Here is an 86,883-nt window from a genome sequence, read left to right as displayed (position 1 = left end):
TCTGCACCCTGAACGAAGCGGCTCATACCCACCTCCTGAAGACCTCAGCAGGCTAACCTAATTCGCTCGAACGGAAGCTGTTTTCACACAGCCTCAGTCATTAGCGGTAGCCACCAGTGTCTACTTTTGAGCGACAAAAGTCCCCAATCTATATGCGATACGGACCATTTTCTTGAAATCCTAGGCTCAGTTGCGGATGCAGCTCCATTCAGTGGCGGAACTTGTACACGAATGTAAACATTATATCCCAATGACTTGTAACGTGGATATATTTGATAATCTCGCCACGGACCCGTTGTGGACTTTAAAATTTGGGGCCTCGCCCCTCATAGGGACGGCTATCCATCACGGCCATGCAATCAGCCCCCTTCTTGAAAAACAGATGGCTCTCAATGCGGCAGATCGATTACGTGAGGAGGATCCCTTCACCGCACATTTCATTGCGGGCATGCCGACCCAGATTGTGGTTCACCGCTCACGCTTCGAGATCGATCTTAATCGTTCGCCAGAAAGTGCGGTCTATTTAAATCCAGAACAGGCTTGGGGTCTGGAAGTTTGGCATGAGAAGCCAGATCGGAATGCAATAGCAGACCTGCTGCGCCAGCATGCCAGCTACTACGGTTTGCTACACCACGTTCTCACCCAAACTGAGATACAGTTCGGCAAATTTATCGTTCTGGACATCCATAGCTACAACCATCGCCGCGATGGCGCAGACTCACCGCCCACAGATCAGAGCGGCGCTCCCGATATCAATATCGGTACGTTCTCAATGGACAGGGAACGCTGGGCCCACGTCATTGAGCCCTTCATGGCAAGTTTACGAGCCTCGCGCGTCAAGGGTTGTTATATTGATGTTCGTGAGAATATCGCCTTTCAGGGGAAAGGCGAACAGACCCGGTTCATCCACGAACACTTCCCCTACTCCGGCTGCGCCATAGCCGTTGAGATGAAGAAGATTTTTATGGACGAGTGGACCGGTAAACCTGACCACGCGGCCATTAAAGAATTGCGCGATGCCATAACGGCAAGTCTTCCGGTGCTTAAGACCGCACTCGAGGGCACGGCATGACCTCACGAAGTTCGGATATCGATGCGGCTGCGGTAAAAGCCTGCCTAGACAAAGACGGTCCAATCCGGCTCGACCTTAATGGTAGAGGTCGGTTGTTTATGGATCGGCCCATGCCCTTCATTGCAGTGCATGTAGGCCACCGTTCTGCGGTGGCACGCGACGTAGTGATGGCAAATGCATCCTATCTTCTAGTCCCCAATCTGTCAGACGCCGTGAATGTTATCCGCCTTGTCGGAGCTGCAATGGCCGAGCGTTTCGGAGCCTTTTTGGTCATCGATATCGGAGAATTGGCTAAGGACGGTCTTGCTAAAGATGCCCCCTACCTTGCCCCCTTTACGGTCACAGCATCTGCGCCTGCGGACAAAGCTACACAGGAGGCCCTTTCTGCTCTCATAAGCGGAATTCAGACGGCCGATGCACGTTATCGCACGCCCCTCATTGATCGCTTGAAATTAGCAGATGACACCCAAGCCAGCCTTGCCCGCAAGCTGCCGGCGTTTCCCGTCGTCACCCTTCGTTTCGCGCCGATTCATAAGGTCCCTCAATCCAATGAGGTCTATCCGGAGCTACGTGATAGGCTCGTGGCGAATGTTTTCGATGCTGTTCTCCAGTCCGTTGCTGACTTCACGCGCAAAGAAACGTGTTTGGAGCCTGCCAGTCACAGAGCTCTGGGGCGCCGTGTCTTCGTGGATGCCGTCCAGCGTGCCGACCGGGCTATTGACGATATTGCCGGACGCTTTGATTTCTTACTGTCCGTTACGCCTATCAACTCAGAAGACGCTTGGGCCGAGTTCAAGTCTCTGAACTTCGAGCGGGTTCCGCATTTCCTCTATCGTCCCCTCGCCTTCAATATCGGGGAAAGCAAAAAAGCTCTGTTCTCGATCAATCTGGAAAGGTTCGAGGATCCCGTTCTCACGACGCTCTACCGCGAGAAACAAACCGAGCTCGACCTACAGCTTTCCATGCTCGCGGCGCGTGGTGCACGCCAGTTTGTTGATCTGGGCCGCGCATTATATCGCCCGATTGAGCCTCGCCTTAGCCAGGCAGCGCAAGACATATTACAAGCCACCGCCGGTCTTCCATTGGACGGCGATGCCGACACTGTCGATTACCGGTTTCTTGAACGGCGCGCCCAAACCATGATCGATCGCTATTCAGCGCAGTCGAAAGGCTTCGCAGCGTCGGTTGCCGTACGGGACGACCTGCCTGCCGGCATGATGGTGAGTAATGGCAAACTGCTCATTTCACGTCACACATCGATGTCCAAGGCACGGGTAGAAGCCTTGCTCAGCCACGAGGTCGGCGTCCATTTGCTGACCTTCTTCAATGGCTCGGAGCACGGACTAAAAATATTCCGCAGCGGCTTGGCGGGCTATGAAGGTGCGCAAGAGGGGTTGGCCGTTCTGGCCGAATACCTGTCGGGCGGAATGACTGTATCACGCCTTCGTCTTCTGGCGGCCCGCGTCTGCGCTGTCGCCGGAATGCTTGACGGCGCAAGCTTCGTAGATACCTTTTCAATGCTTCATAGAGAGCAAGGCTTCTCGGACAGAAATGCTTTCAACACTGCCCTTCGTGTCCATCGAGGCGGTGGACTTGCCAAGGATGCCATCTATCTGCGCGGACTGCTGGAACTTCTGGATCACCTTTCGAGGGGTGGTGCGCTCGATGCATTCTGGATGGGCAAGATCGCGTCTTCGCATCTATCTGTAATGCAGGAATTGAGCTTACGAGGCCTTCTCAAACCTCCGAAAATCATGCCGCAGTTTCTAAATCTGCCTGGAGCCGATCAAAGACTGGCCCGTCTGAAGACCGGGCTTTCACCTCTAGACCTTATTACTGCGTAGGAGGCCTCATGCGCATCGCATTCTTCGTCAACTCTATCGAGGGCGAAACGCCCCGTTACACGACCACTATTCTGGCGTTGGCGGCAATGAACCGAGGGCATGAGATTTGCTATGTGACACCCTCGGATTTCGTCCTTTCCCCCGATGACAATCTTTCGCTTAGCGGTCTGGAGTTACCATCCGGCAACTATAAGAAACCCGAAACTTTTCATCGGGCGCTCCAAAGCAGTGAAGCCACCAAGCGCCTGTTTGATATGAGTGAAATCGACGTTCTGTTCTTGCGTAACGATCCCTCCCTCGATGCGATTGATCGGCCTTGGGCTGCAAATGTTGGGATTATCTTCGGACGAATGGCGGCCCAGCGCGGTGTCCTTGTCGTCAACGATCCTGACGGGCTCGCCCAAGCGCAGAACAAACTCTATTTTCAGGATTTCCCGTCTTCGGTCCGGCCCCTAACGCTGATTTCCAAAAACATCGATGAAATCCGAAGCTTCATTCAAGGCCAGAAAAAGGGCGTCATCATCAAACCGCTACAGGGATCTGGTGGCAAGAACGTCTTCAAGATCTCATCGCCTAAAGACCATAACCTGAACCAGATTTTCGAGGCCGTGAGCGAGGAAGGCTACTTGATTGCTCAGGCCTTCATCCCTGAAGCCGGCGAAGGCGATGTAAGATTCTTTTTGATGAATGGACGCCCGCTCGTCCGCGACGGCAAATACGCAGCGTTCCGTCGCGTACCCGCCAAGGGGGAGATTCGATCCAACATTCATGTTGGCGGCGGCCCCGCACCTGTAGAGGTCAGCGCGACAATGCTGGAGATTGCCGAAACGGTCCGGCCCAAGCTCATTCAGGATGGCATGTTCCTCGTCGGGCTCGACATTGTCGGAGACAAGTTGCTCGAGATCAATGTCTTCACGCCCGGCGGCATTAACAACTTGTCCCTGCTTTACGACACGCACTTTGCGGACAGCATCATTGAGGCCTTGGAAAAGAAGAAGACAATCAGCACCTCCTATGGCCATCAAATTAGTAATCGAGAGCTAGCTACGCTTTAAATTTCACTGAGATTGTCACGTTGGTACTTCAGTCACCATTGCGTTCTTCAGAAACCAACCTGAGGAACCCTCCCTTCCTCCGTCTGCATCAGAATCTCAGACGGAACCAATGTCTGACCAAGCTCCCGAGCGTACCTTAACGGTGCAACACTGTCACAAAGTCAACGCCCGGTGCCTCGGATAAAAAGGCGCAAAAGACCCAAGCCGAGTCCCGCAAACGTGCCGGACCGGATGGTCCCGATGCGAAGGTAGTGGGCGACATATTTAAACGTCAGCCATAGCCCTACTGACGCCTCTAAGGGTCAATCCAACTTTCAACGGTGATCTGAACCACCCCTTCAGCGGGGACGTGCATAACAGCCCGCCGGTTTCCGCGCGCGGGGACATAGTCGATAACGGCTTGAACGATTTCTCCTGAGGTTTCAGTCGTAACGGTGACATCGGACGCGGTTCGTTCGCCTTTGTTGTCGACTTGCACGATAAGCTGACGACCTCCCTCAATGGGGGCCGTGTCGAGCACTCGCGCCGATAGCCTCGCCTCATCTCCGCCTCTCAGGCTTTCGAGCACAAGAATGGTCACGCAAGCCATGACGATAACCATTCCCAGAAGTGCAATCACACCCTGCACACGTGCTTTTCGACGCCTTGGTCGACGTTTAAAATTCAGCCTCATACCAAAAGCCTCGCTGCGGCAGCGCCCAACGACGCCGGAAATGCCAGCACAACCGTATTGGCCATGATTGCCCCCGTGCCATGCGCATCATTCATGCCGAGTAGTGCCAGAATGCCCATGCTGGCCAATAGACAAATAGCATAACCGGGCACGGTAAAATGCAGCAAGGCCTCCAGAGGCGTCTCCTGTTCCTCCTGACCGGCAAAGCCAACCTCGAACACGAATATGTGGAGCAGCAACATCGACAACCCCATCAGCGCCAGTGTCGCCTCGGGTCCGATCCGGTAAGCGACAAGCTGGATTTCCTCGGTCGGCGCTAGATTCAGCGCCAGAAAAAGCGCACCGGACATCATCAGGAATAACTCGCCAAAATAATCGCCTTTGCGCACGCCATCCTGCCGGTCATCCGCCGCTAACTGCTTACGCGCTAGCAGGGCACCGATCGCTGCGGGCACCAACTGCATAGTCAATTGGCCCGTCGCGACGCGAAGATTTCCCAGTTCCCAGGCACCCGTTAGCGTCAACAAAGCCGCGCCTGTCACAGCCGCAACGAACAGTGCAACGGCCACTTCGAGCAGATTATCCCAACCTCCCCGACTGGACGTGAAACCAGCATAATGGGCAAGACCGTAAAGCACGGGCAAACTGGCCAGCAGAAACATTAGCTGACGCCAAGGCTCCAACGTCATTCCCAGTTGCCACATCTCCATCGTCAACAACAATGGCAGGGAAAACAACAGCGCGCCGCCGAAGGCTCGCCCCAGATCGCGCAAATAGGTCGCCTGCATCTTATGATTGGCTTTAAAGCGCCCCATGGCTTTAACGCGACCTAGCCAATGCCCGCTCCACCGGTCACGCCCCACACTTCGCCCGTGACAAAACTGGCTTCCCGTGACGCCAAAAGGACATAGACGGGCGCGATTTCGACAGGCTGCCCGGGCCTGCCAAAGGCGCTATGCGCGCCGAAGTTCCTGACCTTTTCATCGGGTTGACCGCCGCTGGGCTGAAGCACAGTCCAGAACGGACCGGGGGCGACTGCGTTGACGCGAATGCCTCGCTCAATAGCCTGTTTTGCCAGCGCCTTCGTATAGGTGACGATGCCGCCCTTTGTAGTCGCATAATCTAACAGGATGTCACTGGGCTCATAGGCCTGAATAGACGCCGTAGTGATGATGGCGGCACCGGCGGGCATGACCGGCATCGCCGCCTGACATAGCCAGTGCAAGGCATACAGGTTGGTCTTCATCGTCGCGTCAAAATCGCTGGTAGAAAACTCCGACAGATTATCGCGATATTGCTGGCGCCCCGCATTGACCACGAGGATGTCCAGCCCCCCGAACGCTTCAACGGTCCGTGCGACCATGGTCTCATTCCATGCTTCGTCGCGAACATCACCGGCCAGCGCCAGCGACTTTACACCTTCCGCTTCGATCAGCTTGATGACCTCAGCCGCATCCGATTCCTCGGAAGGCAGATAGGCTATCGCGACATCGGCACCTTCTCTCGCAAAGCTGATAGCGACAGCGCGCCCGATGCCGGAATCGCCGCCAGTGATCAGTGCACGACGACCTGCCAGCCGCCCATAGCCACGATAACTGTTTTCGCCATGATCGGGCGCTGGTGTCATGCGCTTTACTAGACCTGGCGCGGCTTGTTCCTGATCCGGAAACGGCGGCCGAGGATATTGATTGCGCGGATCCTGCATCGATGACCGGTTCTCCATGGTGCGTATCTCCTTGGGTGATCGGTTCTGCTGAACCTATAAAAACAATCCTTTAGCCACTCCCATGTTCCCGACCGTCTCAGTTCAATTGCTGGCAGCTAAGGCCTTGGCTAACGCGCGTTCGAACGACTTGGCCGAGGTGCGCGGCAGTGCATCGGCGATTGCACCACGCTCGAACAAGTCGACAACGCGCGGGTGCACATAGGCACTGCGACAAACTGCGAGCGTATTGCCTAACAAAGATGCCGCCTCGCGAATGCAGATATTGGCCTTGCGCTTCGCATCCGAAGGCGAAGTAGGCGGCTCAGTGTCACAAAGGGCGCGAGCCACGCACACAGTCGCAGCCCATGTGCGAAAATCCTTGGCCGAGAAGTCCTCGCCCATATTCTTACGGATAAAGGCATTGATATCATCGGATGTGACAGCGCGGAGTTGTCCCTCGTTATCGACATACTGAAACAGGGTGTGGCCGGGCAATTCGCTCAGCCGCCTAACACCGGTGGCCAGTCTGCGGTCTTGCACATTCATGTCATGAACAATCCCGCTTTTGCCGCGAAACCGTAACCGCAATTCAGTGCCACTGACCTCGATATGGCGTTTGCGTAGAGTCGTCAGACCAAAGCTGCGGTTCTCGCGCGAGTAACGGGAATTGCCTACGCGGATTAAACTTAGCTCCATCAGGCGCATCGCCGTTGCCACAACCTTTTCCTGATCGAATTTGCGCCGCGCGAGGCCTTTTTCAATGGCCATTTCCAGCTTTGGCAGAGCCGCAGCAAAAGCCGGCATTCTCGCGAACTTGTTCTCGGACTGGGCCTTCGTCCAACCCGGGTGATAGCGGTATTGTTTTCGCCCGCGCGCATCACGGCCTGTCGCCTGAATGTGGCCATTGCGGTGCGGACATATCCAAACCTGTGTCCAAGCCGGTGGAATGGCCAGGGAAAGTATTCTCCCCAGCACCTTTTCATCCGTTACACGCGAGCCATCCCGCCCCAGATAAAAGAAACCCCGCCCTGCGCGTTTGCGGCGGATGCCTTCTGTTTCATCCGAACACCAGCGTAGTCCGGCGGGTATTTCCTCTTTATCGACGCCATTGCGACCCAAGGCAGATCACCCTGCTTTTCGTGCGCGCGGTTTGCTGGTCTTTGCCGCTGATTTGGATGGCGATTTTGATGTGGGCTTGCTCGCCGAGAGTCCGGCCTTGGCGTCCAGGCTGGCGCGCAGCGCTGCCATAAGGTCGACCACATTGTCATCCTTGGGGGCAGAGACTTTTGCGGGCTTTTTGCCCTTCTGCTTGTCGGCAATCAGCGCCTTTAACGCATCTTCATACCGGTCATTGAACTTGTCGGGATCAAAGGGCCCAGCCTTCTGCTCTATGATCTGTTCGGCAATCTTGATCATGTCCGCATCCGGCTTGGCGGTTGATATGCCTTCAAACACCTCTTCGGGTTGGCGCACCTCGTCATCGGTTCGCAGCGTGTAAGCTAAAATGCCCTTGCCGCGCGGCTCCAGCGCCAGAAGTCGCTCCCGTGTGGACATCACAACCCGCGCCAGTGCGATCTTCCCCGATTTCTCCATGGCTGTACGAATGACGTTGAAGGCGTCCTGACCGATCTTTCCCTCGGGCGCGAGGAAATAGGGATTGTCCCAATAGATACGGTCGATGTCTTTGGCTGGTACGAAGCTTTCAATGTCGATGGTTTTGGTGCTCTCCAGCTTTACCGACTTAATCTCCTCGTCGGTCAGCAGGATATATACGCCCTTCGAAACCTCATAGCCCTTCACTAAATCCGAACGCGCAACCGGTCCCGTATCCGGATCGGTCGTGACCATCTTGATCCGGTTATTGGTCTTTGGATTGATCAGGTTGAAGTGAACGTCACCACCCGTCGAGGTTGCCGTATAAAGCGCCACAGGACAGGTCACGAGCGACAGCTTTAGATGACCTTGCCAACTGGGTCTGGGAGCCATGGACGCACCTCGTTTTTGAACAGCCTTGTCAAAGGGACTTTTTACAAACGAGTGTTACGGCAAACAGTTCGATTAAGAGCAGGCTTTCAGATCACCGCTATCCGTATCCAGCAGAAAACAATGTTGGTTTCCGTCTTCGATATCGGTCACCCAGAGCTTGAGTTCCGGCACCGGCGGCGATGTAACAAAATCCTCAATATAGCTGACCGCTGCGGCTTCTAAGGTCGGTTCCACGACAATGCGCGTCGGGTGTCCGGTCGCCATGACGCGATAACGGTTCAACTGTTCAGATGCGATTTCGGCCATAGCTATTCTCCGTTCCAGATTCAACGCACGGGACACCGGATGGATTTCCTGAAAGATCTGAAATCTGTGGACGGTGGAGCGCAACGCCAGAACGATCGTTAGTATGGCGGAGGTCTGTATGCCCAATCCCCGCTTGGATACCTATCGCCAGATGCGCGACTTTACACGAACGGAGGAGCCGTTCGGTATTGGTGCTGAGATCGCCGCATCAGACCACCTGCGCTTCGTCATCCACAAACATGATGCCAGCCGCCTGCACTTTGACCTGCGGCTGGAGTGGAACGGCACATTCCTGTCATGGGCCGTGCCTAAGGGCCCTTCGCTGGACCCCGCCGACAAACGGCTAGCCATGGCTGTTGAAGACCACCCCCTCGACTATGGCGACTTTGAAGGCCCCATCCCAAAGGATCTGTATGGCGGCGGCACAGTGATGATTTGGGACCGCGGGCTATGGATACCCGAACATGGCTTCGAGGACGTCGACAAGAATCTGCAAAAAGGCGAACTGAAATTCGTCATGGAGGGCCACAGGATGCACGGCTCATGGGTGCTGGTCCGGCTCAAACCCAAGGCCGGAGAAAAGGGCAAACCATGGATGCTGATCAAGCATAAAGACAGTGCGGCGAAGACGGGCAACAAGGGCGGCCCTAGCGATCGTGACAAATCGATTGCCTCGATCCGCACCATGAAGCAGATCGCCGCAAACGCTTCGGGCGAGATTGCGCCCTACATGACCCTGCCGCGCAGGAGCGCAAAGCTAGAGAAGTCAGTGCCTACTCTCCCTCGCCCCAACGCAAAGAACTCCCAACCGCCTGACATTCCCGACTTTATCGAACCGCAACTGGCCGCCAATATTTCCACCCCACCAGCAGGCAATATGTGGGCGCACGAAATCAAATTCGACGGCTATAGGCTTCAACTAAGGATTGACGGCGAGCAGAAGACCCTACGCACCCGCAAAGGATTGGACTGGACCAAGCGCTTCCCGTCCATCGTCGCCGATGCGAAGGGTCTTCAAGACGGCCTCTATGATGGCGAGGCTGTGGCATTGGACGACGAAGGAAAGCCCAGTTTTGCTCTGCTCCAAGCCGTCATGGGTGGTGAGAGCGATGCCCCGCTTATCTATTACGCCTTTGACCTGCTGCATGATGGCCAACAGGACATTCGCAGCCTGCCTCTCGCAGATCGCAAGGCAAAACTGGAAAAGCGTTTAGCTAAAGCCAAGGGCGCTATTCGGTATGTCGAACATTTCCAGACGACAGGGAACGCGCTCTTGCAATCAGCCTGTCGGCTCGACCTCGAGGGGATTATCTCTAAGCACTTGAATTCACCTTATCGCTCTGGTCGCAGTGACGATTGGGTTAAGTCGAAATGCCGACAAGGGCAGGAAGTTGTGATCGCTGGATGGGCGACGACGGGCAAAAACTTCCGGTCGCTGATCGCGGGGGTATATCGTGAAGGTAGGCTGGAGCATGTGGGCCGGATCGGCACCGGCTTCAGCCGTAAGACCGTCGAGCAGCTCATGCCCGAACTAAAGGCCATCGAGACGGCCAAGAGCCCCTTCCCTGATAGCCCCAAATCCATTGCAGGGGTCCACTGGGTCAAGCCCGTTCTGGTCGCCGAAATCGCCTTTGAAGGCTTTACCGGATCTGGTTCGATCCGACAGGCCTCGTTTAAAGCACTGCGTGAGGACAAGGCCCCCAAAGAAGTCGCGCTTGATAATCCTCAGGACACCTCAAAGCCTTCGATAGGTGCCGAAGCCCCACTACGCGGTGTTCGCCTATCCAGTCCGGACAAGGTCTTGTGGCCCGCGACCAAAGATAGGCTCGCCATCACCAAACGCGATCTGGCTGAATATTACGAGCGCGTCGGCGAGAAGATGCTGGAACACATCCGGGGTCGACCTTGCTCCATCATCCGTATGCCCGATGGGATCGAGGGCAAGAGCTTCTTTCAAAGACATCCCGTTAAGGGCCAATCACCGCTGATCGAAGCCGTCGAGATCAAGGGCGATCCCAAGCCCTATATCCGCATAGATACCGTGGAGGGTTTGATTGCGGCAGCGCAGTTTGCGGCCGTCGAAATTCACCCCTGGAACTGTGTGCCCTATCAGCACGACAAGGCAGAACGTCTGATCTTTGACCTCGACCCTGCACCGGACGTTGGTTTCGAAGAGGTCATCTTAGCGGCCAAAGAAGTCCGCGCCCGGTTGAAAGAATTGGGCCTCGAAAGTCACTGCAAGACGACAGGAGGCAAAGGACTGCACGTCACCACCTATGTCGAGCACCTTGATATGGACTGGACAGAAGCCAAGGGCTTCGCCCGCGAGTTCGCCCGCGTGATGGCAGTAAACGCACCCGACCGCTATCTGATAAGCATGTCAAAAGAGGCACGCAAAGGACGCATCTTCATCGACTACCTGCGCAACGATCGTAAAGCGACCGCTGTTGCACCCTACTCCCCTCGCGGACGACCGGGCGCTCCTGTCTCGATGCCATTGAGTTGGAGCCAGGTCCGCAACGGCCTTGATCCATGCCGCTATCGCATTGAGCCTATAAGGTAAATTGGCTGATTGGGTGCAGCGCCGTAAGGCGTCAGACCGTTCGTGTGTAATACTTTCAGGCTCAAGCGGCTGGTTCCGATAAAGGCATTTAAGCAACTTCACAGCAGCCCTGTATCTCGTCGTCGCTGGACCACAAAATCTAAACCTCGTCTTCATTATGACCGCACGTCTTTCTCCATCAGAGGTGCGAGGGAACGTAGTCGGTGCCCATTGGGTTTAGTTCAGTGGAATGGTGAAGGCTTCAGGCGCTCGCTTTAAGGTCCCACCGATCCAGTTAACACCTGAACCCTACGTGTGGAGATCAATATGCCAAAGCATGCTCACCTCCAGCAGCCGACCAAGACATCACAGCAGGCCAAGGCGGACGCAATCGCCAAGGCTCAGGACATGGCTCCTGATCTATCTATTCATATCGGCTCGACCCCGGAGACACCATTCCGCGGTGATCCCGATATATTCGGCCGACTGGTCGAGGATCATGATCGACACCGCGCCCTGCTGGCAATGATCCAGCAAACACATGGCAAGTCAGAAGACAGGCAGTTGCTGTTCAAAGAGCTGGTGAAGGAACTGAAATCACACGCCGCTGCCGAAGAGCAAGCCTTGTGGTCGACAGTCCTACGAGAGCCCACCACAACTGAAGATGCCCGTCACGCAGTCGCGGAACACAAGGAACTGGACGACATGCTGGCGGATCTTGCCGCTCGCGATATGGCGTCTTCCGGCTGGTTACGACGCTTTGCAGCGCTCAAGGAAGAGTACCTTCACCACATCGGTGAGGAAGAGCAGGAGCAGTTTGTGGCCGCTGAAAAAATCCTGACCGATGCAGATCGCAAATACATGCGTAAAGTCTTTGAGCGTCGGAAAAACGAAGAGAAAGCGGCTGTAAAAATCGAAAAGAAAATCAAACTGAAAGCGTGAGGATCGGTGTGTCCATGCCCTCGGCTACGAAAGAGCGCGATCTACGAACCGGTCACTCGCTATGGGCAGATTCACCAGCGTTAGGTGTAGAGGCCAAACCTCTGAACTCGAGCGTTTCAGTCGATATCGCAGTGATTGGCGCAGGCATCACCGGAGCCTTTATGGCCCATGCCTTGTCATCCGCAGCCACTGTCCTGAAAGAGAAATTCGGCCGCCATCCTAGCATCCTTGTCCTAGATCGGCGCGCCCCCCTTCAAGGATCGACCCTGGCTTCCACTGCCATGCTGCAATGGGAAATCGATCTCCCGCTCATTGAACTGACCAAGAAAATTGGACCCGAGAAAGCTTCAAGGGCTTACAAACGGTGCTTTCGCGCTCTGTGCGACCTGACAGATCTGATTGAGTCGGAACGCATCCGCTGCGCTTTCGAAGATCGCAGCACCTTGTATCTGGCGGGCGATCTCTACGGTTCGCGGGCACTGGCTACCGAAACCGAAGCCAGACGCGAACTTGGCCTACCCAGCCAATATCTATCTGCGGCAGACCTGCGTGACCGTTATGGTATTGATCGTACAGGTGCCATTCTCAGCATTGGGTCAGCTTCTGCAAATCCGGGTCAACTCGCCGCCGCCTTACTACGACGTGCCACCGCCAATGGCGCAACAATCCACACGCCGGCCGAGGTTCTGGATGTTCTAACTGATCCAGACGGGGTGAGCCTGAGACTCGACAATGATGTGATCGTGCGTGCCAAAAAGGTGGTGTTCTGTACCGGCTATGAACTGCCTAAAATGGTCAGCATACCCAAGGCGGATATCCTTTCGACATGGGCGATCGCTTCAGACACAACGGCTACTATCCCAGACTGGCTTAAGACCACGATGGTGTGGGAAGAATCGGATCCATACCTCTATTTTCGTTCAACACCCGACGGGCGGATCATCCTCGGCGGTGAAGATGAAGAGAGCGAGGCACGGCATTCGATCAAACGGCTGCTCGATACCAAGGCGAAAACCCTCAAAAACAAACTGTATCAGCTCGTTCCTGACATACGCTTGGAACCCGAATACAAATGGGCCGGAGCCTTCGGAAACAGCACGACAGGCCTACCGTTTATCGCGCCGGCCGAAGACATGGATAATGTCTGGGTGGTGGCGGGCTTGGGCGGCAATGGCATCACCTACTCGATAATCGCCAGCCAGATCATCACCTTGGCGTTTGCAGGCACACGCGATCCCGATGGAAACCTGTATTGGTGATGCCCTGCCCCTCGACCGTATTCATAAAAAAGCCCGCTCGGGAGAGCGGGCCTCTTTTTATGGTCATGCTTGGTTTTGATACCACTCGTCAACCTGACGCTTCGCCGTTTCGCGATCCGTGCCGTACAGTTCCTGAATACGGCCCTCCAGCTGCTGGCGATTACCGTTGATCTGGGTCAGATCGTCGTCAGTGAGTTTACCCCACTGCTCCTTCACCTTGCCAGAAAATTGGTTCCAGTTGCCTTCGACGCGGTTTGTCCAGTCGGCCATTTCATGACTCCCTATTACCCGCCCAGCTCAAATGTAAACGGCTAGTAACGGGGCTTGTTCCCCATTTGGGGGATCACAAACATCTCGGCAGCGTGATGGGCCGATCTTTATGGGCGGAAAGTTACCCGCCCTGGTGCTGCAGCAGCGATACTACGCATGTCTGCAGTGGGCCGTGTCATCATGCCTTCGAGCGTCAGGCTCGCACCATGGAAAAGCGAACGCGCAATCGCAACCAGATCCTCCGTAGGTCGGACGTCCGCATGAATAACCAGTGACCCACCGGCTTCAGCGATCTCGCATAGCTCTTCGGTTGTGCGTGTGAACATCAACTTCCCCTCAACTTTTCTACCTTCAAGATGAGAGAATGCTTCGCCAAAGCGAGTTGTTCCGCTTTTACCGGAACAATGTTCACTTAAGGGTGTTTCTATATTTGTTGGACGCAGTGCGGCTTCTGCGCTCCGCATTTGCTCTGATAAAGATACCCTCTCGCACTTGGGCGAGGGGGTATTTTCATTACCATGAAGTATGGAACACCCATTGGAGGGGGGGCTGTTAACTAAGCACAGCACGAAGGCCCCTTATCAGCTTAAAAATCGTTCTGAACCGCTAAGACCTTGGTTGCGTTATGAGCCTATGACTCAGGCTTCAACCGGATCAGATTATTCCCGTTTTTCACGGATACTGCGTCCTACCGCAAATGGGCTTTGGTGCCCTCAAGGCGATTTCTATATCGACCCTCCTAGACCTGTAGACAGGGCGATTATTACCCACGGTCACGCCGATCACGCACGTTGGGGCCATGGTCATGTGATGGCCACGCCCGAGACACTGGCAATCATGGCTGTTCGCTATGGTTCGGATTTCGCGCAAACCGCCCAGAGCCTTGAGTACGGCAAGCGTGTGAACGTGAACGGGGTGGAAGTCTCGCTACATCCCGCAGGGCATGTTCTGGGTTCGGCGCAGGTCGCCGCCCGCACAAAAGGCATCACCATTACCGCATCGGGCGATTATAAACGCCGACGCGACCCGACCTGCACAGGCTTTGAGCCTGTGCCCAGCGATGTGTTCATTACCGAGGCGACCTTTGGACTACCTGTATTTCGCCACCCGCCCGATAGCCACGAAATAGGCAAGCTAATCCACTCGCTACAACAGTTTCCCGAGCGGGCGCATCTGGTCGGGGCATATGCGCTGGGTAAGGCGCAGCGGGTGATGATGCTGCTTCGCGAGGCAGGCTATGACGAGACGATCTATGTCCACGGCGCGCTGGAAAAGCTGAACCGGCTTTATGAAAGCTTCGGTGTCGATCTCGGGCCGTGGCAGACGGTATCGGGCGTAAAATCCGACTTTGCGGGCAAGGTGATTATTGCCCCGCCATCGGCCATAGCCGACCGCTGGAGCCGTCGCTTTCCTGATCCTGTAAGTGCCTTTGCATCCGGCTGGATGAGCGTGCGGGCGCGTGTGAGGCAAAGGGGCGTGGAACTGCCGATCATACTATCGGACCACGCAGATTGGGACGAACTGACCGACACTCTGACAGAGTTGAACCCCACCGAAGTCTGGATCACGCACGGGCGCGATGATGCCCTGTCGCGCTGGGCGCAACTCAACGGCATGACGGCGCGGGCGCTGCATCTGGTCGGCTATGATGAAGAGGATGATGAGCCTATTGAAGAGGCCATCGAATGAAGGCCTTTGCCGAACTGCTGGATCGGCTGTCGTTGACGGCGTCGCGCAATGCCAAACTGCGGCTGATCCGTGACCATCTGGCAAGCGTTCCCGATCCTGATCGTGGTTGGGCGCTGGCGGCGCTGACGGGCGGTTTGACGTTTAAAGAAGCCAAGGCCAACATCATCCGCAGGGTGGTGGAGGAGCGGGTCGATGCCGAACTGTTCCGGATGTCCTATGACTATGTCGGCGACCTTGCCGAGACAGTGGCGCTGATCTGGCCTACACTCCACGGGGCCAACCGCGAGCCGGAAGTCTCGGAGGTTATCGAGGCTCTGACCCATGCCAAGCGCGGCGAGGTCTATGGCCTGATCGAAAACTGGCTGGATGCGCTGGATGCCGATGGTCGCTGGGCCTTGTTGAAGCTGGTGACGGGTGCGCTTCGTGTGGGCGTATCGGCACGCTTGGCGTGGCAGGCGGCTGCCGATTACGGCGGTGTCGATGTGGCCGATATTCAGGAGGTCTGGCACGGGCAGGAGCCGCCCTATGTGGACATGCTGGCCTGGCTGGACGGCAAGGGCGAAAGGCCACAGGTCGAAGCGCATGGTCGCTTCCGCCCCGTCATGTTGGCCCATCCTATTGACGAAACGACAGAAATGCCGCGCCTGAACCCCGTCGACTTCGTGGCCGAATGGAAATGGGATGGCATTCGTATTCAGGCCGTCGCCGAGGGTGATATCCGCCGTCTCTATTCGCGCACCGGCGAGGACATCAGCCACGCCTTCCCCGATGTGGTCGAGGCGATGGATTTTCACGGCGTGATCGACGGCGAACTGATTGTGCTACGCGACGGCCAGATGGGCAGCTTCTCTGACCTGCAACAAAGACTGAACCGCAAGACGGTGGATGCAAAGCGCATGGCTGCTTATCCCGCCGGTATCCGCGCCTACGACCTATTGGCCGAGGGGGATGAAGACACCCGCCCCCTGCCCTTTTCCGAGCGACGGGCACGTTTGGAAGCCTTCGTTGCCGCCATACAATCACCGCATCTCGACCTGTCTCCGTTGGTGCAGATCGAGGGCTGGGAGGAACTGGCCGAACTGCGCGCCAATCCGCCCGAAGGTGACGCGCGTCTCGCCGAAGGCTTCATGCTGAAACGCCACGACAGCATCTATGAAGCGGGACGCCCCAAGGGGCCGTGGTTCAAGTGGAAACGCGACCCTATGCTAGTCGATGCCGTGCTGATGTACGCCCAGCGCGGGCACGGCAAACGCTCCAGCTTCTATTCGGACTTCACCTTCGGCGTCTGGACCACCGATGAAGTCGGCCAGCGCGTGCTGACCCCCGTGGGCAAGGCCTATTTCGGCTTTACCGATGAAGAGTTGAAACAGCTCGACAAGTTCGTTCGCAACAACACCACCGACCGCTTCGGCCCCGTCCGCGCCGTCACCGCCACGCCCGAGTTCGGCCTTGTGCTGGAAATCGCCTTCGAGGGCCTCCAACGCTCAACCCGCCACAAGTCCGGCATCGCCATGCGCTTCCCAAGGATCAACCGCATCCGGTGGGACAAGCCTGCGGGCGAAGCGGATGAATTGGGAGTGTTGGAGGGGATACTAATCCCTACGGGCACTTAAATTGCCTCTATGCCCTCAAATAGAGAAGCAAGTTTTTCTCCGTCACCATAAACACCAAACACTCTAGTTTGTTTAAAATCTATCTTTCTTATGATCAAAACGTCGGTCTCAGAATCTAGACCCGCGGTCAATTTTTGAGCAACCGCACTAATTCGATTTTCGGACGTAGCGAACGCTGCGAAGGAGGTCGGCTCTTCCCAAAGATTAGAAGACGCTGGAAGTGTCTCGATTGCATCGTAGATACTGTCTCGGCGCTCTTGATGATTACCGACCTCAGCAACGCGGAACGAAATCCAATATTTAGGCATCCACGCCTCCTTTAAAAATCAATGGTACGGAAAAGCTAGGCTCCCATGGTGGCATTTCAAGGCGCAGCCATAAATTTTTATACGAATGTAAATTGGTGTTCTTGCGGGAGACGATCGTGGATATGCAAAGCGATACATCATCCCCATATTCTAACATGTGACCAATCTCCCCCCTCCCTTCCCACCCCGCTTTGCCGACTGGTTTGCCCGTCGGGGGTGGAGTGTGCGCCCGCATCAGTTGGCGATGGTGGAAAAGGGGCTGGCGGGCGAGGATGCCTTGCTGGTGGCCCCGACGGGCGGGGGCAAGACGCTGGCGGGGTTTTTGCCCAGCCTGATCGAGCTGTCGCAACGGCGCAGAAGCGCGGATGATCTGCCGTCCGTTCACACCCTCTACATCTCGCCGCTGAAGGCGCTAGCGGTGGATGTGGAGCGCAACCTGCTGACGCCGGTTCGCGAGATGGGGCTGAACATCGTCATCGAGAGCCGCACCGGAGACACCGGACAGTCCCGCCGTTCGCGTCAGAGGATCGCCCCACCCGATATCCTTCTGACCACGCCCGAACAGTTGGCTCTGTTCTGTGCATGGGAGGGCGCGCGGGCGTATTTCAAGGACCTGCGCTGTGTGGTGATCGACGAGATACACGCCATCCATGGCTCCAAACGCGGAGATCTGTTGTCGCTGGGGCTAGCGCGACTGCGGGCCTTTTCGCCCAGTATGCGCAGTGTCGGCCTGTCGGCCACGGTGAATGACCCGGCATCCATCCGGGGCTGGCTGTCCGACAAGGGCACCGACATTGTCTTTGGCCAGTCGGGCGCACCGCCTGAACTGGACGTCTTGCTGAGCGAAAATCGCGTGCCTTGGGCAGGTCACACAGCCAAGCACGCGATGCAGGAAGTCTATGATGCGATCAAAACGGCGAACACAGCGCTCGTCTTCGTAAATACGCGCTGGCAGGCCGAGTTTGCATTTCAGGAGCTATGGCGACTGAACGAGGAAAACCTGCCGATTGCCCTACATCACGGCAGCTTGTCTGCAGAACAGCGTCGCAAGGTTGAGGCCATGATGACGCAGGGGCTGCTTAAGGCCGTAGTCTGCACATCTACACTGGACCTCGGGATCGACTGGGGCTCGGTCGATCTGGTTATACAGTTGGCCGCTCCCAAAGGATCGTCCCGTCTTGTTCAACGCATTGGTAGAGCGAACCACCGGCTGGACGAGCCGTCGCGTGCAATCCTGGTACCAGCCAGCCGCTTCGAGATGCTGGAATGTCGCGCGGCCGTAGAGGCCGTAATGGAAGGTGCCCATGATGGCGAGCCCATCCGAAACGGTGCCAAGGATGTGCTGGCACAGCATATTGTCGGCTGTGGCTGTGCAGAGCCTTTTGACTTGCAAGCGATGTATGAAGAAGTCCGTACCGCCGCCCCCTACAAAACACTCTCTTGGGAGGATTGGGAAAAGGTCGTCGATTTCGTTTCTACCGGTGGATACGTTCTAAAGAACTATGAGCGGTATACGCGGCTGATCCGGGGTCTGGATGGTCTGTGGCGTCCGTGGAATCCGGACATAGTTCGCCGTCATAGAATGAATGTTGGTGCCATTGTCTCCGCGCAAACATTGAGCATTCGATTACAAGGCCGGCGCGGACTGGGTCTTGGCCGTAAAATAGGCGAAGCCGAAGAGACCTATTTTGAACAGTTATCTGTCGGAGACAGTTTTCTTTTCGCCGGAGAAGTATGGCGATTTGAAGGGGTGACCGGAACCAATGCGGTCGTTACGCCCAGTCGAGACAAGGAACCAAGGGTTCCAAGCTGGGGTGGCTCAAGAATACCCATCTCCTCGCACCTTGCCTCTCGCGTGCGAGGCCTAATCAGCGATCGAACTTCATGGGCAAGTCTGCCCCTCGATGTTCAGGAATGGCTGGAGGCTCAAGATAATCATTCAACCGTGCCCGGTCCTGAAGATTTGCTGGTTGAAACCTTTCAACGGGGCAAACGCCATTTCATGGTCTGCTACCCCTTTGCTGGCAATCTCGCGCACACTACGCTGGCCATGCTTTTAACGCGTAGACTGGATCGCGAGGGCGTAGGCCCTATCGGATATCTCGCAAACGATTATGCAGTCTGCATATGGGCAATGCGCTCGATGAGCGAACTAGATTTCGCAAAACTGTTTCAAGAGGACATGCTCGGGGACGATCTCGAAAACTGGCTTCAGGAAAGTTATATGATGAAGCGCGCGTTCAAAGAATGCGCGCTGATCGCGGGACTGATTGAAAGACGCATGCCGGGCCACGAGAAAAACACCCGTCAGGTCACGTTCTCATCCGATCTCATCTACGACGTATTGAGACGTCACCAACCTGACCATCTTTTATTAGAATGCGCCCGAGAGGACGCTGCGCGCGGACTCATGGATGTTGGTCGTTTAGGAGAAACGCTAAAACGCGTGTCGGGGCATCTAGTGATATCTAAACTTGCAAAGGTTTCCCCGTTCGCGGCTCCATTGCTCATGGCGATTGGAAAGGAACGTTCACCCGGAACATCAGCAATAGATATGTTGCTCGAAGAAGCCGCACTGATTGATGAAGCCATGACATGAGCATGCTTATCAATGTAGCTGAAGAACCGGTTCACCTCCGCGCTGCCGGTACATTGTGGCTACCCCAGTTTTCGACACTGGTAGTGGCGGACCTGCATCTCGAAAAGGGTTCCGCCTACGCAGTGGGAGGACAGTTGCTACCTCCCTATGACACACGCGAAACATTGGAACGGCTTGCCACCGAGATCCGCGCGTTAAATCCACAAAGGCTTGTTCTTCTAGGCGACAGCCTGCACGACATGGATGCGGTTAGCCGCGTGGCTCGTGATGATGCCGATGCGATCCGACAACTTGCTCAATCCTTAGAGCTTGTATGGATTAGTGGAAATCACGATCCGGATGGTGGAGCCGCCTTTGGCGGTCAAAGCATAGAGACTTTAAATCTGGGGCGCCTCAAACTATGCCACGAACCAAAACCGGTTCAGGTTTTCGGAGAAATTGCAGGCCATCTACACCCCTGCGCTAAGTTACGTGGATCGGGTGTTACTATAAGACGACGCTGTTTTATCACTGATGGTCAACGACTGATCTTGCCGGCCTTCGGATCCTATACGGGAGGCTTAAACGTACGCGATGAGGCATTTTCAGACTTATTCTCGTCTCAGCCTGATGTATTTTTAACTGGACGAAAAATTACGCGTTTGAAGTTCGAACAACTTTCTCCAGATCGTGACCACACGATCAAGCGACATCGTTTGCTCCAGTGAACAAGAGAACTTTTAAGCAGCCGATGGATAAAGTTCATTCGTCCAACGTTAAAACTCCACTGGTCAAATATGGAGTTCGATTATGCTGCCTTGGGACGAGATTACAGCCCCCCTTATAGGGTCATTAATTGCAGGCGGATTGATCGGCTTGGAACGAGAATGGCGCGGTCGTCCTGCCGGATTCAGAACCCATATTCTGGTAAGTTTATCTTCCTGCCTTTTGATGCTCGCCGCTCTTCATCAAACACACTGGGCGTTTGACGACCTTCCACGCAGCAACATCATGACAGACCCTACGCGGATGGCCCATGGCGTTCTTACGGGCATCGGTTTTCTGTGCGCGGGCGTGATCTTCAGGCAGGGCTTTTCGGTTCATGGCTTAACGACCGCAGCATCGCTATGGATGACGGCTGCGATAGGTCTTTTATACGGCGCTGGCTTATTCGGCTTGGCGACAACCGGAACCCTAATCACAGGGGTTATCCTTATCGCCCTGAAACTGATCAGCGACCGCGTTCCGGCTCGGTTAAACGCCGATCTACAGGTGCGCTGGAAGCGCGGAAATGATCATGGCCATACCCGCATCCGCAACATTGTAGCTCACAACAGCTACAGGGTTCAGAGCATAAGATATGCTCTATCGGCAGATGGTACGTCCGAATCCAGAAACTGGCGATTGCAACTGCGAAACCGGTCCCAGCTAGACGCACTTTCAAGCGCCCTGTCTGCCGATGATATGGTGCTTACATACCGGCTTGAAACTCACGACGATTAATGCGGGGTGCTATCAGGTTAGCTGAACGAAGTCGAAAGAACGTACATGACACGCTATCAGACGGTAGCATTCGCAGAAGCAGCCTCCTCATCGCCGCGAAAGTGTCGAAATGCGGGTCTGCTGATAAGATGGCGCTGGATGTTAATGGTATTGTAGATCGCAGCGTGGGTTGTGAGAAATCTCTGAGCTGAGCTTTAGGATTTGAACCGCTACATCTGTCGCTCTCGTCGCGGGATCGGCAGAAACGAGTTCACAACGCGGATATTGCATCGTAGCGACCGGGACGTGAAGATGCCGCAGTTCCAACTGATCAAGCGCCGCACCGTAGGATGCCAGTCAGTTATTTGTTATGGTTTCAGGCTCGACAGGTTGGTTGTGTAAAAGACGTCTGAGCAGGTTGAAAGCCGCCTTTGTATCCCACCGACGCTTGACGATGACGTCTAAGAACTCGCCTTCGTCATCGACCGCGCGCCATATATACATGCGCCGGATCGCCGATCTTGCAAGCCATTTCATCTAGAAGCCGACTACAGGTCAGTGCAGACCTTCTCTTTTTCAGACGGCGAGCGATCAGGGGCCCGAACTTGATCGTCCAGCACCGGATCGTTTCGTAGCTGACGTCTATTCCTCGTTGCACCATCAGCTCTTCGACATCACGGAAACTGAGGCTAAGCCGAAAGTACAGCCTACGGCATGACGGACTCCTCGGCTAGAAAGCGGTGTCGCTTAAACGATAACTGCTTCATAGAACGCCTTCTGTACCAATGACTTACAGCAATTAAAGTGGAGCGCCTTTAGCGTTAGGGACTAGCACCTACCCCTACCCTATGGACTGGCTACGGCTGGCTTAGGGGGTGCACATCCATCACAGACAAGGGCCCTACCTGCAACTGCAACTGGGCCTTAATCATTGAACTTGTGTTATTTTTTTAATAAATGGCCGCACCGAGACCAGCACCGATGACCAAGCCCAACACCATCCAAAATACCATGTCACCAGTTGCTACACCAATCGCGGCACCGATGATGAATCCAATAGAAATACTTAGGACATGGACAAATACTCAAAGGAGACTCTGTTGTTTGAATTAATAATCCATTGCACATAATCGTATGCAATTGGCATCAAATACTTGATATTAAATTTATAAATAAAAAAGCCCTGCTTTTTACAGCAGGGCTTCTAAGTTTGATCATTTTAAGAACACACCGGCACGGAACGTACTTCTATGACCTAACAATCATTCAGTTAGGCTACTTGTAGCTGCCCAGCCGAAGTCTTGCCCGAGCGCTGATCACGCTCAAGTTCATACGACAAAGCTTGACCTTCATCGAGGCTATGCATGCCAGCACGCTCGATAGCCGAGGCGTGGACAAACACATCGCCACCACCCTGATCGGGAGCGATAAAACCAAAACCTTTAGTGGAGTTATACCACTTAACAATACCAGTAGCCATTTCCATGACCTCCGTAAAAAATAAGACCATCCAAAAAATTCAGAGGCCGTCGGGGTCTAGGGAAACGGAAGATCTCAATGCACAGCATAAAAGAAAGAGCGTTGCGCAGAGATGTTCGACAAAACGTTTATACCTCATACAATTCAAAAAAGATATTATTATTTAACTGGATTTTCGAATATTAATTAATATCCATATATTACACAACGATAAAACGAATAATCGTCAATCGTACTTCAACGACAATTACATCAGTAAGTACACACGATCTCCGCCACTCGGCGGCGTCCTTCATGGTCAACAGTGGGGTAGATCTGTTCGCAGTCGACAAGGTGCTGGGCCACTCAAGTGTCCAATCCGCACAACGCTATAGCCACCTTGCCAATGACACCCTCCTGAAGGCGGTCGAGGCGGGCGCTGCGAAGCACAAGGCTTGGTGATCATCCCTGCCCTCTGGGCTAGCTTCGGCTGGCTCAGGGGGCGCATATCCATAACTACTAGGAAGTACAGATGAATACAGATGCACCTAATTGTGACATTCATATTTTTACATAAACATTATTATCCAATTACAATCTGATCTAAATACGAATTTAAATCACTCCGGGTCGCTGTCAGTTTTACCTCCACTTAATTCAGGCTGATAGAGTCCTGTTGTTATTCCTATAATAAACCCTTCTGGGCGTATGCGCGGGCCAAAACGTTTGCAGGGGGCGTTAGAAACATTTTCATGGTCATCACGAACTTCGGAAGAAAAAGCTTCAGCTACCATATCCCCCAAGGGTTCTGCGAGCTGGTGAGCGTCACCGATCCTTGACAGTGAGGGCTTGTCCGTTCCGACCGCCATTGCATCACGACGCCAAACTATCGCCGCTGCCTGTACGCCGTCTGGCATCAACAATTCTGCTTCGGCTCCAAGACCACCGAGACCTATTGGTGCCCTCACTTTAATCGGACCGGGGATAAAGAAATTTGCCGTTGCCGCGACAACAGACCCCGCCTGATCCGTGGACTCCATGCGGGTCACGCCTACCCGAACAAGGGCAGAATGAGCGTCACGCTGCTCAGCAATTTCAAAGCGCTCGCTCAATTCGTAACAGAGCTGACGGTCCACTTCTGTGAGAACCATACGACGCTCTTCTTCTGAGAGCGTACGATCAACTTCACCAAATATCTCTGCGGGAGCCACCCAGACCCGCTCGATAGAAGAAACCAACGCCTCGTCCCGCCGCTGTAGAACAGAGGCTCTCACCACATCGGTGCGTTCTTCCAGTCCCTCATAGCTCGAGAGAAAACCAGAGCCGGGGTAGACTTCTGCAGTCGCGCAAGCTGCCAGCGCAGTCACACACCCCAGCGCCGTTACAAGTTTGATGGCCTTGCAAATCATCCCGTCTCTCCCGCTTTGCATAATTTACGCAGGCAGCGGAAAAGTGGATCATCGTAAGCCTCGAAAGCGCCCGGCTATTCTTCATGAGAAGATCTGCTATCTGGCACTTAATCCGACCTGGATGACGTCTGTTCGGGCGGAACGAAAACCCGCCTCGCAATAGGCGAGATAGAACAACCACAAGCGCCTAAAACGTTGATCGAATTTCGGGTTGCTGGCTTCGATCATGCGCCATGAGCTTTCAAAACGTTTGCTCCACTCTGAAAGCGTGTCGGCATAATCACGTCCAAAACGCAGGACCTCGTCCTGGTGAAACCCTGACTGTTGAATTACGCTAGCCAAGACGTGCTCGGAAGGTAACGTGCCGCCGGGGAAGACATATTTCTGGATAAAATCTGTACGTGCCTGATAGTCTTCGAACAGATCATCTTGAATGGTGATGATCTGCAATCCGGCACGTCCCTCAGGTTTTAGAACCTGATGTATTTTCTGGAAATAGACCGGCCAGTACTCCCGACCGACCGCCTCGAACATCTCGATAGAGGCCACGCGATCAAAGCGCCCATCGACATCGCGATAGTCGATCAACTGAATGTCGGCCCGCTCTGATAATCCGGCTTCAAAAATACGGCGGCGCGCAAAATCATACTGCTCTTGCGAGATGGTGATGCCTGTAACCTTTGCGCCCACTTCGCGTGCAGCATATTCGGCAAAACCTCCCCAACCGCAGCCGATTTCCAGCACTGTCTGACCGGCATTGAGATCCATCACCCGAGCCAGAGAGGCGTATTTTTCTTTCTGTGCGTCCTGAAGCGACAGCCCCTCGCGGCTATAACGAGCCGATGAATAGGTCATCGAACTATCCAGCCAGGCGCTGTAGAATTCATTGCCCAGATCATAATGGGCATGGATGTTGCGACGCGATCCACTGCGGCTATTGCGATTGAAACGGTGGACCAACCAGTTGAAGGCCTGCATCAAGACATTGCCGTCAAAAAGGCGCCGAATGTGGTCATAATTATTGACCAAAGTCTCCAGCAAAACCGGCAGGTTAGGGCTGTCCCACTCCCCTTCTATGTAACCCTCTGCAAAGCCGATATCCCCGCTTTTCAGCACGCGACGGGCAAAACGTGCGTCGCGAATGCGCAGGACAGCCGCATGGCCTTCTACACGACCCTCTAGCTGGTGGACCGTACCATCAGGCAGACAAATGGTGAGGTGGCCCCACGTCCAGTTCGAGGACAACAGGCGCAACAACAGATTGAGAACGGGCGAAGAAGCTACCCGCTTTTGTTCATCGTAATAGGTCGTGGTCATGGCCTCACAATCCCCTCGCGCATAAACACACCATTCTGCTCTCCATCCCTTGAACGCGAAGAGACGACTTTCAGTGCCTCTAATGCTCTTGCGCGTGCTTGGCTGTGATCGACGATCGGTCGCGGGTAAGTATATCCCAGTTTTACGCCGGCCTCTGAAAGAACGGTGCCGGGAGCCGTCCAGGGCGCATGCAGCCAACGATCCGGCAAGGCTCGTAATTCCGGAATCCAGCGACGTACATAATGTCCAGCGGGATCGAATTTTTCTCCCTGTGTGACAGGGTTGAAGATACGGAAATAGGGTGCAGCGTCGGCACCGGACCCTGCGACCCACTGCCAGTTCTGGACATTGCTGGCCAAGTCCGCATCCACCAGCGTGTCCCAGAACCAGGCCTCGCCCTCGCGCCAGTCAATAAACAGATGCTTGACCAGAAAGGAGGCAACCACCATCCGCACACGGTTGTGCATCCAACCGGTTGCCCACAACTCCCGCATCCCCGCATCGACCAGGGGATAGCCGGTCATCCCGCTTTTCCACGCCGTCAGCCCCTCGGGATCACGTCGCCAAGGCATGGCGTCGAACTCGGGCCGGAAGGCCCGCTCGGACATAAAGGGAAACTGGTGAAGCAGGTGAGCCGAGAACTCGCGCCAAACAATCTCGGCAATGAACTTGTCGGCCTGTGCTGGGGCGACATGCCCTTGAGACGCAGAGGCGCGAACGGCCCACACAAGGCTGCGCGGACTGATCTCGCCAAAATGCAGGTGCGGCGACAGGCGCGAAGTGCTGCGACGGCCAGGAATGTCACGCCCAACAGCGTAATCCCCCAGCGCATTTTTTATAAATACGGACAAGACTGCCGTGGCTCCTGCCTCTCCCGGCGTCCAGTCAAAGCCTTGGGACCAATCGGGTGACGAGGGATGCAGCGCCCATGCGTCGATGTCGTCGCTGTCAGGTCCCGCCGGTACGATCACCGTGTCGGGGGCAGGCGTCGCAGGGCGCTCCGGCAAGGTCTGAAGCAGCGCCTTCATGAAAGGGGTGAAAACCCGATACGGCTTTCCTGCGCCGCTTAGAACTGTGCCCGGTTTGGCCAGCAGGCTTGCATTAAACCCATGACATTCGACGCCAACAGCTTTCAAAGTATGGGCAAGGTCTGCGTCGCGGGCGAAGGCTTCCGGTTCGAACCGGCGGTTCATAAAGACATGAGCACTTCGCGTCTGCTCGATTAAGCGCAGAAGTTCAGCCTTACTATTTCCACGTCTCAGTATGAGCCGACCACCGCATTGGCGTAGGTCTGCGTCAAGCGTACGCAAGGACTTGTCCAGCCACCACAGCGAAGCGGCACCATGCGGGTGCCCGTCGCCGTCATCGTCCAAAATATAGACCGGCAACACTGGCCTTCCTGTCGCCACGGCCGCTGTGAGGGCCGGATTTTCTGCAAGTCTGAGATCGCGGCGAAACCAGAAAATAACGGGACGCACGAGATCACCAACCAAGACGGCTCTCCCGTGGTTGGGTTTGAAGGGTGACCTGTTCAGCCGCCGGCAAGGGCTGACGGGTCAGCGGTACCCGCTTGAGCCAAAGCTTCAGAGCCTCCCAATAAATGGCCATGACGACCTTCATCGTCATCAGCGGGAAACCGGCTATTGCACGCAGAAGAGAACTGTCTGTGAGAGGACGTTTATGAGCTGTAATGGCGGCATGGATCAGCTTTCCCTGGACATCATGACCATCGATCATGACGTCGAGAATGTCCGACGGCACATGACCCCGGAATTTGTAGTCCATCTCCATGTCCATGAAAGGTGAGACATAGAGCGCCTTGGCCGCGGACTGAACAAACCGCCCTTGCTCACTGTCTGCTTGGCTCACCGGAATGACGTAACTATGCCGGATCTTGAAGGTGCTGGTGACCTCATAGACCAGCGCCAAAAGTCGTCCATCTGTATGGTGGCAATAATAGATACTGATCGGATTGAAGACATATCCCAATAGACGCGGCATGGTCAGCAACCGAACCGCGCCCTGCCCCAGATCGATGCCTGCACGTTCCATATAGCGCGTGATCTGTTGGCGCAGGGACGTATCCGATCCATCGCCATGATCGCGCGGATGAAACGAGACAAGGTTAAACCTGCCAACCGAGAAAAATCTCAACTGTTTGGCCAGCCGGTCCACCTCTTCCAGATCAAGAAAAAGCCAGAACACCCGATAGGACAGATAATGTGCCTTGGGACGGAAACGCCTGTGTATGACCTTGCCGAAATAGAGTGCCGAAGCGGTGCTCACACTGTCTGCTCCAGGGCTTGATCCTTCGGCGAGGAAACGTGGATACGGCCACTTTCGTTCTCTACAGACCATGGACGGCGCACGCCGCCCAACTGCTCGGCGACCGCCAGACCGGACTGTAGTCCATCCTCGTGAAAGCCTGCACCAAAGTGGGCCCCACAAAACCAAACCCCGCCCTGTCCCTGAAGGCTCCAGAGCTTTTTCTGGGCTGCAATAGCGGCAGCATCAAAGATCGGATGCTCATAGATTTCGCTGTAAAGCAGCGTCCCCGGTCTGGGCGCATGTGCAGGGTTGAGGGTTACAAACACATCCTGACCCTGCAGGCCCTGCAATTTGTTCATCCAGTAGGAGACACACAGCCCGCCTTGGGTGCCAATATAGTTCCAACTGGCCCACGCCTTACGGCGACGCGGCATCAGGTTCGTATCGGTATGAAGAACCGTCAGATTATGGCTGTATTTGAAGGCTCCCAACAGCTGACGCTCGGCCGTAGATGGCGCCTCCAGCATTTGAAGGGCCTGATTGGCATGGGTGCCTATGACCACATGGTCATAGGTTTCGACCCCGCCTTCACTGTCGTGAACCTCCACGCCATTGTCGGTGCGCGTGACACGGCTGACGCCACGGTTGAGCAGAATACGCGATACACTACGCGCAAGTCGTTCCACATAGACGCGGCTGCCCCCCTCAACCGTTCTCCACATAGGCCGGTCAGACAGTTTCAAAAGCCCGTGGTTGATACAGAAACGGATGAAGGCTTCCGCCGGATAATCCATCAGGGTTTCGGTCGGAGACGACCAGATCGCTGCCGCCATGGGCAAAAGATGATCGTCGCGAAAGCTCGCACTATAATCTTCTCTCAGCAGATACTCGCCAAGGGAAATGTCGGTCCCCGCCAAGGCCCCAAGATCGCTCGGGGCCTTGCGATAGAAACGAACAATCTCGAGCAACATCGACCAAAATTTCGGCTGCAAGATATTGCGTTTCTGAGCGAAAAGGCCCGGTGCCGCATATTCGAAACGCCCGCCGTCACGCGACACGGCAAAGGACATATCCGTCTCGCAGCTGGGAACATCCAGATGATCGAACAGGGCGATTAGATTGGGATAGGTCGCATCGTTATAGCAGATAAAGCCGGTATCGACCGCAACCTTGCCCGTCGCCAGTGATGCCGTGATCGTGTTGGAATGTCCGCCCAGTCGATCGGCCTTTTCATAAAGGGTTACCGAATGGCGCTGCGACAACAGCCAGGCCGCCGAAAGGGCTGAAATACCCGAGCCCACAACAGCAATATTCAACATCTTGTCGGATTGACGATTGGACAAAGGCGGCATGACAACTCCAGAACACCGCCGTCATAGGCAGTTCGTTTTTGTCATACGCGTCAGCCATCTTGGTGGATGCGAAGTGATCCAAACATTTTAAGTGTGCGTATCAGGGTCTATGCATACAGATGTCGCGCAAATCCCTGTTTCTGCAAAGGCTACTCGCTGTATGTCAGCAGACGACCCGCTCTGTGACACAACCCGTCACGAACAGCTTATTGTAGCGGTCGCCCTGCACAGGGATCGCGAGGCCTTCGCACGATTGTTTGACCACTTCGCTCCGCGGCTGAAAGCCTGGCTGATGCGATCCGGTGCCAGTGAAATCGATGCCGAAGATTTCGCTCAGGAGACAATGATGACTGTCTGGCGCAAGGCAGACCTGTTTGATCCGCTCAAGGCCAAGGCTGCCACGTGGATTTTCACGATTGCGCGCAACAAGCGACTGGACAAGTTCCGCCGGGACTCTCGCCCCCTCCCCGTTCCGGAAATCACTTTCGATATGGAAGAGGTGCCGCGTCCGGATGATCTGCTGGCCAGTTCACAAGATGCACACAGGGTTCGTATGGCGCTGGCCAAACTGAATCCCCATCAGATCGAACTGTTGCAAATGGCCTTTTTCTTTGGCCGCCCACATTCCGAAATCGCAAGCCAGCTCGACCTGCCCCTCGGAACAGTAAAATCCAGAATACGCAATGCCATGGCCAAACTTCGACAGATGCTTGAACCAGAGAGGGACGTTTTATAATGGCCCCGACCCGTATGATTTCCGAAGAATTACTGGCTTCCTATGCCAACGGTACAATCAGCGCACCGGAAGCCCTTGTTGTCTCTACGCATCTGGCGCTGCGCCCGGCCCATGACATCTGGGTACGCCAATTACAGGCCATCGGCGGCGAACTACTGGACACTGCCGCGCCTGCGGCGATGTCGGATCAGGCTCTGACGCGCACCTTGTCCATGCTGGATGCCTGCGCCAGCGAGGTCGAACAGCAACCACCACTCAACGAGATGAGCGAACTGCCCGAACCTTTGCGCCGTTACGCTCTGGGTCCATGGCGCTGGGTCGGCCCCGGTATCCGCGTGCGTGACGTCCATGCCCCGCGTGATGGCGATACGCGTGTCATTCTTCTCAAAATCAACCCTGGCTGCGAGACGCCCAAACACACTCACGGGGGGGTGGAGCTGACCTGCGTCCTTTCTGGGGCCTATGCGACCGAGACAGAGCGTTTCGATGTCGGCGATCTAGAAGAAGCCGACGGCGACGTCCTGCACCAGCCACGTGTGATCTCCGACGAACCTTGCCTGTGTGTTGTAGCCCTAGACGGTCAGATCAAAATCGACGGCTGGGTCGGGCGGCTGATCCAGCCCTTTGTGCGCCTGTGATAAGCCTTATTGCCATCTGGGGCGGTGCTGTTGTCTTTCTCGCTTTGGTGATGGGCACGGCCTGGATCGTCCAGATGCGCACAGGCCAAGGCGGCTGGGCCGATGTGTTCTGGTCCTATGGACTGGGTGTAGCCGGTGTCGGCATCAGTCTTTTTCCTGTCGGGCCTGACGGCTGGTCTGCACGACAGCTGGTTGTCGCTCTTTTGATCGGCATATGGGGCATCCGTCTGGGCACCCATATCGCCAAACGCGCGGCTGGTGAGCAGGAAGATGCCCGCTATGCCAGATTGCGCGACGAATGGGGAAATACATACCGCGCCAAGATGTTCGGCTTTATGATGCTTCAGGCTGGTGCTGCCAGCATTCTGGCACTCGCGGTCCTGTTGGCAGCCCGCAATCCGTCTTCAGGACTCGGCCTGCTGGACTATCTGGCTATTGCTGCTTTCTTCATCGCTTTTGCGGGGGAGACCATGGCTGACCAGCAACTGAAGGCTTTCAAAGCCGCCACCACAGAGCGTCACCAGATTTGCGATGTTGGTCTATGGGGCTGGTCGCGCCATCCAAACTATTTCTTCGAATGGCTGACCTGGTGCGCTTGGCCACTATTTGCCATTAATCTATCGGGAAACTGGCCGTGGGGATGGCTGGCCTTCATTGCACCACTCTACATGTACTGGATCTTGAACCACGTCTCGGGCGTGCCGCTGGTCGAAACCCACATGCAGCGCACGCGGCCGGAAGCCTTTGCGAACTATGCTCGCCGCACCAGCCGCTTCTTTCTGCGCCCCCCGGCCCGCTGAGTATTACTTCAGAAGTTTCAGCGCCATCAGACAAGCCAGCGACGACGATGCGGCACTGACGACAACGCCCCATGCAATATCGATCACGACCAGCTTGGTGCTCCAGCTTTTCAGCGTCGCCAAATTGGTCAGATCATAGGTTGCATAGGCAAACAATCCGAACAAAGCCCCCCAGGTGAGGGCCTTCTTCCAGTCATCTGCATTCAGACCGGGCATGACAGCAAACACAGTCAACGCGCCTGCATACATGCAGTAGAAAACCATCGCCGGTACCAGACGAAAATTGTCCGCAAGCATCGAGCCGATTAACGGACGATAGATTCGATCAGCCATTGTACCAAGCCACACGGTATCAATGATAGCAAAAATCACTAGCGTGATGGCATAGGTGATGGCGATGTTCATATTGATCTCCAAGCTATCTAGATAATACGCTTGATGCGGCCATACGGATGCTCATAAGGCAGTTTCGGTTTCCACAGCCCATATTAGAACTGGCCTGCTGCCGGTTTGATGGACACCGAGATAAGCTGTTTTGACCTACCGAAGCGCGAGAATGCAGAGAAGGAAGTTCAGATTTATCGTGAAGTACCTTGGTATCTCGTCTGTGGCATGGATATGCGTTGCGCTCGGTGCTTCGCTAAGCGGTTTTCATGCCTGGCTGACACGCGTGCCGTCGCAGCGGTCGCGAAATGATGAAAAGATCGGCACGGTTGCATCACTCGTATTAGGGCAGCCAATATACCAGCGAGCAGTTCTAGCGGCTCATGGCAGATAATGGATCACTTGTTCGATGAGCGGTTTGGAAACTGCTTGGATAATGTCGCCATGGAAAACTTCTTCTCACCCCTTAAGACCGAGCGGATCGGGAAAAAGCCCTACCGATCGATAGCCCAAGCGAAGGCTGATGTGTTCGACTATATCGAGTGCTTTTACAACCCGACTCAGCGTTACTCGGCCCTTGGTTACCTCAGCCACATAGATTTTGAACGGGAAACTGGGTAGCCTGAGTGAGCTTATCTTGGTGTCTACCAAACTGGCAGCCGGACATATCTCCTACTGCGCAAATTCTCATAATTTCGCACAGCGACGAAGAGCGCTTTCGTTGGAAATCTTTTCGAATGAACGCTCTTTACGTCTGTAATAGCGGTTAGTTACCGCGATATGTGCTGTATCCATAGGGGCTCACCACTACAGGCACGTGGTAATGGGTCATGGGATCGGTCACTCGAAATACAACGTCGATTTCGGGAAAGAAGGGTTCATTGCCCCCAGCTGGATACTGCGACATGTCAAAGGTCAGTTTATAAACGGCGGCCTCGGCATGAACATCATCACCGAAAGATCGCACACGCCCATTTTCATCCGTTTTGGCCTGCGCCAGTTGCTTCCACGATCCATCCTCCTGTTTGATCTCTAGGGTAACGGGAACGTCTTTTCCGCCCACGCCGCGCGCCAAATCCAGAACATGTGTCGAGATGCCTTCTGACAAAGCGCTCGTTGCAAACAAAGACAAAGCCGCTGCAATCGCAAAAACGGAAGAAAGGCGCATCTGAATCTCCTTGAGCCACACGACGAAACCAAAGCCAAAATACGGCTTTGTTCTTACGATCCGGCATCAAGAACAGATCATTTAACCGTATAACTCTTTCATAAAATTTCTCATTTTAAAGCCCACAACCGCTTCTTCTATGATCCCGAGCCGAAGACCATAAGCCTGTCCAAACGAGCAAAAAATGTGTAACGACTGCCTGCTCTCTGGGCCAGATGTCGCGTGTTCAGAGAGCATTTTTTTAGTTGCGGCCTATATTCAGAGATGTAAGCGCACAGTTATGTAGGCACCACGTCCTGCTCCAGGCAGTTTTTCGCCGTTACCGCCCCAGTAGGGCGCATTCTGTGGCTCCGAATGCGCCCGCTATCTACATTCTGGGTTCCGCCTTATGGCAGATTGCGAACCTTGGGCTCGCGTTTCCAGTGGCGAATGGGACCAACCTTGACCATGTCCTCCCAAGGAACCACCCCTTCATCCTTTTCGACATTGGCCTTGTCCAAAAGCACCTGCGTTCCCTTACAGTGACCTATCGTTTTGCAATGGGCATAGGCATCGGCAAACCACTGGATCGCGCCCGCATCTTTCAGCAGTTTATCCGCCGCATCGGGCATAATAATCGAAGCGATGGCATCAAACGTCACAGAGGGTGAACCCGCCAGTTGGCCATCGGCAGACAGTTCTCCACCTTTAAGCTTAAGGGTACCGATTTCCGGAGCCACCAGAAACACGGTGCCGCCCGCCTTTTCAATCTCGCCCTTCAGCTTGTCGATACCGGCCTTGTCCGATCCTTCAGCAAACAGAATGCCGACCTTACGACCCTCGAACGTTTTGCGGGCCTGTTTCTGGATCGACAGGGCATCGGAGACTTTCATGTCCACCGGTTCCTTGGCCACCTTGGCCTTGGGCGGTAATTTCATCGCCAGACCATTGGCCACGCGTTCGGCTAGGCTCTCGTCGATATTGCGCAAACGCGACAATAGGCGAATGCGCACATGTTCCAACGTCACCTTGGACAACTCGAAGACAATGGCCGCGCAAATATGCGCCTGCTCGTTTTCGGTCTGAGAACGATAGAACAGGCGCGGCTGGCTATAGTGATCTGCAAAGGCCTCGGCGCGGATCCGCAGCTTTTCTGAACCGTCATTGCGTTCGTCATTGGCTGTAAAAGACGTAAAGCCAGTTTCGGGACAGGCACGCGGACCAGTCGTCTCGCCCGCCTCCCCCAGTGAATTAGGCTCGTAATTGGCGCGGCCAACCGGCACCTGCGTCTGCATCATCCCGTCGCGCTGGAAGTTGTGGAACGGGCATTTCGGGGCATTAATGGGTATCTGATGGAAGTTGGTCGTCCCTAGACGTGACTTTTGCGTATCCAGATACGAGAACAACCGCCCTTGCAGCAGCGGGTCATTGGTAAAATCGATACCCGGAATGATGTTGGACGGAAGGAATGCCGCCTGCTCGGTTTCCGCAAAGAAGTTATCGACATTGCGGTTCAGGGTCATACGGCCAATGATCTCGACAGGAATGTCTTCCTCAGGGATCAGTTTGGTTGCATCGAGAACATCATAGGCCTGCTTGGCTGCCCAAGCCTCGTCGAAAACCTGAATACCAAGGTCCCATTGCGGATAGTCGCCATTCTCGATGGCTTCGAACAGGTCACGACGATGAAAATCGGGATCGGCCCCCGCCAGTTTCACGGCTTCATCCCATGTTGTGCTCTGAATACCCAGCACCGGCTTCCAATGGAATTTAACGAACTTGCCCTCGCCCTTCGCATTCACCATTCGGAAAGTATGGACCCCAAAACCTTCGATCATCCTTAGGGAGCGCGGTATGCCGCGATCCGACATGGCCCACATGACCGTGTGCAAGCTCTCGGGCATCAGGCTGATAAAATCCCAGAATGTATCGTGTGCCGATGCGGCCTGCGGGTAGCCTCGATCCGCCTCCATCTTTACGGAGTGGACGAGGTCGGGGAACTTCATGGCGTCCTGAATGAAGAATACAGGAATGTTGTTACCCACGAGGTCCCAATTGCCCTGCTCGGTATAAAGCTTGACGGCAAACCCTCTCACATCCCTCGGCGTATCGACCGATCCTGCCCCGCCTGCGACTGTAGAAAAGCGAACAAAGACAGGACATTCATTTCCAGCCTGTTGGAACAACGCCGCTTTTGTCAGATGCGGGATGGCCTGCGTCACTTCGAAAATTCCATGTGCACCCGAGCCACGGGCATGCACGATGCGCTCGGGAATGCGTTCGTGATCAAAGTGGAAGATTTTCTCGCGCAGAACAAAATCTTCAAGCAGCGTCGGACCGCGCTCGCCGGCTCTCAAGCTGTTTTGATTGTCTGAAATTCGGTGACCGAAATTATCGGTCAGATGGGTTTGGCCATCCTTATGATCCCCGTTCTTGGAGACGACCTGTTGGGTTTCTCCGGCATTGCCGCTGCCTTCATCAAAAGGCGTATGACCCGACCCTGGCGCAAATGCATTCAGGGCATTGGTGTTACTGGGGGAAGTGTCGCGCTTTGGCATGGCTCATCTCCACATTCAGGATGTGGGTGTTGCTTGAGAGGAACAGTCAAAGCCGATGGCTCACCAGCAACGCCCACACTCCAAACCCGAGCCAAGAGCCTGTGTTCCATAAATAGGTTTTCTAGGATCGCACGCCTATAAGGTCTGCCTTTAAAAATAATCAGAGAATTGTTTCAATATTTGAAATGAAATCGAATGCGTAAAATCAGAAAAATTGAAATTAAGGCTCAGCTTTCTTACGGAACTTCCAACTTTTTCTATCGTTGAATTGACCTTGGGTGGGCTTTTTAACGGAGATCTTTGATGACCGATCCTTTGACCTCTAATGAAGCGCAGGAAGCCTTCTGGAAGGCCTTGAAATCCAGCAATACAGGGATGTTGGGACTTGATCGCCCTGGCTACCATGCTCAACCGATGACCGCATTCCGCGATGAGGAAATCGGCACTATCTGGTTCTTCACGCGTAACGACACTGAGTTGGCAAGAGACGTCGCAATGGGGCAGTCCGCACAGTTCACATACGGCTCAAAAGACCAAAACGTCTGGGCATGTGTCATGGGCCGCTTGTCTGTCGCCCTTCGAAACCAGGCAATTATCGACCAGTATTGGAATCCAGTTTTATCGGCTTGGTATCCAGAGGGAAAAGACGACCCTCGTTTGGCTTTGCTGCGCTTTGACGGTGCCGAGGGACGCATATTTGAAATCGTTAAGGCAAACATCACAGGACATACGCCTGATAGCGGCGGAACAGCAGACGTCCGACTTTAAACAACCACGAGAGAAGCGAGCTCAAGCCGACGTGCTCGCTTCCTTCGCTTCTGGCGTTTATCCACAACCTATCTAGGTCTAGGGTTTTCGTGCCCATCGCGCCCCTGCAGCCGCCCGAGTGCTTTCAGATTTGCAACAGAAACGCTGTCGTAGGGCGCAACAGCCTCACCTCTCAAATTTAATTATTTCTGATTTTAATTCAGATATTTATGGCTGCAACAGTTTCCGAACCTGTGCAGTCTGAGCAATTGATGCAGATGCAGTTTCGACGCGTCATTGCGCCGCATGGCTACCCATTGACCTTCCAACGGTGGAAACCTGTTCCATGCCGGATCGTCGTACAGGTGCTCGACATTCGGGAAATATGATTGATGAAAAGACTCAAAATCACCGCTGTGGCTGGAACCATAGCCCTAATCGGCGGCGCGGCCTTTGCCCTGAATAGCATTCCTTCCTCATCTCAAGCCTCCGAGATGACCGTTTACAAGAGCGAGTCCTGCGGCTGTTGCGGCGGCTGGGTCGATCATATGCGCGAGGCCGGATATGCCATTAAGGTCGTTTCGACAGACGATCTTGCGCCGGTAAAGATCATGCATGACGTACCGGAAGACCTGTGGGGCTGCCACACGGCCATTATCGATGGGCGTGTCATCGAAGGCCATGTGCCAGCGGCCGGTGTCTCGGCCTTCCTGAAGTCATCCACCAAGGCCAAGGGTATTGCCGTGGCTGGAATGCCGCTTGGATCGCCAGGCATGGAGGCCCTTGGTGCTACGCTGCAAGCCTATGACGCTATGGCCTTTGGCGCAGGTCAGCCTACCCGCTTCATGACCTTCCGTGGCTCGACCCCGTTGGGTTCCTGATATCAAAAGGGTCTGATCCGCAGCCAAGCGGACCAGACCCTTTTAGATGCCACCAGCACAGATTAAGCGCTCACATCATCGCCGCTGAAGGTTCCAAGGTTCCCATCAGGGCGACAAGTCCCAGCAGGACGATAGCGAGTAAGGTTTCCAGAGCCAGACTGAGCCGCAGACCTCTGATCGCGCGCGGCAACAGATTATCGTCCTCAAGCGAGCGTTTCAGGCGAGGCGTCAGTATAAAACGATTGGACGCCGCGAGAACCAGCATGCCTGCAAAGATGACGAGTTTGGCGCTTAGAAGAAGACCATAGGGCGTGGTCACGAGACTGCCCAAGCGGTCGATCCCTACAAGGAACCCGCTGTTCACAAGCCCCGTCACAACCAGAAGCCCGACAGCCAGTGTGCCCATACCGGAAAACCCGTCTAGCGCATCATGGGTCAGTCGGTCCCGTTCCGGATTTCCATAGGGCACGGCAAGTAAGGTGCCGAGTGCCGCGAGCGCGCCCAGCCACATAGCGGCTGCAACCGCGTGAATAATGTCCGCGCTTAGGTGAATGAAGCCCAAGGGCCCTTCTGTCGCCGCGCCATGGCCGGTCCATGCGAGACTACTGCAAACCACAAGACCTATGCCGGTTAGCGCAGCCCAACTGCCCCTCCCCGTTCTCAAAGCCAGAAGCAGAATCCCGAACAAGACAGTTGCAGCGGCTCTAACGACAAAGGCACGGCCGATTGAGGTCTCGAACGCCATATAGAACAGTGAGGCTGGCTTCAGCGCCTCGGCTATCGAACCTGCCATGACGGCGGTTTGTAGGAATAGCCCCGCGAGGGAGGCCAGCGCTGTCAGGAAGGCTGCCAGCAGCAGCAGAGTTCGGGGCCATCTTGAAACGGCCAAGTCAGAGCTGGGCATCCTGAAGGCAAAGAACATGGGAACGCCAAGCAAGAGCACGGCACCGAGATACTGTCCCAGCCTGAGCAGGACGACCAAGAAATCCAGCATGCCTTAGCGCACGATGAAGGTTGTAGAGCCCGTCATGCGGTGGCCGTCGGGCGATGCGATGCGCCAGTTCACCGTATAGGATCCGGCAGTGAGGGCTGTGCGCGGCGAACCGCTCAAGGTCTTGCCGTCCTTGGAGACGCGCGCCTGAACCGGAATGACGGTTCCCTGAGCATTGGCCACATCGAAGCTGGAAAAGGCAGGCACCACGCGCTCGCTGAACGTCAGGCTGATGGAGCGCGGTGCTGCAACCGTGGTACCGCTCATTGGCGTAGAGGCGACTAGACGGGCGTGCGCTTGGGCTTGTCCTGCCAGAAACGACAGGGCTGCCACCGCGCCGGCCAGAGTTGCTATTTTGAAACGGTTCACTGGTGTCTCCTTGAGGATGCGTCCCCCTGTATTTTCATACGCAGGCGCAGGAACTTCCCCTCAAGGTCGGGTCGTTCGTAGTGCCTTAAAAAGGTTCCATCTTCAGCTTCATGCCTGCGGCGATCAGATACGTTTCATCACAAACGGCTGCTAGTTGCTGATGCAGTCGTCCGGCTTCGTCGCGGAAACGTCGCCCCAGAGCGTTTTCGGGCACGAGCGACATGCCGACCTCATTGCTGACCAGCCACAGGTGTGCGGCCTGACAGTTTAAAACGGCGTCCACGAGTTCAGACACTGCCACGCCCAGATCATTCTCTGCCAGCATCTGGTTCGTCAGCCATAGCGTCAGGCAATCCACCACCACGATTGCTCCTCGTGGTTGCGCCCGCAAGCTATCAGCCAGTTGCATCGGTGCCTCGATCGCATGCCAACGGCCTCCACGATCATTTTGGTGCCGTTGGATGCGCTCCTGCATCTCGTCATCAAACGCTTGCGCCGTGACGATCATGACAGGCGTTTGGCCATTCGCATTGGCAGCGGTTTCGGCGCAAATCTGGGCATACCGGCTTTTGCCAGAGCGTGCGCCGCCCAGAACCAGAGTTCGGCCCATGATTTGTCTCCGGTTGACCTGAACCACAAGCCGTCCTAGTGGCAATCCTGCGTCAGGTTCCCCTAACGGGGATTGAAAGGGAACGGAGTTAAAAACTCCGGCTGTTCCCGCAACTGTAAGCGGCTAGCCCGCGCGTCATACGCCACTGGACATCGAAAAGGCTACGGCCTCGATGCTGGGAAGGCGACGCGCACCGGCATTGATCCGCAAGCCAGGAGACCTGCCTGACGTCGTCGTTCTCCACGCGGTCGGGATGTGCCGGGTGGTCGAGGAAACTCGCGTGACGACCATGGACTTTAACCCGCTTGCGCGGTCGTTTCTGCATGGCTCATGGTTATGCAGGCGGCGGCGTTTGCATTGCTATGGGATACATAGATGCGTCGTCTTACGACTGTACAGATTGCTGTTGCCGCCCTCCTCGCGGCTTCTCCTGCCTTTGCCTACGAAGCTGATCAACAAGCTTCGCTTCCCGATGTGGCTGGCCGTTCCGGTGCGACTGCGGTGGCAGATGTTGTGGTTACCGCGAACCGTTCGGCCCAACCCGTTGAGCGCGTTGGTGCCTCGGTCACGATCCTGACCCACGCCGCTATCGAGAACGCCCAGACGCCAGTTGTTTCGGAACTGCTCGTGCAGACACCGGGTGTCAGCTACAACCGCAATGGCGGCGTTGGAACCTCTGCGGGTGTCAGCATCCGTGGCGCAGAAAGCCACCACACCGTCGTCATCATCGACGGCGTAAAGCTGAACGACCCCTCCTCCACCCAAGGCGGCTTCAACTTCGGCAACCTGCTGGTTGGTGACACCTCGCGCATCGAAGTTCTGCGCGGTGCCCAATCCACGCTTTGGGGCAGCCAAGCCATTGGCGGAGTGGTCAATATCGTGACCGCAGAGCCGAGTTCGGCATTTGAAGGCAATGCCTCGGCCGAAGCGGGTTCGCATGGCACGACCTATTTCCGCGGCGCCGTTGGCGGTGCCAATGACCGCGTAAGCTGGCGTCTGGCGGCCAACCGTTATGATACGGACGGCTATTCGGCCTATGCACTCGGCTCCGAAGACGACGGCTATACCAATACCAGCTTGTCGGGCCGCTTGAATGTGAAGCTGGCGGATGATGTCTCGCTTGATCTGCGCAGCGTCTGGTCGGATGGCCAGAATGATTTTGACGGCTGGGGCGTAGATAGCCGTGAATATAGCAAGACCCGTGAACTGGTCGCCTATGCCGGCCTGAATTTCGGACTGTTCGAAGGTCGTCTGCAAAACCGTATCGGTTACGCCCAGACCACGACCGACCGCGACAACTATAACCCCGACAACAAGCTTCAGACCCTGACCTTTGATGCCAAGGGCGAAAACCGTCGCTGGGAATATCAAGGCACGTTCGCGTTCTCCGACAATCTGAACACGACGTTCGGTATCGAGAGCGAGCGTTCGGAAATGCGCACCCGTTCGCCATCGGACTGGTCGATTAATCCGGCTTATGTGAAGGGCAATGCCGATCTGGATAGCGCCTATGCGCAAATCCAGTGGACGGCGATTGAGGGTCTGACCCTGACGGGTGGCCTGCGTTATGACGACCATGCCCAATACGGCGACAACCTGCTGGGTCAGGTCGCTGCGGCATGGACCCCGAATGGTGGCGATACCCTGCTGCGCGCCAGCTGGGGTCAGGGCTTCCGCGCTCCGGGTCTGTACGAGCTGTATAGCGAATACGGTAACCTGACCTTGGCCGCCGAAGAGTTTGATGCATGGGAACTCAGCGTTCAGCAAAAGCTGTTTGATCGCGCTAGCGTCACCCTCACCTACTTCAACCGCGAGGCTGACAACGAGATCCGCTATAACGGCTGCTCGACCGGTTCGACCGATCCGCTGTGTAAAGTGAATGGCGTCGATCGCTGGGGCTATTATGCCAATGCCCTTAAAACCGAGGCCAAAGGTGTCGAATTCAGCACCGCGATCCAGTTGACGGATGCCCTGTCGGTCACGGCCAACTACACTTGGACCGACGCCCAGATGGCTTCGGGCGACAACAAAGGCAAGCACCTGTCGCGCCGTCCTGAACACATGGGCAACCTGATGGCCGACTATCGTTGGGCCAACGGCTTCAAGACCGGCCTCGCCGTCCGCTATTCGGGCGAGACGTTCAACAACGACGCCAACACCGTCGTGATGGATGACTACACCCTGGTCGACCTGCGTCTGGCCTATCCGGTCAGCGATCAGGTCGAACTGTATGGTCGCGTCGAAAACCTGTTCGACGAAGAGTACCAAACGGCCAAGGACTATGGCACCGCCGGTCGCGGTGTCTTTGGTGGTGTCCGCGTCAAATTCTGATTTCGGTCAGAATGAAGGACAACGTATTGATGCCTCACAAGGCTTCGATCCGGCATGGTGGCGGCCTGATGGCCGCCGCCAAAGCCTATCCGTATGCGCCACTTCCGTGGCTGGACCTGTCGACAGGGATCAATCCTGTCCCGTGGTGCGGGCTTCGGGCAGATGAAGACCAGTTGAACCGCCTGCCCGACCCTTTGGAGTTGCTGGCACTGGAAGCGGTGGCAGCCAGTGTTTTTGAAACTTCAGAACAACGGGTTTGCGCTGTCTCGGGCGCAGAAACAGCCATACGCCTTTTGCCCCTTATCCTCGGTCCTGTGACCGTCGATATTGTCGAGCCCACCTATGGCGCCCACCGAGAGTCATGGCGGGGCTCGTCCATGGCCCCCAATGCTAATGGGGTCGACCAGATATTTGCCTCGCGCGCCGATGTTCTGGTCATTGTTAACCCGAACAATCCTGATGGTCGCCTGTTCGGCAGGGACGAACTGGAGCAGTTGGCGCGTCAGCGTAGCCGTATGGGCCAATGGCTGATTGTCGATGAATCCTTCATCGAGTGTTCGCCCGAGGCTTCTGTCGCAGGGTTAGACATCGATCACTTGATTGTCCTGCGCTCATTCGGAAAATTCTACGGTCTGGCCGGTCTCAGACTGGGCTTTATGGTGGCCAATCCCGTTTTGAAAGCCCGTCTGCGCGGCCTGACCGGTGACTGGCCTGTCAGTGCCGAGGCGATGATCATGGGACGTGCCGCCTATACAGACGCAGCATGGCGCGAGGCCACAAACCTGCGTCTAAAAACGGATGCCGAAAAGCTGGACAAAGCCTTGCAGAATGCAGGGTTTAAGCCGGTCGGTGGAACAAGTCTTTTTCGACTTGTCCAATCCAATGATGCCCGCGTCTGGTTCTCGCATCTGTGTGAGCAAGGGATACTGACGCGACCGTTTGACTATGCGCCCGATACCTTGCGCTTCGGGGTTCCCACATCGGAAACACTGCCTCGATTGGTACAGGCCCTTGAGGCACGCCAATGAGCTTGTCACGACGCAGCTTGATCGGAGGGCTGGGCTTTCCGGCCCTGTTGCCGCTGGCTGCACAGAGCAGGCCACGGCGCATTGTATCGCTGAACCCCTGCCTCGACGCTATTCTGGTCGAAGTCGCCAACAGGGAACAGATCGCAGCTCTAAGCCACTATTCTCGCATCGCCCGACAGTCAGCCATTTATGATTTGGCGATGCGCTTGCCGCAAACCCACGGCACAGCCGAAGAGATTATTGCCCTCCGACCCGATCTGGTTCTGAGCAGCCGCCACGGAGCCAGAGCCACGCGCACTGCGCTGGAACGGTTGGGCATCCCGATGGCCTTGTTCGATGTTCCCTCAACCGTTGAAGAAAGTATTTCTCAGGTGCGTGAGGTTGCGGCGGCGGCGGGCTTTGTCCATCGCGGCGAGGCGCTGGTTTCACGCATCCAAGAGGCCATAAATACGGCCCGGCCCGACAACCCGCGTCGTCTCAAAGCCCTTGTTTATCAGCCCAATGGATTTGCGGCCGGACACGACACGCTGATGAACGAGATGATGGTACTGGCCGGTTTCGAGAATGTCGCCGGACGGTATGGCATCGGCAAATGGGGCAATGTTTCCGTTGAGCAGATTCTGGCCAATCCGCCAGAAGTTCTGTTGAGCGGAAGCCTTAGCCCAAGCGTGCGGACATGGTCCGAACGCATGATGCGTCATCCCGCCCTTGCCAGTCTGTCGGACCGGATCGTGCAGACGACTTTGGAAGAAAAGCTGCTGTATTGCGGCGGACCTGTCCTGATCCAGACCGCTGCCGCTTTGGCCCGTGCGCATCGCGTCGCCCTAAGACTTTTGCCGTGAAGGAACGGGAATGACAGACGCTAAACGTCCCCTTCTGTATCTATGCCTGGTCAGTCTGGTCGCCGTGCTGGCTGTGGCTAGTATGAGCGCGGGCAAGGTGTGGGTGCCGTGGTCTGCATGGTTGGGAAGCAAGGGCGATCCTGCATGGGCAATCCTGTTTGAACTGCGTCTGCCGCGTACCCTGCTGGCTATGATGATCGGCGCAGCTCTGGGCCTGACGGGCGCAGCACTTCAGGGCTATACGCGAAACCCGCTGGCCGATCCCGGAATGCTCGGAGTCTCCGGCATGGCCGCACTGGGAGCCGTGACAACCTTCTATATGGGCAGTTTCGCCGCCGCTGTGTGGGTGCTGCCATTTTTTGCCATGGTTGGAGCAGCCTTGGGCGTCGTGATGCTGTTGCTGATGGCCGGCGTCACCTCCAGCAGCATCACCTTCATTCTGGCGGGCGTTGTCATCCAGACTGTTGCGGGGGCCGGTGTTGCCCTCGCACTTAATCTCGCTCCCAACCCATGGGCCGTCACCGAAATCGTCAACTGGCTGATGGGAGCCGTCACCGATCGCAGCTTTGACGAGGTGAAAATAGCTGCCCCCGGTATGCTGGCAGGATGCCTGTTCCTGTTGGGTCAGGGGCGCATGCTGGATGCCCTGACGTTGGGCGAAAATGGCGCGCGCACCCTTGGTGTCAGTCTGGTGCGCGGGCGGCTGTTGCTGACCTTCGGCGTGGCGCTTGCGGTTGGCTCAGCCGTCGCCGTCACCGGTGTCATCGGCTTTGTAGGGCTGATTGTGCCTCACCTACTGCGCCCGCTGGTCGGGGCAAAACCCTCGGCATTGCTGTTACCCTCTGCGCTAGGTGGAGCGGCTCTGACACTGGCGGCAGATATTCTGGTTCGACTTCTCCCTGCCGCAACCGAGGTAAAGCTGGGTGTGGCCATGGCCGCCATCGGCGGCCCCTTCTTCCTGATCCTGTTGGTCTCGATGCGAAGGAAGCTCGCATGAGCGATCTGGAAGCGAACGATCTTTGTGTCCGCATTGCCGGACGCACCATCCTGAACAATGTCTCTGCCTGTTTCGCGCGTGGCAAGGTGACGGCCATTGTCGGGCCCAATGGCGCGGGGAAATCGACGCTTCTAGACTGCCTCGTTCACTTACGGACACCACAATCAGGACGGGTTGTGCTTGGCGGTCAGGACATAGGCCGCATCTCCGAGCGTCAACGCGCCAGACAGGTCGCCTATGTTCCGCAGAATGCCGAAGTAGTCTGGGCTATCAATGGCGAAACCTTCGTCGGACTGGGCCGCACGCCCTATGTCGGCGCATGGGGTCTGTCTCGTGATGACCGCGCCTGCGTCAGTGCAGCCTTGTCCATGACCGATACCGAGGAATACCGGCACCGTGTCATCTCTACGCTGTCCGGTGGGGAGCGTGCGCGCATGATGATCGCCCGCGCACTGGCCGGTCAGCCGGAATGGTTGCTGGCCGACGAGCCGCTGGCGGGTCTGGATCCGGGACATGTGCTGGATATGGGCGATCTGTTCCGCAAGCTGGCCCGTGATCGAGGATGCGGGATCATCGTCACCCTGCATGATCTTGGTGCTGCACTGCGCATAGCTGATCGTGTGATCGTACTGGCTCAGGGACAGATCATTGCCGATGCAGCTCCGATTGAGGCCCTGACACCGGACGTCCTGCGCCAAGCCTACGGCATCGTCACCCAGACGCTTGATGGCGCGAATGGTCCCGTGCTCGAGGTTCTGGGCCGTGGGCTTTAATCTATTCTGGGTTGTGGCTGTGGCTTTGGTGCTGGAAGCGATCATACGTTGGCCCAGCCCCCTGCCCCATCCCGTCATGTGGATTGGCCATTTGATCAGCGCACTGGAAAAGCGCTGGAACAGTCCTGCATTCAGTGAGCCCACAAGGAAGCTTCTGGGGGTTCTGACAGTCTTGCTGCTGGTTCCGACCGCTATCGTCGCCGGTCTTGCCATCCATTGGCTTGCAGGCTTCCTGCCACGACCCATCGACATCGCCGTAATCGTTATGGCTTGTGTTTGCGGCTTGGCCTTGGGCAGCTTGTGGCAACACGTCAGAGCGATCCAGATTCCGCTGTCTGATATGCGACTGCCCGACGCCCGAAATGCTGTGAGCATGATCGTCGGTCGTGACACGGCCAGTATGGGCGAAACAGATATCGCCACAGCGGCCATCGAAAGTCTGGCCGAAAGCTTTAATGACGGGGTTGTCGCGCCTGTATTCTGGTTCGTTCTAGCCGGTTTGCCGGGGCTATTCGTCTATAAGGCCATCAACACGGCAGACAGCATGATCGGCCATATAGAGCCGCGCTGGCGAGCCTTTGGCTGGGCCGCGGCCAAGACTGATGACCTGATGAACCTGATCCCCGCGCGTTTGGCGGGGGCATTACTGGCCCTTGCAGGCTCGGTGACAGGATCGGCCACTAAAGGGTGGAGCATCATGTTCCGTGACGCAAGAAAACATGCCTCGCCCAATGCAGGATGGAGCGAAGCGGCGATGGCGGGTGTATTGGGTGTGCGTCTTGGCGGCACAGTCCGTTATGACGGTTTGGAAAATGCCCGCCCCGTACAGGGCGAGGGCCCCGCGCCTGTGGCATCGGACCTGAAACGGGCGATGACCGTCTATCTGTGGGCCTGTCTGGGGCTGTTTGTGCTTGTGCTGGGTGGAGGATTCTTGTGGCCGCAATAATGATTCAGGGCTGCGGGTCCGATGTCGGCAAGTCTGTACTAGTAGCAGGTCTATGTCGGCTGTTTACGCGGCGCGGACTGACAGTTCGTCCGTTCAAGCCCCAAAACATGTCCAATAACGCCGCCGTCACAGCACCTGACAGCGAAGGTCGCATAGGTGAAATCGGACGGGCACAAGCGCTTCAAGCCATGGCCTGTCGAACCCCGCCGACTGTCGACATGAACCCTGTCCTATTGAAACCGCAAAGCGATACAGGTGCGCAGCTTGTCGTGCGCGGTCAGGTACGGGGCAACTGGAAAGCCCGTGGCTATCAGGACCATAAGGCGGCCCTTCTGGATGTCGTGCTGGAGAGCTTTCGCAAGCTTGAGGCCGAGGCTGATCTGGTCATCATTGAAGGGGCTGGAAGTCCTGCGGAGATCAACCTACGCGATGGCGACATCGCCAATATGGGCTTTGCACTGGCCGCAAATGTGCCTGTCATACTGATCGGTGATATTGACCGCGGCCATGTGATCGCGGCGCTGGTTGGCGCGCATAATGTCCTTGAAGACGATGATCGTGATGCCATCAAAGGCTTTATGATCAACAAGTTTCGTGGTGACCCTCAGCTATTTGACGAAGGGCGAAAACAAATTTGCGCCCGCACCGGATGGCCCGATATCGGTATGGTGCCATGGCTTTATGAGAGCGCACTTTTGCCCGCCGAAGATGCCGTCGTGTTGCAAAGCACATTGAGCGCAGCGAGTGACCGCAAGCTGCGCATTTCAGTGCCCATGTTGTCTAGGATCGCCAATTTCGACGATTTCGATCCCTTACGTCACGAGCCGCTTATCGACCTGGACTTCATCCCGCCCGGTCAGGTTATTCCCGTCGATACCGACCTGATTATCATCCCCGGCACCAAGGCCACGCTGGCTGATCTGGCGTTTCTGAAGGCGCAAGGTTGGGACATCGACATTCTGTCCCACGCACGCCGTGGCGGACGGGTCATGGGCATCTGCGGCGGCTATCAGATGCTGGGACGCATGATCCATGATCCTGCGGGAAGCGAAGGAATAGCCGGTTCCGCAAACGGTCTTGGCTTGTTGGATGTCGAGACATGTCTGGAGGGCGACAAGACACTCAAGAGCGTGGCCGGTACACTGGGCCCAAGCGGGCCCGCTTTTACGGGCTATGAAATCCATATTGGCAAGACGACCGGCGCGGATACCCAAAACCCTGCCGCTTTTATCGACGGCCAACCTCAAGGTGCCATCAACCCCGACGGGCGCATTTCGGGTCTCTATGTCCATGGACTGTTCGACAAATCCGAAGCCCGTCAAGCGCTGTTGCCAGAACTGACCGGCCAGACCGTCAGTGTCGACCAGAGCCAGCGAGTCGATGAAGCACTGGACCGTATCGCCGAAGCCCTCGAACGCCATCTGGACATAGCAACCCTCAGCAAGATAGCCGGCCTGTCATGAGTAAACTGGACACCCTTCTCGCCATTCCGTCACTGGACCGCACAAGCCAGCAGCAAATGCAGGCTGCTGTCGATGGCAAGGCCAAGCCACCGCGCGCACTGGGGCGCATCGAGGAACTGGCAGTGCAGTTGGCGCTGATTCAGAACAAGCCCCTCCCCGCCGTACGCCGCCCACAACTTTTGGTCTTTGCTGGCGATCATGGCCTGACCAGTTCGGGCGTTGCCGCTTTTCCTTCTGCCGTCACGGTGTCGATGGTGGATACGTTGCTGGCCGGTCGTGCCAGTGCCAATGCCTTTGCCCGCGTGGTCGGCGCACAGGTGAGCGTGATTGATGCCGGTGTGGCGGCCGATTTGTCGGATCGGCAAGGCCTGATCCATGCCAAGATCGCCATGGGCACACAGGACGCATCCGAACATCCGGCGATGGATATGGATCAGGCGGTATCCGCATTGCTCGTAGGGGCCAGCATCGCCACACAGGCCATAGCCAATGGCGCCGACTTGATTTGTTTGGGGGAAATGGGCATCGGCAACAGCTCTGCGGCGGCGCTTATTATCCATCGCCTTTCCCCTGCACCGCTCCAATCCTGTGTCGGGCCGGGTGCCGGACACTCGCCCGAAGGTCTTGCGCATAAACACAAGGTTTTGGCCAAGGTGGCGGCCCGTACCGAAGCGACCGATCCACTGGACGTTCTCGCCCAGTTCGGTGGCTATGAAATCGCGATGATGGCAGGTGCGCTTCTGGCCTGCGCCAAGGCCCGTGTCGCCGTGGTGATTGACGGCGTCATCTGTTCCGCGGCGGCTCTGGTCGCCTTGCGGTTGGCACCACAGGCCCGTGAATATTGCATCTTTGCCCATGCTTCGGTCGAACCGGGCCACAAGATCATTATGGATGCGCTTCAGGCCAAGCCCTTGCTGGATCTGGATATGCGCGTTGGCGAAGGCACAGGTGCTCTTTTGGCTATCCCGCTTCTTCAAGCCGCCTGTGCCTTGTTGAGCGACGTGGCCGATCTGAAGGATGTGCTTGAGGCTTCGGCATGATCCGCCGAGAGCTGAAACTGATTATTTGCGCGGTACAGTTCCTGACGCGGATACCGACGCCCCAACTAAAACAGTTCGATCCCGCATGGATACAGGCCAGTGCGCGCTATTACCCGCTGGTTGGCTTGCTGGTTGGTACCCTGTCTGCCGCCGTGCTGTGGGGGGCTTCGCAACTGGTTTCGCCCTTGGTCGCGGCCTTGTTGGCTATCGCCGCGAGCATGGCCCTGACAGGGTGTTTCCATGAGGACGGCCTGGCCGATACCGCAGATGGCATAGGTGGCGGATCGACCCGTGAACGCCGTCTGGAGATCATGAAGGACAGCCGACTGGGCACCTATGGCGCATCGGTACTGTTTCTGAACCTGATGATCCGCGCGGGGTGTCTCGCGGCATTGATCGCGGTTTCGCCTGTTCTTGCGGCTATCGCCATGATTTGCGCCCAGAGTTTTGGACGCTCGGCAGCGGTGACTGCCATGGCCATCATGCCCTATGGCGGCAATCCCGGCATGGCCAAGGAAGGCAAGCCCGACCGCACAGGGGCGCACAATGTCATCATTGCCGTACTGATCGGCCTTGCGCCTTTCGCCATGCTTACACCCGTTATGGCGGGTGCCGGACTGGGGTTGGGCTTGCTCGCCGCCGCCATTCCGGCCCTTTTGGCGTGGAAGCATCTGGGCGGACGTACAGGCGACGTGTTGGGGGCCGTAGAGCAGAGCTTCGAGATCGGCTTTCTCTTGGCGCTTGGCGCTATCATCCGCCTATGAGTCGGATCATTGTTTGCCCACTGCATGATGTCAGTGGCTTGGTGCAGATCAACCGGCCCAGCCATGTCGTCAGCCTGATGTCACCAACCGCCGATCTGGATATCGGTTTGGCGGATGGCCAAGGCGAACACCTTGATCTGCGTTTCAACGACATCAATCAACCGCAAGACGGGCTCCTTGCGCCGTCCGAAAATCACATCCGTGCCTATCTGGATTTTCTGGACCGGTGGGATGGGTCTGCGCCGCTGTTGATCCACTGTTGGGCAGGTGTTAGCCGCTCTCCAGCAGCGGCCTATATCGCGGCAGTCGTCCGACACGGGATAGGGAGCGAGCACGACATAGCTCTGACCCTGCGCGCCAAAGCTCCCTACGCCACACCAAACCGCCGCATGATCGAAATCGCCGACAATTTACTTCAAAGACAAAGCGCAATGATTGTCGCAGTCGATGCCATAGGCAGAGGCTCGGACACGGCATGGGGCAGCAGTTTCAGCCTGTCTGGCCGCTGATCCGCAACGTACCGTCCTCATAGGCATCAATGCGCAGGGCCTTGGGCGACAGCTTGGCGCGTTCTAGATAGACCAGAAACGCCCGTCCGCTTTCGGATGGAATACGGTCCAGCTCAAAGCCCAATCCACTGCCCGATGTTGCAATCTGTACCTGAACGCCAGCCTGACGGGCCGCCTGTTCCAGTGTGCTGCGGGCGTTAGTGCCGGTTTGTGCATGGGCACGCGCGTATTCGATCTGACGGGTAACGCGCAGCAGACGCGCTTCCGCGGCCTGCCGTTCAAACGCAGCACTGTCCTGCCAGTATCGGACCGGCTGGATGACGCCATACCAGACCACAACCATCGTGATGAGAAGGCCTAGACCGATCAGCATGATCTGTTCGCGGTGCGTGCGGGATGCCCATAAGGCTTGCAGACGTCTCATCGGGCGGCTCCGATTACAAAAGCACATACAGTCTGGCCGTCCTCGCTGACGGGTTGGCAGTCGCGAAAATCAAGGCCGTAGCGCAACAACCCGTCACGGATTGCGGCGATGTCCTCGTTGCTACGGAGCTGTAATACCCCCCTCACCTCGCCGCCGATACCTGCGACTTCCGCCATGGTAGAGCCGGGTTTGTCCTCGATGACTGTGGTCAGCGCAGCAATGGTCTTGGCATAGCTCCCCAGTGGCGGTTGGACGGCAAGGCGGCGCTCTGCTTGCTCCAGTGCATCAGCCTGTCGGGCCAGATCGGGCATGAACTCAACGGCCTGAGCCTTCGCAGCAATATTGGCTGTGTTCTCGACCCATTTGTCGTGAGCAATGTGGAACAACCCAACCCATGCGGGGCTGAGAGCCAATACGGCCGCCAAGGCTGCAATCTGTTTCCAACCAGCGGTTTTGCGCCCCTTGGGTGTGGCGCTGGACAACAGGTTCAGCGGACAGGAAACGGCCCCGTAGGCAAGCGTATCAAGTGTCTGATCTGGCTCGATCCATTGGACGGGCCTGCCATCGGTTATTGTCTTAACCCAGTCGCTCGCGACAATCACTGCCAGTCCGTCACCCGAGACGATGACACTATCGGTTTCGGTGCGCAGGGCATGAACAACCTCGCCCTCAAAAGGCACACACAGTTGGGCAGGAACAAGCGAGGCGACATTCAATCCGGCTCCCTCGATCCAGCTTTGCCATGCAGCCAAAAGCGAGCGTCGAACCACGGCCACAGGCGTCGTACCCGACGGCGATATCTGCCCAAGCACCACCTCGTCATCGACCAGATCGTGACCCAGCAATTCGCTCATCTGCCATCGGGCAGCCGCCACCTGCTGTAACGGCGAGCCTTTGGGCAGAGTCAGCCAGCGCACAGACACATCCTCGGCCGGTGCAACCGCGATCCCGTCTGCGACCATTTCAAAGGTCGCATCGGGTGGCAATAGACCGCGTTCCAGCACATTCCCGTCCACGGACAGTTTGCGCCAGTTTGCCGCCATACCTGCAGCGGCAGGCAGAAAGACTATGGTTTTCGCGTTCATTCTTCGGTTGTCCAACGGCGGATAACAGTGCGGGTCACGCCATCGGGCATGACCTGTAAAACAAGGCTGCGAACGGCGCGGCTGTCGCCGGCCTGAACGTCGATACGGATGTCGAAATATCGGGTAACGAGGCCGGTCTGGGTTCGCATCTGCTCGTCTGCGACCACCTCGTTCAGAACAGGCTGGGTCCAGAAGGCATCGACACTCTGCCAACCCGCAGCGGGGCGATTTCGGATAGCTGCACGAGCCACCCCTAACGACATCCGCCCTTGGCTGAGCGCTACGAGCAGAGGGGCTTGTTCCGGCGACATCGTATTCAGATTGAACCGTGAAAGGCGCGCTTCGGGTAAGGCGCAGACATAGGGGCGCAACTGACGATAAAGGGCGTCATCAACGCCTTTGACGGCCCGTATTTCGCTGACATCGGCCAACATCAGGCCACCCGTTCGATAGGGTTTTGGTCGAGACGCGTAATAGCTGTCTTCGGCTCCACCTGCGCCACGAACATCCTGATCGGAATCCATCCAGTCAGTCAGACTATCTGCCAGCGCCGTCACGCGCGACGGCTCCAGCCCCAGCGCACTGCCCAAGGCTATAAACTGGCCGATGCCTTGTTCCTGTGCGCGTAAATCTTCGCCTTGGCCCAGAACCAGACTGTTCAGGTTGAAACAGTTTTGAGCGTCCCTCACGAGGGTCTGCACCTGACCGACATCGGTATCGACGCTCACGGCCTGTCCGTTCCAGCGAGGCGTGATGGGCGTGATCCGGAGATTGGTTTTGGACAGCCGCATGATCTGCGCAGCCGCGACAGATTCAGCGATGGCCGCATGGGCCTGCATTTCTGCCAGATGCTCGACATTGGTTGTCCGCCGAACCGTAAAGCGCACATCATCCAGTATCAGAACGCACACCGCGGCCATGACGGCGACAAGCAGCAGAACGGTCAGCAAGGCCATCCCGTCGCGTTCAGCGGGCAAACGATTGCGCCTCATCCGCCCGTCACCAGCAACAGCATTTCCACGGGGCCGTAGCCTTCCAGAACCATGCGGATGCGTACGGCATCGGGAAGCGGTCGCTCGGTCGAACTCAGATAGCCCGGCCCTTCGGACTGGCCCTGAATGAGCGTGACCCGAACATCCGAAACGCCACGGTAAAGCACCTGTGCCGGATTGGGTGCTCCACCATCCAGATGCCGATAGGTTCGCCGTTCCAGACGGTTCTCGACAAGGCGGTATTCGACCTTTTGCAAGCTGGGCCGAGCGTCGGATTCCGGGTTGCTCCATCCTGCACGAACAAGCGTTAGCAAGGGGGCATCAGCGGATTGACCGGTCATCACGGGCGCAGAAAACGGACGTCCCGAAACGCCACGCGTCCGCCTCGCGGTCATTTGCGACACATCGCTTTTGAGCATGGCCGTGGTGCGCTGGAACTCGGCAAGCCGCGCCGCATGGCCCTTGATGGCAAAGCGGGCATCGACCACCTGCGACAGAACCAAAACACCTGCAGCAGAAATCAGGGCAAAGACCGCAAGCGCAATCATAACCTCGACAAGGGTAAAGCCCTCGCGTGATTGGCGTGGCGAGTGTTGCATCACCGCCCGTCCACGCGATGACCAAGACGACGGGCGATCTGTTCGCCATCGCTGAACACACGCACTTCGATGACATTCACACCGTCACGCGAGACGGGGGTATGGCGTATCCAGTCCCATTGACGGCCCGCCATCTGGACCTGCCCTTGTGTGACTGATGACAAACCCAGAACGGCCTCGGCGATCACCTTGTCCGCCACAACGGCCCCCAGTGCCTTCCGCTCCATCATGGCCGTGGTGCGGGTGCTTTCCAGTGAAAGCTTCACCAGAGCCATCGCCGCCAGAGAAAACACCGCCAGCGCCACCAGCATTTCGATAAGGGTAAAACCTTCGCGGCGATGATCACGGCGCAAGCGAAACCTCCCCCGCGCCATCGACACTGACGGTCATGTTGCGATTGTCTTTGGACAGGTGAATCTCGACAGGCTCGGTCGCCCCGGTCGGATCAAACACCAGCCGCGCTGTCTGTGCAGGCGCAACGCCTTGCGACCACTGCGATCCCTTCAAAGCCCCCGTCAAAGGTTGCCAATCCACGCCGTCAAAAGCCTGAAAGCGATAGCCGTCCGTACTCATGGTAGCCGCCACGCTGCGGTTGCTCAGGATCGCCTCGTCACGCGCCATGACCAGACGCGCAGCCAGACGTTCTGCCTCTACAGAGACAGACGGTCTGGGATCAGGTGCAGATAGCACAACAGCCGTTGCGGCCAGTCCGATCACCGTAATGACCACCATCAGTTCGACCAGCGTAAAGCCCGCTCTGCGCGGTGGCCTAGAGGCTCCAGTTGCCGATGTCGGCATCGTCACCCTCGCCTCCCGCCTTACCGTCAGCCCCGAACGACCAGACATCGAATGCCCCGCCGTGGGTGCTGTTGCGGCTGTACTGATACGGATTGCCCCACGGATCCGTCGGCAGACGGCGCACATAGCCGCCCTGACGATAGCGATCCGGTTGGGCCAGATCGGCGGGCGGCGTTTTAAGAGCCGCCAGTCCCTGCGGGTCACTGGGGAATGTCATATTGTCGAGGCGATAGGTTTCCAGCGCCTGTTCCAGCACGGCGATATCGGCGCGGGCCTTGCTTTGCATGGCCTTGTCCTGACTGGGCAGCACATTGATCACCACAACCGTCGCCAACAGGCCGATGATCGTAATGACGACCAGAAGCTCAACGAGAGTAAAACCCTCGCGCCCGTCGTTATGGTTATGGCGGCGGCTGTTGCGGATAGACTGGACAAGCTTGGACAACATCATGACCTCGTTCACCCCATAGCCAGGGTGTTGATCTGCAAAATGGGAAGAAGGATCGACAGAACGATCAGCGCCACGACGCCGCCCATCACCACGATGATGACCGGCTCCAACAGGCTCAGCATGACCGAGGTGAAGTTAGCGAATTCGCGATCCAGATAGTCGGCGGCGCGGGCCAACATCGGCTCCAGACGGCCGCTGGATTCACCGGAGGCTGTCATGTGGATCAGAACGGGGGGAAACACCCCCGCCCGTTTCATCGCAGACGACAATCCGCCGCCTTCGCGCACAGCCTCGGCCATGGCTTCGGTAGCCTGACGCAAAGCGCGGTTGGAGACTGTGCGGGCGGTGATGTTCAGACCTTCCAGCACCGGAAGACCCGCGGCAATCATGGTCGCCAAGGTACGGGCCATCTGCGCCGCGTGAAGATCGCGCACCAAGGACCCGATCATCGGCAGGCGCAGGATCATGGCATCCGTCTTAAGCCGGAAAATCTCGCGTCGGCGGGCAACACCCAAAGCCACCAAGGCTACGATTGACAACAGTGCCGCCAGCCATCCCCACTGGGTCATAGCCCGCGACAGACCGATGATGGCGCGCGTGAGCAAAGGCAGCGCCTGTCCCATGCTATCGAACTGTTCGACCACCTTGGGCACGACAAAGGTCATCAGCGCGATGACGACGCCCGTCGCCACAACCGCCAGTACGCAGGGGTAAACCACAGCCGCAATCACCTTGCCGCGGATTTCCTGATCGCGTTCCAGCCCGTCGGCCAGTCGCTCCAAAATAGATTGCAACGCCCCCGATGCCTCGCCCGCCTTGACCATGGCACGATAGAGGGGCGGAAACGCCGAGCCTTGCGTGGCCATGGCCTCGGCCAAGCCACGACCTTCCAGCAGGGCCGTATGAACGCCTTCCAATGCCTGTTTGACATTAGGGCGATCAGCCTGCGCCACCAGTGTCCGCATGGCTTCTTCGAGAGGCGTCACCGATACCAATGTCGCCAATTGTCGTGTGGAAAGTGCCAAGGCCTTAGCGGAGAGTCGTGACTGGCCCCGCCGTGGTGCCGACTTGGGTGTCTCCTTGCCTTCGCGGATTTCCAGAACCAGCATTTGGCGCTGCTCCAGCTGCTTTCGAACAGCGTCTGTATGGCTGGCTTCAATATGGCCGCGTACGGTGCAACCTGCGGCGTCCACCGCGACATAGGCAAAGCCGGCCATCAGGCCGCAACCTCGATGGTGCGATCGCCGGTAACGCGGACAGCCTCGTCAACCGAGGTCACGCCATCCAGCACCAGCTTACGCACGCTGTCGGCCAGCAACCCTGAACGGTTCGCGCCAAAAGCGGCCTCAGCTAGTTCCTCTTCTGAGGCAGACGTGGCGATCAGTTGGCGGATGCGGTCATCAACGCGCAGGGCTTCATAGACACCCTGCCGGCCCAGATATCCAGTCTGGCTGCAATGGCTGCACCCGACAGGACGATAGTGATGGCTACCTGCGGCAACGCCGAGACGGGCTGCCGTAACCGCGTCCAGAACGTCTTCGCGGCGACATTCGGTGCAGAGTTTTCGTACCAGTCTCTGAGCCAGTATCAGCCGCACACTGGAGGCCAGAAGGAACGGCTCTACGCCCATGTCCCTCAGGCGCACAATCGCCCCTGCGGCGTCATTGGTGTGAACCGTAGACAGCACCAGATGCCCCGTCAGCGAGGCCTGAACAGCAATAGAGGCCGTCTCGCTATCGCGTATTTCCCCGACCATCACCACATCGGGGTCTTGGCGCAGAATGGCCCGTAGACCCGCCGCAAAGGTCATGCCCACACGGCTGTTGACCTGTGTCTGGCCAATGCCTTCGATGGCATATTCGACAGGATCCTCGACCGTCAGGATATTGCGCTGGCCGTCGTTCAAACCTGACAGAGCGGCATAAAGGGTCGTGGTCTTGCCCGATCCGGTCGGGCCTGTGACCAGGATCACCCCGTGCGGTTCCGATAGCGCCAGATCAAAGGCTGTACGCTCACGCACGCCCATGCCGAGTGCATCCAGATCGACACCGGCCTTATCGCGGTCGAGAACACGCAAAACCACGCGCTCGCCCGCCCGCGAAGGCAGTGTCGAAACACGCACATCCAGATTGCGCCCGCCCAGCATCAGCGCGATCCGCCCATCCTGAGGTACGCGCTTTTCGGCAATATCCAGCCGCGCCATCACCTTGATGCGCGACACCAATAACGGGGCCATGCGCGGGTTCAGGCTCAAAGCTTCACGCAGCACACCATCCACACGAAGGCGCACCAGAAGGCGGCTCTCGAACGTCTCCAGATGGACGTCCGATGCCCCTACCCGCACCGCCTCGGCAATCACGCCATTGATCAGGCGGATGACCGGCGCGTCATCGTGGCTGTCCAGCAAGTCCTCGGTGGCGGGCATTTCCTCAAGGAGGCCTTCCAGCCCGCTGGGAATAGCCAGGTCATCGTTCGCATCTGAACCTAGGGCATTGCTGGCATAGATTTCCGACAGACGGCGTTCGAACAACGCATCGTCAATAATGGCCACATCCAGCGGTCGCCCCAAAAGCCGCCGCGCCTCGACCAGAGCCATTGGATCGACACCATGACGAGTACCGACAGCCATCACATCACCGGCCTGTAACAGCACCACGCCCTCGCGTCGTGCAAAGCTGTAGGGCAGCTTGGGATCAGCGAGCATTATCATCATGCGTATCCGATGAAGGCGCTGTCAGGGCTGCGGGCGGCTGGGTGCGCATATAGTCGCGCAGCAATGCATCAAGGCTGGGTTCGACATCCGGATGCATGGCCTGCTGTTGGGCGCGCATATAGCCCCAACGATCGGCGCTGAGACCTTGTGCATCTTCCGGCGTGCGGATGATGGTCGGACGCAGGAACACCATCAGATTGGTGCGCCCGCCCTGTCGGCTGGTGGTGCGGAACAGATGACCGATAACCGGAACATCGCCCAAACCCGGTACGCGGGTCGTTTGCAGACGCTCGTTCTGGTCCAGCAAGCCACCGGCAACAGCAATGTCGCCATCATCGACCACCAGCGTCGTTTCCAACTCGCGCTTGTCCAATACGATATCTGAGGCCGAACGGGTCAGCACGCCATCAATCGCCGAGACTTCTTGCTTCAATGTCAGGGTGATCGAGCCACCGGAATTGATCTGGGGCCGCACAGTCAGCCGTACACCGATGTCTTTGCGCTCGGTCGTGGTGAACGGGTTGGAATTGCCGTCCAGCAGGGTCTGGCCGGTCGTGATCGGCACTTCCTGCCCCACGAGGAAGGTCGCCTCCTCGTTATCCAGCGTCATGATCGACGGGGTCTGCAACAGGTTCGAACCGGCGTCGGTCTTGGCCGCATTGATGATAAAGCCGAACAGGCCATCACCACGTTTGCCCCCAAGTCCGCCGACAAAGCCGTTGGCCCCCAAAAGACCATTCAGGGCGATATTCTGGAGTTGCTCACGCAGCGGATCGTCTTTGTCCAACTTGTCCGACGCAACGCCGCCAAGTATCGGCAGCATCGGGCTGGAACTATCCGAATAATTGGTCAGGCCCGCGCCGTATTCACCCGCCGCAACCCACTGGACCCCCAGTTCGCGCACCGCATTGTCGGACAGTTCAACCACGATGGCTTCGATCAGCACCTGCTGGCGGCGCACATCCAGACGGCGGATGACGTCGGTCAGGGTACGTTGCAGATCGGCGGGGCCGGAAATCACCAGTGCATTGGCACCGGGAAAACGGGCAATGGTGGCACGTTGACCTGTCTCGGTGACAGTGGTGCTGCCGATAGGGCCAGTCTGTTCTGCATCCGACGCCATCGCGGTGCGTGCTGTGTCTGCCGTACTGGCTGCGCGGGCAATACCGCCGTTGCGGAGCGCCGAGGTCCGCGAGGATTGCGTGTTCCCCTCTACAGGCTGGCCGACAATCTGTTGCAGTACAGGAAGCAACTGCCCCGCATCGGCATGTTCCAGAAAGATGACGGTCACGTCCTGATTGGCGCGGGAACGACCATCCAGATCAGCCACCAGACCTTTGACCCGTTCCAGTTGTCGCGCATCGCCACGCAACACGACCGAGTTCGAACTTTGCACGGGCGTTACCGTGATATTGGCGTTTTGGCCCAGCACCTGTTGCAGCACATTGGCGATCTCGCGGGCCGAGGCGTTTTCCAGCGCGATGACCTGATAATCGCTGCGATCCACGTCGATGCGCGAAACCAGTGCACGGATGCGGCCCATATTGTCGGCATAGTCGGCCACCACGACATTATTGGCGGCTGCATTCGGCAGGACCTGTCCTTCGCCACCAACCAGAGGCCGGATTGTCTCGGCGGCCGAGGCGGCATCAATGTGGCGCAAGGTGAAGACCTCGGTCACAAACCGCCCGACCCCGACGCCAGACGGCCCTTGGGCTGCTCCTGCTGCCGGACTGATACGGTAGGCCCCTGCTCCTGTCTGGTTCACGACAAGATCATTGGCCCGCAGCGTCGAGAGGAACAGCTCGAACAATTGCGCCGAGGTCAAAGGGCGCGGGCTGGAAACCGTTACCGTACCGGTCACTGCCGGATCGACGATAAAGGTGCGTCCTGTGCGACGGCCTACGTCCTGAACAAAGGCACGAATATCGGCATTCTGGACATTCAGGGTCTGGCGTTCCTGCGCCATGGCCGCCGAGGTCAGCCCTGTGACAGGCATCTGTGCGGCCAGCGCCAGAACCAGAACCGAAGGAAGCAACAAACGGGATCGGCGCGTCATTTAGCGTGTCCTGATGGAAGTCATGCGCCGCTGTCCGCCGCGCTCGTATGAAATTTCAGCCGTGGCAGCATTGGACAGCCGCTGGCGAAGTGTGTTCAGCGCCTGAGGCGAGGTCAGAGCTGTGCCGTTGACCGATAAAATGATGTCGCCGTCCTGAAGTCCTGCGGCGGTCAGTTGGGTGGAGTTTTCACCTGCGCTGACCTGCAATCCCTTGATGGAAAGCCCGTCCAGCTTGGGGCGCAGACCGGCTTCGGCCATCAGCTTGGCCGGATCGACCACAGCGGCCTGCGCCGTTGCGGCTTCCGCGCTTGGTGGGGGCACGTCCTCTTGCGGGGCTTCAGTCTGCGACACGGCCATGTCGGGGAAACCAACGCGCAAAAAACGTCCGTTCATGGCCACGATGACATGATCTGGATTTACGGTTTTGAGGATCGCGCCGGCGCTTAGTTCCTCGCCGACAACGACAGAAACCTGCGTGCCATCAGGAAGGCCTATGATTGCCGAACCACCCCCTGCGCCGTCCGAGCTGACACCGAACAGGTTGAATCCACCCGTATCACCACTGGTTTCGACGGCGGCTTGACCTTCCGCAAAAAATGGATCGACGCGATTCAAAACCGCCATGTCAACCGTGGCGGGCATAGCAGAAGATGCATTCTGGAGTGCCGGTTCAACAAATACCCAAAGGGCGCGGGCCAACTGGACCACAATCGCCAATAGCAGCACCAAGGCGAGCCCGTTGCGCCAATTCTGCGCCAGACCGGATACCGGCCAACGCAACTGCCCTATGGGTTTGAGGCTCTGAAACAATGGCCGATGTCCCGACATGCGCTTCTCACAGAAACGCTATGTCCGGCACCTAGCCGTGATCGTCCGTACGCGGCTTGCATGTCAAAATGACAGTCGGGCGAAATTGAAATGACGATCGCTCAGGATACGGAACAATGTTTTCGTCAAAGAAAAACCGGAGGCTCTTTCGAACCTCCGGCCAAGTCATAACGCTAAGGGAGGAATAGCGTCAGAAGCGTGCGGTCAGGCTCAACGAGAAGCTCTGTCCCAGTTCGTAAGCATTCAACAGAATGCGGCCATTCTGCTCCTGGAACTCCTCGAAGTCCGTGCCCAGAAGATTCCGCGCCTCGAAGGCCAGACCCATATCCTGTCCCTTGATCGTGAAGTCCTTGCGGTACACGAAATCAAGGAAAGCCCCCGGTTCCTGAAGGTAATCAGGTTCGCGAGAACCGCCCGTACCAGCCCCGCGTGCAGTGATACGTTCGGAGACATAGTTCAGGATCAGCGTCGCTTGCGAACGGGCTGTATCGTCTTCCCAGCCCAGTTGCATGTTCGCGACATGCTCGGACTGTCCCTGCATCCGCACACCGTCATGAATGAAGAATTTAGCCTGTTCCGGCATACCGGCACCACCAAGTGTCATGACCGTATCATCGTCACCGACGCTGACCTCGCTATCCGACCAGGTGTAGTTGGCCTGGATCAGCCAGCGCTTGTTGGCGATGAAGTCGCTATTGCTGGCGAACTCGTAATATTTCTTCGCTTCCAGCTCGATGCCCATGATGGTGGCTTCGGGCGCGTTCAGGAAGGATTGCTGGCGCTGGTTGCCGACATCGACGATGACGGCCTCAACCGGCTTGTCCATCTTCTTGTAGAAGACGCCAGCGGTCACGAACTGCTGCGGTGCGAAATACCATTCCCAGCGGGCATCAAGGTTCAGGATCTCTGTATCGACCAGATACGGGTTACCGATAAAGATGCGGTCGCTTTCAGGGTCGGTATAGGTCTGCGGGGCCAGTTCACGGAACTGCGGACGGCCGATGGTCTTGGACACACCGAAGCGGATCTGCTGGTCCTCGACGACGTTCCATGTCGCCGTGAACGAAGGCAGCCAGTAATCGGCATTGTTCTCGGTCGCCTGATATGTGGGGCTACCGGCGAACAAGCTACGCGGGGTCACGCTTTGTTTGCCATCTTCGTAACGCACACCAAAGGTTGTGCGCAGGGTCGGCCAGAACTCGGCATCCACCATGGCATAGGCCGCGTTGGTCTTAAGGTCGGCATCATAGGCGCTGGCCCCGTTGCCACCGGCGATTTCACGCAGCTGCAAGGTGTTCGGATTGATGTTGTAGTCCGAGAACAGATAGTCCACGCGGGCCAGACGCTGGCTGTCCGTCAGGCCGTTGACGGCTTCGAACTGAAGATCGTGGCGCTCGGCATTACGGGTGTTGTCCAGCGTCGCCGCACCAACCTTGATGGTCGCCTCGCGGCCCGCCTGCATCGGCAGCGAATAGGCCAGATCGACACCACCCGACAGAACTTCGTCCTCGAGCTCCGAGAACGAAATCAGGTTGCCCTGCACGTTATGGATAGAGCGGCCACTGGCATCTACGCCATACTGGAAGCGGGTTTCATACGGGGCATCGCGGGTGGATTTGGCATAGGCCGCACGCCAGTCCAGCTTCCAGTTACCGCCGCCCAGATAGTGCTCGCCCGCCAGTTGCGTGGTGAACAGTTGGCGCTCGAACCATTCCGTATAGTCGTTACGGATGATGGTGCCGCCAGCGTCAAAGTCCGGACCGGCAGAGGTGCGGGCTTCCTTGGTGGTGCTGCGGACGTACATATTCGTCCACTTCACCTCGTGGTCTTCATTCGACAACGACAGTCCACCCAGGAAGTTCAGGCGGATATCGTTCTGGTTCGACTGAACCGTATAGGACGAACGCGGCACCAGACCGTCGCCCTCGAACATACCTTCCTGCTGGGTGGCCTCGCGGGCGCGCCAGCTATTGTCGTAACCGGCGGCAACGATCACACCCAGATCACCCAGCCGGTTCGGACTGGTGAATCCGCCGGAGATTTCAACGCTGGCATCCACCGGTGTCTGCTGCATTTGCAGCAAACGGAGCGGCGCATTGACCAGCGACTGTCCCATCGCCTGAAGCTCGTTGACCGAATAGTTGGCGCGGTTGATCTGCTTGCCTTCACGGAACGCCAAGGCGATCTGACTCGGCAGTTTGCGGGTGTCGTTATCGAACCCCGTCCAGTCGGTGTCCGAACCGTAATAGACCAGATTATCCTTGCCGGTCGTCTCGGTATTGCCACCAATGCCGACCTTCAGATCAAGGAAGGCTTCGGCCGGTGCTTCAACCGTCGACAGGTTGATAACACCGCCACCGAACTCGCCGGGGAAGTCAGGCGAATAGGATTTCTGGACCTGAACACCTTTCAGCACACTGGCCGAAAACAGGTCCAGCGGTACCACGCGCTGTAGAGGCTCCGGGCTGGGCAAAGGTGAACCGTTCAGCAAGGCCGAAGAGTATCGCTCGCCAAGGCCGCGCACATACACAAAGCGCCCCTCGACAATCGACAGGCCCGTCACGCGGGTCAGGGCTGCGGCTGCGGTTGAATCGCCCGTACGTTGCAGGTCTTCTTGCGTCAGGAACGCAGCGACCTCGGCCGTGGCGCGGTTTTGCTGAGGAATATTACGCCCGCGCACGATGATTTCCGCGACCGAGGTCGGGCTTTGATCATCGGCTTCGGTGGCCAGATCAGCGGCGGCGGACGGGGTGTCGGAATAGACAGATTGCGCGAGCGCCGTGCCCGGCAGCATCACGGATGCGCCAAGGGCCGAGGTCGCCAACAAAACCCTGCCCAAAGTCAGTTTGGTCGTGTTCATGAGGCTTGCCTTGAAGTGGGAAGTTAAAGCCGGAAAGCGGCGAGGTTCCCCTCGCCGCTCCGTTCTTGTGGCTAATCGATCAGCACTTCGCGTCGGTCAGGCCACAGGTCCAACCACGCCACCACGTGTCGTTGGCATCCTTGACGGCACCGACATAGGTGGTGTCCGTAAAGTAGCTATGGATGGTCGAGGCCTTGTACGGCGTCACTGCGGTTTCGTTGGCACCGTTGATGAAGCTAAGCACCTGATTGGTGATCGAAGCGCCTGACGGTGCCGTCAGGGTCGAGGTACCCTTAGCGACATTGTTGGTACCGGCAGTGAACACGCCTTCCGAGCGGACCGCATTGCTCGGACGGTACGAGATTTCGCATGACATGAAGACCGAGTGGAACACCGGACCCGAGGTCGCGGTATCCGCATCGGCAATGTCGAGGCAGCCCGCCTTGGAGCCAGCGACGCTGGTAAAGACCGAGTTCACGACGCTGGCCTTGGTGCCGGTGTCGAAGTGGGCCACGGTGTGTGCGTCGGTCGGCGAGTTACGGCCCACCATCGTCCAGTTGGCGATCTTCGGTTGCGAGATGTAGCGCGAGGCCAGCGGCGTCGATGCTGGTGCCGCCGAGAACTCGAAGCCTGCCGAGCGGCTGGTGGCATTCGGTGCACGCTGGGTCACGATGCCGAACTGTGCGCCACCGCGCCAGCCGGTATCGGTGTCAAAAGCGTCGTCGTCGGCACCGGTGATGACGATGTGGCGCAGGTTCACATTGCCACCGAAAATCTCGATACCGTCATCCGACGAGTTGTGGGACTGCACATACTCAATCGTGGTGCCCGAACCGACACCAGCCAGTGTCAGAGCCTGAAGCTCGTTGCCCGTCGCGATTTCAAAACCCGAATAACGAATTTGCACATAGCGCATGCGGCCCGAATTATCGGTCGGTGTGTTGCCGCCATAGAAAGCGTCCGTACCTTCAACCTGACCCGTGCAAGTAACAGGGGCGGTCAACTGGCAACCGGCTTGCGGTGCACGCCCTGCAATCACGATGCCGCCCCACTGACCGTGCGAGTTTTCGCCGGTCGAGCCTTCAATGTTCTGGCGGCTGGTAAAGATGATCGGGTTGGAAGCCGTGCCCTCGGCGAAGATTTGCGAGCCACGGTTGATGATCAGATAATCGCCGCCGCCCGATGCGAACAGCTTCACACCGGCTTCAACGGTCAAGATGCCTTGGGTGCCCGTGGTCGAGCCTTGGGCCAGACCCATATCCACGCCCACCGAGGTACGGCCCGAGATCGAGTAGATGGTGCCCGCACGCAGCGGCACAGTCAGATTACCATTGATCTGGGTCGGCAACTGGCAAACGCGTAGGCTGTTATTGGCAATCGTACCGACATTCGAGAAGCCGGTCGGGCAATCTGCTGCGGCTTGGCCATTGCCGCCACCGCCACCGGTGCCGCCACCACCCGAACCGCCATCACCAAAGCCGCCCTCGCCGGGCGATGCGACTTCAGCCGAGCCTCCGCAGGCAGCCAATGCCAAAGTGCTCGCTGCCACAGCGAGCATGGTTTTGAAGTTGCTCATAATGTTCCACCGCATATCTAAAGCGAAGCAGCAGGAACCAGACGACCGCTATCGATCTTTGCCCTCCTGCCTTGGCGGAGAGGCTTAGTGGAACGTCAAACCATGACTTGCGCGAAGTAGTGAAGTTTCGGTGGCCATTTTATGGAACATGGTTCGGCTACGGACGAACATCACAAGCCATCAAGCGCACCGGTAAAATCGGTACACGAACAAAACTCTGTAAATTTCGCTGCAAAACAATCGGGGTCTAATCCCCCTAAAACCTTGGCGCGCCCTGAAGGACTCGAACCTTCAACCGTCCGCTTAGAAGGCGGGTGCTCTATCCGGTTGAGCTAAGGGCGCATAAGATATCGGTTCGGACGGATAAGGGCGTTCGCGAACCGGGGCAAGCCACCTGCCCTATTTCATCGCCAGAAATACAAAACGGGCCGAGACATAAAGTCTGCGACCCGTTCGAAACTTAGGTGATGTCGAAAGACGCGCTTTTAGTGCGTCCAGGACTGCTTACGGTTGGTGGCGAAATTATCGGCATAGGCCTTGATGATCACCGGCGCTTCATTCGGCTCGTGCAGGCGGAATGCGATGCCATGACGCTCTGCATAGGCAATAGCGTCTTCTTTGGTTTCAAAGCTCAGGCGCACCTGACCGTTCATATCGGTCGTGCCGCTCCAGCCCATCAGAGGGTCGTTGAAACGTGCGGAAGACGGCTCGAACTCAAGACGCCAGTCGCTCGTCTTGGCCTTGCCGGACTGCATAGCGGTCTTGGCTGGGCGATAAATACGGGCGAGCATGGGCGTAGTCCTCAACAAACAGTCGTGAGCCGTCCATAACCTTCCCTGCGCTGCGGGTCCAGACCCACGAGCCCTAGAGATGCGATATCAGGCGGCGCAATGCGCGCTGTCGGTATCAATCCAGCGTCTGGCGGCACGTTGAGCCTCGGCCAGCTCCTCGCTGCACATCTCTTCGCTCATTTCTTTGCGATAGGAACGGGCTTCGAGAGAACCTTTCATAGCCGCCAGATTGAAGATCATGTGCGCGGAAACGCGATCCAGAGGACAGCCATCCTGACCGGATGAATAGGCCAGACCAAGCCTGAACAGCGCCTCGCCATCCATGTCCGGTGTCGGTAACGGCAGGTGATCGGCCACAAGATCAGCGGCGTTTTCGAAATGCCCAATCATTGTCAAACCCTCCATGCAGGAACCTTCTGTCCCTATGAATGCAAGGTCATTCAAATAACAACGGTTTGAAGTTTTGGTTAACGGCCCCGCTGGCCAAACAAAATCTGCCGTGCGGCCTCGGCATCTTTGCCCTTGTCTCCCAGATTACGCCGTAAATCCGCGCCGACGGCCTTACCTTTCTGGACTGCAGGTCGAGCCGCTATTCGCGCATGCCAAGCCTCCAGCTTCGGGAAATCATCAAAGGATTGACCTTGAAGTCGCGGCAATATCCACGGCCAGCAGGCCATGTCTGCAACCGAATAATCGCCGGCCAGATAATCGCGATCCTGAAGACGGCGCTCCATCACCCCGTAAAGGCGATGGGTTTCGTTAGTGTAGCGGTTGACGCCATAGGCCAGTTGGCGCTGATCCTGAATCATGGCCGGAGCGTACTGACGAAAATGGTGGGTTTGGCCAGCCATCGGTCCAAGTCCTGCCATCTGCCAGAACAGCCATTGATCCACCTCGATGCGGCTGCGTTCGTCGGTGCCGTAAAACAGGCCTGTCTTGCGGGCCAGATATTGAAGTATGGCCCCGCTTTCAAAAAGGCTGATTGGCTGGCTATCCGGCCCATGCGGGTCAATGATCGCGGGCATGCGCCCATTTGGGTTCAGGCGCTGAAACTCGGGCGTGAACTGCTCGCCGCCACCAATATTAAGATAGCGGACCGTATAGGGCAGCTCCATTTCCTCAAGAGCAATGGTGATCTTGTGGCCGTTCGGCGTCGGCCAGAACCATAGTTCGATTGGTGCGGACATCGGTGTTGCTCCCAGCAAATGCGGACGGAATAGATGAACACCATTCGACCAAACAGCAAGCGAGCCGCCGGTCAGGTGCCACCTCTGCAAGATGAACCAAGCTGAAAAATCGGTTCAGATTCGGTTCAGATGCCCCGACGCATGTTCGACCTCGACAGGGCCAGACACATGGAGTCGACGATGAAAACCAGCACCAGAACCGCCATAGCCATTCTGGCACTGGCCACAACTGCGGCCCCCATGATTGCCCAGGCGCAGGACCGCCACCATGATCGACGTGATCGTGGCGAGCGACATGAACGCTATGATCGCAATGACCGGTACGAACGCGATCGCCGCGACCATCGTGGTCCCCAACGCGAGTGGCGCTCGGACTATCGCCCTGCCCCGCACCATGTCCGCCCGCGCCATGATGACAGGCGCTATTCCGGTCCGGCGCGCTGGAACCGCAATGACCGCAACTGGTGGCGCGATCATCGTGACTTCCGTGACTATCGCGGTAATCGTGCGGGATATTGGTATGCCCCGGGATATGGCTATTACCGCGTAGATTCCCGTTATCATGATTATCGCTGGCGCTCGGGTTCGTATTTGCCCGCCAGCTACCGCAACTATTATGTACGCGATCCCGATTTCTACGGTTTGCGTCCGGCTCCATACGGATACCGCTATGTTCACGCAGGTAATGACATTGTCATGATCGCATTGGCCACCGGCCTGATCAGCAGCGTTCTGAGCGGCGTCTATTAAAGTTCAAGATTCAGTCTGAAACTGGCCCCGCAGGCTTGCTTGCGGGGCTTTTCTTTACCCTGACAAAGGCTGCACCCGCTGTTCAGACCGGGTTCATGGAATGACGCCGATACTCGTAATATAGTGATTTTGGGTAAGGACCCGAAAATGAAACGTTCTCTTTTGATGTTCACGGCTATCGCAGCATTCGTTGTTCCGGCTGTGACCCCGATGGCTGTTCTTGCGCAGGATCGCGCAGAAACACGTCAGGATGGACCGCGTCGTGAACGCGGCGGCGACCGCGCGTCACGCGGGCCCGAAAGCCGTCGCATCGAAAGCGCACCTTCCCGACAACAGACGGAGCGGCCACAACGTGGACCGCGACCGGAACGTCCTGACGGCAACCCGCGCCCTGACAGGCCGAGTGCCTCCACACGTCCTGATCGACCGAACCGGCCCCAACGTCCGGATGGCGAACGTCCTAACAGGCCTGAAGCCGGACGGCCTGACCGTCCCGATGGAAACCGGCCCAACCGTCCAGACAGTAACAGGCCCGATGCGGGCCGTCCGGATCGTCCAAACAGACCGGATTACAACCGTCCTCAACGTCCTGACCACAACCGCCCGAACAGGCCTGAGGCCGGTCGCCCTGACTGGAACAACCGTCCCAACAGACCCGATAGCGGGCGTCCAGATCGTCCCGACCGACCAGACTGGAACAGACCGGATCGACCGAACAGGCCGGATCATAACCGTCCGGACTGGAACCGCCCGAACCGCCCCGATGCAGGACGTCCTGACAGGCCGAGCCATTCCACACGACCGGATTATCGCCCGAACAGACCGAACTGGAACGGAGATCGGGACTATCGCGACTTCCACAACCGCTGGAACCGTGACCAGTGGCGTCGTGATTGGGACCGCCGCCACCACAGTGACTGGTGGCGTCATGATAACCGCTTCCGTGGCTGGTCCGGTGTAAGGCTCGGTTTCTATTTCGCGCCCGGCTATGGCTATTACAACGTCCCGCGCACCTACTGGAACCGCCAATGGTCGGCGGGGCAGTACCTGCCCGAAGTCTTCTGGCGCTATCAGGTATCCGATTATCGTACCTACGGCCTCGGCTATCCGCCTCCGGGCACACGCTGGGTTTATGTCGATAACTCGATCTATCTGATCGACGAATACGATGGCTATATCGTCGAGGTTATCCGCGACGCGTGGCGCTGGTAGCAGCCTCGAAACTGCATAAAGAAAGCCCCTGAAGCTTATAACTTCAGGGGCTTTTTTAGTATCATATGTCGCTCAAGCAGCGAGCGACCGCGTCGCGAGCGTTAGCGACTGCCGGGGGTTTGGGGGCCGCAGCCCCCAAGTATTAAAGCCCCAGCTTTGCTTTAAGGATGTGGTTCACCGCAGCAGGGTTAGCCTTGCCGCCAGTGGCCTTCATCACCTGACCGACGAACCAGCCGATCGCTTGCGGCTTCTCGGCAACGGCAGCAGCCTTGTCGGGATTGGCGGCGATCAGGTCATCGACAGCCTTCTCGATGGCACCGGTATCCGTAACCTGCTTCAGGCCGTGCTTTTCAACGACTTCGGACGGAGAGCCTTCGCCCTTCCAAACGTAGTCGAACACTTCCTTGGCAATCTTGGACGAGATCACGCCGGTTTCGATCAGTTCAACCAGTTCGGCCACATGGGCAGCCGGCAACGGATTGTCGCTGAAGTCACGGTTGTCTGCTGCCAGACGCGCCGAAATCTCGTTCGTCACCCAGTTCGACACCAGCTTGGCATCGCGGCCTTTGGCGGCGGCTTCGAAATAGTCGGCCTTGGCCTGTTCCGAGATCAGGACAATGGCGTCGTATTGCGACAGACCATACTGGTCCATCAGGCGACGGCGCTTGTCATCCGGCAGTTCCGGCAGGCTGGCCTTGAGGCCATCCACCCAAGTTTGTTCCAGAACCAGCGGCAGCAGGTCCGGATCGGGGAAGTAGCGATAATCCTGCGCTTCTTCCTTCGAACGCATGGAGCGGGTTTCGCCCTTGGTCGGGTCGTACAGGCGGGTTTCCTGATCGACCTTACCGCCGTCTTCTACGATCTCGATCTGGCGACGCGCTTCGTAGTTGATGGCCTGCGAGATGAAGCGGAACGAGTTGACGTTCTTGATCTCGCAACGGGTGCCGAGGAAGCCGAAATCACCGGTTTCCATGAACTTGTCATAGTTGCCGACCGGGCAAACCGAGACGTTCACGTCCGCACGCAGATTGCCTTTCTCCATGTCACCGTCGCAGGTGCCAAGGTACATCAGGATGGTGCGGATCTTCTTCACATAGGCCACAGCCTGTTCCGGCGAGCGGATGTGAGGACGCGACACGATTTCCATGAGGGCAGTGCCCGCACGGTTCAGATCGACATAGGAATCCGTCGGCGACAGGTCGTGGATCAGCTTGCCCGCGTCTTGCTCAAGGTGCAGGCGCTCGATGCCGACATTGAAGAAGGTGCCGTCTTCGGCCTCTACTTCTACGACGCCCTCACCCACGATCGGGTGATAGAGCTGGCTGATCTGATAGCCGGTCGGAAGGTCCGGATAAAAGTAGTTCTTGCGGTCGAACTGCGACTTCAGATTGATCTGGGCGCGAAGACCCAGACCCGATTTCACAGCCTGCTCGACGCAGAACCTGTTCAGGGTCGGCAGCATGCCGGGGAAACCGGCATCCACCAACGAGACCTGCTCGTTCGGGCCAGCGCCGAAGCCGACAGCCGCGCCCGAGAACAATTTGGAATTCGACGCGACCTGCGCGTGGATTTCCAGACCCATGACGATTTCCCAATCGCCCGTACGGCCCTTAAGAATAGTTGCGTTCGCGCTCATGCTCACCACCACTTGGCCGGTTTGGAAACGAAACCGGCAGCGTCTTCGATCGCGCCTGCGACCTTGAAGACGGTATCTTCATCCAGTGCCTTGCCGATGATCTGCAGACCCAGCGGCAGCCCCTTCGAGTCCAGACCCGCCGGAACCGAAATGCCCGGAAGACCGGCCAGATTGGTCGTGACGGTGAAGACGTCGTTCAGATACATGGTCAGCGGATCGATCTGCTTGTCGCCCAGCTTGAACGCAGCCGACGGGGTCGACGGCGTCAGGATGGCGTCAACCTTGCCCCACACATTGTCGAAGTCCTCGGCAATGCGACGACGCACCTTCAGGGCGCGAACGTAATAGGCGTCATAGAAGCCAGCCGACAGCACATAGGCACCGATGGTCAGGCGGCGCTGAACTTCCTTGCCAAAGCCCTCTGCGCGCGATGCGGCGTACAGGTCGTCTAGCGAGGTGAATTCTTCGGCGCGGTGACCGAAACGCATGCCATCATAACGGGCGAGGTTCGACGAAGCCTCTGCCGGAGCCACGATATAATAGGTCGGCAGGGCATATTTGGTGTGCGGCAGGCTGATCTGGACGATCTCGCAGCCAGCGGCTTTCAGCCACTCGACGCCCTGCTCCCACAGCTTCTTGATCTCTTCGGGCATACCGTCGATCAGGTATTCCGCCGGAACGCCGATGCGCAGACCCTTGACCGACTGGCCAACCGAAGCGGCCCAATCCGGAGTCGGAACGTCGAGGCTGGTGGAATCCTTGGTGTCGAACGAGCACATGGATTTCAGCAGGATGGCCGAGTCTTTCACCGTCTTGGTGATCGGTCCTGCCTGATCCAGCGACGAGGCAAACGCGACCATACCGAAGCGGCTGGCGCGGCCATAGGTCGGCTTGATGCCCACGGTGCCGGTAAAGGCTGCCGGTTGGCGGATCGAGCCACCGGTATCCGAAGCAGTCGCAGCAAGGCACAGGTTTGCAGCCACAGCCGAAGCCGAGCCGCCCGACGAGCCGCCCGGCGTCAGTTGCGCATCATCGCCCTGAGCTTTCCACGGGTTCACAACTGGACCAAAGGCCGAGGTCTCGTTGGCCGAGCCCATGGCGAACTCGTCCATGTTCAGCTTGCCCAGCATGACCGCACCGTCGCGCCACAGATTGGCGGTGACGGTCGATTCATACGGCGGCACAAAGCCGCGCAGCATGTTGGAACCGGCTGTCGTCTGCACACCCTCGGTGCAGAACAGGTCCTTGATGCCTAGCGGCGCGCCCTCAAGGTCACCGCCCTCGCCCTTGGCGAGCTTGGCGTCAGATGCGCGGGCTTGTGCCAGTGCCTTTTCGCCCGTCACTTCGACATAGGCGTTCAGCGTCGGGTTGGCGCTCGCAATCTCGCCAAGGAAGGCTTGGGTCAGCTCTTCCGACGAGAAGGTCTTGGCTTTCAGGCCGTCAACGGCATCGGCCAGCGTCAGTTTGGTCAGGTCGCTCATTATTTACTCCACGACCTTCGGTACGACGAAGAAGCCGTCTGCGGCCTTGGGTGCGTTGGACAGGACATCGGCAACCTTGTCGCCGTCGGTCACAACGTCGTCACGCAGGCGCAGGGTCTGGGCCACGTTCGAGGTCATCGGCTCGACACCGTCTACGTCCACCTCGTTCAGCTGCTCGATCCAGTTCAGGATACCGTTCAGCTCCTGGGCCAGCGGCTCCAGGCGTTCCTCGGGGGTTTTGATACGGGCGAGGTGGGCAACCCGCCTCACCGTCGCGGCGTCGATAGCCATGAAAGTCTCCGAAATATCCGGCGGCACAACGATAGGGAGTCGTCGCGCCTACAATAAAGAAGTGGGTTACCGCTCTGCCGCGCCTTCGACAAGCGGTTCCCTATGTAATATGGGGTGTTTGTGCCTGTATTTGACCTAAAAGACCTGCCCGCCGCCTGCCCTCCGAACACCTCGTGGATCGGACTGGACCTTGGCGAGAAAACCATCGGCGTCGCCGTTTCCGACGCCAGTCGCATGATTGCCAGCCCGCTCCAGCTGATCCGCAAGACAAAGTTCACGCAGGAAGCCGAGGCGCTGTTCAAGCTTATGGACGGGCGCAATGTCTCGGCTCTGGTGATCGGCCTGCCGCTGAACATGGACGGCACCGAGGGGCCGCGCGCCCAGTCGTGCCGCGCCTTTGCCCGTAATCTGGAACGCATCCGCCCCGTCAATATCGCCTTTCAGGACGAACGCCTGTCCACCGCGGGTGTAGAGCGTTTCCTGATCGAGGAACTGGACCTGAACCGCAAACGCCGCGCCGAGGTTGTGGACCGCACAGCCGCGTCTTGGATTTTGCAGGGCGCGCTGGATCAGCTGCGTATCAGCAGCGGCCAAATCTGAGACAATCGGAAACCTGATGTGACGCTATCTAACGATGTGATGGCGTCACACTATTCCCTCAAGCGCCGGACACGCCTATAGCGGCTTCTCGATGACCCAAGCCGCACATGTCACCGAAATCATTCAGGAGCGGCTCACCCCGTTCCCCAAAGCCCACTTCCTTGCTGCTGCGGATTTAAATCCGCCCGCCGCCATGGCTTTGCTCGATCTGGCCGACGCTTTCGTCGACTTTAACCGCCAGTCCGCCAAAGGCATCGACCTGATGCGCGGACAGACGGTCGTAAACCTGTTCTTCGAGAACTCGACCCGCACCAGTTCCTCTTTCGAGATCGCCGCCAAGCGACTGGGCGCAGATGTTGTGACCATGCCGGTTGCCTCGTCTTCGGTGAAGAAGGGCGAGACCCTGATCGACACCGCCGTGACTCTGAACGCCATGAAGCCGGAGATTCTTGTGGTGCGCCACTCGGCCTCGGGCGCGGTGGACCTGCTGTCGCAGAAGGTCGGGTGCGCCGTTGTGAACGCCGGTGACGGCCGCCATGAACACCCCACACAGGCCTTACTGGACCTGCTGACCCTGCGTCGCAGTTTTGGCGATGTCGGCGGCCTGACGGTCGCGATCTGTGGGGACGTGACCCACAGCCGCGTAGCGCGCTCCAACATCGCCCTGTTGCAGATGATGGGTGCCAATGTTCGCTTGGTCGGCCCCACCACCCTGATCCCGAGCGTGGCCCGGCGCTGGAATGTCGAAATCTTCCATGACATGAAGGAAGGCCTGCAAGGCGTTGATGTTGTTATGATGTTACGCCTGCAAATGGAACGAATGGCAGGGGCGCTCATTCCGTCCACGCGCGAGTATTTCCGTTTCTGGGGTCTGGACCGTGAAAAGTTGGCCTATGCCAAGCCCACAGCCAAGGTCATGCACCCCGGCCCGATGAACCGAGGCGTTGAAATCGATTCCGACGTTGCCGACGACCTGTCTGTTTCGCTTATTCAGGATCAGGTTGAGATGGGCGTGGCCGCCCGCATGGCTGTACTGGCCGCCCTCGCCCACCGCCGCGCGGGAGACGAATAATGACCATTACCGCTATCCTCAATGCCCGCCTGATTGATCCTGCCAGTGACTATGATGGCGCTGGTGGCGTCATCATCGAGAACGGTCGCATCAAAGAGGTCATGCACGGCTCGGCCCAGTCGGCTCCAGCTGGCGCGACTGTCATTAATGCCCAAGGGCGCATCCTTGCCCCCGGGCTGATCGACATCCGCGTGAAGACCGGCGAGCCGGGCAACGAGCCCAAAGAAACTCTGAAATCGGCCAGCCTGTCTGCGGCTGCGGGTGGCGTGACCACCATCGTCATCCAGCCCGACACCGATCCGGCTATCGATGATCCCGCCACCATCGACCACATCCGTCGTCGTGGTGCCGCGCTGGGACTGGTGCATGTCCACGCTGCCGGTGCTGCCACCCAAGGCCGTGAAGGTGAGCGCATGGCCGAAATCGGCCTGATGGACGAAGCCGGTGCGCTTTATTTCACCGACGTAGACCATGTGATCCGCAACAGCCGCACCCTGCAACGGGTGATGAGCTACGCAGCCTCGTTCAACGCCCTGATTTCTTGCCGTCCTGTCGAGCCGTGGTTGTCGGAAGGCACGGTCGCGACGGCGGGCGAACTGGCCACGCGTCTTGGCCTGTCGGGCCAGCCCGCTCTGGCCGAGCGTATTCAGTTGGAGCGCGATCTGGCTCTGGTCGAACAAACCGGCGCACGTTTCCTTGTCGACCAGATTTCAACCGAAGGCGCTCTGGAGGTCCTGACCCGCGCTCGTACACGCGGCTTGGATGTTGCGGCATCGGTGTCGATCAACCACCTGTGCTTTAACGAGATCGATATCGGCGATTATCGCACCTTCTATCGTCTTGATCCGCCTCTTCGCACCGAAGGTGACCGTCAGGCTATGATCGAAGGCATTCGTGACGGCCTGATCGACGTGATTACTTCGGCGCATTGTCCCGAACCGGCGGAAAACAAGCGCCGTCCGTTCGCTGAGGCTGAACCCGGCGCTGTGGGGTTGGAAACCCTTCTTGCCGCCGCCGTCACCAATCTGCACCACGATAACGGGATCGACCTGATCGACGTGCTGCGCCCGATGACGCAAAATCCGGCCAACTTGCTGGGCCTCGACAGCGGTGTGATTGCCCAAGGTGCCCCCGCCGACCTGATCCTGTTCGATGCGGGTGCGCCCATCGTTGTGGACGCGGCCAAGCTGAAGTCCAAGTCCAAGAACTCGCCGTTTGACGGCCGCCGTTTGCAAGGCAAGGTCTTGCTCACCATCGTCGACGGTCGCATCGTCTACGATCAGCGCGCATAGGAGCGAATCAAAGTGCAGGATTTGGCGGCCCCCGCCCTCGTAACTCTCGGTCTGGTCACGATCGCGGGCTATCTGCTCGGCTCCATACCTTTTGGTGTGTTGCTGACCCGTGCCTTTGGTGCGGGTGATGTCCGCAAGATCGGCTCTGGAAACATCGGCGCCACCAATGTGCTGCGTACCGGCCGTAAAGATCTGGCCATCGCGACCCTGTTGCTGGACGCTGGCAAGGGCGCTGTGGCTCTGCTTCTGGCCCGCTACATTACCGGCAGCGAAGTGGCTGCGGCTCTAGCCGGTGGTGCGGCCTTCCTTGGCCACCTCTATCCGGTGTGGCTTAAATTCAAGGGCGGCAAGGGGGTCGCAACCTTCTTTGGCCTGATGCTGGCCGCGCACTGGCCTCTGGGGCTGGTGGCCGCGCTGATTTGGCTGGTCTGCGCCTTTGCCTTCCGTATTTCGTCTCTGTCGGCCCTTATTGCGTCTGCGGTAACCCCACTGATTGGCATTACCTCGGTGGCATCTATGGGCTTTCCTATCGCCAAGCCGATCTATCTTCTGGCGATCTTTGCCGCTGTCCTGATCTGGTTCCGGCACCATGAGAACATTGGGCGCCTCATCAAGGGACAAGAGCCCAAGATCGGCGGCAAGAAGGCCGGAGACGTCAAAGCATGACGGCCCTGCCGGAGGCCGAGCGTTTTGCCCGCCTCCGGCTGGCGCGGACCGATAAAATCGGTCCCGTCACCTTTTCCCAGCTTTTGCAGCGTTTCGGCAGTGCGATCACCGCCATCGACGCCCTGCCCGATCTGGTCCGCCGCAGCGGTCGTGCGACCTATAATCTGCCCGATACCCGCACCATAGAAGCCGAGCTTGAAGCCGGACACGCCTATGGTGCCACGCTTCTGGTTCGTGGCGATGCCCACTATCCCCTGCGGCTTTCACATATTGACCCACCGCCGCCCGTTTTGTGGGTGAAGGGCCGTAAAGACCTGCTGCATGGTGAAACGATTGCCATTGTCGGCGCTCGGATTGCTTCTGCTGGCGGGCTACGCATTGCCCGCGATCTGGCCCGCGAACTGGGTCAGGCAGGACATGTCGTCGTTTCCGGCCTTGCGCGCGGGATTGATACCGCCGCCCATTCTGGCGCGCAGGAAACAGGCACTGTCGCCGTTCTGGGGGGCGGCATCGACGACATCTATCCGCCCGAAAATGCCGAACTACATGCCAAAATCGGCGAGACCGGCTGTCTGGTATCGGAAAGCCCGATGGGAATGCGGGCTCAGGCGCGCGATTTTCCACGTCGTAACCGCATATTGTCAGGGCTGTCACGCGGTGTGATCGTGGTCGAGGCCGAACTGAAATCCGGCTCGCTGATTACCGCACGCATCGCCGCCGAACAGAATCGCGACGTGTTTGCGGTGCCCGGATCGCCGCTTGATCCCCGCACACGCGGCACCAATGACCTGTTACGTCAGGGGGCCATCCTTTGCGAAAGTGCCGAGGACGTACAGCGGGCCTTTACGACGCTTCGCTCATTGTTCGAGCCACACGCCGTACCGGATTTTGAACCTGTCATGGCCGAGCCAGCGCATGATGTGATCGAGAAAATCGCACGCCTGTTATCGCCCGTCCCCACGGCGACGGATGAATTGTCGCGTCATCTGAACCTGCCCGCCGCCACGGTTGCCGCCGCCCTGCTGGAGCTAAGTCTGACGGATCGGGCCACCCTGCTACCGGGTGGACTGGTTTCCGGCCTGTAGGCGGGTACGGTGTCGCTTTGTGCTCAATGCTTTGCCATTTCCGCCGCCAACTCCAGCAAGCATGCCAGTCGCTCGTCGCCCTGCCCTCGCGCCATTTGCGCCAGTTCGCTGGACATGCTGCCTACATACTCACGGATATGGGTGACACCCTTGGGCAGCGCCTCACAGGCTCTGTCCCGTACTTCGCCCGCTTGAACCTGATTGCGCAAAACCAGCATAGCCACTCCCTCACAGCGCCCAGCTTGACCATATGTAACCCTAGGTTGCATTTCAATGCAACACACACGTTACGGCATGCGTTGTTTTCAAGGCGCATTGACATATCCATCGGTCGCAACCACGTTCGCGCCCCCGTTTCCTCGAATAGAGCGCCATGAATCTCGTCATCGTCGAGAGCCCCGCGAAGGCTAAAACAATCAATAAGTATCTGGGGCCGGACTATAAGGTCCTGGCTTCATACGGGCATATCCGGGACTTGCCGTCCAAGGATGGCTCGGTCCTGCCCGACGATGACTTTGCCATGCAGTGGGAAGTGGACGCCAAGGCCACCAAGCGCCTGTCGGAAATCGCCGAAGAGGCCAAGAAGGCCGACCGCGTTATTCTCGCGACCGACCCCGACCGCGAGGGAGAGGCGATCAGCTGGCACGTTCTGGAAGTCCTGAACAAGAAGAAGGCCCTGAAGGATACGTCGGTCGAGCGCGTGACGTTCAACGCGATCACCAAGTCGGCTGTCCTCGAGGCTATGGCCAATCCGCGCCAACTGGATATGGAACTGGTCGAGGCCTATCTGGCCCGCCGCGCTCTGGACTATCTGGTCGGTTTCAACCTGTCGCCGGTACTGTGGCGCAAGCTGCCTGGTGCCCGCTCGGCGGGTCGCGTTCAATCGGTTGCCCTTCGCATCGTTGTCGATCGCGAAATGGAAATCGAACGCTTCAAGCCGCAGGAATACTGGTCGGTCGAAGCAGACCTGATCGCTGACAGCCCGCCCTTCACCACCCGTCTGGTCAAACACGAAGGCAAGCGCGTCCAACGTCTGGATATTGTGTCCGAGGCCATGGCGACCGCTGCCCGTTATGCGATCGACAGCGGCGACTTCACGATCAAATCGGTCGAGAAGAAACCGGCCAAGCGTTCGCCCTCGCCACCCTTCACCACCTCGACCCTGCAACAGGAAGCCGCTCGTAAACTGGGCTTTACGGCCCAGCGCACTATGCAGGCCGCGCAAAAGCTGTATGAAGGCGTCGATGATACCGGCGGTCTGATCACCTATATGCGTACCGACGGCGTCTATGTGACCCCCGAAGGCATCGCACAGGCCCGCGAAGCCATCGCCGAGCGCTTTGGTCCGGCCTATGTCCCTGCCGAGCCGCGCTATTACAAGGTAAAGGCCAAGAACGCCCAAGAGGCGCACGAAGCCATTCGCCCCACCAATATGATGCGCCATCCTGACAGCGTGCATCTGGATGCTGATCTCAAGCGCCTCTACGAGCTGATCTGGAAGCGTATGATCGCGTCCCAGATGGAATCGGCGCGTATGGACCGCACGACCATCGAGATCGAAACGCCCGACGGCCAGACCGGCCTGCGTGCAACCGGTCAGGTTGTGGTCTTTGACGGCTTTATCGCGGCCTATGAAGAAGGCCGCGACGAACGCCAAAAGGGTGCATCGGACGAGGACGAGGATGAAGGTGGCCGCCTGCCCGCGCTGAAGGAAGGCGCCAAGGCACAGGTCCAAGCCATCCGCACCGACCAGCACTTCACCGAACCGCCCCCGCGTTTCTCGGAAGCCACCCTCGTCAAGAAACTGGAAGAACTGGGTATCGGTCGTCCGTCGACCTATGCCTCGATCCTGACCACCCTGCGCGACCGCGAATATGTCCGCATGGACAAGAACCGCTTCTATCCGGAAGACAAGGGCCGTCTGGTCACTGCCTTCCTCGAACAGTTCTTTGGTAAGTGGGTCGAATACGACTTCACCGCCGCGCTGGAAGACCAGCTGGACGAGGTTTCGGCAGGCGAGCTGGACTGGAAGGCGCTACTGCGATCCTTCTGGAGCGACTTCCACACTGCCACACAGGCTGCGGGCGAACTGCGCACGACCGCCATCCTCGATCACCTGAACGAGGCGTTGGGCGCGCACATCTTCCCTGACAAAGGTGATGGCCGTGATCCGCGTCTGTGCCCCACCTGCAATGAGGGCCAGCTCAGCCTGAAGACCAGCCGCTACGGTGCCTTCATTGGTTGCTCGCGCTATCCGGACTGCAAATATACCCGTCCCGTTGCATCGCCTGACGGTGCAGAGGGCGGCGAAAGCGGTGATCGCGAACTGGGTGTCGATCCGGTAACGGGCAAAACCGTGCAACTGAAGATCGGTCGCTTTGGCCCCTATGTGGAAACCGAAGCCCTCGAAGAAGGTGCCAAGCCGCGTCGCTCATCCCTGCCCAAGGGATGGTCGCCTGCGTCTCTGGATCTGGAACGTGCGCTGAAACTGCTCAGCCTGCCGCGCGTCGTGGGCGAACACCCCGAAGACGGCAAGCCGATCACAGCCGGTCTGGGCCGCTTCGGTCCGTTCGTTGCGCATGATGGCACCTATGCCAATGTCTCGGACATCGAAGAAGTGTTTGACGTTGGCCTGAACCGCGCCGTCGCCCTGCTGGCCGAAAAACGTGCCGGTCGTGCCGCTCGCGGTGCCGCCGCCGCTCCGCTCAAAGAGCTGGGTGCCCACCCCGAGGACGGTGCCGCCGTTCAGGTTATGGCCGGACGCTATGGTCCCTATGTGAAGTGGAACAAGGTCAATGCGACCCTGCCCAAGGGGACCGAGCCGGACGACATGACGCTGGAAGTGGCCCTGCCACTGCTGGCGGCCAAGGCTGGCACTGCTCCCAAGAAGAAGGCCGCGGCCAAGAAACCGGCCGCAAAGAAAGCCGCAACTACAAAGGCGGCAACACCCAAGAAGCCGGCCGCGAAAAAGCCTGCTGCCAAAAAGGCTCCGGCAAAGAAAAAGGCTGAAGAGGCTTAAAGCCCTTTAGAGGTCGCGGGCGTAGTCTTAATGGCTACGCCCGCGCACCAGTTCGTTTCGAACACGACGCCCCAGTGGATCACGCGCAGCCCAGCTTTCACCAAGGCGGACCTGGGTGAATTTCGAACAGAAACGTGAAACCAGAAAGCGTGGGCGGATATCGTTCAGGCACAGCCTGTCGCCTTCGCGCGTCCAGTTGCCACTGATGCTGCGCCCATCCGAGAAACTGGCACGATAGCTTCCATCACGTTCGAACCAGTGCCGCACCCATCCGCCATCCGGATAATGACTCAATACCGTATTGCCAAAGGCCGCTTCCATATCGCTGGAATGGGCTCGCGCATGCGTGCCGGAGCCACTGAACAGCAGCACAGCCATGATCGCAGACATCCATAAGCCAGGGCGCATATAAGCGTCCTTATTCTTTGAAAACACAGCAGAATAGCCATACCGACGTTTCGATATTGTGACAGTTGAAGTCACGTCGCATCCGAAAATAGTTGACTGTGGCGTAGGGCTTTCCATATACCGCCCCAAGCTCGGAGCAGGATTGGCGATGCGCGCCGCCCGCTCGCCCACGAGGGGCGGCTCTGTCAGCTAAAGACGTCGATGACGTTATCCTCTGTCCAATCAGGACTCTATGACCGAGTTTTCCAAGCTGGGCCTTTCGCCCACGACCCTTCAAGCCATTGCCGATACCGGCTATACCGAAGCCACTCCGATCCAGTCGCAGGCCATTCCAGTGGCGCTCGCTGGCCGTGATGTTCTGGGTATCGCCCAGACCGGTACCGGCAAAACGGCCGCCTTTACCCTGCCCCTGATCGACCGCCTGTCGTCTGGCCGCGCCCGCGCCCGTATGCCGCGCGCCGTTGTGCTGTGCCCGACCCGCGAACTGGCAGATCAGGTCGCCGAGAATTTCGCAAAATACGCCAAGGGGACGCGCCTGAACTGGGTGCTGCTGATCGGTGGCGTTTCGATGGGCGATCAGGTCGCCATGCTCAACAAGGGCGTGGACGTGATGATCGCAACCCCCGGCCGCCTGCTGGACCTGTTCGAGCGCGGCAAGATCCTTCTGACCGGCGTCGAAATCATGGTCGTCGACGAAGCCGACCGCATGCTGGACATGGGCTTCATTCCCGACATCGAGCGTATCTTCAAACTGACGCCGCCGCGTCGCCAGACCCTGTTCTTCTCGGCCACCATGCCGCCGGAAATCACACGTCTGACGCAACAGTTCCTAAAAGACCCGACCCGTATCGAGGTCTCTCGTCCGGCCCAAACCGCCGACACCATCACCCAGCACATTACCCGTCTGCCGGTTTCCGACCCCAAGGCCAAGCGCACGGCGCTGCGTCTTCTGATCGAGCGTTCGGAAGTGCAGAACGGTATCGTCTTCTGTAACCGCAAGTCCGACGTGGACATCGTTGCCAAGTCGCTGGCCGTACACGGCTTCAACGCAGCCCCGATCCACGGTGATCTGGACCAATCCCTGCGCATGAAGACCCTGTCCGATTTCCGTAATGGCGATCTGAAGCTTCTGGTGGCATCGGATGTGGCCGCGCGCGGTCTGGACATTCCAGCCGTCAGCCACGTCTTCAACTATGACGTGCCGCACCACGCCGACGACTATGTGCACCGTATTGGTCGTACAGGCCGTGCAGGCCGTACTGGTGACGCCTACATGATTGTGACCCCGTCGGACGACAAGTCGCTCGACAAGGTTCTGAAGCTCATCAAAAAAGACCCTGTCGAACTGCCGCTGGACGATGTGGACTTTACCTCCATTTCGGATCGCCCGCGCAGCAGCGAAGGTCGCTCGAGCCGTAGCCGTCGCGAGCGCACGCGTGAGCCCAAGGTAGCGGATGCCGAGGTCTTGGCCGTCGATACTGCGCCGACCGACGACACTGTCCAGACACCTGTTTCCGAAGCGAAAGAGGAAGGACGTACGCGTCGTGGCCGTTCGCGCCGCAAACCCGAAACGGCTATCGAAGCGATCGAAACCGTAGCCGTCGAAACGCCCGAAGCGGATTCGCCACCTAAGGCGGAGCAGCCCTCGCGCAATCGCGGGCGAAACAACCGTAAGTCATCTTCCGAAGTGCAAAAATCGGCAGAACCAGCCCATAACAGCACTGCTTTTGGCGATGAAATCCCTGCATTCCTGCGCCGTCCGGTCATTCTTCCCGCCTGATACAAGTTTTGTTTTGGGCTTAACCTGCGGGTTACGCATTATCCCTAGGTTAAACCTGAAGTAGTCGGGGGGAACCGATGAGTGAGCATGTAGATACCGCTGTTCGCGGGCCGCAAGCCTATGCCATAGCCCGTCAGGCGATTGAGGCCATGGAGTCTGCCAAGGTTTGGCCGACTCCCCTCAATTTCGAGTTGTGGCTGCATTACATTTCGACGCCTGATAGTCCGCTGTCGCAAGAAATGCGCCGCCTGCTGGATATGCATACAGCCTTCACGGATGCTGTTTCCGAGTCGCTGGCGACGGAGTTCCTGCCGCGCAGCCGTCTGTCCGAAGAAATTCGCGATGCGGGTGCAGTTCTAAACCGCGAACTCGCCGCCGTCGCGATTGCGATAGACAAGGCTCGTGAGATTCAGGTCCAGTATGCCGACACTCTGTCGGACGCCAAGGTTCAACTGAACCAAAGCGTGCCACCCAACCCACTCGTGGAACTGGTGGGGACCTTGTCCAAGGCCACGCGTCGCATCCAGCGCCATACGGTTGTCCTCGAAAAACGTCTGGAATCCTCGCATACCGAGGTCAACAAGTTGCGCACGCACCTTGAACAGGTACGCCGCGATGCCATGACGGACGCACTTACCAACCTTGCCAACCGCAAGGCGTTTGACGAAAAGCTGGAGGCTCTGTGCGCCTCGGTTGACCTAACTGGCGCAACCATCAGTCTGGCTGTGGTCGATATCGACCACTTCAAACGTTTCAACGACACCTGGGGCCACCAGACCGGCGATCAGGTTCTGCGTTATGTGGCCAGCGCGATTGCTCGCATCACAACGTCAACGCGTATCAGCGCCCGTTATGGCGGCGAGGAGTTCGTCATTGCGTTTACCGAGGAAAACGTTGCTCAGGTCGAGGATATCCTGAACACCTTGCGCGTCGATATTGCCTCGCGCGCCCTGCGTCGTCGTTCGACCAATGATGATCTGGGTGTGGTGACCATTTCGACCGGCTATGCGACGCGTCAGCCGAAAGAAACCCCGTTCGAGCTTATGGAGCGTGCGGATGCCGCACTTTACGTCTCCAAACGCGCAGGTCGTAACCGCACAACAAGCGCAGAAGACGCACCAAAACCGAAGATCGTGACCACAGTCTAGGCACTGTGGTCACGACGGTTTCGGCGTTTACTGGGCCGGAATGACCGCGCCCTGATACTTCTGGGCGATGAAGGCGCGTGCCGCTTCGCTACGCAGAGCATTGGCCAGCGCAACCAGACGCGGATCGTCCTTGTTGTCAGGACGCGCCACCAGATAGTTCACATAGGGGCTGTCTGCGCCCTCGAGCGACAGTGCATCCGAACGCGGGCTGAGGCCTGCATCCAACGCGTAGTTGGTATTGATGACGGCACCATCAACCTGCGGCAGGATGCGCGGTATCGTGGCCGCCTCGACCTCGCGGAACGTCAGACCCTTACGGTTGTCCTGAATATCAGCCACGGTCTGCAGCGGGTTTTCGCCCTTTTTCAGGGTGATCAGGCCCGCAGATTGCAGCAATAGCAGCGAACGGCCGGTGTTGGATGCATCGTTCGGCAGAACGATTTCGGCACCATTCGGCAGATCGGCGAGCTTGGCGTGCTTCTTGGAATAAAGACCCAGCGGCTCGATATGAATGCCGGCCACAGTGACCAGATCGGCACCGCGTGCGGTGTTGAACTCTTTCAGATACGGCTCGGTCTGGAAATAATTGGCATCCAGACGCTTTTCAGCCAACTGTACATTGGGCTGAACATAGTCGTTGAAGACCTTGATATCGAGGGTAATTCCCTCGGCAGCCAATAGCGGTCGAACGATTTCCAAGATCTCGGCATGCGGCACGGCCGTCGCGCCAACCCGCAAGGGCTTGGAGGTATCAGGCGCAGCCTCTTCTTTATTACCACCACAGGCTGCGAGGAAACCGACAGCAGCCAATGCAGCAGCATTCAGCAAAAAGGTGCGGCGAGCGAACATAAAAATCCTCGAATTAAGTCAGCGATGCGAAACCCTAGCCACAAGCCAGTCGCCAAGCATCTGTAGAATTTGAACAAGTACCAGCAGCAGAACTACCGTGACAAACATTACGTCGGTCTGGAAGCGCTGATACCCAAAACGAACGGCAAGGTCGCCTAATCCGCCCGCACCGACAACCCCTGCCATGGCCGTATAACCCACCAAAGCAATCGCAGACACCGTCGCACCGGCAATGATACCCGGCAAAGCCTCGGGTAAAAGGGCACGCATAACGATCTGAAATGTTGATCCCCCCATAGCCTGCGTCGCCTCGACCACGCCGTGATCCACTTCACGCAGCGCATTCTCGACCAGTCGCGCATAGAACGGTGCCGTTCCGACGACCAGAGGCGGAATAGCGCCCAGCACCCCGAGCGAAGTGCCCACCAGCAACATGGTCAGCGGCAGCATGACGATCAGCAGAATGATAAAGGGCAAAGACCGCAGTACGTTCACAACAAACGACAACACAGCGTTGACCACAGGATTGGCCGCCAGCTTGCCCTTGCCCGACAGGAACAACAGCACGCCCAACGGAATACCGATCGCCACCGTCAGTGTCAGCGAGCCTGCCAGCATCAGCAATGTGTCGATGCCAGCCTTGCCTACCTCCAGCCAGTTCACATTGTCAAACATCAGCGCGCCTCCTTCTGGATGGCTTCGACGGCAACACCATTCTCGGTCAGGCGCGCCATAGCGACAGTGGCATCACCGCCGGTGAAAACGACCAGAAGCTGGCCACAAGGTTCACCACGAATACGGCTGATACGACCGGAGAGGATCGAATAGTCGACACCCGTTTCACGCGCGATGCGGCTCAGCTCTGGCTCATAGGTCGAAGCGCCACGGAAGGTCAGTCGCGCCATCTGTCCCCCCACTGGGGCCATTGCGGCATCAAAACCGTCATCGTCCTCGGCCAGCATGGCCTGCGTAACGGGATGGGCCGGATTCAGGAAAACATCTGCCGTCCGGCCTGTCTCGACCACCTTGCCGTCCTTTAGGACTGCCACACGGTCACAGACGCGGCGCACCACCTCCATCTGGTGGGTGATCATGACGATGGTCAAACCCAGTTCGCGGTTCAACTGGTCCAGCAGATTGAGAATGTCTTCGGTCGTTTCGGGATCCAGTGCACTGGTCGCTTCGTCACACAGCAAGACCTGCGGGCCACAGGCCAGAGCGCGGGCAATACCGACACGCTGCTTTTGACCGCCCGATAACTGCCTTGGATATTTTTTGGCGTGTTCGGCGAGGCCCAACTGCGCCAAAAGCTCGGCTACACGCGCCGTGATCTCGGCCTTGGGGCGACCTTCCAGCATCAGCGGAAACGCCACATTGGCTTCAATAGTTTTGGAGTTCAGCAGGTTGAAATGCTGAAAAATCATGCCGATGCGGCGTCGGGCCTTTAACAGGCCCTTGGCATCAAGAGCCGTGATATCCTCGCCATCGACGATCACCCTGCCCCCGTCCGGCGTTTCCAGACGGTTGATCGTGCGGATCAGCGTGGACTTGCCTGCCCCCGAGCGACCGACGACGCCGAAAATCTCGCCGCGACCGATTTCAAGATCAACATTATCCAGCGCCACGCGGTCACCCGCACGGCTGCTGTAACGGCGGGTGACGCCTTCTAGACGGATCATGCGTTGTCGGATTCTGCCGGAATAATGGTGACACTCTCGCCGCAACCGCAGGCGTCAGTCTCGTTGGGGTTACGGAACACAAATTTGGACGACAAGCGCGTTGTCACGAAATCGATTTCCGAACCGATCAGGAACAAGATCGCCTTGGGTTCAATCAGAACCGTCGCGCCCTTGTCTTCAACCACCTCGTCCATCGGCTCGATGCTGTCCGCATAGGCAAAGGTGTATTCCTGACCGGCACAGCCGCCGTTTTTGACTCCCACGCGCAGGCCTACAATCGGGCGATCCGCATTGGCCATCAGTTCGCGTACGCGAGCGGCCGCTGCATCCGTCAGGCTTACGGCCTTGGGGCGCGGTCTACGCGGACGGACAGAGGTCTGGATTTCACTCATGGTTTAAATCCCGAGCCTAGAACATGTTGAGGGCCAGTTTGGCCTCGTCGCTCATTTTGGAAGCATCCCACGGCGGATCAAAGGTCAGGTTGGCGCGCGCGGAACGTACCCCCTCGACCGTCATCACAGCCGCTTCGACCCAGCCCGGCATTTCGCCCGCAACCGGACAGCCGGGAGCCGTCAGCGTCATGTCCACGACCACATCCTTGTCGTCATTCACATCGACGCGGTAGATCAGTCCCAGCTCGTAGATATCGACCGGAATTTCAGGATCATAGACGGTTTTAAGCGCCGTGATCAGATCATCGGTCAGCTTGTCGAGTTCCGCTTGCGACAGGGCGCTTTTTTGCGGCTCGTCCCACGTCGCGGCGAAATCGGCACTTTCGGTGATCGCGTTGTCAGTCTTGGCGTCCATGATCGTCACACAAAGAAGTTGCGCGCTTTAATCAGCGCGTCGGCGAAGGCATCTGCCTCCTCCAAAGTATTATATAGGGCGAACGAAGCCCGCGTGCTTGAAGTTACACCCAGACGTTTGGCCAATGGCTCGGCACAGTGCAATCCAGCCCGCACGGCGACACCGTAACGGTCCATAATCTGCGCCACGTCGTGGGCGTGGGCACCATCAACGGTAAAAGCCAGAACAGAGCCCTTACCTTCGGCGGTCCCCAGAATACGTACCCAATCCAGTTCGCCCAGACGCTGGGCGGCGCGGTCATAAAGCGCCTGTTCATGGGCATGGATCGCCGCCGGATCAAACCCCGACAGCCATTCCAGTGCTGTGCCCAGACCGATTGCCTCTAGGATAGGTGGTGTTCCGGCCTCGAAGCGGTGCGGCGGACGCGCATAGGTGATGCGTTCCTTTTCGACCGTTTCGATCATCTCGCCACCACCCTGATAGGGCGGCAGGGCTTCAAGAGCTTCCATGGTGCCATAAAGGGCACCTATTCCGGTGGGCCCGAACAGTTTGTGGCCGGTAATAACGTAGTAGTCACAACCGATAGCCTGAACGTCGGGTATGGAGTGCACCGCGCCCTGACACCCATCAACCAGCACACGCGCACCGGCGGCGTGGGCCAGACGGGTAATCTCAGCAACCGGATTAATCGTGCCCAGCACATTCGACATGTGCGTGACCGACACCATCTTGGTGCGTGCGTTCAGTAGGCCTTTAAAGGCCTCCATATCCAGCGAGCCGTCATCCAGGATCGGTGCCCAGCGGAGGACAGCGCCCTTGCGTTCGCGCAGCATATGCCACGGTACGATGTTGGAGTGGTGCTCCATCTCGGTGACGATGATCTCGTCACCTTCGCGGATATCCAGACCGATCCCGTTGGCGACCAGATTGATCGCCTCGGTACCGCCCTTGGTCCACACGATCTGTTCGGCGCTTTCCGCATTCAGGAAACGGGCAACGATTTCGCGAGCTTGCTCAAAGGCCTCGGTGGCCTCGTTTGACAGGGTATGCAGGCCGCGATGGA

The 86,883-nt window shown here is 57.6% G+C and carries 83 protein-coding genes, 1 tRNA gene, 2 pseudogenes and 1 riboswitch (1 of these 87 only partly in view); of the genes and pseudogenes, 38 read left to right on the top strand and 48 right to left on the bottom strand.

What is annotated here, in order from left to right; translation table 11 throughout:
- Positions 1-262: 262 nt before the first annotated feature.
- The 3 genes from FHS64_RS11235 (at position 263) to FHS64_RS11225 (ending at position 3,971) form a co-directional block, all read left to right on the top strand.
- Positions 263-1,072, top strand: coding sequence for an N-formylglutamate amidohydrolase (locus tag FHS64_RS11235; RefSeq protein ID WP_208380902.1), 810 nt, complete (start codon positions 263-265; stop codon positions 1,070-1,072).
- A gap of 110 nt (positions 1,073-1,182) precedes the next feature.
- Positions 1,183-2,916, top strand: coding sequence for a flavohemoglobin expression-modulating QEGLA motif protein (locus FHS64_RS11230; protein ID WP_208380900.1), 1,734 nt, complete (start codon positions 1,183-1,185; stop codon positions 2,914-2,916).
- An 8-nt stretch (positions 2,917-2,924) separates the two neighbouring features.
- A complete protein-coding gene (locus tag FHS64_RS11225) occupies positions 2,925-3,971 on the top strand; it encodes a glutathione synthetase (protein WP_167178293.1) in 1,047 nt (348 codons plus the stop codon).
- A 669-nt stretch (positions 3,972-4,640) separates the two neighbouring features.
- Here the strand turns inward: FHS64_RS11225 and FHS64_RS11220 are convergent.
- The 5 genes from FHS64_RS11220 to FHS64_RS11200 form a co-directional block, all read right to left on the bottom strand.
- Entirely contained in the window at positions 4,641-5,459 is an 819-nt protein-coding gene (locus FHS64_RS11220; RefSeq protein WP_167178292.1) for a TIGR02587 family membrane protein, read from the bottom strand.
- Positions 5,460-5,473: 14 nt separating this feature from the next.
- The gene (locus FHS64_RS11215) at positions 5,474-6,367 is read right to left on the bottom strand and encodes an SDR family oxidoreductase (protein ID WP_167178291.1); all 894 of its coding nucleotides are present in this window, start codon (positions 6,365-6,367) and stop codon (positions 5,474-5,476) included.
- 84 nt (positions 6,368-6,451) lie between these two features.
- Positions 6,452-7,468: a DNA topoisomerase IB gene (locus FHS64_RS11210; protein ID WP_167178290.1), complete on the bottom strand. Its 1,017-nt coding sequence runs from the start codon at positions 7,466-7,468 to the stop codon at positions 6,452-6,454.
- Positions 7,469-7,474: 6 nt separating this feature from the next.
- Entirely contained in the window at positions 7,475-8,335 is an 861-nt protein-coding gene (ku, locus tag FHS64_RS11205; protein WP_167178289.1) for a non-homologous end joining protein Ku, read from the bottom strand.
- A gap of 72 nt (positions 8,336-8,407) precedes the next feature.
- Positions 8,408-8,641, bottom strand: a complete 234-nt coding sequence (locus FHS64_RS11200) for a DUF5961 family protein (RefSeq protein WP_167178288.1) — start codon at positions 8,639-8,641, stop codon at positions 8,408-8,410.
- Between the two features lie 118 nt (positions 8,642-8,759).
- Between FHS64_RS11200 and ligD the strand changes: the two genes are divergently transcribed.
- The 3 genes from ligD (at position 8,760) to FHS64_RS11185 (ending at position 13,384) form a co-directional block, all read left to right on the top strand.
- A complete protein-coding gene (gene ligD / locus FHS64_RS11195; RefSeq protein ID WP_167178287.1) occupies positions 8,760-11,204 on the top strand; it encodes a DNA ligase D in 2,445 nt (814 codons plus the stop codon).
- A gap of 306 nt (positions 11,205-11,510) precedes the next feature.
- Positions 11,511-12,125 carry a hemerythrin domain-containing protein gene (locus tag FHS64_RS11190; protein WP_208380898.1) on the top strand — a complete coding sequence of 205 codons (615 nt, stop codon included), beginning with the start codon at positions 11,511-11,513 and terminating at the stop codon, positions 12,123-12,125.
- 14 nt (positions 12,126-12,139) lie between these two features.
- Positions 12,140-13,384, top strand: coding sequence for an NAD(P)/FAD-dependent oxidoreductase (locus FHS64_RS11185; protein ID WP_279588500.1), 1,245 nt, complete (start codon positions 12,140-12,142; stop codon positions 13,382-13,384).
- Between the two features lie 63 nt (positions 13,385-13,447).
- Here FHS64_RS11185 and FHS64_RS11180 read toward each other — a convergent pair whose 3' ends face one another.
- Entirely contained in the window at positions 13,448-13,654 is a 207-nt protein-coding gene (locus FHS64_RS11180; protein ID WP_167178285.1) for a CsbD family protein, read from the bottom strand.
- 633 nt (positions 13,655-14,287) lie between these two features.
- Here FHS64_RS11180 and FHS64_RS11175 point away from each other — a divergent pair.
- Positions 14,288-15,343: a ligase-associated DNA damage response exonuclease gene (locus FHS64_RS11175; RefSeq protein WP_167178284.1), complete on the top strand. Its 1,056-nt coding sequence runs from the start codon at positions 14,288-14,290 to the stop codon at positions 15,341-15,343.
- Positions 15,340-16,956 (top strand): cisplatin damage response ATP-dependent DNA ligase, encoded by a 1,617-nt coding sequence (locus FHS64_RS11170; RefSeq protein ID WP_167178283.1) that lies wholly within the window; start codon positions 15,340-15,342, stop codon positions 16,954-16,956. Before FHS64_RS11175 ends, FHS64_RS11170 begins: the two co-directional genes overlap by 4 nt.
- On the opposite strand, the gene FHS64_RS11165 is transcribed toward FHS64_RS11170, so the two are convergent.
- Positions 16,953-17,264 (bottom strand): hypothetical protein, encoded by a 312-nt coding sequence (locus tag FHS64_RS11165; RefSeq protein ID WP_167178282.1) that lies wholly within the window; start codon positions 17,262-17,264, stop codon positions 16,953-16,955. The two genes, FHS64_RS11170 and FHS64_RS11165, sit on opposite strands and share 4 nt — an antisense overlap.
- Before the next feature lie 157 nt (positions 17,265-17,421).
- On the opposite strand from FHS64_RS11165, the gene FHS64_RS11160 reads away from it, so the two are divergent.
- From FHS64_RS11160 to FHS64_RS11150, 3 genes are all read left to right on the top strand, one after another.
- On the top strand, positions 17,422-19,863 hold the full coding sequence (locus FHS64_RS11160; protein WP_167178281.1) for a ligase-associated DNA damage response DEXH box helicase: 2,442 nt from the start codon (positions 17,422-17,424) through the stop codon (positions 19,861-19,863).
- A complete protein-coding gene (pdeM, locus tag FHS64_RS11155; protein ID WP_167178280.1) occupies positions 19,860-20,570 on the top strand; it encodes a ligase-associated DNA damage response endonuclease PdeM in 711 nt (236 codons plus the stop codon). Before FHS64_RS11160 ends, pdeM begins: the two co-directional genes overlap by 4 nt.
- Before the next feature lie 82 nt (positions 20,571-20,652).
- A complete protein-coding gene (locus tag FHS64_RS11150) occupies positions 20,653-21,345 on the top strand; it encodes an MgtC/SapB family protein (RefSeq protein ID WP_167178279.1) in 693 nt (230 codons plus the stop codon).
- Positions 21,346-21,401: 56 nt separating this feature from the next.
- Here FHS64_RS11150 and FHS64_RS14410 read toward each other — a convergent pair.
- Positions 21,402-22,091 (bottom strand): annotated as a pseudogene (locus FHS64_RS14410) (IS6 family transposase).
- A gap of 503 nt (positions 22,092-22,594) precedes the next feature.
- Positions 22,595-22,804, bottom strand: a complete 210-nt coding sequence (locus FHS64_RS11140; protein ID WP_167178319.1) for a cold-shock protein — start codon at positions 22,802-22,804, stop codon at positions 22,595-22,597.
- Between the two features lie 188 nt (positions 22,805-22,992).
- Between FHS64_RS11140 and FHS64_RS14405 the strand changes: the two genes are divergently transcribed.
- Positions 22,993-23,244 (top strand): tyrosine-type recombinase/integrase, encoded by a 252-nt coding sequence (locus FHS64_RS14405; RefSeq protein WP_167178317.1) that lies wholly within the window; start codon positions 22,993-22,995, stop codon positions 23,242-23,244.
- Positions 23,245-23,402: 158 nt separating this feature from the next.
- On the opposite strand, the gene FHS64_RS11130 is transcribed toward FHS64_RS14405, so the two are convergent.
- The 5 genes from FHS64_RS11130 to FHS64_RS11110 form a co-directional block, all read right to left on the bottom strand.
- Entirely contained in the window at positions 23,403-24,191 is a 789-nt protein-coding gene (locus FHS64_RS11130) for a DUF3313 family protein (RefSeq protein ID WP_167178278.1), read from the bottom strand.
- 96 nt (positions 24,192-24,287) lie between these two features.
- Positions 24,288-25,508: an SAM-dependent methyltransferase gene (locus FHS64_RS11125; protein ID WP_167178277.1), complete on the bottom strand. Its 1,221-nt coding sequence runs from the start codon at positions 25,506-25,508 to the stop codon at positions 24,288-24,290.
- The gene (locus FHS64_RS11120) at positions 25,505-27,001 is read right to left on the bottom strand and encodes a cryptochrome/photolyase family protein (RefSeq protein ID WP_167178276.1); all 1,497 of its coding nucleotides are present in this window, start codon (positions 26,999-27,001) and stop codon (positions 25,505-25,507) included. The genes FHS64_RS11125 and FHS64_RS11120 overlap by 4 nt, the downstream gene beginning before the upstream one ends.
- The gene (locus tag FHS64_RS11115; RefSeq protein ID WP_341771149.1) at positions 26,991-27,794 is read right to left on the bottom strand and encodes a DUF1365 domain-containing protein; all 804 of its coding nucleotides are present in this window, start codon (positions 27,792-27,794) and stop codon (positions 26,991-26,993) included. The genes FHS64_RS11120 and FHS64_RS11115 overlap by 11 nt, the downstream gene beginning before the upstream one ends.
- Positions 27,791-29,128 carry an NAD(P)/FAD-dependent oxidoreductase gene (locus FHS64_RS11110; protein WP_167178274.1) on the bottom strand — a complete coding sequence of 446 codons (1,338 nt, stop codon included), beginning with the start codon at positions 29,126-29,128 and terminating at the stop codon, positions 27,791-27,793. Before FHS64_RS11110 ends, FHS64_RS11115 begins: the two co-directional genes overlap by 4 nt.
- A 160-nt stretch (positions 29,129-29,288) precedes the next feature.
- Between FHS64_RS11110 and FHS64_RS11105 the strand changes: the two genes are divergently transcribed.
- Genes FHS64_RS11105 through FHS64_RS11095 form a run of 3 tightly spaced genes read left to right on the top strand, consistent with a single transcriptional unit; the run spans position 29,289 to position 31,302 of the window.
- Positions 29,289-29,864: a sigma-70 family RNA polymerase sigma factor gene (locus FHS64_RS11105; RefSeq protein ID WP_167178273.1), complete on the top strand. Its 576-nt coding sequence runs from the start codon at positions 29,289-29,291 to the stop codon at positions 29,862-29,864.
- Entirely contained in the window at positions 29,864-30,502 is a 639-nt protein-coding gene (gene chrR / locus FHS64_RS11100; protein ID WP_167178272.1) for a cadmium/peroxide/UV radiation responsive anti-sigma factor ChrR, read from the top strand. Before FHS64_RS11105 ends, chrR begins: the two co-directional genes overlap by 1 nt.
- Positions 30,499-31,302, top strand: a complete 804-nt coding sequence (locus tag FHS64_RS11095) for a DUF1295 domain-containing protein (RefSeq protein WP_341771148.1) — start codon at positions 30,499-30,501, stop codon at positions 31,300-31,302. Before chrR ends, FHS64_RS11095 begins: the two co-directional genes overlap by 4 nt.
- Positions 31,303-31,305: 3 nt before the next feature.
- Here FHS64_RS11095 and FHS64_RS11090 read toward each other — a convergent pair whose 3' ends face one another.
- Positions 31,306-31,707 (bottom strand): DUF2177 family protein, encoded by a 402-nt coding sequence (locus FHS64_RS11090; RefSeq protein ID WP_167178271.1) that lies wholly within the window; start codon positions 31,705-31,707, stop codon positions 31,306-31,308.
- 326 nt (positions 31,708-32,033) lie between these two features.
- Between FHS64_RS11090 and FHS64_RS14290 the strand changes: the two are divergent.
- Positions 32,034-32,307 (top strand): annotated as a pseudogene (locus FHS64_RS14290) (IS3 family transposase); the annotation flags it as partial.
- Between the two features lie 145 nt (positions 32,308-32,452).
- On the opposite strand, the gene uraH reads toward FHS64_RS14290, so the two are convergent.
- A complete protein-coding gene (uraH, locus tag FHS64_RS11080; protein WP_167178269.1) occupies positions 32,453-32,854 on the bottom strand; it encodes a hydroxyisourate hydrolase in 402 nt (133 codons plus the stop codon).
- A gap of 386 nt (positions 32,855-33,240) precedes the next feature.
- The gene (locus FHS64_RS11075) at positions 33,241-35,391 is read right to left on the bottom strand and encodes a catalase (protein WP_167178268.1); all 2,151 of its coding nucleotides are present in this window, start codon (positions 35,389-35,391) and stop codon (positions 33,241-33,243) included.
- A 303-nt stretch (positions 35,392-35,694) separates the two neighbouring features.
- Here FHS64_RS11075 and FHS64_RS11070 point away from each other — a divergent pair, with 303 nt between their 5' ends.
- Both FHS64_RS11070 and FHS64_RS11065 read left to right on the top strand, forming a co-directional pair.
- Positions 35,695-36,159: a pyridoxamine 5'-phosphate oxidase family protein gene (locus FHS64_RS11070; protein ID WP_167178267.1), complete on the top strand. Its 465-nt coding sequence runs from the start codon at positions 35,695-35,697 to the stop codon at positions 36,157-36,159.
- Positions 36,160-36,530: 371 nt separating this feature from the next.
- Positions 36,531-37,019 carry a DUF411 domain-containing protein gene (locus FHS64_RS11065; RefSeq protein ID WP_167178266.1) on the top strand — a complete coding sequence of 163 codons (489 nt, stop codon included), beginning with the start codon at positions 36,531-36,533 and terminating at the stop codon, positions 37,017-37,019.
- Between the two features lie 70 nt (positions 37,020-37,089).
- On the opposite strand, the gene copD is transcribed toward FHS64_RS11065, so the two are convergent.
- The 3 genes from copD to cobU form a co-directional block, all read right to left on the bottom strand.
- Entirely contained in the window at positions 37,090-38,013 is a 924-nt protein-coding gene (copD, locus tag FHS64_RS11060) for a copper homeostasis membrane protein CopD (RefSeq protein WP_167178265.1), read from the bottom strand.
- Positions 38,014-38,016: 3 nt separating this feature from the next.
- Positions 38,017-38,379 (bottom strand): copper homeostasis periplasmic binding protein CopC, encoded by a 363-nt coding sequence (gene copC, locus FHS64_RS11055; RefSeq protein WP_167178264.1) that lies wholly within the window; start codon positions 38,377-38,379, stop codon positions 38,017-38,019.
- An 85-nt stretch (positions 38,380-38,464) separates the two neighbouring features.
- On the bottom strand, positions 38,465-38,989 hold the full coding sequence (gene cobU / locus FHS64_RS11050; RefSeq protein WP_167178263.1) for a bifunctional adenosylcobinamide kinase/adenosylcobinamide-phosphate guanylyltransferase: 525 nt from the start codon (positions 38,987-38,989) through the stop codon (positions 38,465-38,467).
- Positions 38,990-39,026: 37 nt separating this feature from the next.
- A riboswitch (cobalamin riboswitch) is annotated at positions 39,027-39,231 on the top strand.
- Positions 39,232-39,364: 133 nt separating this feature from the next.
- Between cobU and FHS64_RS11045 the strand changes: the two genes are divergently transcribed.
- Genes FHS64_RS11045 through FHS64_RS11000 form a run of 10 tightly spaced genes read left to right on the top strand, consistent with a single transcriptional unit; the run spans position 39,365 to position 49,682 of the window.
- The gene (locus FHS64_RS11045; protein ID WP_167178262.1) at positions 39,365-41,320 is read left to right on the top strand and encodes a TonB-dependent receptor; all 1,956 of its coding nucleotides are present in this window, start codon (positions 39,365-39,367) and stop codon (positions 41,318-41,320) included.
- A gap of 29 nt (positions 41,321-41,349) precedes the next feature.
- Positions 41,350-42,348, top strand: coding sequence for a threonine-phosphate decarboxylase CobD (cobD, locus tag FHS64_RS11040; RefSeq protein WP_167178261.1), 999 nt, complete (start codon positions 41,350-41,352; stop codon positions 42,346-42,348).
- A complete protein-coding gene (locus FHS64_RS11035; protein WP_167178260.1) occupies positions 42,345-43,190 on the top strand; it encodes an ABC transporter substrate-binding protein in 846 nt (281 codons plus the stop codon). The genes cobD and FHS64_RS11035 overlap by 4 nt, the downstream gene beginning before the upstream one ends.
- A 10-nt stretch (positions 43,191-43,200) precedes the next feature.
- On the top strand, positions 43,201-44,187 hold the full coding sequence (locus FHS64_RS11030) for a FecCD family ABC transporter permease (protein WP_167178259.1): 987 nt from the start codon (positions 43,201-43,203) through the stop codon (positions 44,185-44,187).
- Positions 44,184-44,960 carry an ABC transporter ATP-binding protein gene (locus FHS64_RS11025; RefSeq protein WP_167178258.1) on the top strand — a complete coding sequence of 259 codons (777 nt, stop codon included), beginning with the start codon at positions 44,184-44,186 and terminating at the stop codon, positions 44,958-44,960. The genes FHS64_RS11030 and FHS64_RS11025 overlap by 4 nt, the downstream gene beginning before the upstream one ends.
- The gene (gene cbiB, locus FHS64_RS11020) at positions 44,950-45,906 is read left to right on the top strand and encodes an adenosylcobinamide-phosphate synthase CbiB (protein ID WP_341771147.1); all 957 of its coding nucleotides are present in this window, start codon (positions 44,950-44,952) and stop codon (positions 45,904-45,906) included. The genes FHS64_RS11025 and cbiB overlap by 11 nt, the downstream gene beginning before the upstream one ends.
- Positions 45,894-47,369: a cobyric acid synthase gene (locus FHS64_RS11015; protein WP_167178257.1), complete on the top strand. Its 1,476-nt coding sequence runs from the start codon at positions 45,894-45,896 to the stop codon at positions 47,367-47,369. The genes cbiB and FHS64_RS11015 overlap by 13 nt, the downstream gene beginning before the upstream one ends.
- A complete protein-coding gene (gene cobT / locus FHS64_RS11010; RefSeq protein WP_167178256.1) occupies positions 47,366-48,409 on the top strand; it encodes a nicotinate-nucleotide--dimethylbenzimidazole phosphoribosyltransferase in 1,044 nt (347 codons plus the stop codon). Before FHS64_RS11015 ends, cobT begins: the two co-directional genes overlap by 4 nt.
- Positions 48,406-49,173 carry an adenosylcobinamide-GDP ribazoletransferase gene (gene cobS / locus FHS64_RS11005; protein WP_167178255.1) on the top strand — a complete coding sequence of 256 codons (768 nt, stop codon included), beginning with the start codon at positions 48,406-48,408 and terminating at the stop codon, positions 49,171-49,173. The genes cobT and cobS overlap by 4 nt, the downstream gene beginning before the upstream one ends.
- Positions 49,170-49,682 carry a tyrosine phosphatase family protein gene (locus FHS64_RS11000; RefSeq protein ID WP_167178254.1) on the top strand — a complete coding sequence of 171 codons (513 nt, stop codon included), beginning with the start codon at positions 49,170-49,172 and terminating at the stop codon, positions 49,680-49,682. The genes cobS and FHS64_RS11000 overlap by 4 nt, the downstream gene beginning before the upstream one ends.
- On the opposite strand, the gene gspM is transcribed toward FHS64_RS11000, so the two are convergent.
- The 17 genes from gspM to FHS64_RS10915 form a co-directional block, all read right to left on the bottom strand.
- Positions 49,663-50,106, bottom strand: coding sequence for a type II secretion system protein GspM (gene gspM, locus FHS64_RS10995; protein WP_167178253.1), 444 nt, complete (start codon positions 50,104-50,106; stop codon positions 49,663-49,665). The two genes, FHS64_RS11000 and gspM, sit on opposite strands and share 20 nt — an antisense overlap.
- The gene (gene gspL, locus FHS64_RS10990) at positions 50,103-51,191 is read right to left on the bottom strand and encodes a type II secretion system protein GspL (protein ID WP_167178252.1); all 1,089 of its coding nucleotides are present in this window, start codon (positions 51,189-51,191) and stop codon (positions 50,103-50,105) included. The genes gspM and gspL overlap by 4 nt, the downstream gene beginning before the upstream one ends.
- On the bottom strand, positions 51,188-52,168 hold the full coding sequence (gene gspK, locus FHS64_RS10985) for a type II secretion system minor pseudopilin GspK (protein ID WP_243862944.1): 981 nt from the start codon (positions 52,166-52,168) through the stop codon (positions 51,188-51,190). Before gspK ends, gspL begins: the two co-directional genes overlap by 4 nt.
- Before the next feature lie 11 nt (positions 52,169-52,179).
- Positions 52,180-52,782, bottom strand: coding sequence for a type II secretion system minor pseudopilin GspJ (gspJ, locus tag FHS64_RS10980; protein ID WP_167178251.1), 603 nt, complete (start codon positions 52,780-52,782; stop codon positions 52,180-52,182).
- Complete coding sequence (gene gspI / locus FHS64_RS10975; protein ID WP_243862943.1) at positions 52,782-53,135, bottom strand: type II secretion system minor pseudopilin GspI; 354 nt, start codon at positions 53,133-53,135, stop codon at positions 52,782-52,784. The genes gspJ and gspI overlap by 1 nt, the downstream gene beginning before the upstream one ends.
- Positions 53,125-53,580 (bottom strand): GspH/FimT family pseudopilin, encoded by a 456-nt coding sequence (locus FHS64_RS10970; protein ID WP_167178250.1) that lies wholly within the window; start codon positions 53,578-53,580, stop codon positions 53,125-53,127. The genes gspI and FHS64_RS10970 overlap by 11 nt, the downstream gene beginning before the upstream one ends.
- Positions 53,552-54,031 (bottom strand): type II secretion system major pseudopilin GspG, encoded by a 480-nt coding sequence (gene gspG, locus FHS64_RS10965; protein ID WP_425542299.1) that lies wholly within the window; start codon positions 54,029-54,031, stop codon positions 53,552-53,554. The genes FHS64_RS10970 and gspG overlap by 29 nt, the downstream gene beginning before the upstream one ends.
- An 8-nt stretch (positions 54,032-54,039) precedes the next feature.
- Positions 54,040-55,248, bottom strand: a complete 1,209-nt coding sequence (gene gspF, locus FHS64_RS10960) for a type II secretion system inner membrane protein GspF (protein WP_167178249.1) — start codon at positions 55,246-55,248, stop codon at positions 54,040-54,042.
- Positions 55,248-56,741: a type II secretion system ATPase GspE gene (gene gspE, locus FHS64_RS10955; protein WP_167178306.1), complete on the bottom strand. Its 1,494-nt coding sequence runs from the start codon at positions 56,739-56,741 to the stop codon at positions 55,248-55,250. Before gspE ends, gspF begins: the two co-directional genes overlap by 1 nt.
- A complete protein-coding gene (gene gspD, locus FHS64_RS10950) occupies positions 56,725-58,803 on the bottom strand; it encodes a type II secretion system secretin GspD (protein ID WP_167178248.1) in 2,079 nt (692 codons plus the stop codon). Before gspD ends, gspE begins: the two co-directional genes overlap by 17 nt.
- Complete coding sequence (locus FHS64_RS10945) at positions 58,804-59,583, bottom strand: type II secretion system protein N (protein WP_167178247.1); 780 nt, start codon at positions 59,581-59,583, stop codon at positions 58,804-58,806.
- Positions 59,584-59,821: 238 nt separating this feature from the next.
- Positions 59,822-62,491, bottom strand: a complete 2,670-nt coding sequence (locus tag FHS64_RS10940) for a TonB-dependent receptor domain-containing protein (RefSeq protein WP_167178246.1) — start codon at positions 62,489-62,491, stop codon at positions 59,822-59,824.
- Positions 62,492-62,570: 79 nt separating this feature from the next.
- Entirely contained in the window at positions 62,571-64,067 is a 1,497-nt protein-coding gene (locus tag FHS64_RS10935; protein WP_167178245.1) for a hypothetical protein, read from the bottom strand.
- 265 nt (positions 64,068-64,332) lie between these two features.
- Positions 64,333-64,409 (bottom strand) — tRNA-Arg (locus FHS64_RS10930).
- 143 nt (positions 64,410-64,552) lie between these two features.
- A complete protein-coding gene (locus tag FHS64_RS10925) occupies positions 64,553-64,858 on the bottom strand; it encodes an ETC complex I subunit (RefSeq protein ID WP_167178244.1) in 306 nt (101 codons plus the stop codon).
- An 87-nt stretch (positions 64,859-64,945) separates the two neighbouring features.
- Positions 64,946-65,248 (bottom strand): sel1 repeat family protein, encoded by a 303-nt coding sequence (locus tag FHS64_RS10920; protein ID WP_167178243.1) that lies wholly within the window; start codon positions 65,246-65,248, stop codon positions 64,946-64,948.
- 77 nt (positions 65,249-65,325) lie between these two features.
- On the bottom strand, positions 65,326-66,045 hold the full coding sequence (locus FHS64_RS10915; RefSeq protein WP_167178305.1) for a glutathione S-transferase N-terminal domain-containing protein: 720 nt from the start codon (positions 66,043-66,045) through the stop codon (positions 65,326-65,328).
- Positions 66,046-66,225: 180 nt separating this feature from the next.
- Here FHS64_RS10915 and FHS64_RS10910 point away from each other — a divergent pair, with 180 nt between their 5' ends.
- Both FHS64_RS10910 and FHS64_RS14285 read left to right on the top strand, forming a co-directional pair.
- On the top strand, positions 66,226-66,795 hold the full coding sequence (locus tag FHS64_RS10910; protein WP_167178242.1) for an RcnB family protein: 570 nt from the start codon (positions 66,226-66,228) through the stop codon (positions 66,793-66,795).
- A gap of 147 nt (positions 66,796-66,942) precedes the next feature.
- Positions 66,943-68,007, top strand: coding sequence for an RcnB family protein (locus FHS64_RS14285; protein WP_243862942.1), 1,065 nt, complete (start codon positions 66,943-66,945; stop codon positions 68,005-68,007).
- A 142-nt stretch (positions 68,008-68,149) separates the two neighbouring features.
- Here FHS64_RS14285 and gatB read toward each other — a convergent pair whose 3' ends face one another.
- From gatB to gatC, 3 genes are read right to left on the bottom strand one after another with little or no spacing between them, the layout of a single operon-like run.
- Positions 68,150-69,643 (bottom strand): Asp-tRNA(Asn)/Glu-tRNA(Gln) amidotransferase subunit GatB, encoded by a 1,494-nt coding sequence (gene gatB, locus FHS64_RS10900; RefSeq protein WP_167178241.1) that lies wholly within the window; start codon positions 69,641-69,643, stop codon positions 68,150-68,152.
- 2 nt (positions 69,644-69,645) lie between these two features.
- The gene (gatA, locus tag FHS64_RS10895) at positions 69,646-71,124 is read right to left on the bottom strand and encodes an Asp-tRNA(Asn)/Glu-tRNA(Gln) amidotransferase subunit GatA (protein ID WP_167178240.1); all 1,479 of its coding nucleotides are present in this window, start codon (positions 71,122-71,124) and stop codon (positions 69,646-69,648) included.
- Positions 71,125-71,127: 3 nt separating this feature from the next.
- The gene (gene gatC, locus FHS64_RS10890; RefSeq protein ID WP_167178239.1) at positions 71,128-71,415 is read right to left on the bottom strand and encodes an Asp-tRNA(Asn)/Glu-tRNA(Gln) amidotransferase subunit GatC; all 288 of its coding nucleotides are present in this window, start codon (positions 71,413-71,415) and stop codon (positions 71,128-71,130) included.
- Positions 71,416-71,535: 120 nt separating this feature from the next.
- On the opposite strand from gatC, the gene ruvX reads away from it, so the two are divergent.
- The 5 genes from ruvX (at position 71,536) to dprA (ending at position 76,130) form a co-directional block, all read left to right on the top strand.
- A complete protein-coding gene (ruvX, locus tag FHS64_RS10885) occupies positions 71,536-72,015 on the top strand; it encodes a Holliday junction resolvase RuvX (RefSeq protein ID WP_167178238.1) in 480 nt (159 codons plus the stop codon).
- Between the two features lie 91 nt (positions 72,016-72,106).
- Positions 72,107-73,087: an aspartate carbamoyltransferase catalytic subunit gene (locus FHS64_RS10880; RefSeq protein ID WP_167178237.1), complete on the top strand. Its 981-nt coding sequence runs from the start codon at positions 72,107-72,109 to the stop codon at positions 73,085-73,087.
- Complete coding sequence (gene pyrC / locus FHS64_RS10875) at positions 73,087-74,379, top strand: dihydroorotase (RefSeq protein WP_167178236.1); 1,293 nt, start codon at positions 73,087-73,089, stop codon at positions 74,377-74,379. The genes FHS64_RS10880 and pyrC overlap by 1 nt, the downstream gene beginning before the upstream one ends.
- 12 nt (positions 74,380-74,391) lie before the next feature.
- Positions 74,392-75,045, top strand: a complete 654-nt coding sequence (gene plsY, locus FHS64_RS10870; RefSeq protein WP_167178235.1) for a glycerol-3-phosphate 1-O-acyltransferase PlsY — start codon at positions 74,392-74,394, stop codon at positions 75,043-75,045.
- Entirely contained in the window at positions 75,042-76,130 is a 1,089-nt protein-coding gene (dprA, locus tag FHS64_RS10865; RefSeq protein WP_167178234.1) for a DNA-processing protein DprA, read from the top strand. Before plsY ends, dprA begins: the two co-directional genes overlap by 4 nt.
- A 23-nt stretch (positions 76,131-76,153) precedes the next feature.
- On the opposite strand, the gene FHS64_RS10860 is transcribed toward dprA, so the two are convergent.
- On the bottom strand, positions 76,154-76,348 hold the full coding sequence (locus tag FHS64_RS10860) for a hypothetical protein (protein WP_167178233.1): 195 nt from the start codon (positions 76,346-76,348) through the stop codon (positions 76,154-76,156).
- 155 nt (positions 76,349-76,503) lie between these two features.
- Here FHS64_RS10860 and topA point away from each other — a divergent pair, with 155 nt between their 5' ends.
- Entirely contained in the window at positions 76,504-79,149 is a 2,646-nt protein-coding gene (gene topA / locus FHS64_RS10855) for a type I DNA topoisomerase (RefSeq protein ID WP_167178232.1), read from the top strand.
- 27 nt (positions 79,150-79,176) lie between these two features.
- Here topA and FHS64_RS10850 read toward each other — a convergent pair whose 3' ends face one another.
- Complete coding sequence (locus tag FHS64_RS10850; RefSeq protein WP_167178231.1) at positions 79,177-79,557, bottom strand: hypothetical protein; 381 nt, start codon at positions 79,555-79,557, stop codon at positions 79,177-79,179.
- Positions 79,558-79,789: 232 nt separating this feature from the next.
- On the opposite strand from FHS64_RS10850, the gene FHS64_RS10845 reads away from it, so the two are divergent.
- A complete protein-coding gene (locus tag FHS64_RS10845) occupies positions 79,790-81,337 on the top strand; it encodes a DEAD/DEAH box helicase (protein WP_167178230.1) in 1,548 nt (515 codons plus the stop codon).
- Positions 81,338-81,414: 77 nt separating this feature from the next.
- Positions 81,415-82,485, top strand: coding sequence for a GGDEF domain-containing protein (locus FHS64_RS10840; protein WP_167178229.1), 1,071 nt, complete (start codon positions 81,415-81,417; stop codon positions 82,483-82,485).
- Between the two features lie 27 nt (positions 82,486-82,512).
- Here FHS64_RS10840 and FHS64_RS10835 read toward each other — a convergent pair whose 3' ends face one another.
- The 6 genes in view from FHS64_RS10835 to FHS64_RS10810 are tightly spaced (at most 18 nt apart) and all read right to left on the bottom strand, a layout consistent with a single transcriptional unit that may run on beyond the window.
- Positions 82,513-83,334 carry a MetQ/NlpA family ABC transporter substrate-binding protein gene (locus FHS64_RS10835; RefSeq protein WP_167178228.1) on the bottom strand — a complete coding sequence of 274 codons (822 nt, stop codon included), beginning with the start codon at positions 83,332-83,334 and terminating at the stop codon, positions 82,513-82,515.
- Between the two features lie 18 nt (positions 83,335-83,352).
- A complete protein-coding gene (locus FHS64_RS10830) occupies positions 83,353-84,009 on the bottom strand; it encodes a methionine ABC transporter permease (RefSeq protein ID WP_167178227.1) in 657 nt (218 codons plus the stop codon).
- The gene (locus FHS64_RS10825; RefSeq protein WP_167178226.1) at positions 84,009-85,013 is read right to left on the bottom strand and encodes a methionine ABC transporter ATP-binding protein; all 1,005 of its coding nucleotides are present in this window, start codon (positions 85,011-85,013) and stop codon (positions 84,009-84,011) included. Before FHS64_RS10825 ends, FHS64_RS10830 begins: the two co-directional genes overlap by 1 nt.
- Positions 85,010-85,405, bottom strand: a complete 396-nt coding sequence (locus FHS64_RS10820; RefSeq protein ID WP_167178225.1) for a HesB/IscA family protein — start codon at positions 85,403-85,405, stop codon at positions 85,010-85,012. The genes FHS64_RS10825 and FHS64_RS10820 overlap by 4 nt, the downstream gene beginning before the upstream one ends.
- A gap of 16 nt (positions 85,406-85,421) precedes the next feature.
- Positions 85,422-85,820: an SUF system Fe-S cluster assembly protein gene (locus tag FHS64_RS10815; protein WP_167178224.1), complete on the bottom strand. Its 399-nt coding sequence runs from the start codon at positions 85,818-85,820 to the stop codon at positions 85,422-85,424.
- Positions 85,821-85,825: 5 nt separating this feature from the next.
- Positions 85,826-86,883, bottom strand: the 3' portion of a protein-coding gene (locus FHS64_RS10810) for an aminotransferase class V-fold PLP-dependent enzyme (protein ID WP_167178223.1). It continues 184 nt past the right edge of the window; 1,058 of the gene's 1,242 nt are visible here — the last part of the coding sequence; its start codon lies off the right edge, out of view — the gene reads right to left on this strand; the stop codon is at positions 85,826-85,828.

The sequence above is a fragment of the Brevundimonas terrae genome, assembly GCF_011761985.1.
GTDB lineage: Bacteria > Pseudomonadota > Alphaproteobacteria > Caulobacterales > Caulobacteraceae > Brevundimonas > Brevundimonas terrae.
The sequence above is the reverse complement of the archived record's forward strand: the minus strand, read 5'-3'. Positions and strand labels throughout refer to the sequence as shown.

Excerpts from the sequence above, each read along its gene's own strand:
- FHS64_RS11230 (WP_208380900.1), top strand. The coding sequence starts at position 1,183 with ATGCCCTTCATTGCAGTGCATGTAGGCCACCGTTCTGCGGTGGCACGC.
- FHS64_RS11225 (WP_167178293.1), top strand. The coding sequence starts at position 2,925 with ATGCGCATCGCATTCTTCGTCAACTCTATCGAGGGCGAAACGCCCCGT.
- FHS64_RS11220 (WP_167178292.1), bottom strand. The coding sequence starts at position 5,459 with ATGGGGCGCTTTAAAGCCAATCATAAGATGCAGGCGACCTATTTGCGC.
- FHS64_RS11215 (WP_167178291.1), bottom strand. The coding sequence starts at position 6,367 with ATGGAGAACCGGTCATCGATGCAGGATCCGCGCAATCAATATCCTCGG.
- ku (WP_167178289.1), bottom strand. The coding sequence starts at position 8,335 with ATGGCTCCCAGACCCAGTTGGCAAGGTCATCTAAAGCTGTCGCTCGTG.
- FHS64_RS11200 (WP_167178288.1), bottom strand. The coding sequence starts at position 8,641 with ATGGCCGAAATCGCATCTGAACAGTTGAACCGTTATCGCGTCATGGCG.
- ligD (WP_167178287.1), top strand. The coding sequence starts at position 8,760 with ATGCCCAATCCCCGCTTGGATACCTATCGCCAGATGCGCGACTTTACA.
- FHS64_RS11190 (WP_208380898.1), top strand. The coding sequence starts at position 11,511 with ATGCCAAAGCATGCTCACCTCCAGCAGCCGACCAAGACATCACAGCAG.
- FHS64_RS11185 (WP_279588500.1), top strand. The coding sequence starts at position 12,140 with ATGCCCTCGGCTACGAAAGAGCGCGATCTACGAACCGGTCACTCGCTA.
- FHS64_RS11180 (WP_167178285.1), bottom strand. The coding sequence starts at position 13,654 with ATGGCCGACTGGACAAACCGCGTCGAAGGCAACTGGAACCAATTTTCT.
- FHS64_RS11175 (WP_167178284.1), top strand. The coding sequence starts at position 14,288 with ATGACTCAGGCTTCAACCGGATCAGATTATTCCCGTTTTTCACGGATA.
- FHS64_RS11170 (WP_167178283.1), top strand. The coding sequence starts at position 15,340 with ATGAAGGCCTTTGCCGAACTGCTGGATCGGCTGTCGTTGACGGCGTCG.
- FHS64_RS11165 (WP_167178282.1), bottom strand. The coding sequence starts at position 17,264 with ATGCCTAAATATTGGATTTCGTTCCGCGTTGCTGAGGTCGGTAATCAT.
- pdeM (WP_167178280.1), top strand. The coding sequence starts at position 19,860 with ATGAGCATGCTTATCAATGTAGCTGAAGAACCGGTTCACCTCCGCGCT.
- FHS64_RS11150 (WP_167178279.1), top strand. The coding sequence starts at position 20,653 with ATGCTGCCTTGGGACGAGATTACAGCCCCCCTTATAGGGTCATTAATT.
- FHS64_RS11140 (WP_167178319.1), bottom strand. The coding sequence starts at position 22,804 with ATGGCTACTGGTATTGTTAAGTGGTATAACTCCACTAAAGGTTTTGGT.
- FHS64_RS11130 (WP_167178278.1), bottom strand. The coding sequence starts at position 24,191 with ATGATTTGCAAGGCCATCAAACTTGTAACGGCGCTGGGGTGTGTGACT.
- FHS64_RS11125 (WP_167178277.1), bottom strand. The coding sequence starts at position 25,508 with ATGACCACGACCTATTACGATGAACAAAAGCGGGTAGCTTCTTCGCCC.
- FHS64_RS11110 (WP_167178274.1), bottom strand. The coding sequence starts at position 29,128 with ATGCCGCCTTTGTCCAATCGTCAATCCGACAAGATGTTGAATATTGCT.
- FHS64_RS11105 (WP_167178273.1), top strand. The coding sequence starts at position 29,289 with ATGTCAGCAGACGACCCGCTCTGTGACACAACCCGTCACGAACAGCTT.
- chrR (WP_167178272.1), top strand. The coding sequence starts at position 29,864 with ATGGCCCCGACCCGTATGATTTCCGAAGAATTACTGGCTTCCTATGCC.
- FHS64_RS11090 (WP_167178271.1), bottom strand. The coding sequence starts at position 31,707 with ATGAACATCGCCATCACCTATGCCATCACGCTAGTGATTTTTGCTATC.
- uraH (WP_167178269.1), bottom strand. The coding sequence starts at position 32,854 with ATGCGCCTTTCTTCCGTTTTTGCGATTGCAGCGGCTTTGTCTTTGTTT.
- FHS64_RS11075 (WP_167178268.1), bottom strand. The coding sequence starts at position 35,391 with ATGCCAAAGCGCGACACTTCCCCCAGTAACACCAATGCCCTGAATGCA.
- FHS64_RS11070 (WP_167178267.1), top strand. The coding sequence starts at position 35,695 with ATGACCGATCCTTTGACCTCTAATGAAGCGCAGGAAGCCTTCTGGAAG.
- FHS64_RS11065 (WP_167178266.1), top strand. The coding sequence starts at position 36,531 with ATGAAAAGACTCAAAATCACCGCTGTGGCTGGAACCATAGCCCTAATC.
- copD (WP_167178265.1), bottom strand. The coding sequence starts at position 38,013 with ATGCTGGATTTCTTGGTCGTCCTGCTCAGGCTGGGACAGTATCTCGGT.
- cobU (WP_167178263.1), bottom strand. The coding sequence starts at position 38,989 with ATGGGCCGAACTCTGGTTCTGGGCGGCGCACGCTCTGGCAAAAGCCGG.
- FHS64_RS11045 (WP_167178262.1), top strand. The coding sequence starts at position 39,365 with ATGCGTCGTCTTACGACTGTACAGATTGCTGTTGCCGCCCTCCTCGCG.
- cobD (WP_167178261.1), top strand. The coding sequence starts at position 41,350 with ATGCCTCACAAGGCTTCGATCCGGCATGGTGGCGGCCTGATGGCCGCC.
- FHS64_RS11035 (WP_167178260.1), top strand. The coding sequence starts at position 42,345 with ATGAGCTTGTCACGACGCAGCTTGATCGGAGGGCTGGGCTTTCCGGCC.
- FHS64_RS11030 (WP_167178259.1), top strand. The coding sequence starts at position 43,201 with ATGACAGACGCTAAACGTCCCCTTCTGTATCTATGCCTGGTCAGTCTG.
- FHS64_RS11025 (WP_167178258.1), top strand. The coding sequence starts at position 44,184 with ATGAGCGATCTGGAAGCGAACGATCTTTGTGTCCGCATTGCCGGACGC.
- cobT (WP_167178256.1), top strand. The coding sequence starts at position 47,366 with ATGAGTAAACTGGACACCCTTCTCGCCATTCCGTCACTGGACCGCACA.
- cobS (WP_167178255.1), top strand. The coding sequence starts at position 48,406 with ATGATCCGCCGAGAGCTGAAACTGATTATTTGCGCGGTACAGTTCCTG.
- FHS64_RS11000 (WP_167178254.1), top strand. The coding sequence starts at position 49,170 with ATGAGTCGGATCATTGTTTGCCCACTGCATGATGTCAGTGGCTTGGTG.
- gspM (WP_167178253.1), bottom strand. The coding sequence starts at position 50,106 with ATGAGACGTCTGCAAGCCTTATGGGCATCCCGCACGCACCGCGAACAG.
- gspL (WP_167178252.1), bottom strand. The coding sequence starts at position 51,191 with ATGAACGCGAAAACCATAGTCTTTCTGCCTGCCGCTGCAGGTATGGCG.
- gspJ (WP_167178251.1), bottom strand. The coding sequence starts at position 52,782 with ATGCAACACTCGCCACGCCAATCACGCGAGGGCTTTACCCTTGTCGAG.
- FHS64_RS10970 (WP_167178250.1), bottom strand. The coding sequence starts at position 53,580 with ATGCCGACATCGGCAACTGGAGCCTCTAGGCCACCGCGCAGAGCGGGC.
- gspG (WP_425542299.1), bottom strand. The coding sequence starts at position 54,031 with ATGATGTTGTCCAAGCTTGTCCAGTCTATCCGCAACAGCCGCCGCCAT.
- gspF (WP_167178249.1), bottom strand. The coding sequence starts at position 55,248 with ATGGCCGGCTTTGCCTATGTCGCGGTGGACGCCGCAGGTTGCACCGTA.
- gspE (WP_167178306.1), bottom strand. The coding sequence starts at position 56,741 with ATGATAATGCTCGCTGATCCCAAGCTGCCCTACAGCTTTGCACGACGC.
- gspD (WP_167178248.1), bottom strand. The coding sequence starts at position 58,803 with ATGACGCGCCGATCCCGTTTGTTGCTTCCTTCGGTTCTGGTTCTGGCG.
- FHS64_RS10940 (WP_167178246.1), bottom strand. The coding sequence starts at position 62,491 with ATGAACACGACCAAACTGACTTTGGGCAGGGTTTTGTTGGCGACCTCG.
- FHS64_RS10935 (WP_167178245.1), bottom strand. The coding sequence starts at position 64,067 with ATGAGCAACTTCAAAACCATGCTCGCTGTGGCAGCGAGCACTTTGGCA.
- FHS64_RS10925 (WP_167178244.1), bottom strand. The coding sequence starts at position 64,858 with ATGCTCGCCCGTATTTATCGCCCAGCCAAGACCGCTATGCAGTCCGGC.
- FHS64_RS10920 (WP_167178243.1), bottom strand. The coding sequence starts at position 65,248 with ATGATTGGGCATTTCGAAAACGCCGCTGATCTTGTGGCCGATCACCTG.
- FHS64_RS10915 (WP_167178305.1), bottom strand. The coding sequence starts at position 66,045 with ATGTCCGCACCAATCGAACTATGGTTCTGGCCGACGCCGAACGGCCAC.
- FHS64_RS10910 (WP_167178242.1), top strand. The coding sequence starts at position 66,226 with ATGAAAACCAGCACCAGAACCGCCATAGCCATTCTGGCACTGGCCACA.
- FHS64_RS14285 (WP_243862942.1), top strand. The coding sequence starts at position 66,943 with ATGAAACGTTCTCTTTTGATGTTCACGGCTATCGCAGCATTCGTTGTT.
- gatB (WP_167178241.1), bottom strand. The coding sequence starts at position 69,643 with ATGAGCGCGAACGCAACTATTCTTAAGGGCCGTACGGGCGATTGGGAA.
- gatA (WP_167178240.1), bottom strand. The coding sequence starts at position 71,124 with ATGAGCGACCTGACCAAACTGACGCTGGCCGATGCCGTTGACGGCCTG.
- gatC (WP_167178239.1), bottom strand. The coding sequence starts at position 71,415 with ATGGCTATCGACGCCGCGACGGTGAGGCGGGTTGCCCACCTCGCCCGT.
- FHS64_RS10880 (WP_167178237.1), top strand. The coding sequence starts at position 72,107 with ATGACCCAAGCCGCACATGTCACCGAAATCATTCAGGAGCGGCTCACC.
- pyrC (WP_167178236.1), top strand. The coding sequence starts at position 73,087 with ATGACCATTACCGCTATCCTCAATGCCCGCCTGATTGATCCTGCCAGT.
- dprA (WP_167178234.1), top strand. The coding sequence starts at position 75,042 with ATGACGGCCCTGCCGGAGGCCGAGCGTTTTGCCCGCCTCCGGCTGGCG.
- FHS64_RS10860 (WP_167178233.1), bottom strand. The coding sequence starts at position 76,348 with ATGCTGGTTTTGCGCAATCAGGTTCAAGCGGGCGAAGTACGGGACAGA.
- topA (WP_167178232.1), top strand. The coding sequence starts at position 76,504 with ATGAATCTCGTCATCGTCGAGAGCCCCGCGAAGGCTAAAACAATCAAT.
- FHS64_RS10850 (WP_167178231.1), bottom strand. The coding sequence starts at position 79,557 with ATGCGCCCTGGCTTATGGATGTCTGCGATCATGGCTGTGCTGCTGTTC.
- FHS64_RS10845 (WP_167178230.1), top strand. The coding sequence starts at position 79,790 with ATGACCGAGTTTTCCAAGCTGGGCCTTTCGCCCACGACCCTTCAAGCC.
- FHS64_RS10840 (WP_167178229.1), top strand. The coding sequence starts at position 81,415 with ATGAGTGAGCATGTAGATACCGCTGTTCGCGGGCCGCAAGCCTATGCC.
- FHS64_RS10835 (WP_167178228.1), bottom strand. The coding sequence starts at position 83,334 with ATGTTCGCTCGCCGCACCTTTTTGCTGAATGCTGCTGCATTGGCTGCT.
- FHS64_RS10830 (WP_167178227.1), bottom strand. The coding sequence starts at position 84,009 with ATGTTTGACAATGTGAACTGGCTGGAGGTAGGCAAGGCTGGCATCGAC.
- FHS64_RS10825 (WP_167178226.1), bottom strand. The coding sequence starts at position 85,013 with ATGATCCGTCTAGAAGGCGTCACCCGCCGTTACAGCAGCCGTGCGGGT.
- FHS64_RS10820 (WP_167178225.1), bottom strand. The coding sequence starts at position 85,405 with ATGAGTGAAATCCAGACCTCTGTCCGTCCGCGTAGACCGCGCCCCAAG.
- FHS64_RS10815 (WP_167178224.1), bottom strand. The coding sequence starts at position 85,820 with ATGGACGCCAAGACTGACAACGCGATCACCGAAAGTGCCGATTTCGCC.